Genomic DNA, 115,343 nt, shown 5'->3' with positions numbered 1-115,343 from the left:
CGAAGTGAAGAATGCGCGCGAAGAAGGGGTGGAGTTCAAATTCAACCTGCAACCGCTCAGCATTGAGCTTAACAGCTCTGGACGCGTCGCTGGCGTAAGGATGGTACGTACTCAGTTGGGCGCACCGGATGCCAATGGCCGCCAGGTTGCCGAGCAAGTGCCTGGTTCGGAACATGTGATCGATGCAGACGCAGTCGTAATGGCATTTGGTTTCCGCCCACACCAGATGGACTGGCTGGCAGAACATAGCGTGCAGCTCGATAAACAAGGCCGTATTGTCGCTCCTGAGAGCACGGATAATGCTTTCCAGACCAGCAACCCAAAAATCTTCGCCGGTGGCGATGCCGTTCGCGGCTCCGATCTGGTGGTTACTGCCATTGCCGAAGGGCGTAAAGCGGCTGAGGGCATCATGTGCTATCTGGAAGTATAATCAGCCAGTAGTTCTCTAAGGGCCGGACTCTCCGGCCCTTATTTTTTAGCTAACTTCTGCCAAGCCGTTCGTCAGGCATAAAAAAAGGCACAGCATGCTGTACCTTTTCTACTGCTTAACGCAGATTATTTCACCACACGCAACGCTGGGCGGCCACCACGTGGCGGCGTCGGTTCATCACCAGGGCCGTTATCACTTTGGTTGTTATCAGGACGGTCACCGTCAACTACTGACATCAGCGTCTCTGAAGGGCTCTTTTCAGTTTCTATACCGTCGAAAGTCCCTCCGGCTTCATACCCGGCTTCCGGTTCGAACATAGTGCCCGCCCCGTTTTCCCGCGCATAAATCGCCAGCACTGCAGCCATCGGCACCGAAACCTGACGCGGTACACCACCAAAGCGTGCATTGAAGCTCACTTGGTCGTCCCCCAGTTGCAGATTACCTACGGCGCGCGGAGCAATATTCAATACAATCTGGCCATCGCGGGCAAACTCCATCGGTACCTGAACATCTGGGCGCATAACATCCACCACCAGATGCGGAGTCAACTGATTATCCAACAGCCAGTCATAGAATGCCCGCAACAGATAAGGACGGCGCGGGGTCATCTGAGACATATCCATGGCACTTAGCCCCGGGTCTGCAGGCGCATTTCGCGCTCGGCTTCGGTCAGGGAGGCCAGGAATGCATCACGTTCGAATACGCGGGTCATGTAGCCTTTCAGCTCTTTGGAACCGGCTCCGATCAGATCAATGCCCAGTTGCGGCAAACGCCACAGTAGCGGAGCAAGGTAGCAATCTACCAGACTAAACTCTTCACTCATGAAGTAAGGAGTCTGACCAAAGATTGGTGCGATCGCCAGCAGCTCTTCGCGCAGTTGGCGGCGTGCTGATTCAGCTTCCTGGCCGTTGCTCTGCTCGATTTTGTACATCAGCGAGTACCAGTTTTTCTCGATACGTAACATCATCAAACGGCTTTCACCACGCGCAACCGGATAAACCGGCATTAACGGTGGGTGCGGGAAGCGTTCATCAAGATACTCCATGATGATACGGGATTCATACAGCGTCAGTTCGCGATCAACCAGCGTCGGTACCGTTTGGTAAGGATTCAGGTCAATCAGATCCTGCGGCAGGTTATCGGGTTCAACCTGCTCGATCTCAACGCTGACACCTTTTTCCGCCAGTACGATACGTACTTGATGGCTAAAGATGTCGGTCGGGCCAGAGAACAGCGTCATTACCGAACGTTTGTTGGCAGCGACAGCCATGAAAACCTCCAAGTTTTGTCTAGAAAATACGGCGAATAGCCAAACACCCATTGCTTTTCAATCTGCAGCATACTGGCTGCTGGCGGAAATCTCAGTCACTGACTTCAGTAACCGCGCCCTTGCCGCAAAGTGCAATTCATTGGGTACATCAGGCTGCTATCATGAAAAATCCTGACCGCAAGCGAGCAGCTCTTAGGTAAACCTTAGGTCTAGGAACGGCCTCGGAGGTAGACTGACAGCAACTGCATGGCGAACAGGCGAAAAATTGGAAGACAGTCTACCAGATTTTGACTGTTTTGTGGGTGCTATGCGGTGATTTCATATTGATTTATCCATCAGGCCGCAGATTTCATTCAAGTTTAAACTTGGTGCACGCATAAAAAAACCCGGTGTAGCACCGGGTTTTTCGCGGAAATTGCACTGCCGAGGCAGTAGAAATTAACGCTTGGAGAACTGCGGACGACGACGTGCTTTACGCAGGCCGACTTTCTTACGTTCAACTTTACGAGCATCACGAGTGACGAAGCCAGCTTTACGCAGCTCACCACGCAGAGTCTCGTCGTACTCCATCAGTGCACGGGTGATACCGTGACGGATAGCACCAGCTTGACCAGAGATGCCACCACCTTTAACGGTGATAAACAGATCAAATTTGCCAACCATGTCGACCAGTTCCAGCGGCTGACGAACTACCATGCGGGCAGTTTCGCGACCGAAGTACTGTTCCAGGGTGCGCTGGTTGATAACGATGTTACCGTTGCCCGGCTTGATAAAGACGCGAGCGGCGGAGCTTTTGCGGCGACCAGTGCCGTAGTATTGATTTTCAGCCATTGCCTATAATCCCGATTAGATGTCAAGAACTTGCGGTTGCTGTGCCGCGTGATTGTGCTCAGTGCCAGCGTAAACTTTCAGTTTACGGAACATTGCACGACCCAGCGGGCCCTTCGGCAGCATGCCTTTAACCGCGATTTCAATCACACGCTCAGGACGGCGGGCAATCATCTCTTCAAAGGTCGCTTCTTTGATACCACCGATGTGACCGGTGTGATGGTAGTACATCTTGTCAGTACGCTTGTTGCCGGTTACAGCAACTTTTTCAGCGTTCAGAACGATGATGTAATCGCCTGTATCAACGTGCGGGGTGTATTCCGCTTTATGCTTGCCGCGCAGACGACGAGCCAGTTCAGTAGCGAGACGGCCTAAAGTTTTACCGTCCGCATCAACAACGTACCAGTCGCGTTTTACGGTTTCTGGTTTAGCTGTGAAAGTTTTCATTGAAAGCTTACCCAATAATTAGTTACACGCAGGTGTTCACCCAACGCTCGAAAACAGTTGAGGCTCACACGACCATCAAGTCCAGCAAACCTACCCCTTCGAATAGCCATTGCCGGCACTATCAAAGTTTTGGGAAAAAAACTTTGTTGTAACGTGGGGTCGCAGGATTATAGAGAAGTCCCCGGCAAAGGTCGAACTGTTTTTGAATTGAAAACGGATTTAACGCGATTACCTGATTTACATAAGTGAGAAGATCTACCGACGGGCCTGATAACCAGGCCCGGAAAACGCTTACGGCAGATGCGGCAACTTCAGGTACTCTTCGCTCTGCATCTCCTGAAGGCGCGAAAGGCAACGCTGAAACTCAAACTTCAACTGTTCTCCCTGATAAATCTCAAACATCGAGGCTTCAGCGCTGATCACCAGTTTGACGTGGCGCTCATAGAACTCATCCACCAGCGCCAGGAAACGACGGGCAGTATTCTCTTTCAATGGCCCCATAACGCGAACATTGTACAACATCACGCTGTGATACAAGCGTGACAGAGCAATGTAGTCCAGTTGGCTGCGCGCATCTTCGCACAAGGTATGGAAATCTACCGCCAATATCCCATCAGCAGCACGTATCGCAGGCAATGGACGGTGGTTTATTTGCAGCACAGGGGCATCGCCCTCCACCTTCCCTGCCAGTTTGAAGAAAATGTGATCCATGGTGTCTTGCGTCTGTTGATTGAGCGGCGTCAGATACAAATGCGCCTGCGTCAGGGTCCGCAAACGGTAATCGATACCCGCATCGACATTCATTACATCGCAATACTGCTTGATTAATGCAATCGCCGGCAGGAAACGTGCTCTTTGCAGACCGTTACGATAGAGATCGTCCGGCAGAATGTTGGAAGTTGCTACTAGCGTTATCCCGCGTGCAAACAGTGCCTGCAACAAGGTCGCCAACAGCATGGCATCAGTGATATCGGAAACAAAAAACTCGTCGAAACATAGCACATCCGTTTGCGCCTTAAAGCCATCGGCAACGATTTCCAGCGGATTTTCCTGCCCTTGCAACTCCGTCAACTCTTCATGGACTCGCAGCATAAAGCGGTGAAAGTGCAGCCGCAGTTTGCGATCGCCGGGCAGGCTATGGAAGAACAGATCCATCAGCCAGGTCTTCCCTCGCCCCACGCCTCCCCACATATATAGCCCTTGCACCGGGCGCTGGTGGGTTGTTTCCTCCCCCTTGCCCAACCAACGGCTGAGTTTGCTGCGTAGGCCTGCGCTTGCGATAGCTGGGGTGGGTGCCTGCTGTAATGCCTGATAAATATGATCCAGTTGAGTAACGGCCTGGCGTTGAATCGCATCGGCCTGATATTCCCCTGCATCCAGCGCCTGCTGGTAGCGTGATAACGGTGACTGTGCCTGCATTTATTCTGAGATCCCTAAGAACTTTAAGAATTTATTTCGCAAATTTTCGCTGCGTTTCGCTGCTGCTTCGTACCCTTTTCGCCACATTTATCGGCGATGCTGCCAGAGAAAAACCCAGTAAACATAGGGTAAAAGGTTTATCAGGATTCCACTCGGACAAGGTTAACGGTTATAGTGGATATTATTAAGTGAAAAATCCCTGCGGAACAACGAAGTCAAAATAGGAGTCATTATGACCTGGGAGTATGCGCTGATTGGTTTGGTTGTCGGTATCGTGATTGGTGCGGTAGCGATGCGCTTTGGTAATAGTAAATTACGTCAGCAAAAAGCCTTGCAAAGCGAACTGGATAAAAGCAAAACAGAGCTCGAAGAGTATCGTCAAGAACTGGTTGGCCACTTTGCCCGCAGTGCCGAGTTGCTGGATAATATGGCACGTGACTATCGCCAGTTGTATCAGCATATGGCGAAAAGCTCCAACAACCTGTTGCCAGATCTGCCGATCCAAGATAACCCGTTCCGTTATCGTTTGACCGAAGCGGAAGCCGATAACGATCAAGCTCCGGTAGAAATGCCACGCGATTATTCCGAGGGGGCTTCAGGCCTGCTGCGTGGTGCACCAAGCCGCGATTAACCGCCTCCACAACAAATGGCCCGTGGAGCTATCCACGGGTTTTTTAGTTCTCGTTCATCCCCTGCTACTGACTTCTGAACTATTCTTGTTGTTGACGAATAAATGAACTTTTCACGCAAATTCACGGTCTTACACTTCGCTATGATATTGCAATTGCTTTATCATCAAAATTTCACCGGCAGGTATTGAGAGAGTTATCATCAATGAAGAAAAAGTCTTTAATTCTTAGTGTATTAGCAATGAGCATTGGCCTGTCATTCGCCTCCGTACCGGTGGCCGCTGCAGCATTACCTGCCGCCGTTGAAGGGCAGGCGCTGCCTAGTCTGGCACCTATGCTGGAAAAAGTACTCCCCGCAGTGGTGAGTGTGCAAGTGGAAGGAACCCAGGTACAACGCCAACAGTTACCAGAACAATTCAAATTCTTCTTTGGCCCGAATATGCCTTCTGGGAAGGAAAGCTCACGTCCTTTTGAAGGACTCGGTTCAGGCGTCATTATCGATGCAGAAAAAGGCTATATTCTCACCAATAACCACGTAATCAATAATGCCGATAAAATCAGCATACAGCTCAATGATGGCCGTGAGTACGAAGCCAAACTGATCGGCCGAGACGAACAGTCTGACATTGCTTTACTGCAGGTCAGCAATGCTAAAAATCTGGCAGCAATAAAAATTGCAGACTCCGACAAGCTGCGCGTCGGTGATTTTGCCGTTGCAGTTGGTAACCCATTCGGCCTCGGACAGACCGCAACCTCAGGCATTATCTCAGCACTGGGTCGTAGTGGCCTGAGCCTTGAAGGATTGGAAAACTTCATCCAGACCGATGCCTCAATCAACCGAGGTAACTCCGGTGGTGCGTTGGTCAACCTTGCTGGTGAGTTGATCGGCATTAACACCGCAATCCTGGCACCAGGCGGTGGTAATGTCGGTATCGGCTTTGCTATCCCAAGCAATATGGCGCAAAGCCTGAGCAAGCAGTTGATCGAATTTGGTGAAGTGAAGCGCGGCCTACTGGGCATCAAAGGCAGCGAAATGACTGCCGACATGGCGAAGGCGTTCAAGTCGGACGCACAACGCGGTGCCTTTGTCAGCGAAGTACTGCCTAAATCTGCCGCAGCCAAGGCAGGTATAAAAGCGGGTGACATCCTTATATCCATCGACGAAAAACCGATCAACAGCTTCGCCGAATTGCGGGCCAAGGTTGGCACTACGGCTCCAGGCACTACCCTGAAAATAGGCCTATTGCGTGAAGGTAAACCGATGGATGTGTCCGTAACGTTGGATAACAGCCAAGATGCCTCAACCAATGCCGAAACACTGACCCCATCTCTGCAAGGTGCCTCACTCAGCAATGGCGCGCTGCCAAACGGCGATAAAGGCGTGAAGATCGATAACGTCGAAAAAGGCACCCCTGCTGCACAAATTGGCTTACAGAAAGGGGATGTGATTATCGGTGTAAACCGTGAGCGCATCGAGAACATCGCCGCGTTACGCAAGCTACTCGAAGCCAAACCGGCAGTAATGGCACTGAACATCGTGCGCGGTGAAGAAAACATTTACCTGCTGCTGCGTTAATTTGTTTAAAACCGGGCTCAGTGACATACTGCGCCCGGTTAACTCATGTTATCCTCCCCCCATCTTCCCTTTGAACTTCCAGAACTCTATGTTTGCTAAGTTTTTGCGTTCTATTTTTATTGGTTTGATTGTCGCCGGCCTGATGTTGGTTGCATTACCTGCGTTGCGTTCATCCAGTAATATATTCGCCAGCAAATCAGAGAATACCAGCAGTGAAACCCCGACCAGCTTCAATACCGGCGTGCGCCGTGCCGCCCCTGCGGTGGTGAATATCTATAACCGCAATATGAGTGGCGCACCTAACATCCTGTCTTTGGGGTCCGGTGTGATCATGAACGATCGCGGCTATATCATTACCAACCGCCACGTTGTCAAAGACGCTCAGCAGATCACCGTGGTTCTGCAAGATGGCCGCCGTTATGAGGCACTGCTGGTAGGGTCAGATAGCCTGACCGATCTGGCCGTGCTGAAAATCGATCCGGGTAATTTACCGGTGATCCCGATCAACACCAAGCGCCCGGCACATATCGGCGATGTTGTTCTGGCAATCGGCAACCCCTATAACCTTGGGCAAACCGTTACGCAGGGTATTATCAGCGCGACCGGTCGTATCAGTATGAGCACTAACGGGCGGCAGACCTTCCTGCAGACCGATGCCTCAATCAACCGTGGAAACTCCGGGGGAGCACTGGTCAACTCGCTAGGTGAATTAATGGGGATCAACACCCTGACCTACGACAAAGTTACCGATGGGGAAACGCCAGAAGGTCTGGGTTTTGCGATCCCAACCGAACTGGCGACCAAGATTATGGATAAACTGATCCGCGATGGGCGAGTGATCAGGGGTTATTTTGGCATTCAGGGGAAAGAGATCATTCCGATACGTGCCAACAATAGTGGCATTGATCGCCTGCAGGGGATTATCGTAACCGAACTCACCCCTAATGGCCCCGCAGCCAGCGCAGGCTTCCACATCAATGACATTATCATCAACGTCAATAATAAACCTGCCGTAGCCGTGTTGGAAACCATGGATCAAGTGGCAGAAATTCGCCCAGGAACCCAGATCCCGGTAGTGGTGCTGCGTGACGGTAAACGCATCACGTTAAATATGACGGTGGGTGAATTCCCGGAAGATAACAGCTAACACCCCTAATTGCCGTTTTCCCCCTGGGCAGCAAAAAGCCCGGCGAACCGGGCTTTATAACGTTAACACATCAGGCATTACTCAGCTATTCGCCTTTCACACGCTCTATTTTCGCACCCAGCCCACGCAGCTTGTCTTCAATGCGCTCGTAACCACGATCAATGTGATAAATACGATCGATGGTCGTTACCCCTTCCGCAATACAACCCGCCAGCACTAAGCTTGCAGAAGCCCGCAGATCGGTTGCCATAACCTGTGCGCCCGAAAGCTGCTCAACACCGTGGCAGATCACAGTATTGCTCTCGATTTCTGCATGAGCGCCCATACGGATCAGCTCAGGCACGTGCATGAAGCGATTTTCAAAAATGGTCTCAGTGATCACGCCAGTCCCTTCAGCCACCAGGTTCAGCAAACTGAACTGTGCCTGCATATCGGTTGGGAAACCTGGGTGTGGGGCGGTACGCACGCTTACCGCTTTGGGGCGCTTGCCATGCATGTCCAGACTGATCCAGTCTTCGCCGACTTCAATATCGGCACCCGCTTCACGCAGTTTTGCCAACACGGCATCCAGCGTATCTGGGCGAGTATTGCGGCACAGCACTTTGCCACCTGACACGGCTGCAGCGACCAGGAAAGTCCCGGTTTCAATACGATCAGGCAGAACGCGATAAACCCCGCCGCCCAGACGTTCAACACCTTCGATGGTGATCCTGTCCGTACCCGCGCCGCTGATTTTGGCACCCAACGTGTTGAGGAAATTGGCAGTATCAACAATTTCCGGCTCGCGTGCCGCATTCTCAATAATGGTGGTCCCAGTCGCCAACGTGGCTGCACTCATGATCGTCACGGTCGCGCCAACGCTGACCTTATCCATTACGATATGAGCACCTTTCAGTCGCCCTTCGACGGAAGCTTTTACATAACCCTCTTCCAGTTTGATTTCAGCACCCAACTGTTCCAGGCCAGTAATATGCAGATCAACCGGACGTGCACCGATAGCGCAACCACCAGGCAGTGACACCTGGCCGCGGCCAAAGCGCGCAACCAATGGCCCCAAGGCCCAGATAGAGGCACGCATGGTTTTCACCAGATCATAGGGAGCGCAGAACTCATTGACTTCGCTGGCATCAACGAATACCGAGCCATTACGTTCGATTTTCGTGCCTAACTGGTTAAGCAACTTGATAGTGGTATCGATGTCCTTCAGTTTAGGGACATTCTGCAGCTCGACGGGCTCTTCCGCCAACAGCGCGGCAAACAGGATCGGTAGGGCTGCGTTTTTAGCCCCGGAAATAGTGACCTCACCGCTCAGGCGAGTCCGACCCTGCACACGAAATTTATCCATTTAACTACTCTCTGTTATCTGTTCCGAGCCGCCTGCCCGCCGGGCAAACAGCCTTAAAGTCCGTTGAGTTTGCGATCTCGCTGCCACTCTTCTGGGGTGTATGCCTTAATGGATAAAGCATGAATACGGTTATCAGCAATGTATTCCATCAGCGGCGCATAGACAGCCTGCTGTTTTTTGACGCGGCTCATAGTGGCGAACAGTTCACCCACGACGATCACCTGAAAGTGACTGCCATCGCCGGTCACATGAGCTTCATCCAGTGCTAATGCTTTCATCAGCACGTCTTTAATTTCGCTATTTTCCATAGTATCCAGTTCTGTGTCAGAGGCTGATATTAATAAACATAACATCTTAGTGGAATCCGGCGCTTTCTTAAACTATAGAAAAAGCCCCTGGACGACAGGGGCTTTCAGCGCACTTTCCGCTCGCAACTAGCCGAAAATATGGCTAACTAGCGGTTTCAAAAGATATTAGTGCTTGCAGATTATAGAGTGTGACCAGCGTTTGCAGCCGTTCCGTCGCACCCGAAATTTTCAACTCCCCACCCTGCTGGTGCCGTTGTTCACGTAAGTGCAGCAGCAGCGCCAGTCCAGAAGAGTCAACACGCTGTAGTTGCGAGACATCAATGGTATTTTTATCTGCCAGTAATGCCTCACGTTGCTGCCAAAGCGGCAATAACGTTTCACGATCAAGCTCGCCACTCAGAACCAGCGTCTGCTCTTGTGATACCCAGCTCAGAGCTTCTGCCATCACTTTTTCTGATCCAAAGTAATAGGTTGTTTCGCTGCAGCTTGCAGTTGCTGAGTCAGACCTTCTATCCCTTTGAGGCGTAGAGTCGATGCCCACTCATTCTGTTTGGTGGTGATCATGCTGACGCCTTCGGCGATCATGTCATAAGCCTGCCAATAGCCAGTCTTACTGTTTTTACGCCATTGGAAATCCAGACGAACCGGTGGCCGACCGTCATTGTCATTGATGGTTACGCGTATCGCGATAATATCAGCATTACCCAGCGGCTGTTGGGGTTCAATCTCATAAGTTTGGCCATGATACATTGCCAACGCCTGGCCGTAAGCCTGCTCCAGGTATGCCTGGAAGGCGGTGAAATAGGCTTCACGCTGCGCAGGAGTCGCTTCTTTGTAATAACGGCCCAGCACCAGTGCACCCGCATACTTCACCTGCACAAACGGCATCAATTCGTCATGTACGATAGTGCGCAGATAGTTGGGATCTGCCTTGATTTTTGACTGCTCGCTTTTCAGGCGTGTGAAGGTTTTTTGCGAAGCATCACGCATCAGGCTGTAAGGGTTCGTCTGATCCACAGCGTTTGCCAGTGGTGCAACCACCAGCAGAGCCACCATCAATAAACGTTTAAACATGCAGGCATCCTCAATTAATGACTTGGAGCAGGTTATGGAGCAACAGCTGCTGGCTCGGCTGAGGCGGGATCAGCCGTTTTATCCTTACTGTCCTGCCCCCCACTTTTATACAAGAATTGGCCGATCAAATCTTCCAGAACCATAGCTGATTTTGTGTCCTGAATAGTACCACCATCTTTCAGGATAGCCGTCCCCATATCAGGATCTTCAAAACCGACATTCAATGCCAGATACTGTTCCCCCAGCAGGCCGGAGGTGCGGATGGCAAGTGAACTGGTGTCCGGAATATGGTTATATCTGCTCTGAATATCAAGCGCTACACGAGGCGTGTAGGTCTCTGTATCGAGTGAAATCTCAGCCACTCTACCAATCACCACACCGCCGATCCTCACCGGAGAACGTGCTTTCAGGCCACCGATGTTATCGAACGTGGCGTAAATACGGTAAGTCGGCTCATTACCGATCGACTTGACATTAGCTACCTGAAGGCAGAGGAAGACGACTGCACACAGTGCAATCAGCATAAACGCTCCAACCCAGATTTCACTTTTCTTCGTTTGCATCGAATCAATTCCCAAACATCAGTGCAGTCAGCACAAAATCCAATCCCAGCACGGCCAGTGACGAATGTACCACGGTACGTGTCGTTGCCCGGCTAATCCCTTCTGAAGTCGGTATCGCATCATAGCCGTTGAAAATCGCTATCCAAGTAACGGTAAAAGCAAATACCACACTCTTGATCAGACAGTTGAGTAAATCCTTTCGCCATTCAACTGCACCTTGCATTGCCGACCAGAAAAAACCGCTGTCGATACCTTTCCAGTCAACACCTACTACCGAACCGCCCCAAATACCCACGGCAACAAAAATAATCGTCAGCAACGGCATGCTGATCAGCCCCGCCCAGAAGCGTGGAGCCACAATGCGCCGCAACGGATCAACAGCCATCATTTCCAGGCTGGAGAGCTGCTCGGTAGCTTTCATCAGGCCGATCTCTGCAGTCAATGCAGAACCGGCACGACCAGCAAATAACAGCGCAGTAACCACCGGCCCCAGTTCGCGCAGCAGCGATAACGCCACCATCATGCCCAGACTGGCTTCTGCACTATAGGTAGTGAGAACAATATAGCCTTGCAGCCCCAGCACCATGCCAATAAACACACCGGAGACCATGATGATCAACAATGATTGCACACCAACGCTATACAATTGCTTAATCAACAGCGGCCATTGCTTGCGCGGTTCGGGGCGACCGACCAGCGCCTGGAACAGCATTAACCCGGCACGTCCAAAAGAAGCACTGGTATTGATAGCACTGCGCCCAAATGACGCTAACGCTTTTAAAAACATGAGGTTATTTACTCCCTTCCCCTAAAAGCTCCGTCCGATAATCGCCTGCGGGGTAACGGAAAGGTACTGGCCCATCGGCAATACCATCCAGAAACTGACGTACACGCGCATCAGGATTATTCTGTAATTGCGGTGCAGTGCCCTCGGCTATCACATGGTGGTCGGCCACAATATAGGCGTAATCAGCAATACTCAATACTTCGGGTACATCATGCGAAACCACGATGCAGGTGATCCCCAGTGCGTGGTTCAGTTCATCAATCAGTTTAACCAATACGCCCATGGTGATCGGGTCCTGTCCGACAAAAGGCTCATCGAACATGATCAGTTCTGGATCCAGTGCAATAGCACGCGCCAGAGCCGCACGCCGCGCCATCCCCCCGGAAAGCTCGTTCGGCATAAGTTCTGCCGCGCCACGCAGGCCCACAGCTTCCAGTTTCATCATTACGGTGCTCCGCAGGATAGGTTCCGGCAGGCGGCTATGCTCACGCAATGGAAACGCCACATTCTCAAATACCGTCAGATCGGTGAACAACGCTCCCGACTGAAACAGCATGCTCATCTTCTTGCGCGATTCATAGAGCCGACGACGCGACAACGCCGGAATATTGTCACCATCAAACCAGATCTCACCGCAGTCAGGTGTCAATTGGCCACCTATCAGGCGCAGTAAGGTAGTCTTACCAATACCGGATGGCCCCATGATCGCCGTCACCTTGCCACGAGGTACTGTGAGGTTGATGTCTTCGAATATAAGCCGATCGCCGCGAGAGAAGCTCATGCAGCGCACTTCGACCAGATTATCTGCCTTCTGGTGCATGTTAATGGATCCTGTACAGGTCGTTTTTGCCAAATCACTCTGAGATGGTAAAGCAATCGGCTGGGTGCGTCTTATTTTTACAGAAGCTTACCGTCAATTCGTTACCAATGCTGCCATTGGTTTTACTTTTAGGTTCCAGACGGTCAAAATTAGGATATAACGCAAAAATAAAACAAGTTTGAATTTTATCCAATCAGGATTTCGAGTTACCAAGACCACGGGTCTCACCGGGAATATCCGTTGTTGCGGCATCACTGCGCACAACAAGAGGTAAGCAAGATCGCCGATTACGGCGTTTAACCTATAAACCGGGATTATATACTCTAAATCATTCGAGTGGCATGCAGGCGGCAAGCACCCATGCAACTTGAAGTATGACAAGTATACCCAATAAAGGACCCTGAATGTTTCTCGCGATAGTACTGCTTGTCGTTGGTTTGTTTTTACTGGTGTATGGTGCAGATAGGCTAGTTTATGGCGCTGCGGTGATTAGCCGCTCTCTGGGTGTACCTCCGTTGATCATTGGCATGACGATCGTTGGCATAGGAACTTCATTGCCGGAATTGATCGTCTCAGTCACTGCCGCATTGAATGGGCAAACGGATATGGCGGTGGGAAACGTTTTAGGCTCCAACATTACCAATATTTTGCTGATTCTAGGTGTGGCTGCATTGATACACCCACTGTCGGCGCGTTCTGAAGTACTGCGGCGTGAGCTGCCACTGATGCTGGTGGTCACAGTCTTGTGCGGTGTTGTATTGATGGATAACACGCTAAGCCGCCTGGATGGTGTCGTGCTGCTGCTTGCCGCTACCGGTTTTATCCTGTTGATGCTAAAAATCGCCCGGCTGGCGCAGCGTGAAGGCAGCGATAGTTTGACGGTGGAACAGCTCGCTGAGCTACCGCAGGACAGTAGCAACACTGTAGCAATACTGTGGCTGGTTTTAGCTTTTATTATCTTGCCGCTTGCGTCAAAGATGATCATCGACAACGCCACCGTGATTGCACACTATTTTGGCCTGAGTGAACTGGTAGTCGGCCTGACGATTATCGCCATTGGCACCAGTTTGCCCGAATTGGCAACCTCCATCGCTGGCGCACTAAAGGGCGAAGACGATATTGCAGTAGGGAATATCATTGGCTCAAACATTTTTAACATGGTCATCGTTTTAGGCATTCCGGCCCTGCTGTCACCGGGCAGTATCGATCCAGCTGCTTTCCAGCGCGATTACTGGGTGATGCTGGCGGCCAGCATTCTGCTTACCGCCCTGTGTATTGGGCGCAAACATCGCATCGGGCATCTGGCGGGAGCTCTGTTATTATGTGGGTTTATTGCGTATCTTGCAGCGCTGTTCTTTACGCCTTTCAGTTCATTTATACTCTGAATAATGCGAGTGGCATGACAAAAACGTCATGCGTTTTCGGCCAGCACTTGTGCTGGCCCCGAAGGGAAGAAGCCCTGACATGGGCCGAGTAACGCAGCAAGCTCGGGACAAATCTGCCGCAACAGTTTGAACGCTGTTCGCGGTAGTCCCGCCCACGGATGGGCCGAGTAATACAGCCACCCCCTTGTATATTGAAGGATTACGGGTAATACCGATGGGAATGAGTATGTCGACTATGCAGTTGCAACCGGGCTTTGATTTTCAGCAAGCCGGCAAAGAAGTGCTGAAGATTGAGCGTGAAGGTTTAGCCCAGCTTGATCAGTACATCAATGCAGATTTCACCCGCGCCTGCGAAGCTATCGCCGAATGTCGCGGTAAAGTTGTGGTTATGGGCATCGGAAAATCCGGTCATATTGGCTGCAAAATTGCCGCAACGCTTGCCAGCACAGGAACGCCAGCATTTTTTGTCCACCCGGCAGAAGCAAGCCACGGCGATCTGGGTATGGTTTCTGCCCAAGACATTGTGTTGGCTATCTCCAATTCCGGCGAGTCCAACGAAATCCTGGCCCTTATCCCGGTATTGAAGCGCCAGCAGATCCCTCTGATTTGCATGACCAACAACCCGGAAAGCACCATGGGAAAAGCGGCAGAGATCCATCTGTGCATCAAAGTCCCGCAGGAAGCGTGCCCATTGGGTTTGGCGCCAACCACCAGCACGACGGCCACTTTGGTGATGGGTGACGCTCTGGCGGTCGCGCTACTGAAAGCGCGGGGGTTTACGCCTGAAGATTTTGCGTTATCGCACCCCGGTGGCGCATTGGGCCGCCGCCTGCTGTTGCGCGTTAGTGACATTATGCACAGCGGTGACGAAATCCCACACGTCAGCGCCGATGCCTCGCTGCGTGATGCCCTGCTGGAAATCACCCGCAAGAATCTGGGCATGACCGTCATCTGCAACGACCTGATGAAGATCGCCGGTATTTTTACTGATGGTGATTTACGCCGGGTGTTCGACATGGGTATCGACCTGAATAATGCCAAAATAGCCGATGTCATGACGCTTGGCGGCATTCGAGTTCGCCCCAACATGTTGGCTGTCGAAGTCCTTAATCTCATGCAACAGCGCCATATCACTGCCGTGTTAGTTGCCGATGGTGACCAATTGCTAGGTGTGGTACATATGCATGACATGCTGCGTGCTGGCGTCGTCTAATGAAAGGAACAAAGTGAATGAGTTTGGTTGAAACCTGCTACGGGCCGGTAACGGAAGAAGTCATGGCGCGAGCAGGAAAAATCCGCCTGCTAATTTGTGATGTTGACGGCGTGTTGTCGGACGGCCTGATTTACATGGGTAACAGCGGTGAAGAGCTGAAAGCTTTTAACGTGCGTGACGGCTACGGTATCCGCTGCCTGAAAACATCGGGTATCGAGGTTGCCATCATTACAGGGCGTTCGGCAAAATTATTGGAAGACCGGGCAAAAACCCTGGATATCACACATCTTTATCAAGGCCAGTCAGATAAGCTTTTGGCCTTCCGCGAACTGTTGGATACACTGTCTCTAACGCCAGATGAAGTCGCCTACATCGGCGACGACCTGATCGACTGGCCGGTAATGGCAGAAGTGGGTCTGGCGGTTGCGGTTGCAGATGCGCACCCGCTGCTGATACCGCGAGCTCATTATGTCACTCATCTGTCCGGTGGGCGTGGTGCGGTACGTGAACTATGCGACATTATTCTTTTGGCTCAAAATAAGCTGGAAGACGCCAAAGGGCTGTCTATATGAGTAAAACCAAACTTTGGATCACCTTGATACTACTGGTGGTCACGCTGGCGTTGATTGGCTGGAATATGACCAACGTCAACGATAATGGCAGCTCAGTACCGCTCAATGATCAGGATCCGACCTATCAGAGTCAGCATACCGTGACTATCGTGTATAGCCCGACCGGAAAGCTGAACTACAAACTGGTCGCAGAAGAGGTGAAATATTACACCACCGAAGAGTTAAGCTGGTTTACCCTGCCGGTGATGACGCTGTTTGATGAGAATGCAGTGGCAACCTGGTCGGTACGTGCCGATCGTGCCAAACTCACTAAAGACCGCATGCTTTATCTTTACGGCCACGTTGAGGTAAACAGTTTGACGACAACCTCACAGCTGGAAAAAATCAAAACAGAGAATGCTCAGGTCAATCTGATCACTCAGGATGTCTCTTCAGATGATGAAGTGACTCTGTTTGGAACGAATTTTACCTCTAACGGCATGAAGATGCGTGGCAATCTGCGGAACAAAACCGCTGAGCTGATTGATAAGGTTAAGACCAACTATGAAATTCAGAACAAAAAAACAACTCCGTAATCTGTTGATCGTCAGCCTCGTTTTGACCGCCAGCACCCCGGCTCTGGCGTTGAAATCTGACTCTGACCAACCGGTAAACATCAACTCGCTGAAACAGTCTCTGGATATGCAGAGCAATGTCAGTACCTTTACCGATGACGTGGTCATCAAGCAAGGAACCATCGAGATCAAAGCCGACAAAGTGGTGGTCACCCGCCCGGACGGCGATCAGAACAAAACCTACATTGAAGCGTTCGGTAATCCAGTCACTTTTTACCAGATGCAGGACAACGGTAAACCGGTGAAAGGCCATGCACAGAAAGTGCGTTACGACGTTGCGACTCAGTTGGTCACGCTCACGGGCAAGGCTTATCTGGAACAGCTCGACAGCAACGTTCAGGGTGACCGAATTACCTATCTGGTGCAGCAACAGCAGATGGAAGCGTTCAGCGACAAAGGCAAACGCGTGACAACGGTTCTGGTGCCATCGCAACTGCAAGACAAAAACGGCCAAAAAAAGAGTAACTAATCACTTATGGCAACACTTATCGCAGAAAACCTGGCGAAAGCCTACAAGGGCCGTAAAGTCGTTGAAGACGTGAGCCTGAAGGTAAAATCAGGGGAAATTGTCGGCTTGCTTGGGCCTAACGGCGCAGGTAAAACCACCACGTTCTACATGGTTGTCGGGATTGTCCAACGTGATGCCGGGCGCATCGTGATCGATGAAGAGGATATCAGTATTCTTCCGCTGCACGCACGTGCTCGCCGTGGTATAGGTTACCTACCGCAGGAAGCCTCTATCTTTCGTCGGCTGAGTGTTTATGACAACCTGATGGCCGTGCTGGAGATCCGCAACGACCTGACGAGTGAACAACGTGACGATCGTGCGGTAGAACTGATGGAGGAGTTTCATATTTCTCACCTGCGTGACAGTATGGGCCAATCTCTTTCTGGCGGGGAGCGACGCCGCGTGGAAATTGCCCGTGCACTCGCTGCCAATCCGAAATTTATCCTGTTGGATGAACCGTTTGCCGGGGTTGACCCGATTTCCGTTATCGATATCAAAAAAATCATTGAGCACCTGCGTGATAGCGGCCTTGGCGTATTGATCACCGATCATAACGTGCGGGAAACGCTGGATGTCTGTGAACGCGCCTACATTGTCAGCCAGGGCAAACTGATCGCTCACGGCACACCGGATGCTATTCTGGCCGACGAGCAGGTGAAACGTGTTTATCTGGGCGAAGAATTCCGCCTCTAAGTTCCAGTGGCATGCCAGCAGGCTGTCGTTAACGGAAGTAGACAGAAGATTATGAAGCAAGGTTTGCAACTCAGGCTCAGCCAGCAACTGGCCATGACTCCCCAACTACAGCAGGCGATACGCCTGTTGCAGCTGTCCACGCTTGAGCTCCAGCAGGAGATCCAACTGGCGTTAGAGAGCAACCCGCTGCTTGAACAAACCGACGATCAGCACGAAGAGATTGACGCCAAAGAGAGCACTGATACCGAAAACCTGGATACCCGCGAAGCGATGGAACAACAGGACATGCCGGAAGAGCTGCCCCTGGATACCTCATGGGATGAGATCTATTCGGCTGGAACACCTTCGGGTACCAGCACCGATTACGGTGATGATGAATTGCCGGTCTATCAAGGGGAAACCACGCAAACGCTACAGGATTACCTGATGTGGCAAGTGGACCTGACACCTTTTTCTGATACTGATGCCGCGATTGCCACTTCTATCGTCGACGCTGTTGACGATACCGGTTACCTCACCGTACCGCTGGAAGACATTCTGGAGAGTATAGGTGATGCAAATGTGACCATGGAAGAGGTCGAAGCGGTGCTGAAGCGGGTACAGCGTTTTGATCCGGTCGGTGTTGCGGCAAGGGATCTGCGCGATTGTTTGCTGATCCAGCTTTCTCAATATGCCAAAGACACCCCTTACCTGGCAGAAGCACGTCTGATTATCAGCGATCACCTGGATTTACTCGCTAACCATGACTTTCGTAGCCTGATGCGAACAACTCGCCTAAAAGAAGATACACTAAAAGAAGCGATGGTGTTGATTCAGTCGCTCGATCCTCGGCCTGGGCAATCGATCAATACTGGTGAGTCGGAGTATGTGATCCCGGATGTACTGGTACGCAAGGTGCAGGATAAGTGGGCAGTAGAACTCAATGCCGACAGTATTCCACGCCTGAAAATCAACCAGCAGTATGCGGCTCTTGGCAACAGCGTGCGCAATGATGCGGACGGTCAGTTTATCCGCAGCAATCTGCAGGAAGCAAAATGGCTGATTAAAAGCCTGGAAAGCCGTAACGAAACTCTGCTCAAGGTTTCCCGCTGTATTGTCGAACAGCAGGAAGCGTTCTTTGAGCAGGGGGAAGAATTTATGAAACCCATGGTACTGGCAGATATCGCACAGGCCGTGGAGATGCATGAATCGACAATCTCGCGCGTCACTACGCAGAAGTTTCTGCACAGCCCGCGTGGCATTTTCGAATTGAAATATTTCTTCTCCAGCCACGTGAATACCGATAGCGGTGGTGAAGCCTCCTCAACGGCAATCCGGGCATTAGTGAAGAAATTGATAGCGGCGGAAAATCCCGCCAAACCGCTTAGCGACAGTAAGCTAGCTACCCTGCTTTCCGAGCAGGGGATCATGGTAGCAAGGCGTACCGTCGCCAAGTACCGAGAGTCTTTGTCCATCCCGCCGTCTAACCAGCGTAAACAGTTGGTTTGACCTCTATAGAGAAGGAAGACATTATGCAGCTCAACATTACCGGTCACCACATCGAAATCACCGAACCTCTGCGTGAATTCGTGAACAGCAAATTTGCCAAGCTCGAGCAGTACTTTGATCGCATTAATCATGTCTATGTGGTACTCAGTGTGGAAAAACTGCAGCAGATTGCTGAAGCGACGGTGCACGTGAACGGTGGTGAGTTGCATGCCACCTCGGAAAAAGAAGATATGTATGCGGCAATTGACACCCTGATCGACAAACTCGCGCGTCAATTGAATAAACATAAAGACAAACTAAAGCAACACTGACATTCTGGGCCACTACCGTTAACGGCAGTGGCCCTAATCGTAGTCTACTTGGCTACACCGTAACCCTATGCGCCCCGTCTCTATGGGGGTGGGTGCAGAGGGTTACCATCAGGGTTAAACAGGCGAAAAATCGTCTTATGAGCATTATTTGTACAGGTCTTTTACACAGGGTAAAGCAGACTGGCCGGATAGTTGAATAAGCGGTTTTAAGTGAAGATGAGATGAACAACGAAATAATGCAATTAAGCTCGGTGTTAAACATCGAGTGCACCAAAAGCTCAGTACACTGCACCAGTAAAAAACGGGCGCTGGAAATTATCAGCGAGTTAGCCGCCAAGCAACTAGGCCTGCCTTCGCAGGTGGTGTTTGAAGCGGTTCTTACCCGGGAACGTATGGGCAGTACGGGTATTGGTAACGGTATCGCTATCCCACACGGTAAGCTGGAAGAAGACACCTTGCGAGCCGTTGGCGTGTTCATCCGTCTTGAACAACCTATCGCCTTTGATGCCATTGATAATCAACCGGTCGATCTGCTCTTCGCCTTACTGGTGCCAGCCGATCAATGTAAAACCCATTTGCATACACTGTCGCTGGTTGCTAAAAGATTGGCAGACAAAACCGTATGCCGCCGCTTACGCTCAGCGCAGAGTGACGAAGAACTCTACCAAATCATTACCGAATAACCGTTGGCTAGCGTGACTTGCAGCCCTGAAAACGATACTGTTTTCTTATTATGTATTCAGGCTTCGGCCTGAATTAACAAAGATCCTAACGGTGGCGATAAGCGCCACTCCGATGCCAGGGGGAGTTGCCACATGGTGCTGATGATTGTCAGCGGCCGTTCCGGTTCAGGGAAATCCGTCGCCTTAAGAGCGCTGGAAGACATGGGTTTTTACTGCGTTGATAACCTGCCCGTGGTACTGCTGCCGCAGCTTGCCCAAACGCTGGCGGAACGCAATAGCTCCGCTGCGGTAAGCATCGACGTACGTAACATGCCGGAATCACCGGAAGTGTTCGAACATGCAATGGCTCAGTTGCCAGAGAGTTTCTCTCCTCAACTGCTGTTCCTTGATGCAGACCGTAACACGCTGATCCGCCGCTACAGTGATACCCGCCGTCTACATCCACTCTCAGCCAAAAACCTGTCGCTGGAAAGCGCGATTGATGAAGAAAGCGATCTGCTGGAGCCGCTGCGTTCCCGCGCGGATCTGATCATCGACACGTCAGAAATGTCGGTGCATGAGTTGGCTGAGATGTTGCGTACTCGTCTGCTGGGCAAACGCGAACGTGAACTGACCATGGTGTTCGAGTCCTTTGGCTTCAAACACGGTCTTCCCATCGATGCCGATTACGTATTTGACGTTCGTTTTCTACCAAACCCGCACTGGGATCCCAAGTTACGTCCAATGACCGGCCTGGATAAGCCCGTGGCATCGTTCCTTGATCGCCATACCGAGGTGCATAACTTTATTTACCAGACGCGCAGCTACCTGGAACTGTGGTTACCGATGCTGGAAACCAACAATCGCAGCTATTTAACCGTGGCAATTGGTTGTACTGGTGGTAAACATCGTTCGGTTTACGTAGCAGAGCAGTTGGCCGATTACTTCCGTTCTCGCGGCAAGAATGTCCAGTCACGCCACCGCACACTGGAAAAGCGCAAGCAATGACGGTCAAGCAAACGGTAGAGATCAAAAACAAGCTGGGTATGCATGCCCGCCCGGCGATGAAGCTGTTCGAGTTGGTGCAGAGTTTTGATGCTGAAGTGCTGTTGCGTAATGACAGCGGTACCGAGGCAGAGGCCAGCAGCGTGATTGCGCTGCTGATGCTCGATTCCGCCCAAGGCCGTCAAATCGAAATAGAAGCCACCGGGCCGGAAGAACAACAGGCCCTGGCGGCAGTTATCGAATTGTTCAACTCCGGGTTCGACGAAGATTAACCCCCTATTCTCTTTATCCTGCAAGCCGCCTCTACGTTGGCAACAACGCTGCGGCGCGAAAGACGACAGCATCCCCTATGAATTTCGTGTTGCAGCTAGGCGGCAAGTGCGTTAATCCCCAGGAGCTTACAATAGGTAAGTGACTGGGGTTCACGTACGCAGACAACAACGCTGCGGCGCGAAAGACGACGGCATCCCCTATGAATTTCGTGTTGCAGCTAGGCGGCAAGTGCGTTAATCCCCAGGAGCTTACAACAGGTAAGTGACTGGGGTTCACGTACGCAGACAACAACGCTGCGGCGCGAAAGACGACGGGGATAGCAATCAGTACCTCATCATTACCGATTTCAGTTCCGTATAGTGCTCAATAAACGCGCTGCCAAACTCCCGGCCAATCCCTGACGATTTCACCCCGCCAAATGGCAATGCCGGATCGAGGAAGGTGTGCATGTTGATCCACACGGTCCCGGCCTGGATACGCGGGATCATACGCATGGCCTTGCTGAGATCGTTAGTCCACAGGCTGGCAGCCAAGCCATAAGGCGAGTCATTGATCATGGCGATCATCTGCTCTTCATCATCATAAGCCAGGAAAGTCCCTACCGGACCAAAGGTTTCCTCACGCATTAATGCATCATTCGGCCCATTGGCGCGGATCGCTGTCGGAGCAACAAAGAAGCCGGGACCAGCCAAAGCATGGCCGCCACAGACAATCTGGCTACCCTCTGCCCGCGCTTTGTCAAACATGCCAAGCACCTTGCGGTAATGGGCTTCATTGGCCAATGGCCCCACTTCTGTAGTTTCATCCAGCGACGAGCCTACTTTCATCGCCGCCAAACGCTGCGTCAGCTTTTCCAACACCTCATCAATATGGCTTGCTGGCAGGTAGAAACGCTCCGCCGCAGCGCAAATCTGCCCCTGATTCAGGTAACCTGCCTCAACAATGCCATCGACCATCTTCTCTACCGAGACGTCTGCCAAAAACGCAGCGGCATTTTTGCCACCCAGTTCCAGCGTGGTACGGACAATACCTTGTTCCATCGCCGCTTTACCTACGGCGATCCCGGTTGGGACAGAACCGGTAAAGGTCACTTTGGCACAATGAGGATGGGCGATAAGCGCGGGTCCAAGACGGGCTCCAGAACCGTTGATCACGTTGAGCGTTCCCTCAGGGATACCCGCCTCTTTTGCCAGCTCAGCGACACGCAGCATGGTCAGCGGCGTATACTCACTTGGCTTGAGAACCACGGTACAGCCACAGGTCAGTGCCGCAGCCAGCTTCCAGATGGAGATCATGATCGAGAAATTCCACGGAATGATCCCAACCACCACGCCCAGCGGCTCTCGCCGGGTAAACGCGGTGTACTTTTCCCCTCTGAAAGAAGGTAATGAAACGTTCAGCGTTTCCCCGCTGATTTTGCTCGACCAGCCGGCAAAATAGCGCAGAAACTGTGAAGCCATATCGATTTCCAACGCGCGGGACAGTTGAATGGTTTTTCCGGAACACAGGCTTTCCAACTGTGCCAACTCCTCGCGGTGAGTCTGTAGCAGATCGGCCAGGCGTGTCAGGCAGTTACCACGCTCCATTGGCGAGACCTGTGCCCAGGCACCGTGGAAAGCGGTAAATGCCGCCTGCATCGCCGCATCGACTTCCGCCTGTCCGCCTTCATTCACCTGCGCGATAGCCTGCCCGGTTGCCGGGTTAACCACCGCAAACCTTTCCACACCCGTTCCGGCCAACTGTTGGCCGTTAATATAGTGGCCATGTTCCCGGCTTAGAAAGGCCGTAACCTGTGGCAACAAGGTAATATCAGTCATCGCATCGCCCTCTTTCAGTATTAGCCTTCAACAATCGCCAGATAATGCTTAACAAAGCGATCAGAGGTAATTTCCCAGCGTACAGGAGTGCCTTTCTCAACAAACCATGAGTCACCGGCCTGATACTGTACCGATTCCCCGGTGTTTTCATTGGTCAGTATCGCAGTACCTTCCCATACCGTAGCGTGTTCGGCGAACGGGTATTCCATCACGAAGGTGCCACGGGTACAGCTGAATACGCCACAGTTCAGGTTATCCGTCGGAGCACCAAAAATCATTGCCACACCAACGTTTGGTTCACCTGCGACAACGGTCGCTCCCAGATTACTGACGCTGCCGATTTCCTGTAGCTCTGGAATAGGTTGCTTGAGAAGTAATGGTTTCATGTGTTTTCTCTTTAATATCAATCAGTATAGGTTTCCTCACACACTCCCGGCAGGAGGGTAAGGGTTGGATTAACGGCGGCCTTTCCAATAGCCCGAGGTCTGATGCCAGACTTTGCCAGCCGTGGTCATCACCCGGCGTAGCTTGTCTTTACCGAAAATATTGACGTGAGGGATCGAACTCATCAGATCGTAACGATCCGATCCTTCGCTCATGCCCTCGGCCAGTACTTTGCAGACGATATGACTCGGCGTCACACCAAAACCGGAATAGCCTTGTACGTAAAACACATTATCGTGTTGTGGCAACGTACCAATCTGCGGGAATAGGTTAGCGCTGCAACACAGCGGTCCGCCCCAGGCCAAATCGATCTTCACGTCTTTAAGGTACGGGAAGATTTTCAGCATCAGGTTACGGTTCCAGGCTTTCAGATCGGCAGGAATGTACTCAACCAATCGGGTGGCGCTACCGAACAGCAAACGGTTTTCGTTGGTCACACGGTAATAGTCGATGACTGGCCGAATGTCGCTGTAGGCCCCGCGGATCGGGCTGATACGGCGGATCAGTTCGTCAGACAATGGCTCGGTCGCCAACTGAAATGCATAAGTATTAATCGTTTTTCCGTAGATAAATGGGTCCATGCCGTTGAGAAAACCGTTACACGCCCAAAGCATCTTTTTGGCACGTACCGACCCCATTGCAGTGCGCACGGTAATGCGCGAACCATAATCCACATTCAGCACGCTGCTGTTTTCGAAAATCTTCACCCCATAACCGACCAGCGCTTTCGCTTCCCCCAGCAACAGGTTGAGCGAATGAACATGGCCCCCGCCCATATGCTTCAAGGCACAGGTATAAGCATCGGAGCCCACAACCTGCTTGACCTCGGAACCGGTATAGAGCTCAATCTCTTCATCTGGCGATACCGCTTTAAACTCTTTCAACCAGCTACGCAGCGTCTTTTCCTGCCGCGCATTGCTGCCCAGATAGCCGTAGCCAAAGCAGAAATCGGCATCGATATCGTACTTTTTGATACGTTCACGGATAATCCCTGCACCGAGGTTACTGATCTTGAAGATGGTTTCCAGGCCAGCCGGACCAACGTAGCGTTTGATCTTTTCCAGATCGTGGCCAATCCCCGCCATCACCTGCCCACCATTGCGACCAGTGCCGCCATATCCCAGATAGCGCCCTTCCAGAATAGCGATATTGGTGATCCCCTTTTCTGCCAACTCCAGTGCAGTATTGATGCCGGAGAACCCACCGCCGATGATCACTACGTCAACATCCAAATCCTCTTCCAACGTCGGGAAGCGCAGATCGTATTTCTTGGTCGCCGCGTAGTAGGTTAACGATTCGATTTCATTATTCATTGCTGCATTCCCGTTTCCCTATTGCCTTGCTCTAGATTATCCGGCGAGTCAGAGCAGGCGACCATGTCCCTTTAGGGACATTTGCAACAGTTTTTTAACATTATGCCGTGCGGCGCAATGGAGGTGTCAGAAACAAACTGAATAGCTCGGCTTGAGAGCCAATATTCAGCTTGCTGTAAATATTCTTGCGGTGATTTTTTACCGTCCCGAGGCTGATGTATAACCTGGCGGCGATCTGCTGCGATCCATTGCCGCCAAGGATCAGATCGACGATCTCACGCTCGCGTGGAGTGAGTGTGAAACGCGCCTGTGCGACACTATCCATCGGTGGAATAACAGGAGCTGGCGCGTCGGCGGCAACCACTTCTCCGTGTAATCGGGCCACACTTTTTACCAACGTCAGCGCACCACACAAATCTGCCAGATTGGGGTAACGCACGCCGACCGCTTGCCGCACCGAACCAAAAAATATCCCTAAACCTCGCTCAGGCGTGAGCGGTAACAGCACCCCGGCTTCGTCTTGCCAGCCGGTTTTTTGATAAAAGTTGCGGTAGTAATCCGTCTGATGAAAACCGCTGGGGGCCAATTGACGTAGAGTAAAAATTTCACCCTGTGCCCCACCGTTCAGCGCTTGATAGAAGGGGTCTTCCAGATAGGCTCCCTGCTGATAGATTCGGTTAACCGCATCACTGTTTTCCTTCTCACTCTTCATCACACAGCGTGGGGCCTGGTTACACTCGAAGGCATAAACGATCGCATTATCAAAAGCGAAAAAGCCTTCCAGGTAGGCCAACAGATTGGAATAGAATTGGCGGGTAGCCACTGCATCGATCACCGCAGACAATCTTTCGACTTGAATATTCATCTCCGCCCCGCAATCATTAATAAATTAACAATTATCTATTACGCGTCATGCCCCCCTACTTTAGGCCTGAGTACTATAGAAAGCATTCAACCAAACAGAATGCAAGGCCAGCATTGTTTACATGTTAATCAAATCACAAGTTTGGCCAATTGACTCAATATGTAGCCGATTTAGGGGGGGTTAACTTATAAACAATTAAGAGTTAGTACGGCGGAAAAGCGTTGGTTCACCCTAGAGGCTGAATTATGCTGTGATTTCCCTGTTGATGTGCACCAAGGAGAAAACATGATCCCGAGCCTGATGATAGCCAACCGGCAAACCTGGTTTGGTAGTGGCAGTATCCAGCACCTGCTCCCGCTGCTGCAGTCCGAACCGCAAGCAACATTGCTGTTTACTTGCCGCTCATTTGTTAGTGGCGCTGTCTATTCAGACCTGGCAGATGAACTGACGCCACTGTTGATAGGCAGAGAGATAGTTGAACATGAAGCTTCACCCCAAGAGATTGATCGCTGGGTTGCACGTTGGCGAGGAAAGGTACAACGCGTGGTCGCTATCGGCGGGGGGAGCGTGCTTGACGCTGCCAAGGCCTTCGCCGCCCTGGTTGAGCACCCACTGCCGACAATACGCTATATGGAGAAAGTCGGAGACTGCAAAATCAGTGGGGCAACGCTGCCTGTAATCGCCATCCCAACCACTGCGGGTACCGGGAGCGAAGTCACCCAAAACGCGGTTATCACCGACACTCAGGTAACAAAAGTGAAAGCCTCTTTGCGGCATAACAACTTTGTTCCTCAAGTCGCTATCCTGGATCCTCAACTGCTTAATGGTGCGCCGAATAGGGTGTTGGCCTATTGTGCAATTGACGCTTTCACCCACCTGTTTGAGGCTTATCTATCCAAGACCGCCAGCAGCCTGTCACGCGAAATGTCATTAACCGGCATTCGCCACTTCCTCAACGCTTGGCCGACGTTACAAAGCAGCGATGAGGCGCGTGAAGCCATTATGCAGGCCTCCTATCTGGGTGGCCTAACACTGAGCATGGCTGGCTTGGGCGTGATCCACGGTATTGCTGGCGAGATCGGCGCACTGCGCGATTATCACCATGGTCAGGTCTGTGGCCGCCTGTTGCTGCCGTTCCTTGAATTGCTTGATGAAAGTGAGCACCCACAGCAACGTGCATTAATGGCAGAACTGGCTCTGCGGTTGTTTCCTGAAGAGCGGGACTATCCAGCACGCTATCTGTTCGACTTTATCACCCGAAATGCTATCGCCCCATTCTGGCAAGATGCATTACCCCTCAACGGCAGCGAGTTGGCCATCATACTTGAGAAGTCTAATAGCAAAAACTCATGGGTCACCTACTCCAGCGCGCAGCGGCAGTCGATGATCGAGGGGGCTTTCCCAATAGAGTGATAATATCATTCGTTCGCGACCCCATCGTCTTGTCAGGCTGCAAGTGGGAATCCGCCAGTTAGCATAAAGGGAGAATAAACAATGGGTATTATTGACTGGATCTTGACCGGTATTGCCGTGGGCCTGCTGATCGGTGCACTGCTGAAAATATTTGGCAAGAAGAAGAAATGAGTAGGGTTCCCCTCCGCGTACCAAGAGGGGAATACCTGTAAATTGGCTGCTGGCGGCCACCGCTTAGATGCGGCTCAAGCAATCCAACGCAACCGCTTTAAAACTGTCGAAATCTTCACTGCCTAGCAAACGGCTCATTGAACGTTCACGCACAAAGGTGACGAACAGGTCGTAGATCGCCATCGCTTCTTCGTAATCGCTTTTGCTAATTGCCAGCAGAAAGATAACGTGAGCCACTTCCCCTTCGCCCCAGGAAATCCCTTGAGGTGCCAACAGCGTAACCACCACTGTCTTTTTCGCTAACAGCCCGAGTGAGTGCGGCAGGGCGATCCCTTCTCCCAGCAAGGTAGAAACAATGGCCTCACGCTCTACTACTGAAGGGTAAAAATCACTGCCGACATACTCTTCCTGCTCCAGTTGAGCGCAAACCTTCTTAAACAACTGCTCTTGCGTCAAGGGTTCGTTGACGATCATAAAATGGCTGGCATCGAAGAACTTTTCCAGCATGTAAGGCCTGGTACGATCCACCAGCACCAGCTTACCCAATTGCTCCAACTGATAGTCGGTGGGAAACGGCGACATCACGACGACCGGTTTATTCTTCTCACCGATGCGCGCATTGGAAATAATAAAGTCTTCTTCGATGTGATCGAGGCTCTCGTAATCACGCAGTGAAACGATGCGCGTCATCACCAGTTGCGGGTATTTACGCGCGACCTGAGCCTGGATCATCCGCACCGTTGAGTTTCCGGTATCACATACCAGCATCACCTGTGGGTGACGCTGATAACCAATATTGTAGTGCCGTTCAAGGCCAACACCGATGTGCAGCACCAGATAGCCAATTTCATTCTCACTCAAGGTGTAAGGCGTATGTTTGCCCCAGCTTGAAACCGCCGCCAACGTCACATCGTAGGCCATGGGATAATGCTGTTTGATGTTCGCTAACAGCGGATTCGGGATGTTAATCTGATATTTCACCCGGGTGATCATGGTCTTGATATGGGTGAGCAGATCGGCTCGTAGCTGTTTGTCACCCTGTAGGTTGTAGTTATAGTGCGAGTTGATATAGCAGAGAATGTAATCCACCAGCGCTTCTTCATCATCAGCATTGATCTTGGTGGGCTGCACTTCCTGTACCCGCCGTGCAGCAATATTGACCCGCAAGTAGGCTTCCTCAGCCGCTGAAATCTCTTTAGCTGCCGCCTTACGCAGTTCACCAGCCAGCTTGGTGGATACTTTGCGCACTGCGTCGTCGCCGTCTTCCACCTCAAAATCCTGTAATGGATAGCCGTCCGCGATACGCCGTAGCGCTACCGCGCAATAAAAGATCAGGTATTGCTCACCTTCGTCCGTCAGACGAATGGCATATTGTGCGAGTAGCGGATGCAGTAACCCTGCAAAAATAGCCACTTGCGGTTGGTGGAGGATCTGATTGTTCAGTAATGGGTTTGCCGCATCCGCCAGATGCAGTTGAAACAGCAAGTCCGTCAAACAGCTGCGGATCGCCATTTCTGATCCAAACAGCTTCATCCCGTAACGCGGTTTGGTTTCAATGGTTAACTGGTAATGCGCCAGGCGCTCCCTCACCTCAGCCATGTCGTTCTGTAGCGTACCGCGGCTAACAAACCATTCATCGGCCAAATCTTCCAGCTTCATTGAGAAGGCTGAGGTCAAAAAACGAATCAACAGATAATTTACCCGCTCTTGCGCACTGCGCGGCGTGGCTGATTTTTTGCGTTCTTGATGCTGTAACGTACCAAACAAGGCTTGATCGTGTACCTGCAGGCAATAACCCGCTCCACGGTTATGCACGAACTGCGCCCCATAATTTTGCAGAATGTCATTCAGCGCCGTGATATCTGCCCGTACGGTTCGGGTCGAAACGGCAAAACGCTTCGCCAATTCATCCTGCGGCAGTGTCTCGGACTGCAACGCATCAAACAGATATGCCAAACGAGGGTAGGGGAATCTCACCATACTTTTTCCGTTATAAAAGTGCCCGCCTGAGTGCATCAGACAGGCAATATGCGACTTCAGCGCCGGTAGCACACCATGTGCCAAGAGCTACCCTAGCCCACCAGCTTTTTGGTTATCTCTAACAGGATTTTTACATCTTGTGGGCGCGTATGTCCGCTAGCTGGATCTATAATCGAGCTATAGATATGCGGGATCACCTGTTTCACCCCAGCTTTCAATGCGATTTCAAGGATCGGCTCGTAGTTCTCCAGATCAATCCCGCCGGTAGGTTCCAGCATAAAGTCATGCTCGGCACAGGCTTGCGCCACGTACTGGTACTCATCTTTATGTTTCAGCCCCCCCATAGGGAAGTATTTTATCGAACTGCCCCCCATGTCTTTAAGCAGGGCAATGGCCGTCTCTACCGGTACGATCCCATCCGCAGCCTGGGAACTTAGCGGCCCGGTTGAGATTTTCACCCAACCGATACGGCCAGTAGGTGATACCAGGCCATTGACCACGGTGTCATTCTGCCCCAACAAAGCTCGGCTGGTGCCGACACCGGTAAATACCTGGTTCACATGCTGCGGCTGAACATACTGGGAAATCAGGCTGACCATGACCGACTGATTCGGATCGCCAGTTCCCAGGCCCACGGAGAGCGCATTCTCGATCAAGCGTGCATAGCTCGACATATCGGTCAGCGCACTTTCAACGTCTGGATAGTTTTTGGAAAGAACGCCCACCAGCACGTGCCCCTCCGCAGCATTATAGATTTCCTGCGCATTCGCTTTCGATCCGGCCAGCACGTTCAGACAAACGCGATCTTTATAATAATTAGGCTTCAGCTTCATGCTTGTTACTCCGTAAACAGATTCTTAATACAGGTGAAAACCGTCATCAACTGCTGTTCGTTGACACTGCGGACGTCCACTTCAATTTTGCCTTCATTGGCTTTGTAGCCACGAAAATAGATAGCGATGTCACCCGTTTTCAGCCGCTTGACGATATCGACCGTCGACATACCCAGAACAGCTTCATCAAAGGTAATTTCTGCCCGGGCGATATCGCGCCCGGCACTGTCCCAAACGGTTTTAGCGCTAATGCCTTTCAGCGTATTAAGCTGAGTGATAAACGGCGTCATGCGCTCAACCATCTGCGCGCCAGTGGTTTTCTCTAGCGTCAGATAGCTTTCAATCGCCTGTGTCAGGCCAAGAATGCCCTCTTTGCCGACCTTCATCGCCCGGCCAATGCCATCGGTCTGCCGCTTGACCCATGCCACGTATTGCTTCCTGCCAATCACCAAACCGCTGGTTGGCCCTTCTATCGCTTTAGCACCGCTGTAGATCACCAGGTCGGCCCCCATCTGGTAGTAACACATCAGATCTTCTTCGGCGGCGGCATCGACGATTAGCGGTAAATTATGTTTGTGTGCTACCTCTGCCGCCTGCTCGACGGAGAGAATGCTCTTCTGCACGCAGTGGTGAGACTTCACATACAGAACTGCAGCGGTTTGCGGAGTGATACAGGCTTCAATCTGCTCGGGCGAACATTCGTTGGCGTAACCCGCTTCCACCACTTTACCGCCGCCAAGGGCTACCATAGTGTCAACGGGTGCCCCGTAGTTCACGTTATGCCCACGCGGCAGTACGATCTCACGCGGTTCATTGACCGGGGCCGAATGCAGGTTGACCAACAGATTGGCACTGTCCTTGACGATCACTGCAGCAACCGATTGGGCAATACCGGCAGAAGCACAGGAAACCACCACCGCATCTTCCACTTTCAACAGACCGGCAATGTAGGCACCGGTCTTGTTGACCAGATCCTTGATTTCAAAGTAATGATTCAGGCCGTAATCTACGGCGTCGATCACGTCCTGGCCTGGCGTAGAAACGCCAAGAATGGTCATGCGACCAGAAGTATTGATAACCTGTTTTAAGTTATATTTTTCATAGACTGAAGACATTGGCAGCTTTTCCTTCATCGGTTAATAGGACTTCCCCAGCCACCACGGCGGCCAGCGGCACCAGCAGTTGTTCACCATTGACCGACTCCCCTTCGGAATCGGCAAACACCTGCGGCCCTCTACGGAGCTCAAAAATGGTCAGGTCGGCATCAAAACCGGGCTTCAATTGCCCCTTGGTCGTCAGGCGTAATGCCGCAGCGGCATTTTCCGTGACGCAGCTAATCACCTGCGGCAGAGTGAGCCCAACGGTGAGGAATTTGGACATCACCGCCGCCAGGCTATGCACCGGACCCGCCATGCGGTTACGGCAATAGATATCAGAACTGATGGTGTGCGGGAAAATCCCCAGCGCAATCGCCTGCCGCGCAACCTCAAAACTAAAACTGGCAGTACCGTGGCCCACATCAAGCAGCACCCCACGTTTCAGTGCTCGTTGGATTGATTCACGCAGCGTACCTGCAGGAGTCAGAATGCGGTTCGGTTTGCCGTTGTAACAATGGGTGATGATGTCGCCTTGCGTCAGCAGATCGGCGATTTCGTCCAAATCCGGGGGATTGTTACCAATATGCACCATCAAAGGCAGTTGCTGGTTTTCCTGTTGGATCTCTTTCGCTAGCACCAAAGGTTTGGTGCCATTCTGACCTACCACGCTGCTGCTCATTCGGGCCTTGATGCCAATGATAAAACCGGGTTTCCCGTCGATGGCCCTCTTCACCTCCTGCTTATTGATATCAGCCAGATCGGCCAGCTCATTTTGTCGCAGCAGACCGATGCGCGAGATATTCAGGAAGGCAAAAACGTTGGTCTTGGCGTTGCGCGTCAGGGTATAGAACTCATCAATATCATCAGTGCCGGTGCTGCCAGCATCCACCACCGAGGTCACACCGCTAGCAACACCGACCAGATCAGGTTCATCGTGATAAATAGGTGAGGAGGGGTAACAGTGTACGTGAGCATCGATCCAGCCTGCACTCAGGCAGCAGTTTCCCGCCAGATCCAGTTGTCTGCGAGTGCTGGCCTCGGCAGGCAAGTGCCCTACCGCAGCGATTTTACCCGCCTCAATCGCCACATCGATCAGGCTGTCATCCACCAGTCTGGCGCGCCGGATGATTAAGTCATACATACTTCGCTACTCCTCTTCGCCCCAAGGAAGCTCCCAAGGGGCGAAATATTTATTAAGAAATGGCTACCGGGAAAATGGCCCCGAGAATCATTGCCCCCAGGATCGCGCCGCCGGTGATCGGCTTGCCCCAGATATAGAACAGCAGTGCCCCCAACAGAGAACCCACGCCGATAGGAATCGAGGCGGCTATGGCTGAGAGGATAATCAATGGCCCAAGGAAACGCCCCGAGGAGTTACCCGCACCCATCATTACATCCGCACCATAGGTCGAGTTGCTCTGGTTGATGGTGAACTTACGCGCCAGAATAATCAGGTAGCCAATTGCCAGACCAATCACCAGGCCAGTGACCAAAGAGGCGGCGAAGTTGGCAACCGGGAAGACAATGCCTGCACCAAGCAGCAGTGCCGGAACCCCGAGGCCGACCCCGGTCTGGATCGCACCACCGATGTCCAAGATCCCTACCAGAGAACCTTCGATGATACGGGCAAACAGGAAGCTGGCACCGAATGCCGCTACCGCACCGTAAACCCCGGTGTCCATTCCGGCACGCAACATGGAAACGAAGGCAACTTCGTTAAATGCGCCAATGCCATACAAGTAATACATATGTGTCCCGGCAAAGACGCCGGATGAAAGCAGGCCAACAAAAATCGGGAACGACCAGTCGGCATACCAGAAGCCTTTTTGGGTTTGCGTTTCCATCATTCAGCTCCTTATTTACCGCTCAGGGTGTTATGCAGGGCATCCAGCCAGCCGGGAACACCCAGCGTGAAGGACTCAAGAAGTTTCATGTCAAAGCCACGGAAGAAGCCGCTCAGTACAAACAGCAGCACAATAACCGTCATCATAATTTTGGTGACTTTATTCCAACCGCTTTCTTCAACACCTTTACCGATGAGAATACCCAGTACCAGTCCCGGTACGGCATTACCCATAATCAATTGCGCCAGGCCACCAAAAATAGTGCCCCAGAAACCAGAACGCTTGCCTGCTTCGATTGCGGCCAACCAGAAGATGACCGGCATCACGGTGTTCACCAGCAGGTTGGCTGCCGGTACCAGTACTTTGACTGCCGTCACCTGTAATGCTGCCGGTACGGCAGAAGCGGTGCTATTCAGGAAGGCCACCACCAGAATGCCGATGATGCCGCAAGCGATAGCCATTTTCTTCGGATCGTGCAGTGTTTCAGCGACGTTGCGGTTTTTGATCATCAGCGCTGCAGCACCCCAGTTGGGGATAATGCGATGGTCCACGTCCTGAGTGAAGGCACCCGCTGCCACGGAAGACGCCCAGGCATTAAAGAAGAAACCCAGACCAAACGAGAAGTGAGAAGCCGGATCGCCTTCGCAGGAGTTCAGTTCCCCCAAAGTACGAAACGCTCCCATCCCCTGTGTCGTCGGAGCATGGAACATACGTGCGGCCCCGGCCCCCACGCCAACACCAACCAATCCGCCGATAATAATCGACTTAAATAAGATGATTAAAAACATCAGTATATCCCTCTTATACCCTATCTATTTCAAGCTATAGCCAATAACACTGCAGCTTAAATACGATGGGGATAACATTTTTATTTCGTGGCGAAAACCACCTTTTCTGTATTGATAATCGTCACGTTTACAGTTATTTCCAAAGAGACGGCATAGTTTTTTCTTTCACGCGGCAGAAAGAAAAAAAGAAATTTTTCTTTGGTGGTTCTCTCTTCCGCCTTTAATATTTTGACGTCCTGCGGTTCAATACGCAGCAGAATATTACTGGTGGATTTTAAAACCGCGCCCTGTACATTAGCCAATGCACTGGCAAAGGCCTTTGCTTTACTGTCGCCCTTCCCCTCCACCTTTACCGATGTTGTGTAGTGTTCTTTCATTATGGAGTACCATGTTTTTTGATATAGGCCTCCACTAACCGTTGACCTAACTCTTCTTTATCCATAAAGCCAAAACCTAATACGTTATAGCCCTCATTGATTGCCGTAACGCCCTCTTCAATAGAACGCATACCATATTTGGCTTTATAACCATATTTAGTCTGTGCGGTAATCGCTCCTGCACCGCCACTGCCACAGAATGAAATTCCAAGCTGTGCATTTTCCGCTTTCATCACATCGCCCAACTTCATGTCCGCGGCCATACCCGGAATAACTATCGCCTTGCCGCCCGCACTCTCAATGCCCAGGCCCACTTTCTGGCCTTTACCCAAACGATCGCCGATCACAACAGTAATTTGACCCATGGTATTTTCTCCTGATTATATTTGAGTTATTAAACACTATTGATGGTTATCTTTAGCCACTTCAAAATGAACAGAAAGCAGGTAAGCTTCTTCAATAGGAAGCGTTGGCAGTTTATTTACCACTTGCTCTGCCAATTGCATCGACTCGGCAGAAATTTCATCGAACAAGGATTTATCAACTTCCGGCAGCGGCTCACCGGTTATTGATCGCAACACCATAGCGCGAATGTGCGACTCCAACATTTGTTGCTGTACTGCATTAGTGAAAATATCTCTCGCATTCAACATTACGGTGATATCTGCCAACATCTGCGCCGTGATAACCGCAGCTTCGCTAATATCAGCCTGTTCCTTTTTATTTACCGAAATAGTTCCTTCATTCACTTTTCAGTCACCTCTGGATCCGGTCATTTCTCTGTTGACGGTAAAGCAACGTCTACTCTAAATAATCTGCACTGCATGAAGGCACTAAACTCATCAATCCCCAGGAAAATGCTGATAGGGGACCGCCAAGAGCAGCCAAAATACAGATAACTTGAAGTATAATGAGGTTATCTTTATCCGCTTTCTTTGATGTCTTTACCCTAACCTTTAGAGCATTTCGTGTGTAGACCGTTTTTTTCCAGTTCAAACTGGAAATTAAGTGACGATAAGGGGTCCATTTCGCAAAACTTTACGCTTTGCCGATAAACCCAAAAGATATTGCAACGAACAGTTTCCAGTCAGCGTAGCGGTAGAAAAAACTTCGTGACCGGGATCTCTTCCTTTTCCTGCGTTAACAGCCTACTATCAATAGGACAAACCGACATTTCTCACACCCCCGCTCCCACTGGCGCGGGGGTGTTGCTTTGTGTTGTTTTTCCGAATTTATTGGCACAGAAAGGGTGCCCTTTGATTGGACTGGAGAGTGGAATGACCAAACCGACCATTACCATTAATGAGCTGGATGCGGAACGCTTGGATGCGCTACTGGCACAACCAGCCTTTGCCAACACTGACGTCGCCGCTGCACTGAACGCTGAACTGGATCGTGCGGACATCGTGCCGCCAGCGCAAATCCCTGCACACGTCGTCACCATGAACAGCCGCGTGCGTTTTCGCGATCTGCATACTTCAGAAGAACATGTGCGGACGCTGGTTTACCCTGCTTCGTTGAAAGACAGCAATGAACAGCTGTCTGTAATGGCTCCGTTGGGTGCCGCGCTGTTGGGTATGCACGTAGGTAAACAGATCAATTGGCGTTTGCCGAACGGCGAAGAAGCCCGTATTGAAGTGCTGGAACTGCTGTATCAGCCGGAAGCTGCGGGTGAGTATCACCGCTAGATGATAAGGGGCGGCGGCCATGCGCCGCCCTTTCATGCTCGTCATACTTCAAGTTGCATGGGTATTGGCTGCGATTAGCGGAATTTCTTGTGGTTGGTGTCGCGGGTTTGTTTGAACTCTTGTGCCACTTTGCGCGCATCTTCCAGCTTGCCCTGATTCGCCAACGCCATCGATTGGTCAATCTGCGCAATCAGCGTAGTCAGACCTTGGCGAAAACCCTGCATCTCTGGGCTGTCGGGCGCTTTATTTCCCAGCTTGGGTGGAGTGCCCTTCATCGAGTCCGTTGCGGCATCACGCATCTTTTGCAAGCTTTGCTTGAAAGTATCCACTGAGTCGGTTTTCAGTACGGTTTTGTAATTGGAGGCGAGCGTGTCCATGTCATTAGCCAAGTCGGCCGCTATCGACCATGAACTGGCCCCCAGTAGCGTCAGCATGGCTAATACCTTTAATGTTTTTTTCATGTTTACCTTCCAGTTGTTGTTTTAGTTAACCCACAATAAACATAGGCAGATAATGACAAAACGGAAACTGAAAAGTTGCAAAAGCGGATGAAAAAGAGGATATGGCAGGCAAGAATGCCCAATACGCGGATAATGCCACCGCCTTACCTGAGCGGTGACATCTTTAACACAACGGCATGAGGTTATTGGCCGGCAATTTTCATTTCCGGTAGCAAAATGGAGCCACATTGAATATTACTGCGCGTTTCAATATCGCTGCCAATGCTGACAATATTACGCAACATATCTTTCAGATTACCGGCGATGGTGATCTCACTGACCGGGTATTGGATCTCTCCCTTTTCCACCCAAAAGCCTGCTGCACCGCGCGAATAGTCACCGGTAATACCACTGACACCCTGCCCCATCAGTTCAGTCACCACCAAGCCGGTACCCAACTGTTTAAGCATGCCGGCAAAATCATCCCCTTGCCCGGCAATACGCCAGTTGTGGATCCCGCCCGCATGCCCAGTACTGTGCAACCCTAATTTACGCGCAGCGTAACTGGTCAATAGCCAGGTCTGCAGCACGCCGTCTTTCACGATGTCGCGGCGTTGCGTACGCACACCCTCACTGTCGAATGGTGTGGAGGCCAACCCTTTTAGCAAATGCGGATGCTCTTCGATCGTCATCCACTCAGGCAGGATCTGCTTGCCTAACGAGTCCAGCAGGAAGGTCGATTTGCGGTAGACACTGCTGCCACTGATCGCCCCTACCAGATGACCAAACAACCCGGTTGCCACCTCTGACGAGAACAGTACCGGGGCCTTCATGGTGGAAAGCTTACGTGGAGAGAGACGCGCCAGGGCACGGCGTGCACATTCCTGGCCAACCCACTCAGGGCTTGCCAGATCCTCCATCGCGCGCCCCACGGTGTAGGCGTAGTCACGCTCCATATCGCCATCATGCTCAGCGATAACACAACTGGAGAGTGAATGACGGCTGGAACAATAGCTTTGCAGCATGCCGTGGCTGTTACCAAAAACCTTAATGCCATAATGGCTGTTGAAACTGCCGCCTTCGGTGTTGGTAATGCGCTTATCTGCCGCCAAAGAAATCTGCTCGGCACGAGCTGCCAACTCAATGCCCCTGTCCGCATCCAGTTCTGTAGGGTGGAACAGATCAAGGTCAGGCGCTGCAAACGCCAGCAGATCTTTTTCCGCCGGGCCCGCATGGGGATCTGGCGATGTAAAACGGGCAATATCCAGCGCCGCCTGTACGGTGCGGGAAATAGCATCTGGACTGAGATCGGTGGAAGAGGCACTGCCCTTGCGCTGTTGATAATAAACGGTGATACCGAGCGCGCCGTCGCTGTTGAATTCAACGTTCTCCACCTCACCGAAGCGGGTGCTGACGCTGATACCGGTCGTTTTGGTCACGGCAACTTCTGCCGCATCTGAACCGGCACGTGCCAGTTCTAAAGCCTGTGAAACGGCTTGTTCCAGCGCTTTGCGCTGTTCTGCAACTTGCGTGATTACTTTCATCAATCTGCCATAATTAATCAGGAAATAGTTGAGAAAAGTGCCGTGGCGGCATGGGGTTGCGCGAGAACCAAACCACAGCCTACGTACTTTTGAGTCTAACAGGAAGTGCGCGAAATTTCGCATAAAGCCACCAACCTGTTAGGATTAGCCTCTTTTTAACGGAGCCTACCATGACCAAACAACCCGAAGACTGGCTCGACGATGTCCCGCAGAACGAAAACGAGGACGATGACGAGATTATCTGGGTCAGTAAAAGTGAGATTAAACGCGATGCCGAAGCGCTAAAAGACCTGGGAACCGAACTGGTTGAACTGGGTAAAAATGCACTGGAACGCATCCCGTTGGATGAAGACTTGCGCGCCGCCATTGAACTGGCACAGAAGATCAAGAAAGAAGGCCGCCGTCGCCAGATACAGTTGATCGGAAAAATGCTACGAGCTCGCGATGTGGAGCCTATTCAGACCGCACTCGACAAGCTGAAGAACCGCCATAACCAGCAGGTTTCGCTGTTCCACAAGTTGGAAGCGCTACGCGATCGCCTGGTAGAGGAAGGTGATGATGCCATCCCGTCGGTACTCGATCTCTACCCAGAGGCGGATCGCCAGCAGTTACGTGCGCTGGTACGTAATGCGCAAAAAGAGAAGGCCGCTAACAAGCCGCCAAAATCCTTCCGCCAAATCTTTCAGTATCTGCGCGATCTGGCAGAGGCGCAGCAGTGATCCCTCGCAGCATCACAGGGGCTCTCCCCTGTGATGCACTACTACCGTGTAGCTGTTTCACGGATATTGAAGCGCAATTGTCCCTCTAACTCTTCTTCTGCTTCTTCAAACAGCAGAATAATGGCACCAAAACGGCGTTTGCGACGTGCATTGAGGTTGATAAATTCAATCTCGACCGGCAGGCGGATGCCGCCAGTCACCGTATCCCACAACGCGTCCAGATTAGCACCAAATCCTTCACCCAATGCAAACTGGTCAGCAAAGCGGCGATAGAAAGCCGGTAAGTCTGGTATCTGGTTAAAATCGAACTCTATTTTCCCCATCGACTCACTCCACCCGAATGAAGCTTTTATAATGGTCGCGTGTGACAAAAATCAAACCGTCATCAGAATACAGTAACCGCTCGGCACCGCGATGACCGCATTGGTAGTTGATATCCGCCTCGCGCCATATCCGGCCGTTTGCCTTAGGTAAACGCCCTTCACGATTCGAAAAACGATCCCCGCCAATCGCCTTGCCCGGCAAAACCTTACACAGATTACCGTCTTGCGCATTCCAGCCCAGCTCGCGAGCCTGCTTTTTGGTGATGTAGTAGTTCGGTAACCGTTGGTGCTGCTGCAGATAGCTGACGACCTGCTTGTGTTCCGTCAGCTTATCAATACCCTCTGCTGAAGCAGAGACAAGGGGAATAACTCGTTCTCCATTCCCATACAGAGCGCTGAAACCGGCCACGATAACGGCAATAAATATCGCCACAAGCGTACGTTTGTTCATAACTTCCCTGAATCTATAGCAAAAAATAATCAATATGAGATGACCAGGCAGTGCCCCCAACATGGCAGGAGCAAACAATCATGCCATTTTCCAACCTATCTGACACCTTGTAGATACACGCTAAAGTGTGACTAGGCTGTGTCCCTTAACTGTCCGTGGTGCCGTCGCAGACCCAAAAGCCCATTATCAACGCGGAGGGCGAAGGGAGATCAATCGATCAAAGCATGACGATAGAGGTGTAACATGTCTGCCAGGCGTTTTACTGGCCCAGTGACGCTGAGCGGCGCGCTGTTTTCTACCAGTTTCTGCTGGTATTCGTTCATCTCTTTCAGCAAACGGTCGTAGTAGTAGGCACGTTTGGTATCGTTCTTCGCGGATACCACACTATCAGCCGTGCTGCGGATCTGTTTATGAAATGCCGAAAGCTCCTCTCTATCCGGGATTTCGGCCATCTGCATCCGCTGGTGGGCAATGATCAGATTGAGCGCCAGCCGGTATTTGGCAATATCGTTCGGGAACATCATCAAAAGTTGATTCAGGCGCTGATATAACGCAGGCAGATGATTTTCCCGGCGGCGAGCGGCTTTGGTAGTCAACGCCGACACGGCACTGCTGACAAGTTGGTTCATCAACGTGCGCCCCGTGCGTTCGCGCGAAGTGTCACGGATCAGGAACAAGACGATCATGGCGACAAAACAACCGATAATTTGGCCAAGGGCGCTATCGATAAAAGAACTTACGTGAAAACTCATCGGGTTACTCAACACGATGATATTGATGGTACTCAACAACGTCCCTAATGAACCCAGACGCCGTTTCTGCACTTCGATACCGATAAAGAATGCCAATATGCCTAGACTCAGGCACAGCAAGAGCATGCTTTGCTGTGTTGCAGGCAGGATAAACATGTAGAACAGCGCGCCGAAAGGAAGCGCCATCAGTACGCCCAACTGGAAGTCTAACGCCGTCATTTTCGGATTCGGTGTGCGCACCGCCAGTGCAGTGACAACGGCAATCATTACCATAAAGCCGCTACCCGAGGTCCAACCGGTCCACAACCAGAACAAACAACCGATGGATGTGGCAACCCAGGCGCGTAGCCCGTTAATCATCGCGTGGTGGCCTTCAGCCGATGGTTTTTTCACCACCACCTCTCCGGCAAGTATCTCGCTTTCAACCGTATTGATACTGCTGTTGGTATGCACCCCTTTTGCCACCAACAGGTAACGCGTTGCTGCGCCTACCCAACTGGTGACCGTATGCAGCGTTTCATCGCTGCGGTTAATAGCCAGAACCTGATGCACCAGCTTCATACGCTGATGGATCTCCGCTGGGTTTTCCGCGGGCACCATCAGCAGTTCGCGGATATTTGCTTTCACTGCATCAGGATGATTGAGCAGAATCAGATAGGTTTCACAAGCATGGGTAATCAGTTCAAGAGAGAGCGTATGCAGCGCCAGCATACGGCTGTTAACTCGCTGCCAACGTGAAGATTCCAGCATCAGATTGCTGCGCATCCCGTTCAGCGCAGTGGTGCTTTTCACCAAATCCCCCCAGACGCGGTCAATATCCTCTTTTTCTGCGTTGCTGATACACATCTGCATCAGTTTGTATTGCTTGACCAGCAATTGATCCACCGCGCGATCGATATCCTGCTTGATTGAACGGGGTGAAAACAGCAAGTCAGCCAAAACCGCACTGACGATACCAAGTACAATCTCACTACAGCGTTCTATAGCGAACTGCGGGGCTGCCAGCAGCGTGTTGGGAGCCGATGCTGAAGTCACAATAATAATCAGTGCCGTATAGCCCGCCAACCCCCAAGCGTAGGAGTTTTCGACCTTAATCAATGAGGAGATCCAGGTACAAATCCCCAACCAGATACAGCAAAGCATTAGCATCACTACCGGCGCGCGTGCACACAAAACAATGATCAGCAAACCGACAAAACAGCCTGCAAATGTACCGAAAATACGCAGCCAACCACGATAACGGATGGCACCTGAAAACGGTTCGCCTCCGGCAGCAAAAGCCGGGCCAGCAACCACAATAGCGGCCGTCAACACCGACCAGCGAGGGGTTTCCAGGTGTAGGTGAAAGCCAACAAACAGCGCAAAGACAAGCGCAAAGCTAAGCTTAAAAGAGAACCTCAGGCGGCTAAAAGTAGGGTTTTTCATCAACCAAACTCACGTAACCGGTGCATTAGTCTGCTAAGCGGCGAGCGGCTGGTTGCGCGATCGCTCTTGCCAGTAATGACCACGGTAGCCGTAGTGCCCGCCGGATAAGGGTTTTGCTGGTCCAACTCGTCCAAAATGATTTTTACTGGTACACGCTGTGCCAGGCGCACCCACTCCAGATTACTGTCGATGGACGCTAATCCCTTGCTGTTAACAGAGCTACTGTTGTTGTTCACCGCGGCGGCGACACTGTCGACAGTACCGCGCATAATGCGGTTGCTGCCAAGGGGAGTGATTTCTGCACGATCTCCTTTGTTCAGGCCGTTAAGCTTGGTTTCTTCCAAATAGGCGATGATATAGAAGGTATTTTTCTTCACTAATGCCACCGCAGTGGCCCCCCGGTTGATAAATTCCCCCGCGTGCACATTCAGGTTGGTCACCCAACCATCAGCGGGTGCACGTACCGTGGTACGTTCAAGATCCAACTTTGCCAAATCACGGACAGCGATCGCTTTCGCCAATTGCTGCTGTACGGTTTGCAGCACGTTACTGGATTGATCAATCTCTTCCTGCGACATTGCCTTTATCCCCAGATGAACACGGCGCCCCGCCTCCCGCTGTTTCTCTGCTGTCAACGCCTGATAATAAGCCACATCGGCGTTAGCCTGTGCCAACGCCTGTTGATAACGTGTCGGGTCGATTACAAACAGAACCTGGCCTTGTTTCACTAGTTGGTTGTCCGTGACCGGTACCTCCGTCAGCAAACCGCTGACATCAGGGGCAATAGCGACAATATCGGCGCTAAATTTGGCATCACGCGTCCACGGCGACTCGGTGTAAAACACCCAGGCCTTGAACACGGCCATCGCCGCCAGCAAGATCAGGATCAAGGTGATCGCAATTCGGGTTATTTTCAATGAAAAAGTTTTCACAGCGACCTCAGAAAAAAAGAGATGAAACCAGATAAAACAAACAGCAATACAGCGCAGTATTGAATAACGCCGGATGCCAGACAAAATCGTAAATGCCGGTGGGTTGTAGCAGGCGACGTAAGATGAAAAACAGTACCAGCGACACCAAAAGCACAAAAAAAACCGGAGGGAACGACAGTCCGAAGATGACCATGACCGGAAGCAAACTCATCACTTTTTCCTTAATTGTTTACTGCACCGGGACCGTGCACTGCTCGTATCACATTCTATTTACATTATAACCAGCAGACGCCAAACACTGTCACCCAGATAAGGCTATGCACTTTAATAGACCATGGTGCTATGACAACCTCAAAAAACCGTTATCGGGCGGAGGTTGCAAGAGCAAGGGTGGGCAACCTATTGTCCAGGCCATGAACCTGAAAAAGAGGTAAACTCAGAACATATTTCCGTGGAAGGGAATGTATGGATTACCAGCGGGGTGCTCGAACCACGGCAGTATCCGTGACATCATTACCCCCAAAGCGTTTATACTCGTCATACTTCAAGTTGCCTGGGTGTTGGCTGCACCCGTTCGCACCAGTCACATAGTGGGCTATGCTCCTGGCGACGCTCGGTCTTGCCGCCTACATGCAACTCGAATTATTTAGAGTATAGAACACCTTATTCTCCAACTGATTCCGAGTAGCAACCAGGCACAGCCCATAACACTGCGGCTAGAAAGGCGAAGGATACGCCCGACCGCATTATATTAGCCTGCTTACTATATCTCATCTACAATTTGTGATCTAAATCACTTTTAAGCCAGAGTGAACAATGGAAAGACTAAAGCGTATGTCGGTGTTTGCCAAAGTAGTCGAGTGCGGTTCATTCACTGCAGCGGCACGCCGGCTCGACATGAGCGTTTCCTCCATCAGTCAGACCGTATCTAAACTGGAAAATGATCTGCAGATGAAGTTGCTTAACCGCAGCACACGCAGTATTGGCCTGACTGAAGCAGGTAAAATCTATTACCAGGGCTGTAGGCGCATGCTGCAGGAGGTAACAGAAGTCCATGAACAGCTTTATGCCCTGAACAACACGCCAATCGGAACGTTGCGAATCGGCAGTTCTTCCACCATGGCGCAGAACGTGTTATCGACAATGGCTGTTGAAATGCTGCAAGAATATCCTGGTTTGACAGTGAATCTGGTGACCGGCATTCCAGCTCCCGATCTGATAGCCGACGGGTTGGATCTGGTGATCCGCACCGGAACATTGCAGGATTCCAGCCTGTTCTCCAAACGATTGGGTTCGATGCCGATGGTGGTTTGTGCCGCCAAGAGCTACCTTACTCTGCACGGTACGCCGCAGAAACCCAGTGATATGGGGAATTTTTCCTGGCTAGAGTACAGCGTAAGACCGGACAGCGAGTTTGAATTGATGGCACCAGAAGGGATCAGCACGCGAATTTCCCCACAGGGGCGCTTTGTAACCAATGATTCGCAGACCATGATCCGCTGGCTGAAGGCAGGAGCCGGAATTGCCTATGCACCGTTGATGTGGGTGATTGAAGAAATCAAACGCGGAGAAATCGAGATCCTGTTCGCAGGTTACTACTCTGAACCCCGCCCGATCTACGCCCTTTACACCAAAAAGGATAAACTGCCGCTGAAGGTTCAGGTGTGTATCAACTATCTGACAGATTACTTCAAACGCGTGGCGGAGGTTTATCAGGGTTACCGTTAATTCCTCTCATCCTGACGCCAACGCAGAGAGCAACTCTTTTTGGTTACAAGCAATAAGGTTTATCCGCTTAGTAATATAGCTTTTCAATATATAAAAATTGTTTTTTCGCTACTATATACGCATAAACGAAGACTTTTACCTTCATAAAACATATGTTATCAACTATTTTGTTCTTTCCCTCATCAATAGCGCAGTTATGCTGATAAAATTTTAATATTTAAACGTAAAAACTATCGCAGATAATATTTTAAGAATATCCAGCCAACCTAACCCCAGCCCCCGTTCTGATGGGATTTGACTGTGCTTGCTTCTACCCCTGCGGGTGTGATTTATTAATCAGTCGAGAAAAATGGCGCTGGCTCGTCAAATTGAAATCACCCTCATCAATAATAAAACCTCAGCACAACATTAAATGACAGGAATCACCATGGAAAGAATTCCCCGCTCGCACGTGGTTTATGCCATGTCGCGTGATAATGCCCCTGTGGCAAGTATTGCCAGCGGCAGCGACGTTTGTTTTGAAACCTGCGATTGTTTTGAAGATCAGATCGCTTCTGAACAGGCCGAGTTTACTGCTTTGGATTGGAACCGAATCAATCCGGCAACCGGGCCTGTTTACGTTAAGGATGCCATGCCTGGCGATGTTTTACGGGTAGAAATCAAGCGTATTACAGCGCGCAGCAATCAGGCGGTTATGGTTACCGCACCGGGTCTTGGCGTGATCGGTGATGAACTGCAACAACCGCAGATCCGTACCGTACCCCTGGAAGAGGGCTTTGCATTGCTGCCAGGTGGCGTTCGCTGGCCATTAAAACCGATGATTGGCGTTATTGGCGTTGCACCCGCCGGGATACCGGTGCCATGCGGCACACCAGATGCCCACGGCGGCAATATGGATTGCAAAATCATCACCGAAGGTTGCACGCTCTGGCTTCCGGTTAACGTTCCCGGGGCGTTGTTTGCCCTCGGCGATCTGCATGCCGCAATGGGCGATGGCGAAGTCTCGGTCTGCGGGCTAGAGATCCCTGGCGAAGTGGTAGTGAATTTGAGCGTGGTAAAAAACCGCGCACTGCCTACCCCAATGATGAGCACCGCAGACGCACTGTATACGCTGGCCTCGGCCAAAACGCTGGATGAAGCAGCTCAACTGGCCACACGCAATATGGCGCACTTTATCACCGATTACAGCCATATTTCGCTGGCCGACGCCATCAACCTGATGAGCATCACTGGCGATCTGCAAATCTGCCAGGTAGTCGATCCGCTGAAAACCTGCCGCTTCGCGCTACCACGTAGCGTTGCTGCACAGCTAAATATTCAGTTGGACTAGGGGCCAAAACATGTCTGTAGAACAATTTGGCTATAAGCAGGAACTGCACCGCACCCTGACTCTGAAAGATCTGGTGATTTACGGCATGATCTTCATGGTGCCCATTGCTCCCTTTGGCGTATTTGGCTACGTGTGGGAAGGAGCCCAAGGCATGGTGGCGCTGGCTTACCTGATTGGTATGGTAGCAATGTTCTTTACCGCCATGAGCTACTGGTCAATGTCACGGGCTTTTCCGGTATCCGGTTCAGTCTATGCCTATGCACAGCGTGGTATTCATGAAACCGTCGGTTTCTTTGCCGGTTGGTTAATCCTGCTGGATTATATACTGGTGCCTTCGTTACTGTATATCGTCAGCGCTGCAGCGCTGGGCCCGATCCTGCCAGACGTTCCTGCCTGGGTGTGGATCGTGACGTTTATCGTGATCAACAGTGCGATCAACCTGATCGGTATTCAGTTCACCGCCAAGGCCAACCGCTATATTCTGGTCGCAGAGATCGTGATCCTGACCATCTTTGTGGTGATGGGTTTGATTGCCCTGTATTCCGGTGAAGGCTCAGGTGGCCTGACGCTGAACCCACTGTATAACGCCGAGAAATTTAGTCTGCCTTTGGTAATGGGGGCCGTCTCTATTGCCGTGCTGTCTTTCCTGGGCTTTGATGGGATTTCAACGCTTTCTGAAGAGAGTAAAGGTGGGGTCGATGCAATAGGGAAAGCTTCGCTCTATGCATTACTGTTGGTAGGGACGCTGTTTATTCTGCAAACCTGGATCGCCGCCGATCTTGCGGCAGGTAAAAACTTTACTAATCTGGACACCGCATTCTATGACACCGCAAATCTGGCGGGCGGAACCTGGTTGAAGCAAGTCACCATCTGGGCTACTGCACTCTCATGGGGGATCGCCAATGCGTTAGTGGCTCAGGCAGCTATCTCGCGTATTCTTTTCGCCATGGGGCGCGACCGTCAATTGCCGAAGATCCTGGCCAAGGTGCATCCGCGCTTTAAGACTCCCTATGTCAGCACGCTGCTGGTTGCGGTGATCTCACTCGGCTCTGGGCTCTATTTCAACGGCAGCATCGATAACCTGAGCCGTTTAGTGAATTTCGGCGCGTTGATGGGCTTCCTAATCCTGCATCTGTCCGTGATTAATCACTATATCATTCGCCAGAAATCCACCGCCTGGGTACAGCACCTGCTGTTCCCACTGGTTGGTCTGGCGATTATCGGTTTCGTACTGTACGAGATGGATATCGAAGCTAAAATCCTCGGCCTCAGTTGGCTGGCGGTGGGTATCGTGTATTACTTTGTCCTGCGCGTTGTTCTGAAGAGAAAACCGGTGCTGGAACTGGAAGGTTAAATCCTAGTTATCTGCCCTTTGGCAACCCGGGGCAGATAAGCGAGGGCATTGAGGACGCCCTGAGTGAGAACGCTCAGGGCTTTTAGACGTGAATTATGCGGTGCCGCCGACGGTTAACGAATCCAGCTTCAGCGTTGGCTGGCCGACCCCCACAGGCAGGCTTTGACCTTCTTTACCACACACCCCCACCCCTTTATCAAGAGCCAGATCGTTACCAACCATGGAGATTTGCTGCATCGCCTCGATGCCGGAACCGATCAATGTGGCCCCTTTCACCGGTTTGGTGATACGTCCATTTTCAATAAGGTAGGCTTCAGAAGTGGAGAACACGAACTTGCCGGAAGTGATATCAACCTGACCACCACCAAAGTTTGGCGCATACAGACCATACTCAACGCTGGCGATAATATCTTCCGGCGTCGAATGACCTGCCAACATATAGGTGTTGGTCATACGTGGCATGGGCAGATGAGCATAAGATTCACGACGGCCATTACCGGTGGGAGCGACCCCCATCAGACGCGCATTAAGCTTATCCTGCATGTAGCCTTTCAGAATCCCGTTTTCGATCAGCACGTTATACTGGCCTGGAACCCCTTCGTCATCGATAGCCAGCGAACCACGGCGGCCTTGAAGAGTGCCATCATCAACCACGGTACAAAGCTCTGAAGCAACCAGTTTACCCATCTGACCGCTGAACACCGAGGTGCCACGGCGGTTGAAATCCCCTTCCAGCCCATGACCTACCGCTTCGTGCAGTAACACACCCGGCCAACCAGCCCCTAACACTACCGGCATGGTGCCAGCAGGAGCTGCAACGGCAGAGAGATTGATCAGCGCCATACGTACGGCTTCCTGAGCATAAACGTCAGCACGCACTTCACCATCCACGATTTCCAGGAAGTAGTCATAACCGAAACGACCACCGCCACCGCTAGCACCACGCTCGCGTTTACCCTCTTCCTCAACCAGCACGCTGACAGAAAAACGCACCAGTGGACGAACGTCCGCTGCCAACGTGCCGTCTGTCGCAGCCACCAGCACTTGCTCATACACACCAGTGATGCTGGCCGTCACTTCCTGTACGCGCTTGTCAGCAGCACGGGCGACTTTATCAACGCGGTGCAGCAAGGCAATTTTCTCTTCGCGTGGCAGGCTTTGCAGCGGATCGAGCAGCGGATACAGCGCTTGATGGCCGACCTCACCCAGAGTCTTCACCTTGCCGTTGCCATTTTCGCGCACGATGCTGCGCGCAGCCTGGGCACTTTGGTGTAACGCATTCAAGGTAATCTGATCTGCGTAGGCAAAACCGGTCTTTTCGCCGCTGACCGCACGAACACCAACGCCCTGATCGATATTGTAAGAACCATCTTTAATGATGCCATCCTCAATCACCCAGGCTTCATGGTAGCTGGACTGAAAGTAGAGATCGGCATAATCGAGGCGGCGTTCGGCCAGTTGACCCAATACCGAGAAAAGGTCTTGATGACTCAGCTTATTAACAGCGAGTAACTGCTCACTGACAAACGTCAGGCTCATAATGTTATCACTCTTTGTTGGAGGAGGATTTTTCAACCGGTGCAATCAGCACAGGCTGGAATCGATTGTGCTGCATCACCGGCATCTGGGCGCGGATCGTCTTCAACATCCCCGTATCCACACGCACTTTCAGTGCCGAGACCGCATCGGGGTTTTCTGCCAACACATTTCCCCAGCCATCAACCGCCAAGGAATGCCCCCAGGTACGGCGCGTTGCTCCGTGGCGACCAACCTGTGCAGGAGCCAGGATCACACACTGGTTCTCGATAGCGCGTGCACGCAGCAGGATCTCCCAGTGCGCCTCACCGGTAACGCGGGTGAATGCCGCGGGTACAGAGATAATTTCTGCCCCTTGCGCTCGTAGCGCCTGGTACAGACCTGGGAAGCGCAAATCGTAGCAGATAGTCATCCCCAAGCGCCCAACCGGCGTGTCGACAACCGTCAATTGTTCGCCATGCTGGTACGTATCCGATTCACGGTAATGGGCGTGCATATCTTTAATGTCGACATCAAACATGTGCATTTTATCGTAACGGCCACGGATCACCCCCTGGTCGTCAAATAACAGGCTGCTGGTGGTAATGCGCTGCGGATCTTCACGGCTGACAAGGGGCATCGAACCAATCAACAACCATACCTTATAACGCCGAGCCAAATCACTAACCGCCTGTTGCAAAGGGCCATCGCCCTCTTTTTCTGCATGCTCACGGTAGGCGGCCGCATTGGCAAACAGCAACGCGTTTTCTGGTGTCATGACCAGTTTTACACCGGCGTTGAGCTGCTTGATTTGCTGCTCAATCTGGGCCAGGTTGTCCCGCACCTGTTCACCGCTACACAGTTGTAACAACGCAACGTTAGCATTTTTCATGGTGCTTTCTCCTCCTTTGGCTTGCGCAACACCTCATTGATATCCGGGTGATCCAAGCTGCCGGTAATGTTGTAGCGGATAAACGAGATCTTGTTCCACAGTGGCGACAACACTCTAGAAGCCGCAAAAACCGCCGCACCCACAATCGGGTTAATGGCAAAAGCAGTGGCAACCCCAACCGTTGCCGAAATTTCTGGTGCGATCACTGCCTGCATATCAATTTGGCGACGCACCAGATCAATCTGGCCATTCATGGCAATATCGGCAGACAACCCATCAATCAGCAGGTTATCCGTATACATTATGCCATCTTTCGCCCAGACAGTGCCGCGTATGGAATCAAAGTAAAAACCGTTGCCAAAGGTATCTCTGAAATCGAACTGCAATTTGCGCAGCAAAGCATCGAAACTGACCAAGCGCAATAATTGTCCGGCACGACCACCACCGATATTGTCAATTTCACCTTTGCCCAGGTCGATCTTCATAGTGCCGTTCAGCTTATTAATCTGCGGCTTCCAGGGTTGCCCATGCCAGTGCAGGTCAAAATCAATATCATAAGGCGCATCTTTCAGCGGGATGGTTATACCAAAGAAGCTGGCTGTCTGATTGATTTGGCTCCCCAACAGTTTGCCTTTTAACGCGCTACGCTCTTCCTGACTGTTCTGCTTCCACAAGCCAGTGGCACTCACGCGTCCATAGCCAGTATCCACCAGACCATGCTCCAACACCAGAGAGTCTCCCCGATGCTTAACATCGGCTTCAACATTGCCAAAATTTTGCCCCATAAACCAACAGGATTTACAGCGCAGTATCAGTGAAGGCCAATCATGAAAAGAAACGCGGTCTGTCTTGGCAGGCAGCTTGGCAGCCTCTTGATTGTTCTTGTCGCCAGAAAACTGCGGGTTGTAGTATAGATATCCGAGATCTGCCCGCCATAAACCGTTATCCGGCATAGACAGGCTGCCTTCTATCTCCTTACCCTTGGCAGTTACGCTGGTACCCGCCAACTGCTGTTCCACCGTAAGTTGCAGGTTATGCCAGGTTTGCCCCCCTACAATCAATTGGGGAGTATTGAGCAATACATTGGTCGGGAAATTGAAGTTACCAACCTTGCCAGCACTCTTTCCAGGTTTCATCGAGGGTGCCAACAACGCCAGCCATTGCTCACCGTCCAGTGCAGGCAGATTGAGCGCTAACGATTTATCTTTGGGTAACTCTGGCGTGCCACTACCCTCGTTTTTCCATACGGCGCGTGCCAAAGTCACCTGTTCATTCGCCAACAGCCACTCGCTGTTGAAGTAATTCTGTTTACCGGCCCTGCCGTTAAGCATAAACCCGTTCAGCCCCCCTTTCACTTTCACGCTGATCGGTAAGGCCTCTCCAGCCTGCTTATCAAGAGGAGCAGGTAAGTGACTGTTCACTTTTTTCAGTTCGGCATTAACGCCGACTTCATAACTGGGAACGCCCTTGCCCTTATGCGGTAAATCGATCGCTACCTGCCCCTGCAAGGCAGCAGTGCCGCCGAGCGCTTGGGCAATGGTCTCTGGTATACCTTCAACCTTGGCCAGTTGCCAATCACCTTTCAAGCCAACATTAACCTTAAAATCCTGATTACCTTCCAAGGTGGTGAAGTTGATCGCCAACGGTTGTCCGAACCAGTTTGCCTTTAGGGTATCGCTTTCCAGATTGCCATTGTTAAAACGGAATTTACCGCTCACTCTCTCTAACTGGCTCGCCAGCGGCTTAATCAGTAACGCATTATTATTGAGCGTGACTTCCCCCTTGGCGATGACGTTTTCACCGTTTAACGGTATATCAAGGTGTAAGCGCCCACTGACATTGCCACCGACCTGCAATTCATCTAGCGCCGCCCCGACCGAATCATCCAACGGTGTTTGCTTAAAATAATCGTGGATATCCTGCCCGTCACCGGCAACGTCAGCATCAACAAATAGACGTTCCTTCAGATAATCCGGAATTACCGCAGTAATATTCCTGCCAGCGACCTTGCCAAGTTGTGCCTGTGGTGCGTTCATCCACAAACCATCGTTAACGAAATCAAGATCGATAGCAAAATCTTTCAGCGCTGGCCATTCGGGCTGGAACTGGAAGGTGGCATGGCGCAGCGGGACATCAACCTGGAATTGGCCGTCATGCTCTTTATAGGGGAAATGATGCGGGTTTCCGGCATAAATCAGGGTAGCATTGTCTGCCTGGCCGCCCTGGATCGCACTGCTAAGATAATCAACCAGATGCTTACCCATCAGTGGTTCTGGAAAATAGCGCCATGCATCGGCACCATCATACAGACGAATGCCCGCCAGAATCTCCAACCGTGGCTCACCCTTGGCAGGCTGCTGGTAGCGGAAATCGCCGTTAATCCATAAAGACTTGGCCTTTACATCCAAACCCTTGCTGGCTAACTGCCAACCTTTGTCATTGTATTGCCAACTCAAGGTCCCTTGCGCACTGCTGACTTGCAGCGGTGCACGGAACATGTCGCCGTAAGGCAACGTGCTGTTATCAAGCCCCAGCCTGAGTTGACCATTTTCCACACTGCCCAACAGTGTGCCAGCAAAGTGATTTACACCCGGCACAAGTTGCCAGTGCTGCCAGCTCAGATCTTGCCAGAAGGCCTGAAATCGCGTTTTATCCGGTTGTTGCAGTGGAATATCCAACGCCAATGCCTTGAGGTTGCCCTGTGGCTGCAGATCTTTCCAACGCTCGAGTATATTTGGGCTGAGGAAAGAGAACGTAGGGAGTAACGCCTCTAGCCGCTCGAGTTCGATACCCGCGGCTCGAATACGTAACTCTTCATTCTGACTCGGCCCCATAAACTGGGTATTTTCCGGTAGCCATAATGCGGTCACGGTCCCTGGGGCCCAAGCCACCCCATCGGTTTTCAGATTCAGTTGCGGAACATTAACCTGCCAGCCATTGCCTACGCGGTTTAGCGCCAACGACAGGTTATCAACGTCCAAACGGTGTTGCTCGTTGTTGCTCAACCAACTGGCAGCCCCTTGCTTGAGCAGGGCATTACCGCCGTATATTTCGCCATTTTGGATATTCAGCCAGGCCGCAAGGCTGAAGTCTGCACTTTCCAGGCCAGTGTTGGTTTTTAGCCAGCGGCTAAACCAGGGCTTCATGTCGATATCATCGGCCTGCATGAAGATCTTACCGGTACTCAGCAACCCTTGCTCATCACGTAAATCCAACCGCAGTTGCACAACTCCGTGCTGGCCATTCAGCGTAGAAAGGCTCACCAAGCCTTCAGCACGATGGCGGTCACGGCTATTCAGCCAAGTCATTTGTGGGATGTGGAATTCCGCGCGGGCACCAGAAGGTGTCAGGAAGGAGACTCGGCTGTTGTTAAGATCAAAGTGATCGAGTTGGTAAAGGAACAGGTCGCTCACAGTGCTTGGCGTAATGGCGTTGCCATTATTGCCGTCGCCACCAAGTGTGGTATTCAGAGCTAACTGTAACTGATGGAAGGTAAGATCGCGGAACTGCCAGCGTAAACGCAGCAGTGATTGCCACACATCCAACGCCAGCGTGACCCGTTCAATCCGTATCGAGCTATTTGGCAGAGACAGGCTGATGTTATGCACTTCCAGCGTTGGGCCAAAGGTTTCCCAACTGCCTTGCACAAAGTCGGCCTCAACAGGCACCCCTGAGATTGCCTGTATTTTTTCCAGAATGAGTGGGCGGTAGTGATTCAGCTCAGGTAGCAACAGACGCAACCCACTGATCAGCAACGCCACAACAACAATCAAAATGGCGCCTGTAGCTAACAGGATCCCGGGCAGTCGCCTCACGCATTTCTCCTTGCTTCCGTTGACTGGCAACACAAATTGCTCTGCACTGTGGCGGGTTCAGCATACTGCCCCCAACAATGTAGGAGTTTAATCTCCAGCGAACGGGTTTACATCATTACCACATCGAACTGTTCCTGGCTGTACAGCGGTTCGATCTGCACCTTGACCTGTTTACCGACGAAGATTTCCACTTCAGCCAGCGCATGAGATTCTTCACCTTTCAGTGCTTCCCCCACCGCAGCAGACGCATAGACCAGGAAGCGATCAGAATCGTAGGCATGGTGGACACGAACAATCTCACGCATGATCTCATAGCAGACGGTTTCAACCGTTTTCACCGTTCCACGCCCCTGGCAAGTAGGGCAATCGTTGCACAGCACATGCTCAATACTTTCACGCGTACGTTTACGCGTCATTTCAACTAATCCTAGCTGAGAGAAACCATTAATCGTGGTTTTTACGCGATCTTTACTTAGCGCCAGCTCCAGTGAGTGCAATACCCGGCGGCGATGTTCTTCATTGTTCATATCAATGAAGTCAATAATAATGATGCCCCCCAGGTTACGCAGCCGTAATTGGCGAGCTATAGCCTGCGTTGCTTCAATGTTGGTGTTGAAGATGGTTTCATCAAGATTACGATGGCCGACAAACGCACCGGTATTGATATCTACGGTGGTCATAGCTTCAGTTTGATCGATGATGAGGTAGCCACCCGATTTCAATTCGACCTTGCGCTCCAGCGCTCGTTGGATCTCATTCTCAACATCATACAGATCGAAAATCGGCTGGCTGCCAGTGTACAACTCCAATTTTTTGGTGATGTCCGGTATGTACTCCCCCGTGAACTCTACCAATTGGTCATGCGTTAAGCGTGAATCTACGCGGATACGATCAAGTGCTGCGCCCGCAAAATCACGCAGGATCCGCTGCGCCAGCGCCAGTTCACCATAGAGTTTGTACTTGGTCTGGTTACGCTTCTTGCGCTCCATGACCTTAGTCCACAACCGCTTAAGGAAGGCTGCATCTTGCGACAGTTCTTCTTCGCCAATGCCTTCCGCTGCAGTGCGAATAATAAAGCCGCCCAGTTCGTCGCAGTATCCCGCCACGGCGCGTTTCAGGCGCTCTCGTTCAGCTTCACTCTCAATACGCTGAGAAACGCCCACATGCGCCGCTCCTGGCATAAATACCAGATAGCGTGATGGCAAAGTGATATCCGTGGTAAGACGCGCTCCTTTGGTACCCAAAGGATCTTTCACCACCTGGACCATCAGATCCTGTCCTTGACGAACCAGTTCTGCAATGTCACGCACATGGAAATTCTTCTGCTCGTCGCCCGCCACACATTCGGTGTGTGGCATGATATCCGAGGCATGCAGAAAAGCGGCCTTATCCAGGCCAATGTCGACAAAAGCAGCCTGCATGCCGGGTAAAACACGACTTACTCGGCCTTTATAAATATTGCCGACGATGCCACGTTTGGCTTCGCGCTCAATATGGATCTCTTGCAGGATGCCACCGTCGATATAGGCAACCCGCGTTTCAGACGGTGTGATGTTAACCAGTAGCTCAGCTGTCATGCTTTCTCCTCAGAACCGATGAACGCCTACCCTTATCTAAAAGAGCGAAAAAGCGAAATAGAATGGCGCCTTCAAACGGTTCTCATATCTCGTAATGCGACAAAATTACTGAGCAGCTCATGTGTTTCGACCAACGGCAACCCCACTACCGCATGATAACTGCCGGCTATCGCTCTGACGAAACAACCACCCTTTCCTTGAATCCCATAGGCGCCCGCTTTATCCATCGGCTCACCCGTTGCAATGTACTCGTGTATATCCTGTGGTGTCAGATTGCGGAACGTGACGTCGGTTACCACCAATTGGCACAGCATATCGCTCCGATCGGCAATCGCGACGGCAGTCATCACCTGGTGCTGTTTACCGGATAACGCTGCCAACATCTGCGCCGCATGCTCTTCATTCTGAGGTTTTTCAAGTACCTGGCCGTTCAGTACCACAATAGTATCCGCACCCAGCACCGGCCAATCCTGCTGCGCCATAGCAACACCCGCGCTGGCTTTATCCTGTGCCAGACGGCAAACGTATTCCTCGGCAGTTTCACCCTGCTTACGCTGTTCTTCTGTATGCGTCAGAATGATTTCAAACGGCAAGCCAAGCAGTGTCAACAATTCACGTCTGCGCGGGGAGCCAGAAGCAAGATAAAGCGAAAACATCAATATAACCTCATTGCACGGCAAACTGGCGGCGGATTTTGCGCATCAACAGGAATAGCCATGGCCAGAGTACACCGTTAACCACACTACTCCAGAATACCTCAGGGCGAAAAGAGACATTGATAACTAAAAACTCAGCCCAGAAGACCACCACATCCAGTGCCAATGATAGCAGCACCACGATCAGCGCTTGCTGCCACAGTGCCATATTGCGGAATAATTGGAATTTGAAAGCGACCAGATAAGCGATGATACCCATCGCCAGCGCACGCACCCCCAGCGTGGACCCAAGGATCAGGTCCATGATCAGCCCCAGGACGAAACCGGTACCCACGTTAACCCGATGCGGCAACGCCATCACCCAGTAAGTCAAAATAAGCATCAACCAAGAGGGACGGAACATGTAGATTTGCTCTGGCCACGGCATGATTTGCAGCACCAGCGCGACTAAAAATGACAACCAGATTATCCAACGCCCATGGCTACGATAGCGGTTCATCGTGTAGCTCCAGCCCCGGCGGGCTCACTTGTGGCAACTGGCGGCAAGGTGCTGCCGACAGCAGGTGCCGGTGGGCCCATAGCATCGACCGGCGGCAAGACCTGAGGCAGCATCTGCATCAGCCGCTCATTCGCCACCCTGTGCACTTCATCCGGTGGCAACGGCATATTTCCATTGCGATCGGCTCCCCACAGTAATAACAGGTAACGTAAACGTTGCAAGCCTGCGGTTGGCCGCGCCTGAATGACGGTATAGGCACGCTGATTGTCCACCTTCACCGAAGAAACCACCGCAACCGGATAGCCTTCAGGAAAACGACCACCCAGGCCGGAAGTGACCAGCACATCCCCCACGCGAATATCGGTATTACCCGGTAGATGTTCCAACTGTAAATCATCAGCACAACCACTTCCCGCTGCGATCACGCGAATATCATTACGCAACACCTGGATTGGCAATGCGTGGGAGGCATCGCAAATCAGCAATACACGGCTGGTCATTTTTGCCACAGCCACAACCTGCCCGACCACGCCTTTATCGCTGATCACCGGCTGGCCTTCATAAACACCATTATCAGAGCCTTTGTCGATCACCACCTGATCGCTGTAAGGATCAGAGCCGGTCGACATTACCTGAGTAACCATTTTATGTTCGTCCTGGCGCAACGGTGAGCCCAATAGCTCACGCAAACGGGCATTTTCCTGTTTAAATTGGCCAAGAAGAAGTATGTCGCTGTTTTTCAGCAACAATTCCTGCCGCAGTGCACGGTTTTCCAGTTCCAGCTGTTGGCGGGTAGCCAGCGTTTCCGAAACGCTGTCCAAAAGTTTACGCGGCCCATTGGCCAAAAAATAAAAAGGACTGACAGCGGTATCCATGTAGTTTCGTATTTTAACGAACGTACCGAGCCGGCTATCTGCAATGATCAGAGCGATTGCCGCGATCACTGCCAAGAAAAGGCGTAGCTGCAGGGAAGGCCCCCTGCTGAAAATCGGCTTCATAAATTATACGCGTTCCTCGACAACAGAATGTGGAACCGCCCCAGATGCTCTGCAATTGCCGTCATCCGACTCGATCCCACCACTCTGGGGCTGCTGATTATTCTTCGCTGAACAAATCGCCGCCATGCATGTCGATCATTTCCAACGCCTTGCCACCACCGCGAGCCACACAGGTGAGAGGATCTTCTGCGACTACCACCGGGATCCCGGTCTCTTCCATCAGCAGGCGATCCAGGTTACGCAGCAAAGCGCCACCACCGGTCAGCACCATACCGCGTTCTGAGATATCCGAAGCCAATTCTGGTGGGCACTGCTCCAGTGCAACCATCACCGCACTGACGATACCGGTCAAAGGCTCTTGCAGAGCTTCGAGGATTTCATTGGAATTCATGGTGAAACCGCGTGGAACACCCTCTGCCAGGTTACGACCACGAACTTCGATTTCACGGACTTCATCATCAGGATAGGCCGAACCGATACCGTGCTTGATACGCTCAGCAGTTGCTTCACCAATCAGTGAACCATAGTTACGGCGCACATAATTAATGATGGCTTCATCGAAACGATCGCCACCGATACGCACGGAAGAGGAGTAGACTACGCCGTTGAGCGAGATCACCGCCACTTCGGTGGTACCACCACCGATATCAACCACCATGGAACCGGTTGCTTCCGACACCGGTAACCCGGCACCGATAGCCGCAGCCATTGGCTCTTCAATCAGGAAGACTTCACGCGCACCAGCCCCTTGTGCAGATTCACGGATCGCACGGCGTTCAACCTGAGTAGCCCCGACAGGCACACAAACCAGAACACGCGGGCTTGGGCGCATAAAACTGTTGCTATGAACCTGCTTGATGAAGTGCTGCAACATTTTTTCTGTCACGAAAAAGTCAGCAATAACACCATCTTTCATCGGACGAATGGCAGCGATATTGCCAGGCGTACGCCCCAGCATCTGCTTGGCGTCATGGCCCACGGCCGCAACGCTCTTCGGTGAACCGGCACGATCCTGGCGAATGGCAACCACCGACGGTTCATTCAATACAATGCCTTGTCCTTTAACATAAATAAGGGTATTGGCGGTACCCAAGTCGATGGACAAGTCATTGGAAAACATGCCACGAAATTTCTTAAACATAACGAAAGGATAATCCTGCAAGCTGGGGGCGGAAAATAAAATCCGCCTACTTTACCAACCACACGAAGCAGCGACAAGGCGCAAAAACGTTCTACTTCGGTGAAAAATAGTCTGCGTTATCTTTGACCGAAAGTACGGAAAACGAAAGGGGTCTGAAATCCCTCAACAAAGGCTCAGTTTTCCACCAAATCAACATACCATCGGCGTAACACAGCTCATAAAATCTAACATTTTCCCTGATTGTCACCGGTTGTAAGTACCTGCTGACGCCCACAGGAAAAGACGGGCCATTCTACGTTAATTTTTGCCCAGTCATCAGGTTAAACACGATAACGACGCGAATATTTTTTGCGGTTGACGTCGATGGGCTCCGGCGGCGCAAAAAAGTCACCCTGACCACCGAGGATCCCGCGCTCCTTCAACGTCTGCCATTCGTTACGCGTACGCACGCTGGCGGCAAAAACCTTCGCACGAGTCCCTTCACATGCACCAGTAAGGCTCTGAACAAACAACTTGTTCTCATCACGCCGGTCAATACTCCGCACCAAGCCAGGGTGAAGCTTGACGATCTCCACAGGCAACGACTTGATATAAGAGGTACTGACTACGGTTAAACCTGCCTGAGAAACCGCCAAGCGGCATCCCAATCCGGTAAGTAATCGCAACATCGGGCGTAAACGGTCGATATGTTGACACACATCAGCTTCAGCAAGTTCAATCAGAATTCGCTGACGGTGACTTTTTTCACACTGTAGCAGGGTATCGCGCAGCCAGCGTTGAAAACTACGCTGCAATAATGAATCAACACATAGTGGAAATGCCAGCGTCTCTTCAGGCCAGAGGGCTAATAACGGAATAATCCGATTTATCTGCAGACGATCGTATTTCTCTGCCAGCCCGAGTTGCTTGATCAACGGCATATATTCAGAAGGCAATAACTCTTGCGTTCCATCATAAATGCGGCTCATGATTTCGCGGTGATGCACTTCCCCTTCAACCGTAACGGCCGGTTTTTGATACAGGCGCGGACCGCCACGGGCTAACATCTGCTCGAGCAATGTTCGCCATTTAACACTACCGCGCCCTTTTTCCGGAACATTACTGTCATAAACATACCAACCGTTTTCACCCTGCAGGGTGGCGTTGCGAGTAGCCTGCTCGGCATAATCGATTATTTGCTCGGTTGTTTGCCCACTACGATAGGCAACAATGCCAATATGCAGGAAAGTTTCACGATCGATAAGCGCAGTTGAAGGCAGAGAGTCGATGGCCTTGACCAATTGCGCGGCAATAACATCGGCCTCTTTCAGGGTGCGGTGGGGCAGCAAAACGGTAAAATCGCTGTGGAAATAACGGGCCAGCAGTGCGGCAGGATAGCGCATGACAAAAGTCGACAGCAGGTTGACCAGCGAGTACATCAGTTCTTGTACCGCCGCGTTGCCATGAACGTCACGCAGGGTATCAAAATCCGGCAAACGCACCATCATCACAATCCCGTGCGAGCCTTCATCCTCCAGTTGTGTAGTAAGCTGGTTGTCGAAGAATAACCGGTTATTGAGACCGGTTTTGGCATCTTGCGCGGCAAAAGCGCGGATCAGCGTATCGACTCGGCTACGCTCTTCGCGAGCTTCTGCCAGATCCGCCAGCAGGCGATCCAGGGCGCTGCTTACGCTGGCTGGCCACTCTCGCACATCGCCCTTAAGCACTTCTTCACGCTCACCTTTGAGAATGCGCCGAGCACGGTACTCAAGACGTTCTTCACCGACCGCCTGTTCACGCAACCAGCGCAAACTGAAGAGCAAGATCACCAACATGACAATGATCGATACGGTCATCGCTGCTGTAGACTGTAATGAACGCACATCGCTGGCAAACGGATCAAGATAAGTGACGTTCAGCATCACACCTGGGTGTTGGACCATACCCAGCGAAACTTGCCGGTAATCGTAAACCGCCCCCCAGGGAAGCTTTATCTTCGGTAGTCGATAGGAGAAAAGGTTGCTGGTTTCAGTATCTACACTGATGGAAACAATACCCAGTGGGCGCATTACCAAGGGGAGCCAGCTAGGATGTTCTTGCACAGGCCCAAGCAACATCGCCTGATCGAGAGAGGTTGCCAACGCTTCGAGGCGACGTTCCATACGATCCTGGGTGACATAGAAAAAGCTGTATGAGCACCCCATCAGCATTAAAAACATAGCCAGTGCGACGAGCAGGGTAATTAGTGCAGAGAGTTTGGTTGTAAATCTCATCCCTGTGCCTTGTTCGCAGTGATTGGATAAATAGTCATCTTTTGATGTGTGTACTCGCTACGTTTCAAGTTGCTTACGCGTTTGCCACCCCCGTTAGCCACAGCCAGGGAGCTGTTTATGCAGCTAAGGATTATTGGGCTTACCGCCTTACTGCAACTCGAATTATTCAGAGTACCAAGGCTCCGTTCACGCTCGAATAAATACAATACGATAACCTGATTTTAAAAGTTGCCAGAGTGTTACCTTTCCCTTAACAAGAGTCAGGTTATATTTACCAACCTATCAAGCATAAGCAATGAAGAAAACCACTAAACACCTTTTTTTTGTCTTTTATCAGGGCAGACATTTTTATCCTGCATATAGTCAAATGAAACAGACTAATTTATTCATATAGAATATGAAATTAAGGAAAAATATTGATATGCGTGCACTGTTATTGGAACAACAGAACGATCAAACACTGGCACAGGTCAAAGATATCGACAGCGCTCGGTTACCCGAGGGGGATGTAACAGTCGAGGTTAACTGGTCAAGCCTTAACTACAAGGACGCCCTGGCGATCACTGGCAAAGGAAAAATCGTTCGTAACTTCCCGATGGTTCCGGGTATCGATTTTGCCGGTAAGGTCAGCAGCAGTAAAGACTCACGTTATAAAGTAGGCCAAAGCGTGGTACTTACCGGCTGGGGTGTAGGTGAAAACCACTGGGGCGGATTGGCCGAACAGGCGCGCATTTCCGGGGAATGGCTGGTTCCTTTGCCCAAAGCGCTGAGTGAACGCAAAGCCATGATCCTTGGCACGGCAGGATTTACCGCCATGTTGTGCGTTATGGCACTGGAGGAGGGCGGGGTAAAACCAGAAGATGGCGACATTCTGGTCACCGGTGCCAGCGGTGGAGTTGGCAGTACAGCGATCGCCCTGCTTGCTGCTTTAGGCTATAGCGTTACTGCCCTCAGCGGCCGCGAGAGTAATACCGACTATCTGAAATCTTTGGGCGCAAAAGAGGTTTTGCCGCGCAGAGGTTATGTTGAAGCACCGCGCCCGCTGGAAAAACAGCTTTGGGCGGGAGCTATCGATACCGTAGGTGACAAATTACTGGCTCGCGTTCTGGCTCAGATGAATTACAACGGTACCGTTGCCGCCTGCGGCTTGGCGGGCGGCTACCTACTGCCGACCACAGTGATGCCTTTCATTCTGCGAAACGTTCGTCTGCAGGGTGTAGATTCCGTGCATACGCCGTTGCATCGGCGCCAAACGGCCTGGGAACGTATGGCTGAGATCCTGCCAGCAAGCTTTTACGCGCAAGCAACCCATGAGATTGTGTTGGAGGAGGTACCTGCCGCCGCGGCAGCACTGATGAATAATCAAATCACTGGCCGCACTTTGGTAAAAATCAGCTGAAATCGCTGAGGGGGGTATCCCCCCCCTTGGTTGAACGTTACTCCATTTTGGTACGGCCTATCACGGCGCTTAAGTGCAAAAGAAGCAATTCCCCTAGAAAACTCTCACTCTTTCGCTTCTCTCTGGCATATCGCCACGTTTCAAGCCATGCTTAGGTGTTAACTGAGGAGAACAGCACATGAAACAACAGCGAAAACTGACTGAAGCCGATGTTACGCCGGAGAGCGTATTTTATCAGCGGCGTAAGGTACTCCAGGCGTTAGGGATCACTGCCGCTTCGTTGGCGTTACCCACTCATGCGCAGGCCGATTTATTGTCATGGTTTAAAGCCGATGATCGGCCCAAGGCTCCGCCTGGCAAGGCTCTGGAGTTCAGTAAACCTGAAGCCTGGCAAGCCAATCTGCCACTTACGCCGGAGGAAAAGGTTACTGGTTACAATAATTTCTACGAATTCGGCCTGGATAAAGCCGATCCTGCAGCCAACGCAGGCAGTCTGAAAACAGAGGGCTGGAAAGTAACAATCGATGGTGAAGTCGGTAAACCGATGACGCTGGACATTGACGATCTCCTGAAACGCTTTCCCCTTGAACAACGTATTTACCGCATGCGTTGTGTTGAAGCTTGGTCAATGGTGGTTCCCTGGATCGGGTTTGAACTGGGTAAGTTACTGAAATTGGCTGAACCAAACAGCAACGCGCGCTACGTAGCCTTTAAAACACTTTACGATCCGCAGCAGATGCCGGGCCAGAAAGATCGGTTTATCGGCGGTGGGCTGGAATATCCCTACGTCGAAGGGTTAAGGCTTGATGAAGCCATGCATCCACTGGCGCTGTTGACCGTTGGGGTTTATGGCAAGACGTTACCTCCGCAAAACGGAGCACCATTGCGGCTTATCACGCCATGGAAATACGGTTTCAAGGGAATCAAATCCATCGTGCAAATCAGCCTGACTCGTGAACAGCCGCCTACTACCTGGAATCTGTTGGCACCCAACGAATATGGTTTTTACGCTAATGTGAACCCCAATGTTGATCACCCACGTTGGTCGCAAGCCACCGAGCGGTTCATTGGTTCAGGCGGAATTCTGGATGTACAGCGTCAGCCAACCCTGTTATTCAACGGCTATGCCGAACAGGTTGCTTCACTGTACCGCGGGCTCGATTTACGGGAGAATTTCTGAGTGCGATTAACGCCAAAGCAGATTATCTGGCTGAAAGTGCTGATCTATCTGGCCGCTTTTCTTCCCTTTATCTGGTTGCTCCTGGCGATCAATCAGGGTTGGTTAAGTGCCGATCCTGCCAAGGATATTCAGCACTTTACCGGTAGAATGACGCTAAAGTTGCTGTTAGCCGGCTTAATCGTCACGCCCTTAGCCCGCTATACGCGTCAGCCACTGTTGATTCGCTGCCGACGCCTGCTGGGTTTATGGTGTTTTGCCTGGGGCACGCTACATCTGATCAGTTACTCGACGCTCGAACTGGGGCTAAGCAATGTTGGCCTGTTGGGAAAGGAACTCGTTACCCGCCCATACCTGACACTGGGCATTATCTGTTGGCTGCTGCTGTTTGCACTAGCTGCCACATCAACACTGTGGGCCCAGCGCAAGTTAGCTGCCAAATGGCAGAAATTGCATAACTTCGTCTATCTGGTGGCGATCCTGGCACCGATTCATTATTTGTGGTCAGTGAAAACTTTCTCACCGCAGCCTTTTATCTATGCCTCACTTGCCCTGCTGTTGTTAGCGCTTCGTTACAAGAAATTTCGCGCCTGGTGGCGGTAAGCTTGGCAACAGTCGACCTGATTGACGGGAAAAATCCCTGGTTCTGATGAGGAACTTTTCTGTGTTCTACACCTCATAATCCAATAGTAGCATGCTCTGTTTACTGATTTAGGGTTGAATATCTTCGCTGATAAGACCAGTATTTAGCTGCGAATTGCTACGATATCGTTATAATGCCCGACCTTGTTCCTGCCGCTGGCGCAAAATCGTCGCGTAACAGGTGACAAATTGGAAACATCGGGTTATTTTCTACGATGATGGTTTTATTGCCGGAGATACCAGCACAATGGCGGATAAGTTTCACATTTTGCTTCTGAACGGCCCCAATCTCAATCTGCTGGGGACGCGTGAGCCAGAAAAATATGGCAGCACAACGCTAACAGAGATTGTTAATGGATTGGAAAACCAGGCGCTCGCGCTAGACATCACTCTGAGTCATCTACAATCCAATGCCGAGCATGCGTTAATCGATCGCATTCATCAGGCACACGGTAATACGGACTTTATTCTGATTAACCCTGCCGCGTTCACGCATACCAGCGTGGCGTTGCGCGATGCGCTTTTAGCGGTACAGATCCCGTTTATCGAGATCCATCTGTCCAACGTGCATGCCCGTGAACCTTTCCGCCGTCACTCTTACCTGTCAGATATTGCAGTAGGGGTGATCTGCGGTCTCGGCGCGGATGGCTACACATTTGCTTTACAGGCAGCGGTTCGCCGTTTGTCAAAATCCAACTAATTGCTACACAGAAGAGTACGGAATCACACTCATGGATATTCGTAAAATAAAGAAACTGATCGAACTGGTTGAAGAATCAGGTATCTCTGAACTGGAAATCTCTGAAGGCGAAGAGTCAGTACGCATCAGTCGTGCCGCACCGGCCCAGGCTTACCCAATGATGCAACAGTATGCAATGCCGCTCCAGCAGCAACCTGCTCTAGCTACTGCTGTTGCCCCTGCTACGGCGGCGGAAACCCCAGCAGCACCAGCGGCCGTGAGTGGGCACATCGTTCGTTCACCGATGGTAGGTACCTTCTACCGCACGCCAAGCCCGGATGCGAAAGCCTTCGTGGAAGTCGGTCAGAAAGTGAACGCCGGTGATACCCTGTGCATCGTTGAAGCAATGAAAATGATGAACCAGATCGAAGCAGACAAGTCCGGTGTGGTTAAAGCTATCTTGGTAGAAAACGGCCAACCGGTTGAATATGACGAGCCATTGGTCGTCATCGAATAACGAGGCGCACCATGCTTGATAAAATTGTTATCGCCAACCGTGGCGAGATCGCGCTTCGTATACTGCGTGCCTGTAAAGAGCTTGGCATCAAAACCGTAGCTGTTCACTCAAGCGCCGATCGCGATCTGAAACACGTACTACTGGCGGATGAGACCGTATGTATCGGTCCTGCGCCTTCTGTAAAAAGCTATCTGAACATCCCGGCAATCATCTCCGCCGCTGAAATCACTGGCGCAGTAGCCATTCACCCAGGTTATGGTTTCCTGTCTGAAAATGCGGATTTTGCCGAGCAGGTAGAACGCTCTGGTTTCATCTTCATTGGCCCACGAGCTGAAACTATCCGGCTTATGGGTGACAAGGTTTCTGCCATCAACGCGATGAAAAAAGCGGGCGTTCCTTGTGTTCCAGGCTCTGATGGCCCGCTGACCGAGGACATGGATAAAAACCGTGCCTTCGCCAAGCGTATCGGTTACCCAGTGATCATCAAAGCTTCTGGCGGTGGCGGTGGCCGTGGGATGCGCGTTGTGCGCGGCGACAAAGATCTTGAGCAGTCCATTTCCATGACTAAAGCGGAAGCCAAAGCGGCTTTCAACAACGACATGGTTTACATGGAGAAATATCTGGAGAACCCACGCCACATCGAAATTCAGGTGTTGGCAGATGGCCAGGGCAATGCGATCTATCTGGCTGAACGTGACTGCTCCATGCAGCGCCGTCACCAGAAAGTGGTTGAAGAAGCCCCAGCGCCAGGGATCACCCCAGAGCTGCGCCGCTACATCGGTGAACGTTGTTCAAAAGCCTGCGTTGAAATCGGCTACCGTGGTGCGGGTACCTTTGAGTTCCTGTATGAAAACGGCGAGTTCTATTTCATCGAAATGAATACTCGTATTCAGGTGGAACACCCGGTGACAGAAATGATCACTGGTGTAGATCTGATCAAAGAGCAACTGCGTATCGCTGCCGGTCAACCGCTGTCGATCAAGCAGGAAGAAGTGAAGGTTCACGGCCATGCGGTGGAATGCCGTATTAACGCCGAAGATCCGAACACCTTCTTGCCAAGCCCGGGTAAGATCACCCGTTTCCATGCTCCAGGTGGTTTCGGCGTGCGTTGGGAATCACATATCTACGCCGGGTATACCGTACCGCCGTACTATGATTCCATGATCGGCAAACTGATCACTTACGGTGAAAACCGTGATGTGGCCATTGCCCGCATGAAGAATGCCTTGGCAGAGTTGATCATCGATGGCATAAAAACCAACGTTGAGCTGCAGCAGAAGATCATGAGCGACGAAAACTTCCAGCATGGTGGCACCAACATCCACTATCTGGAGAAAAAGCTGGGTCTGCAGGAAACCTGATAACCCGCTATCGGTTATAGAATAAAAACACCGCATGAGCTCATCTGCGGTGTTTTTTTATCACTGAAGCGATAGCCCATTCTGCACGCATGACACGATATCTTTTGCAGCAAGGGGTTTATAGCGCACCTACGGAAGCAAGATGTTGCTGTTGATGTAAGAACGCATCAATTTCAGCAAAGGTGGATGTTCCTTCCATCGGACCGCGCCTGGTCACAGCCAGTGCCCCACAAGCATTGGCATAACGCAGCGCCTGCGGAACGCTATGCCCTTGTAATCGGCAGGCGATGTAAGCACCACCAAAGCAATCCCCAGCGCCAGTTGGATCCACCTCATCGACGGAGTAGCTATCAATATGAATAGTTTCATCCGTGGAATAGTAGCTTGCACCCTTATCACCACGCTTCACAACCACCTCTTTAATACCGTCCTTTAGGTAATGTGCAATTGCCCCATCCAGCGTTGACTGTGAAGAGAGCAGCATCACTTCGCCTTCGCTTGGCATATAGATGTCTGTCAACTCCAGCACGTAATGCAGTGCATCCCGCATTTCAGGGATATTGAGCATTTCTTTACGGATATTCGGATCGAAAGATAGTGTGCCGCCATGGGCTTTCACGATGCCCGCAGCCTTTTTCACTGCATTCACCATATGGAATGAAAATAGTGAAGAGCCCATAACGTGGAAGTGCTGGCAGTCCTGCAATAGTTCGGCATTAACATGTTCCGCAGATAATTTGCCACAAGCGGCGTTTTTGATATTGAAAATAAAATCACGTTCGCCGTTTGAATGATATGTCACAAAAGCGCTGCCGGTTGTTTCATGGGGCAACACGCGGATACCACGTACATCCACGCCATCTGCCTTCAGGCGTTCGATATTCAACATACCAAAGCCGTCGTTGCCCACGCAGCTGATAATGCCGCACTGCCCGCCCAACTTGGTGGCCTGATCAATAAAAATTGCAGGGGCGCCACTGGGGAAAGGGCCATTCCACACGCCTGGATGGGTGAAAGTCTGACCAACCTTATCGGCCATGATCTCAACCAGGATCTCTCCGATGGTATAAATCTTTCTCATTATCCCGTTCCTTATACAAATATGCCTTTAACCACTAACCACGTTTCTTTTTATTTCTGACGTCGACATACACCGCAATAAGGATCACCAATCCCTTGACTACCATCTGGTAGAAATAAGGCACGTTCATTAAGTTCATCCCGTTGTTGATCACTCCGATTGTCAGTGCCCCAATCATGGTACCAATCACCGTGCCGTATCCGCCGTTCAGGCTGGTGCCCCCTAGTACTGCGGCAGCGATAGCATCCAGTTCATAACTCAGTGCCGCGTTGGGCTGGCCTGAATAGAGGCGAGAGGCCAAGATCATGCCGCTGATACCCGCCATCACCGCAGTGATCATAAAGACCTTGATTTTCAACGCGGAAACGCTAATCCCGGAATAAACGGCAGCCTCTTTATTACCACCAGTAATATAAATTTTTCGCCCAAACGTGGTTTTCGACAAAATAAAGTGGTTAACGATCAGCAAGGCCAACAGGATCCAGATCGGTATGGGAATATAGAGGAATTCGCCATTACCCAATGCCAGAAAGGCTTCGTCTTTAATCATGATTGGCGTACCGTCGGTAACGATGTAGGCGATCCCACGGAAGATCCCCATCGTGGCAACGGTGACGATAAACGAAGGAATACCTGCCAATGCCGTCAGACTGCCGTTAACCAAACCCAGCACCAGTGCCGCCATAATCGACAGTGGGATCACCAGAATAAACGGGATGCCAAACGACAACCCAAGGGCAGCAAACGTACCCACCAGCGCGATGGTCGAACCTACCGAGAGATCGATATCCCCCAGTAACAGCACATAAGTCATGCCATAGGCGGTGATCGCAATGATCGAAACCTGCAGAATGATATTGGTAACATTATTCACGCTCAGAAAGCTGTCGTTGATAAAACCAAACAATACAATCAGGGCGATCAAACCTGCCAGAATGCCACCATACTGCCTAATGGCTTTTGCCAGTTTTCCTGGGCCGTTGAACGCCTGGTGTCCCCCGGCAGCCAGCACTTTTTCGCTCATTATTTGACTCCTGTTGCTGCAGTCATAACCTGTGTTTGCGTTAAACCAGCGCTGGTGAAAATCTCGGCAATTTGCTTCGCTCGCATCACCACCAGACGATCGCTGAGTGCCATAACTTCGGGTAGCTCGGAAGAGACCAAAATGATGGCGGTACCCTGAGCCGCGAGTTGCCGAATCACGTTATAGATCTCGAACTTCGCGCCAACATCCACACCGCGTGTGGGCTCATCGAGGATTAATATCTTGGGTACTTTTTCCAACCACTTCGATAGCACAATCTTTTGCTGGTTACCGCCGCTCAAGGTACTAACCAATTGATAGGGCGAGCTGACCTTGATATTCATACGCCTTATTGCCTGCAAGGTTTGTGCTTCTTCACGCTTGTAGTTAATCAAACGGGAGTCCGTATACTGGAATGCCACATGGTGGGTATTCATGCTAACGTCATGCATCAATACCAGCCCTTCCTCTTTGCGGTTTTCCGTCACGAAGGCAATTCCCTGCGCAATCGCCTGTTGCGGGCTACGAATGGTAACTACCGCGTCATCGATGCGAATTTCCCCCTGATAACCGGTCAGACCGAAGATGGCCTTCATCACGTCGGAACGCCCCGACCCCACTAGCCCAAAAAAGCCTAAAACCTCTCCGGCACGTAGCGAAAAATGGATATCGTGAAACAGTTTTTGCTGTGAGAAATTGCGCAGCTCCAGCACCGGTGGGTTGTCTGTTGCCGGTGGTTGACCAATCCGTGGTGGGTAGATATTAGCCATTTCACGGCCTACCATCTCAGCAATCAACTGATGAATATTCGTCTTTTGCTTATCGTGGGTGGCGATGAATTCCCCGTCGCGCAGAACGGAAATATCGTCGGAAACTCGCATGATTTCGTCCATACGGTGGGAGATATAAATGACCGCACAATCCCGCTGTTTCAGCTTGTCGATAATGCCGAACAGAATATCGGCCTCGTTATCACTCAGAGAAGAGGTCGGTTCATCCATAATGACCACATCGGCCGGGTAACTCAGCGCCTTGGCAATTTCCACCAGTTGGCGCTGCGCCATCGACATGGAGCCGACAACTTGCTGTGGATCGAGTGGAATAGCCAAATCCGTCAGCAGACGTTGGCAATCATTCACCATCTTTGCGTGATTAATAATACCAAAGCGGTTGGGTTCATTATTAGCATAGATATTTTCCGCCACGCTCATGTTATTACTCAGGCTTAGCTCCTGAAAAATAATAGCAATCCCCAGCTTTCTTGAGTGTTGCGGATTGGCAATAGTCACTCGTTGCCCTTTAAGAACAATCTCTCCTTTGGTGGGAGGATAAATACCCGCCAGAATTTTCATCAGCGTGGATTTACCAGCACCATTCTCCCCTAGCAACGTATGGACTCTACCCTTGCGTATTTTCAGGCTGACATTTTTTAGCGCGTTAACATGGCCAAAGCTTTTAGCTATTTCCGTTACCGCCAGCACTGTATCCGTCATGATACCCTCCACGCGGGGATATATTCGAGCAGGCAGCAAACTCGGTTGCACCCATCTAACCGGGGCGAGTCACCGCAAGCCAACATTAGGCTGTGTCCCTTAATTGCACGCGAGCGCCGCTGGCGGTCATTTGCGCACAGGGCAAGGCGTGAGCCGCGAGGTTTGGTGGACCAAATAAGCGGCGAACAACGCCGCAATGCGCGCAAATGGCCCCAGCCCGTAGGGTCGCGCCCCAAAAGCCCATTCTCTGTGGTGTCGGGCTTGAACAGAGACCCACTCTGCCCTTCACCCTCCACCTTGATAACGGGCTTTTGGGTCTGCGACGGCACCACGGGCAATTAAGGGACACAGCCTAAAGATGATGGAGGTAAAGCCAAGCACCACTGCGCTTTGCTTTACCTTTAATTAACCAGCCACGTTATTTGCCGGTGTAAACACCCGGAGCAATCGGGATCAGCTTCGCCACCGGTTTGCCGTTGAGGTGATCAACAGCGGCATCAATAGCTTTGGCGCCCATCTGGTCTGGATACTGACGTATAACGGCAACAAAGGTTTTGCCGCTGTCAACGGCATCACGCGCCTCTTTCATACCATCAAAACCGATGATCTTGATATTGTCGTTACGGGCTGATTTAGCGGCGATAACTGCGGCCAGTGCAGCATCATCACCAAAACCGAACAGGCCGTTCAGGTCTGGATGCGCTTGCATCATGTTCTGTGCCACCGTCAGCGCTTCTGCGCGGGTGATGCCGGTCTGGATAGCGACAATCTTCACCTCTGGAGTCTCAGCCAGCCCTTTCTTGAAACCATCCACGCGGGCCACTACCGACTGCACAGCCGGATAATCGATAATCGCCACCTTACCTTTACCATTCAGCAGTTTACCCATCATCTTGCCTGCTTCTACCCCACCGGCATAGTTGTCTGTCGCCACATGGCTAACCACCGGTACGCCTTCGGCGGCAACGTCGACGGTAATCACTGGAATACCGGCTTTTTCTGCTTTTATAATCGCCGCCTGTACCCCTTTAGAATCCACCGGGGAGATAATAATGGCGTCAACTTTCTTGGTAATAAAGTCCTCGACGTCAGAGAGTTGTTTATTCAGATCCTGATTGGCGATGGAGATATTCAGTACCACATCATTTTTCTTGGCTTCCGCTTTCATAGCATCAGCAAGCTCAATATAGAAAGGGTGCTGTTGTGTTAATAAAGATGCACCCATTTTATATTCTTTTGCTAACGTTACCTGAGAGAACATCGCTAAACCTATTGCAAGCACAGAGCCCAATACTTTTATTTTATTCATGTTCTATCCTCAATTATTATTCCTGGGTCTATCGCGACTCAGTATTTGGGGTTGTTACAGATAAGCATTTACAATTGGCCTTCACACCCGCAAACGCCAATGACTTTTTCCACTACACGCTGCATGGCACTTTTTGCCGGCAACATATAGTGGCGTGGGTCATTAGCATCAGGATGCTGATTAAAATAGTCTTTCAGGGCGTCGGAGAAGGCGATCTTCAGTTCAGTAGCCACGTTAACCTTGCAGATCCCCAGGTTTATGCAGCGGCGGATATCACTGTCGCTCAGCCCGGAAGCACCATGTAGCACCAGCGGTAGATCAACCCGGTCACGGATCTGCTCCAGACGGGAAAAATCCAATTTGGGTTCTGACTGGTACAAGCCATGTGCAGTACCAATCGCCACCGCCAGCGAGTCAATCCCGGTGCGGGCAACAAATTCTACTGCGGCTTCCGGCGAAGTGTAGATAGCGTCTTTACCTTCCACAACAAGGTCGTCCTCCTGCCCCCCCAGACGGCCAAGCTCAGCTTCAACACTGGCATCATAGCGGTGGGCGTAATCGACGATCTGTTTCACCAACGCCACATTCTCTTCAAAAGGAAAGTGGGAGCCATCAATCATCACCGAACGGATACCGGTATTGATCTTATGGAACATATCAGCAGGATCTTCGTGATGATCCAGATGCAGTACCAGCGGGATCTGATGTTCATGGGCCAGTGCCTTAACGATCATGACGATGTTATCCAATCCGCCATAATGAAAAGTGCTCGTGGTTCCCGCCAGAATAACCGGTGAACGGTATTTTGCAGCGGTTTCGACCACCACCTGCAGGGTTTCAAGATTGTGAATGTTGAAGGCGGGTACCGCGTACCCCTGCTGCTGCGCTTTCTTCAGCATGTTCTTGCTTGAAATAATGTACATCGAATCTCCTTGGTACCGGTTCCGCAACCACTGAACACCGCAGCGAGTGATTACAAAATGAAAATTTAAAAACGCAAACTTTCTAACTGAAACCAAATATAGAGATAACGACCAAATAAAAGCGTGATAGCGATCGAGTATTACCAAATAACTTTCAAAACGTAATTTTTATATCAATTATTTACGAAACATAAGAATTAATCGTGATGATTACCCGTTGAAGGTGAGTTATCGCAGGCGGCTCCTCACTGCTAACTGGTGATAATAAATAAGTAACACATTGAATATAAATAATAATAAATTAAAATGAGGTTTTTATCTCTCAATGATTCATGGCTTGCTACATACTGAAAGCCACCAGTAGTATTACTTTCAATTAGAAAGTATGAAGGTTATAGTAGCCGCCATTACCGTTTAACGATGGGGGCGCGTGTGCCCAGAAAGTCATCTAATCTACTGAAACGCAGATTAAAAATTGCTGAGCTCGTTGGGCAACAAGGGGAGATCAAGGTTGAAGATCTTTCAGCCCAATTAGGGGTTTCAGGCGTAACGATCCGCGGCGATCTCAGCTACCTGGAACAACAAGGCTATCTCAAGCGCTCGTTTGGCGGTGCGATTGCCACACCTTCGCAGCCTCACACCGTGGCAATCGAGCCAGGCGTCACTCTGCCACCGCTCACATTGGCCAACCAATTGGAGATAGCACGCCACTGCGCCAGAATGATTTCCGATCGCGACACTATATTTCTTGGCCACGGCGATATCTGCCGCAAGATTGTCCCCTTTCTGAGTGGTTTTAAAAAATTACGATTAATCGTCAACGACTTGCAGCATGCTATTCTGGCCGATCAGTTTATTGATGGTGAAATCATCTTGGCCGGCGGGGAGTTGATCCGTTCGCAGACGGTGTTAAGCGGTAAAGCGCTGGACGCAGTTGTCCAGCAATTCACCATCAGTCACTGCATCCTGCAGGCCAGTATCATGGATAGCTCCGGCATCCTGAATATCGATCAGCCACTGCTGGCCCCACACTATCAACGCTGCATGGATAAGGCTCAGAATACGACGGCCATCGTTACCCATTTACCCGTTCAGGCCAACGCAATCGGTACCATCGGCCACCTTAGCAGGGTCGATAATCTGGTGACCAACCGCAGCGTGAATGAACATTATCAGCAGCAATTATTTGAGTCCGACTTCAGTATCCGCTACACCAATAATGAATGTTTTACTTGGGCAAGTCGGGAAACGATCGGGGAATAAAGGGGCACTTATGTCAGTTAGCATCTGCACGATGGGTGAGTTACTGGTTGAATTCCTTTCAAAAAATTATAATCAGGGATTCACTCAGCCAGGCGAGTTTCTTGGGCCATACCCCAGCGGGGCACCGGCCATCTATGCCGCTCAGGTGGCTCGGCTTGGTTTTGGCTCCACGTTATTTGGCTGCGTGGGTAACGATGACTTTGGCCGCATGAACATTGAACGCCTTAGACTTGAGGGGGTTATCACCGACGGTATCAGTGTGATCGACAAAGCCCCAACCGGCACAGCCTTCGTCAGCTACCGAAATCCCGTCGAGCGCGATTTTATCTTCAACATTCCCAACAGCGCCTGTGGCTTCTTTACTGCTGACCATATCGATCTGGCTTTGCTCAACCAGTGCCAGCATTTTCACATCATGGGCTCTTCGCTGTTCTCATTCCGCATCATCGATGCCATGCGCCGGGCTATCCAGATCGTCAAAGCCAACAACGGTACAGTGTCATTCGATCCGAATATTCGTAAGGAAATGCTCAATATCCCGGAGATGAGTCAAGCCTTCGATTACATTCTTGAATATACCGATATCTTCCTGCCAAGTGAGGGGGAAGTGCACCACTTTGCCAGTAGCAAAAATCAGCAAGAAGCTGACATCGTGCAGGAATTACTGGAAAGCGGCGTGCAACACATCGTTATCAAGCGTGCTCAGAAAGGTGCCAGCCATTATCGGCAACACCACGGGCAGATACAGGAGCTACACCTACCTGGTTTTAGCACCAGGATGGTCGACCCGACTGGGGCTGGCGACTGCTTTGGGGCCACCTTTGTCAGCCTGTTCCTGTCAGGCTACAGCGCAGAGAAATCGCTGCAGTATGCTAATGCCAGCGGTGCTCTGGCCGTCTCCCATAAAGGGCCGATGGAAGGTTTATCCAGCTTGGCACAAATCGAGAGTTTCATTCGGCAGCACGCTTAGGCTGTGTTCCTTAGCTGCACGCGAGCGCCGCTGGCGATCATTTGTGTGCAGGGCAAGGCGTGGGCTGCGAGGTTTGGTGGACCAAATACGCCGCAATGCGCCCAAATGGCCCCAGCCCTGTGGGTCGGGCCCTCGGTGCGCTAGGCTCGGGTGTCTCGGGTCAGAAGGCAACTTTGTCATCAACCTCAAAGGCCAACTATTGGCCGGTTTTTTATTCTCTCTGCAATATAACGGCTTGGCAAAACACCTCCTTGCCGTAAAATCCCCTACTTTGCCAATCCATAACCGTAAACCCCCGGAGGCACGGATGGAAAAACGCTTTGTTCAAGCTCACCGCGAAGCGCGCTGGGCACTGGGCCTGACGCTGCTTTACCTACTGGCCTGGTCACTGGCAGCCTACCTACCAAACAGTGCAAGGGGTATCACCGGCTTGCCACACTGGTTCGAAATGGCCTGCCTGCTGGTTCCACTACTGTTTATCGGCCTATGCTGGTTGATGGTACGCGTAGTATTTCGTGACATTCCCCTGGAGGATGGCGATGAAAATTGAAGTCATTCTGCCGTTGATCGCTTACTTACTGCTGGTTTTTGGCCTATCAATCTATGCCTACAGCCGCCGCCAAAGCGGTAATTTCCTCAGCGAATATTTCCTTGGCAACCGTTCTATGGGCGGTTTTGTTCTGGCAATGACGCTAACCGCAACCTATATCAGCGCCAGTTCGTTTATTGGAGGCCCCGGTGCCGCCTACAAATATGGTCTCGGCTGGGTACTACTGGCGATGATCCAACTGCCCGCCGTGTGGCTCTCTCTCGGCGTTCTGGGTAAAAAGTTTGCCATTCTGGCGCGGCGCTACAATGCGATCACGCTTAACGATATGCTGTTCGCACGCTATCAGAGCCGCTTGCTGGTATGGCTTGCCAGCCTGAGCCTGTTAGTGGCCTTCCTGGGGGCCATGACGGTGCAGTTTATCGGCGGGGCTCGCCTGCTGGAGACCGCTGCGGGTATTCCTTACGATCAAGGCCTATTGATTTTCGGCGTCAGCATTGCGCTGTACACCGCGTTCGGCGGATTCCGTGCCAGCGTACTGAACGATGCCATGCAGGGACTGGTGATGCTGTTGGGCACTGTGTTGCTACTGGTCGCCGTGATCCACGCCGCCGGTGGTTTACATAGCGCGGTTGATAAACTTCAGCAAATCGATCCGGCGCTGGTTTCACCGCAGGGCGGCGAACAAATCCTCAGCCTGCCGTTTATGGCATCGTTCTGGATCCTGGTGTGCTTCGGTGTGATTGGTCTACCCCACACGGCCGTGCGCTGTATCTCTTATAAAGACAGCAAAGCCGTACACCGCGGGATTATTCTTGGCACCATAGTGGTAGCGATCCTGATGTTTGGTATGCATCTGGCTGGTGCCTTGGGCCGAGCGGTGCTCCCAGACCTGAAGATCCCCGATCAAGTGATCCCGACACTCATGATCACCGTGCTACCGCCCTTCGCCGCCGGGATTTTTCTGGCAGCACCGATGGCAGCCATTATGTCGACTATCAACGCCCAACTACTGCAATCCTCTGCCACTATCATTAAAGATCTGTATCTGGGCGTACGCCCACAGCAGATGCAGAACGAAAAGATGATCAAACGCTTCTCCAGCCTGACAACGCTGATCCTCGGTTTGCTGGTGTTGCTGGCAGCCTGGCGGCCACCAGAGATGATTATCTGGCTAAACCTGCTGGCATTTGGCGGGTTGGAGGCGGTATTCCTGTGGCCACTGGTGTTAGGCCTTTACTGGGAGAGGGCCAATGCACAGGGAGCCCTTAGCTCGATGGTCATGGGTGCGGTATGCTATACGCTATTAGCCAGCTTCAAAATACAGCTGGCAGGGCTACACCCCATTGTACCTTCGCTACTGCTTAGCCTGGTGGCGTTTTATATCGGTAACCTCTGCGGCGAAAAAAGCCGCCTGCCGTCATCATTACCCTCTTGAAGAGAATTGCTATGCCTTGGATCCAACTAAAACTGAACACCACCGGCAGCCAGGCAGAAGACCTGAGCGATGCGCTGGTTGAAAGCGGCGCCGTATCGGTAACCTTTCAGGATACGCACGATAACCCGGTATTTGAACCGTTGCCGGGCGAAACCCTGTTGTGGGGCGATACCGATGTGATCGGTCTGTACGATGCTGAAACCGATATGGCGGAAGTTGTAGCTATGCTGGCACAGCACCCACTGTTGGGGGCGGGTTTCCGCCATAAAATCGAGCAGTTGGAAGATAAAGACTGGGAACGCGAATGGATGGATAATTTCCACCCGATGCGTTTCGGTGAACGTCTGTGGATTTGCCCAAGCTGGCGCGATGTTCCCGATCCGGATGCTGTAAATGTGATGCTCGACCCGGGTTTGGCATTTGGCACCGGTACGCATCCCACCACAGCACTTTGCTTGCAATGGCTGGATGGTTTGGATCTTACAGGGAAAACCGTCATCGACTTCGGCTGCGGTTCAGGCATCCTGGCTATCGCGGCACTAAAACTGGGTGCCGAACGCGCTATTGGCATTGATATCGATCCGCAAGCCATTCAGGCCAGCCGCGATAACGCGCAACGTAACGGCGTTTCTGAACGTTTAGAGCTGTATTTGCCAAAAGATCAGCCGGCCAATCTGTTGGCCGACGTGGTAGTGGCAAATATTCTGGCTGGCCCGCTGCGCGAGTTGGCACCATTAATCAGCGACCTGCCAAAAGCCGGTGGCTATCTGGGCCTCTCTGGCGTTTTGGCAACTCAGGCCACCAGCGTAGCAGAAGCCTACCAGGATAAATTCGCACTCGACCCGGTAGCCGAACGCGAAGAGTGGTGCCGTATTACCGGGCAACGCAAATAGTTACACTTTTTCCTGCTATCAAAAACCATCGGTAATTTAATCAGTTCCGATGGTTTTCTTTATCCTCCACGACATTTCCTAATTTAAGCTTAAATGCACTGAGCGTATGCTCCTGCGCGAAGCGACGGCGGCCTGCTACACATAAGCTACCCGCTTGGGATGATTGGCATTTTCGTTTGCAAAGGAAAAAAAATGAAAGGAAAAATGTTGCTTGCTGCCATACTGACTACCAGCTTCGCGGTTAGTGCGGCAGAACATGCCCATTGGGGTTATGAAGGCAAGGAGGACCCAGCACATTGGGGCAAACTCTCACCCGATTTCTCATTGTGTGAAACAGGTAAAAATCAGTCCCCTGTTAATATCCAGGGCGCATTGAAAACCCACCATGGCAAACTCGAACTGGCTTTCCAGCCGGGCAAACAGCAGATCGTCAACAACGGTCATACGATCCAGGTAAACGTCAGCGAAGGGAACACGCTGCTGTTGGATAAAGATACCTTCGTACTACAGCAATTCCATTTCCACGCCCCAAGCGAAAATGAAATTGATGGCAAGCAGTTCCCACTGGAAGCACACTTTGTCTTTAAAGACAAAGGCGGTGCCTTGGCAGTTCTTGCCCTTATGTTCCAGGAAGGTAAAGCCAACCCACAATTAGCGCAGGCCTGGCAACAGATGCCGACTGTTGTTGATCAGACCGCCGTGCTGAATAAGCCAGTGGACATCAAAGCGCTGCTGCCGAAAGAATTTAACTTCTACCGCTTCAGTGGTTCATTGACGACACCACCATGTTCAGAAGGTGTCACCTGGATGGTACTGGATAAACCGATAAGCGCTTCTGCCGAGCAGATCAGCCAATTCCGTTCAGTTGTCCATCACCCCAACAACCGCCCAGTACAGCCGCTCAATGGCCGGGTAATCGTTGATTAATGATGATCCTTTGTTCACCGCAGCCTCAACAAAGTGGCGGTGAACCCTTTTTACAGGTGTATTACTGGCTTTCAACAGTAATTTTTTGCTTTTTTGTCAAAGTATTACCCTGAAAATGCTATGATACGCCTGATGTTACGTGCTTATATTTGCGCCACCTAAAGATAATATTCTGTTGTTTGAAGAATATTTAACTGAACGAAAAATAAGCACAAAATGCCAAGTGGTTGTTAAGTAAGTACAATATTTCCATTTGCCGCTGTGAGCCGCATTTTCATTGATAAATAGCAGTAAATTGGTCAAAGTTTGGCCTTTCATCTCAGTGAAAAAATGCGTAATATACGCGCCCTTGCGGACACAGTATGGTCATTCTTTGTCTATGCGCATTGGACACCACCAGTTAACAAATTGCTTGATTGCGGCCCCGATGGCCGGTATCACAGATCGCCCATTCAGAACCTTATGTCATGCAATGGGTGCTGGGATGGCTGTATCCGAAATGCTCTCCTCCAACCCAGAGGTATGGCGAACGGATAAGTCGCGTCTGCGTATGGTACATAGTGATGAACCAGGGATCCGTTCCGTGCAGATTGCCGGATGCGATCCTGATGATATGGCAGCTGCGGCGCGCATTAATGTGGCCAGCGGTGCTCAGATCATTGACATCAATATGGGTTGCCCGGCCAAGAAGGTGAACCGGAAGCTTGCAGGGTCTGCATTACTGCAGTACCCGGATCTGGTTAAGCAGATCCTCCTCGCGGTAGTCAACGCGGTGGATGTGCCGGTAACACTGAAGATACGTACCGGCTGGGAGCCAGAACACCGTAACTGTGTAGAGATTGCCCAACTGGCCGAAGATTGTGGTATACAGGCCCTGACTGTTCATGGCCGAACCCGCGCCTGTCTGTTTAACGGCGACGCGGAGTACGACAGCATTCGGGCAGTTAAGCAGAATGTTTCCATTCCGATTATCGCGAACGGTGACATTACTGACCCGCATAAAGCCAGAGCAGTGCTCGACTATACTGGGGCTGATGCCCTGATGATAGGCCGCGCTGCTCAGGGGAGACCCTGGATCTTCCGGGAAATCCAGCATTATCTGGACACTGGGGAGTTGCTGCCACCGATGCCTCTGGGCGAAGTGAAGCGCTTGCTGATAGGGCATATTCGGGAATTGCACGGCTTTTACGGCCAAGGCAAGGGATTCCGGATTGCTCGAAAACACGTCTCTTGGTACTTACAGGAGCACGCCCCGAATGACCAGTTTCGGCGCACATTCAACGCCATTGAGGATGCCAGCGAACAGCTGGAGGCGTTGGAGGCATATTTCGAAAATCTTGCGTAACAAAAAAGAGCTGACAGAACTATGTTCGAACAACGCGTAAATTCTGACGTACTGACCGTTTCAACCGTGAACTCACAGGATCAAGTGACTCAAAAGCCTCTGCGTGACTCGGTTAAGCAAGCACTGAAGAACTATTTTGCTCAACTGAATGGTCAGGATGTTAATGACCTGTATGAGTTGGTATTGGCTGAAGTTGAACAGCCACTGTTGGACATGGTGATGCAATACACCCGTGGCAACCAGACCCGCGCAGCCCTGATGATGGGGATCAACCGCGGTACACTGCGTAAGAAATTGAAAAAATACGGCATGAACTGATACTAGTCAGTCAACGTATTGATATAAAGGCGCTTTTCCTCATTCGGATAGCGCCTTTTTCTTTTAACGTAATACACCACGTGATACACAGTAGTTTGTGTTATCAAAATATCGACGACTAAAATCAACATCACATCTGCTCGTAGGCCAACCTCCTATTTTTTGCTTATCCGCTATCAATGCCTCTATATCCGTTATGAAGATGGTGATATTTGTGACTGGTTCGCCACACTGGTGGATATACTCTAAATAATTCGAGTTGCATGTAGGCGGCGAGTCTGAGAGTCACCAGGAGCATAGCTCACTATGTAACTGGTGCGAGCGGGCGAAGCCAACACCCATGCAACTTGAAGTATGACGAGTATAATCAGCGCCAACAGTGGTCGGGGTTAGCTGGTGTTTATGATGCTGCGCCTGGTGCTCATTCAGTCCTGACCTGCCCTAAATTTTACGCTGCCGGTGGCGCGATTCATAACCTGTCCATTTCCGCAAAAAAAGCGGTACATTCCGATACATTGCCGCTTGACACTTTTGCGCACCAAGCGTGAAAAACCTTGGCATTTCCATACATCAATCATGAGTAATTCCACGCATAATAAGCTATGCTCCTGGGGCTTACTCGCTTGCCGCCTGCCTGCAACTTGAATGAACTTGGGTATATACTCGAAACACTTCAAATTGCATATCAAAACCAAGCCATCTAATTGATATTTAGACAATTTAATGCATGGCAAGTCAAGCATCTTGAAGTGTAATGAGTATACATGGCAATCCTGTCAACTTGCGTTATCTAATGGGCCAAATTGCCATTCACTACCTTTCAAATGGAAAGAAAAATGCCTATCTTTAATTTCTTCCTGCTGCTCCTTTTTATCCCGCCATGATAATTGAACATTGCAACTCACTGTTCCATCACTCTCGTTTAATTTACAATCTGGCTTAATTGAAATAATCTTTACAAGGCCAGCATTTATAATTTCACTCGTCTTATCTTTCTGGTTTCTGGCAAATCTTTCAACCGCTTTTTGCGCCTGCTCAACTGTTGGGTATGGCACCGCTGGATTGAGCTTACTCTTATCCGCCAGTTTTTCCAAAATAGGCGCTTCCCAATAATTATATTTGTACTCTAACGGAAGTTGCATATACAGAATTTTACCCATACCGAAATCCAGTTGCACAATACAATTTATTTTTTGTTTGCTTTCATAGATACAACCAGGAACCTTGAGTACATCCGCAGAGCGCAGTCTACCGATTATATACGTTTGAATATCGAAGGTATCAATGTCAATAAAATCCACCGCTCGCTGAATAGCCGCTTTTACCTCTGCAGGCTGAGGTAGAGATGGAGTAATAGACGTATTTTCCTTAGCTTTCATTTCTTCAAGTGCTTTTTGTGCAGAGACAAAACCTTGATTAGCGGCCTTACGAAGCCAGAATACGGCCTGAGCCTCGTCTTTTTCCACACCTTCACCATTAGCATATTTGTAGCCTAGCGCATATTGAGCGGTAACAAATTTTTGATCTGCTGCTTTGCGAAACCAAAACATTGCCTGAGCTGGATCCTGGGCTGTACCTCGGCCAGAATTGTACATCAAGCCTAGGGTATATTGGGCATCAGCAAGACCTTTGTCCGCTGCTTTGCGGACCCAAACTATTCCCTGAGCGGGATCCTCTGCTACACCCCTGCCATTGATATACATGATTCCTAAATTGAATTGGGCATAAGCCACCCCCTGATCTGCCGCTTTGCGGTACCAGAACATCGCCTGAACAGGGTCTTCTACTGACCCTTCGCCATCGTTATACATAAGCCCTAAATTAAATTGGGCATAAGCCAACCCTTGATCTGCCGCTTTGCGGTACCACTCAATAGCCTTCGCATTATCCTTTACTACTCCCAAACCTTCACCATACATACTCCCCAAACTATTTTGAGCAAGCGCGTTACCCTGTTCCGCCAAAGGCTGCCATTGTTTTAATGCTTCAGCGTAATCGCCATTGTTGTAAGCGGCTTCTCCTTCACTAAAATCTGCCAAAGCATTGGGAGACCACCCTAGAAACATAACTCCCAGAATAAATAAGTGACGCAAAATAACGAACATATTATTCCTCACGAATAGAATTGCAGACATGATGTTGTATCTCTTTTTTCCATGACATTAGGATCCGCATCCAAGTTACTTCAAATTACAAGTAAGTGGCAAACAATAGACAAATCATTTTTTAGTGATTAGGAAAAAACTCAAAATAACCATCCCCGTTATGTATACTCAAGTAGGTGATTCAGGCATATGACTCCACCAGCCTAATGATGGAAAGGTGATAAGGAGCCGTTATTCCTCATCTAAAAATCTGGTTATTCAATGAGTGGCTTCCGCTGTTTATATGTTGTAATGCTATGTTGAATAAATCATATTTGGACAAAAGGCCCCCCTTGAATGTGCATATCCCTCAGGCAACGCGCACACTTTTTGGCATCCCCGCGAGCGTCGTCTTGTTCAATGCACGGATAATGGCCATAGCCTTTGTCACTTGCGCATCATAATCACGCAAGGTCAGGTGACCACCAAATAGCTGCTTTACTCGGTACATCGCCGTTTCTGCTACCGAACGTCGATGGTAACCGGTCATGTTTTTCCATCATGCATTGTCCCCCGCAAGACGCTGGTTCCCCACCGCTTGATTTCGATCTTCGTAGTCTGCGGGCCAATAGCGGTCTCCGTTCCTGAACCGCATTAACACCTTGATTTTCAGGTGGGTCTGCCGGATATAGACCCGGGAATGCCTCCGCATCGGCACGTTGTTCAGTGACAGGTCAGCACAGATAACCTCGTGAATATCAGCATCCACAGCGAGATGCAGTGCTCGCCAAACGCGGCGCTTTTCCTTACCGTGCTTTTTCACCTTCCACTCGCCTTCACCGAAAACTTTTAATCCGCTGGAGTCGATAACGAGATGGGCAACCTCGCCGCGCGTGTAATGCCGGTCAGTTAAGCGAGAAAACGCATAATTTTTCAGCAAATGCTATAAGTCAGTCCCTTCCCCCTACGGGCTGTCTCTTATACACAACACCATCGTCTATGTGAGTCCGGTGTCATGGGAATTGCCGTCAATAGAATGCAATTTCATGCAACAACACCGAACGGCAATTGCAGGGCCCAAGGCGGGGCCCTGCACCCGCGCCTACGCTTAACATGGCCTGCCCGCTGCGCGGGTCTCTTCGCTACGCCCCCGTTGCCGGACGGGTCGGCTCATCAATTCACGTCCCTGTTCATATCGCCTCAACCGGCCCTCCATGGCCGGTTGCCCCTGGCAACGGTGTCTTGCTCAGCAGACCATGATGCGCTCAAGGTCAACACCCGAATCTGTTATCACCGGGCAGCATCAACATGGGTGTTGATAACAGAACGCCAAGCAATACGAAAGGTTAGGTGAGCACAGGTGTTGAGGCCATTGAAGGCGCCGAACGCAGACGCGGCGCATAGGCGTAATGCGCGGTGGCGGAGTACAACTCTGCCTGGAGCAGAGTTGAACGCTGCTTGCAGCGGCCCCGAAGGGGCGAGGCTCAGGGATGAGCCGAGTATTCGGGAGTCGCGCAGCGACCGCCTGATTTGGCCAGGGCCGGGGTGCAGGGGGCTGGCTCTTGAGCCCCCTGCTCGGGCGCGTTCACTTGATAACAGAAAGAATCCGAGTTGTTTAGCGACCGAAATAAATACTCTGGCCCTTAATCCAAAATGTGAACAAAAGGCAGCCCAAAGGAGAGGGAACTGATTAGTCTTAACTGACAAGCATTACGCCGCGCGTGGGGTTTTTAAAAGGGATGCAGGAATAATCCGAGCCACGAAGCGGGAGTTTCATTAACGTAAAAATGGAATCAATTAATCCCTGAGCGGCACGTAGAGTGAGGCGAAAGACACATTTGAGCATCAATACGGTAGAAATAGCTAACGTAGAATAACGTTGTGGACGCCCTCGTAATCTTCCGAATAGATACTCAAAATACCTGCTATAAAAAGTTCAGTTCCTCTTTGCACATCAGCGTTTTCATATCGAACCAGGCTTTCTGCATCAGTATTGTGTGATATAATGCACTGTCTGATAGCCCCTTCACTGGCACGCAGCAGTCCTTCCGAAACCTGATGGTAATGCGAACCGCCCTTCGAATGTAAAGATTTAGTTAATGACTTAATCTGGCTAAACGATCATTATGACGGGGTGTCTGAGTATTGTATCGCTATCGAGTCCCCCTCTTTGTGCGCTACAGGTTTATACCCCACATTGCATAAGAGTTAATATGAAGCGCCCGCAAAGTTTTCACCGTGCTTTACTGCACCCACGCTACTGGTTGACCTGGTTCGGTCTCGCGGTTCTGTTCCTGCTGGTTCAACTCCCTTATCCCTTACTCTACCGGCTTGGGGGATGGATGGGGCGAACTTCGATGCGTTTCCTGAAACGCCGTGTCTCGATCGCTCGCCGTAATCTCGAATTATGCTTTCCAGAGATGGATACCGCACAGCGGGAGCGCCAAATTATCGGAAACTTCGAATCCCTCGGCATGGGCTTGCTCGAAACCGGTATGGCCTGGTTCTGGTCAGATAAACGTGTCAGACGCTGGTTTAATGTTTCTGGTATCAGCAATCTGAAACAGGCCCAACAGAATGGCCGGGGCGTTTTAGTGATTGGCGTGCATTTTATGTCGCTGGAACTGGGTGGCCGTGCAATGGGCTTGTGCCAGCCAATGATGGCAATGTATCGCCCACATAATAACAAAGCGATGGAGTGGGCCCAGACCAAAGGCCGCATGCGTTCTAACAAGGCCATGATTGATCGCAGAGACCTGCGGGGCATGGTGCAGGCGTTGAAGCGCGGAGAAGCTGTGTGGTTTGCTCCCGACCAGGACTACGGCCCACGTGGCAGCGTATTTGCACCGCTGTTTGCTGTCGATCAAGCCGCAACTACCAGCGGTACCTTTATGTTGGCGCGTATGGCAAAACCAGCGCTAGTACCTGTGGTATTGATTCGTCGCCCGAAAGCCCAGGGCTACGATCTGCTGATCCAACCGCCGTTGGAAGATTACCCTATCGATAATGAAGTTGCTGCCGCTGCCTACATGAATAAAGTGATAGAGAAAGAAATCATGCGCGCACCGGAACAATATCTGTGGTTACACCGGCGCTTTAAGACACGCCCGGAAGGCTCACCCTCACTCTACTAAGCCCGCGCTTATTTGAGCACGAAGCATTATCTGGTCAGCAAGATTAGGCCAATAAGCAACGTGCTCAAATGGCCTTAATCTTACAATTACCCTTCCGATCCTCTCTCCGGCATTTCGTGCTGTCCTCTGAAAAATTCACAGACCCATTTTCAGCTCTGCTGTAACATCCTTTTTTACCCGCACAGGAAAAAGGAAATGATGAAAACTCAGGTTCGTCTTGCTCTGGTAGGTGATTACAAACCAGAAGCCGTTGCCCACCAAGCTATCCCCATCGCTTTGCAACTCACTGCCTCACACCTTGATATCGACATTCAGCCCCAATGGCTCCCAACTGAAACCCTGACCGATACCTCCGTGTTGCGAGATTACGATGCGATCTGGGTGGTGCCCGGTAGCCCCTATCGTAATGATGAAGGGGTGTTTATGGCGATCCGCTATGCTCGCGAACAGAATGTCCCCTTCTTGGGCTCTTGCGGTGGATTTCAGTACGCCGTGGTCGAATATGCGCGCAATGTGATGGGCTGGTTCGACGCCGGACATGCGGAGACGGATAGCGGTGGCCGTCTGGTGATCGCCCCATTGAGTTGTTCACTGGTTGAGAAAAGCGGCACCGTTGTGTTCATGCCAGACACGCTGATTGCCAGTGCCTATGGCAAGTTGGAAACCCAGGAAGGTTACCACTGCAACTTCGGTGTTAATCCTGAGTTTGTTGCGGATCTGGCACAACATCCATTAATCATCAGCGGGTATGATACTGAGGGCGATGTGCGCTCGGTGGAGCTTCCGGGACACCGTTTTTATGCTGCCACATTGTTCCAATCGGAACGTGCAGCGTTGCGGGGTGAACTTTCGCCGCTAATTGTGACCCTTGTTCGGGCCGCAGCCCACTAAGCCTCTTCTGGGGGTGTTACGACATTAATCGGCTTATCAGTGGCGCACCGATCACCGTGACAACCCCTGCAAGCATCATCACCAAGCTGGAGACTACCCCCTCCTGCTGACCAATCTCATAAGCTCTGGCGGTTCCCGCTCCGTGGGATGAAGCGCCAAATCCGGCCCCTTTCGCCAAACCGCTGCGCACCGATAAACGCAGAAACAGAATATCGCCGACAGCCATGCCGAACACACCCGTTATCACCACGAACAGCGCTACCAAGTCCGGCTGCCCACCAACCTGCTTGGCCGCTTCCAAGGCAAATGGCGTGGTGATGGAGCGCACCGCCAGACTACGCTGGACTTCATCAGGTAGCGTCAACAAGCGCGCCAACCATACCGAACTACAAACCGCCACGACGACAGCCGTGAGTACCCCAACGCTGAGTGAAAGCCAATGGCGGCGGATAATCGGCAGGTTTTCGTATACCGGAACAGCAAAAGCGATAGTCGCCGGGCCAAGCAACCACAGCAGCCAATGCGTTTCACCGATATAACTCTGGTATGAAATATGCGTCACCACCAGCAGTGCAACCAACACCATGGGGGTCAGTACCAATGGCATCAACAGCAAAGAGCGGCGGCGGCGGTAAAGCTTTTTATTAGCAAAGTAGAGCGCTAGGGTAACTGCAAAGCAGAGCGCACTGAGGATAAAATTATGCATCTCGCTGTTTCCGCCGTTGTGACCAGATTTCAAAACGGTAAACGCGGTCGACCACCAGCCCGGTAACTCCCAGCGTCAACATGGTGCTGATAGCAATCACCAGAAAAATCTTCCAGCCTTCCACCATCAACAATTGGGCATAATTCACCACCGCGACCACCGCAGGCACAAAAAACAGCAGCATTTCGGCCAGTAACCAACGTGATCCAGCCTTAACCCAATTCAACGGGAGAATACGCAACAGGATCAGTGCCAGCAGCATCAGCATTCCGACGATATTGGCGGGTAAAGGCAGGTGGAACTGTCTGACCAGTTGATCGGCAGCCAGAAATAGCAAGGCATATAGCACAACCTGAATCGGCACCTGTAGGCGATTCAGTAAAGGTGGGGCAGCACGGCGCAACGCCAGAAACATGAAGTAAACCTCAGACATAAACCATAGCCTTTAGGCTGTGTCCCTTAATTGCACGTGAGCGCCGCTGGTGGTCATTTGCGCGCAGGGCAAGGAGTGAGCCGCGAGGTTTGGTGGACCAAATAAGCGGCGAACAACGCAGCAATGCGCGTAAATGGCCCCAGCCCGAAGGGTCGCGCCCCAAAAGCCCGTTCGAAGTAAAGTCAGGTTTGAACAGAGGGCCACTCTGCCCTTCACCCTCCGCCTTGATAACGGGTTTTTGGGTCTGCGACGGCACCACGGGCAATTAAGGGACACAGCCTAGTATACGCAGCCAGGAAACCCTGCCAGAAATGAATTAAAATCATTCATATCATGCCGTATGGGCATAGTTGCCCATACGTATCGCCAAAAGGAGTTCCCTAAAGTGGATGTCCGAACCCTACGCTATTTTGTTGAAGTCGTTCGCCAGCAAAGTTTCACCCGTGCAGCCGAAAAGCTGTTTGTTACCCAACCCACCATCAGCAAGATGTTACGCCATCTGGAAGATGAGCTGGAGTGTACACTGCTGATACGTGAAGGGCGCAAACTGCATCTCACCGACAGTGGGCAAGCCGTCTATCAACGCGGGTTGGCTATCCTTGATGAATTCCGCCAGCTAGAGGCCGAATTGGGAGATATTAGCTCGGTGAAAAAAGGGGTATTACGCTTAGGCATTCCCCCCATGGTTGGCAGGCAGATAGCCGGCATGATCAGACAATTTCGCCAGACCTATCCAGGTATCGAACTCAGAATTTCCGAATTGGGTGGCCTTTCGGTTGAGCAAGCGGTGTTGTCTGGCGAATTGGATTTGGCAATGACCATACTGCCTATCGGGCCTGAACAACCGTTAAGCTTTCTCCCTCTGTTTAGCCACCCGATGTGCGTTGTGGCCCCCAAATCGACAAATTGGCATAACCGCACCAGTATTAATATCAGTGAGCTCGCCGCCTGGCCAATCCTGATTTATAACGAGGATTTCACGCTGTATAAAATGCTGATGGCGGCGTTCCAGCAGGCGGGTTTCGAACCCAGGATTGCCGTGCGCAGCGGCCAGTGGGACTTCCTGGCAGCCATGGTTCAGGCTGGGGTTGGCATTGCTACCTTGCCTGAACCTGTGTGCCAATGGCTTGATAAAGAGAACCTTATCTGGCTACCGCTGAAACCACGTATGGCGTGGCAAGTCGGGCTTGTCTGGCGCCATGGCAGCTATCTCTCCCACAGCGCGCAAGCCTGGATTGCCTGTTGTCGCGACTATTGGCCGTAGGCTTGCTCCCTTAGCCTTCTCGCTCCACTAACAAGGCTTCCATCAAATCGAGATCGTTTAACAGCTTTTGCAGCGTTTCATTGCTGATTTTCTGCGTAGCACGCAGGTGATAAAGCTCACCACGCTCAGCCCGCAATGCCGTTAGACGGAAGCGCCGCTCCAGATTTTCCAGCATTAGCGCATTCTCGATATCATCTTTACTGGTGATACGCCGCCGCAGCGTGCCTACCACCCTTGAGCTGATCTCTTTAAGCACCTCTGGATCAAAGTTTTCCTCCGTATCTGCAAGCAGGCGTTCTTCCATTTTGTTGATGCTTTGGATACCCACTTCCGCAGCCAGGGCAATCGCCATCCGCTCTTCCTTCTTGCTGGCGCTCTTATCAACGACATACATCCCACGCAGCAGTTGTGGCAAGACCAATACGCCAACAATCAGCGACAGCAGGATCACCCCGGTGGCGATAAACACCAGTTGGTAACGCGCCGGGAAAGCCGTGCCATCACTGAGTAGCAACGGAATAGAGAGCACACCTGCCAAGGTGATCGCCCCACGGACTCCCGCAAAAGATGCCACCCACAGTTCACGCGTACTGTAATCACCAAACAGCAGCGGGCGCTTTTTCATAAAACGTTTGCTGGCGTTTTTCATCAACCACAGCCAGGTAAAACGCAACGCCAGCAATGCGGCGTAGATAATCGCTACGTCGGTGAATAGGTACCAGGTTTCGATGGTGGGATCCAATTCAGCCTGAAGGATAGAAGTTTCCAAAATACCCGGCAGTTGCAGCCCAAGCATGATGAATACCATCCCGTTGAACACAAACTCCAACATGGCCCAGACGCTGTTGGCGCGCAGACGCATGGTCAACGGCGCATTGCGGATCACGCCAGACTGGCTGATGGTCATCCCCGCAGCTACGGCAGCCAGGATGCCGGAAACGCCGATATGTTCGGCGATCAGATAAGAGGCGAATGGCAACAGCAACAGGAACACAATCTGCGTTGCCGGATCGTCGCCACTCCAACGGCTCATCATGCGCAGGCATTTGCTGTAGGTCCAGGTCACCGCAACGCCAGCCAAAAGACCACCAATGGCCACTTTCAAGAATTCCAGGGTGGCCCCACCGACGGTAAACACCATGGTGCCCATCGCGACCGCAATGGCAAATTTCAGCGAAACCAGACCGGAAGCATCGTTCATCAGTGCCTCACCTTCCAGCACGCCCATGATCGACTTCGGAATACGCCCCTTACCCACAATACCGCTCAGGGCAACGGCATCAGTTGGCGACAGTACCGCCGCCAGCGCAAATGCCGCAACCAGTGGGATCCCCGGAACCATCAGATAAATGAGGTAGCCCACGCCAACCACGGTGATCAATACCAGTACCAATGCCAGCCCAAGGATTTCACGCCCATGGTGCAAAAATTCACGCGTTGGCGTTTTCCAACCATCGGCAAACAGTAACGGCGGGATAAACAACACCAGGAACAGCTCAGGATCAAAATCGACATGCAGCCCAAAATGCGGCCAGGCCAGCAACGCCCCAATCACTATCTGTATTAACGGCAGAGGGATCTGAAATGGCAACATACGTGTTATGACCCCGGAAAGAGAAACCACCAGGATCAGAATGAGGATGGTAAAAAAGATTTCCATGCTTTCCTTAGACTCTACAGTTCAGAACACCGAAGCTCGCTGGCAAAGTAATGCCCAATAGTAGATCACTTTTTTCGTCGGATTAAAGCCTGTTTTATTTTAATAACCAGAGGTAGGAACAAGCGATGAAATTTTTGGGAAGGTACCGGGGCACAACACTGTGCCCCGGTATAAACGGAGTGATTTATATCGCCCAGCCGCCGGCATAGAACGCCACCAGCGCCACGGCAATCAGCACGGTACCGATATTAAGCTTGCGCCACTCACCTGAGAATACGCGGCCAATCACCAATGAACTGAAGCCCAACATAATGCCGGTCACGATATTGCACGTCAGCACGATAAACACTGCACACAGCAAACCGGCCATAGCATCAACGAAGTCGTTGAAGTCCAGTTTGGTCACGTTACTTAACATCAACAGACCAACATACATCAGGGCAGGTGCAGTGGCATACACCGGCACCAGATAAGACAGTGGTGACAAGAACAGGATCAGCAGGAATAAAATCCCCACTACCGTTGCCGTCAGGCCGGTTTTCCCACCAGCCGCCGTACCCGCAGCAGATTCGATATAGACTGCCGCTGGCGCTGCCCCTACCAAACCGGAGAAGATGCTACTCAGGGAGTCTGAAGTCAACGCTTTGCCACCGTTGATGATCTGCCCATCTTTATCCAGCAGATTTGCCTGCCCCGCCACCGCACGGATAGTACCCGTGGCGTCGAACACCGCCGTCATCACCAATGCCAGCACGCTTGGCAACACCACAGGCTGCAAAGCGCCCATAATATCCAGGCTGAAAATTAACGACTTACCGTCGGGCCCCGCCAGACTCGGCATGGCAAATAGCCCCTGATATTTAACCGCAGGATCAAAAATCAGGGCAATAACGGAAATAGCGATGATTACCAGCAGGATCCCGCCCGGTACACGCAATTTTTCCAGACCAAAGATCACTGCCAGCCCAAGCAGGGTCATTACCACCGGGAACGAGGTGAATGCCCCCAGCGCCACCGGCAAGCCATCCAATGGGTTTTTTACCACCAGGCCGACACCGTTGGCGGCAATCAGCAACAGAAACAGACCGATACCAATACCTGTACCATGCGCCACGCCCATTGGCAGGTTACGCAGGATCCACGAGCGAATGCCGGTCACCGAGATAATGGTGAACAGCACCCCCATCAAGAATACCGCACCCAGCGCCACGGGAATGCTGATGTGCTGGCCCAGTACCAGACTGAAAGCGGTAAACGCCGTCAGTGAAATAGCACAACCTATCGCCATTGGCAGGTTGGCCCACAGCCCCATCAGCAAGGAGCCCAAACCAGCCACCAGACAGGTGGCAACAAACACCGCCGTTGGAGGAAAACCGGCTTTGCCCAGCATGCTGGGGACCACAATCACCGAATACACCATTGCCAGGAAAGTAGTTAACCCAGCCACCACTTCCTGACGCACGTTAGTACCCCGTGCTGAAAGTTGAAAATACGCATCAAGCCCGCCTTTTGGTTTCACGGCGTTATTCGCTTGAGATTTCGACATGTTGCTGTCCCCTGTTTTCATTGCCAGCCTGTAAGAATAGGCTTGTTATTCCACTCACGCATGGTCATTACGAAACCGTTTCCGTCACGTTCACTTCCATACCCTTCAGTAACTTGGCCAAATGAAGCCATATAATAGGCAAACGTTTAACTCTCATTGCGTGAAGCGGAGAATTTATGGTGGTCTTACCCAAAAGATCTCAAACCAAACCGACAACGTTCTGACTTGAGATTTGAAAGGTATTTTTAAGGCAAACGATTATCTAGCCTTCTATGCCGTCTGATCAACTAAAGATCGCGACATTTTATGCAAAAACTAACCGGGAATGAGCTTTGACGATAATGTGAGACTGATCACGCTAACAATTGAGGCGGGGAACTATCCAGAATGCTTGGTTTGCGAGCATTACCTATTTATCGATGCTCGCATTTTAGGCTTACTCGGGCAGGTTAAACGGCCCCCCCAGTTCCAGACCTCTCTGATAGGCGGGGCGAGCATGAATGCGCCGCAGAAAATCCTGCAACGCCGGATATCCATCCAGCCCACCTCGTCCAGCTAACGCCTCTAGCGGGAAGCTCATTTGAACATCCGCTGCGCTGAATTGATTGCCAACAAACCAGGCGCTTTTATTCAGGTGTTGATCAAGATAGTTACGGTGGGTGGCAATCTGTTTATCCAGATACTCCTTTTGGACACCTTTGCCGATGGCTCCAGCCAACGGACGGATCACCCACGGGACAGGTGGCTGCCCTAAGCGGTTAAACACCAGTTTCATTACCAGCAACGGCATTAACGAACCTTCGGCATAATGCAGCCAATAGCGATATTCCTGGCGAGCATGAAACTCGGCCGGCTTGAATAGTCCCTGAGCATCGTAGGCTTCCTGTAAATACTCAATAATGGCACCTGATTCCGCCAGCGTCAGATCGCCATCAACGATAACGGGCGATTTCCCTAGAGGATGGATTCTTTGCAGTTCCTTTGGCGCAAGCATGGTAACTGCATCGCGCTGATAACGCTGGATCTGATAAGGAACCCCCAACTCCTCCAAAAACCATAAGATGCGCTGTGAACGTGAGTTGTTAAGGTGATGAACGGTAATCATAGGTCTTCTCCGGTTACAAACTTTGCATTAAAGGTAGTTGCCCCCTTCACCCCTCGCCAATCTGGTTTTACCCTTGCCATAATAGTCAATTTATTTGAATTAAATACTCAAAACACTTCGATTTTCTATTAGGGATACTTAGCCTAGTATTTGTCACATCGAGAGGATACGGACTCTCACCTAATATAAATTTTAAGGATCATACCATGAAAACCATCAAATTTTTTGCTGCTGCTATTCTTCTGACCACTGCTTCTTTCGCCAGCATCGCCGCCGATCAGTTGAGCAATCAACCCGCTGCTGGTGCACAAAAAATCGGTGTAGTGTCTGTAAGCGGCGCAAGTAACCTGAGTGCTCTAGAAGCGGCATTGGCAAGCAAAGCAGAAGCCGTGGGCGCTAGCTCTTACCGCATTATTGCTGCCGGTGGCAAAAACAAAATGTACGGTAGCGCTGAAATCTTTAACTGATCGTTAGCATATTAACTGACAAATAGTTAAGCCCCGCCAGATAATGTCCACAGCATTACCTGGCGGGGCTTTCTTGTATCGGCAATCCCTCTGACTAGCGATGTGCCTAACTCCATTATTCAAAAGACACCATCAAAACTGCAGAAGCGGTAAAATCCCCAGTCTTGATTGCTTTTCCGCTAGGCTTTTTAACCGGAGTAAAGGATACTAATTCAGTTCCATAGCCATTGATCAGATGCCCAGTAAAATTCCCCATAGGTTTGACTATTCTGCTACCGTTAGCATATTTCATCACTATACCAATATCAGGATTACTGGTAGAAATATAATCAGTAGAGAAACTGCTATTTTCCGCAATCAATTTTATTTTTATCGGTATGTTGACTTTAGCATTGCATTTATAAAAAAGCGGTAAGGCCTGAGCATAGCGGCCACCATCCGTAGTTATATTTGCGCTGTTAAGGTTGCCAAATTTCACATCATAGGCATTCTGATTATTGATACTAATACTGCAACTGATAGGGTAAGGAGCACCACTCGGGCGCAACGCGATCGTTGCCACCGGGATCGGGTTTCTTGGAACATAAGGCACAGATTCTGGTTGCAGTTTCCCATAAACTTTTGCAACTAACCTTCCATACGGCATTAAGACTTCGTCTGCACTGATGTCCCTGCGTAGCCTTAACCTGATATTACCTTGCAATCTTATTATCGTTTTATTGATACCTAGAGGCAGAGCCATTCTGCTGTAATAACCATCGTTGCTCCAATCAAAAGGTATAGTTCGAGGACTCTCCACATAAGAATGCAAACCTCTAATTGATATAGAAATATCAAGATTTTCATCCAATTTCCGAAAATTATCTGATTTATCAGAAGCTGGAAGAACGGTATCAGCGGATATGAATAAAGGATAAGTAGGGGCACGTTCAGGAAGATTGTAAAAAGTGTACCAGGTCCCTGCTGATATAAATGATATATTTATAGTAGTTCCTGCGCGGTTGCTGAGGAACTCTCTTCTGTCGAACTCCATGATCAAATCATTCGTCCCAGCTTCAGCCCATAGCGTGTATGGAGCATTCGCATACGCAGTTCGCCCCCAAGGAAAAAATATTAGTATCAGGAATAATACCGAAAAAAATTCAGTGACCGTCCCATTGTGGGGCAGGCTAGGTACCTTATCTATCAACACTTCCTCACTCCATTGATTTATCGATGAAATCCTAATAAAAGACTATCACGACCTTAACTTGGCATCAATAAATCGGTCTTTAAGATCTTATTATTAAATTTATGTGGGCATTTTTATTTATTTCAATAAGTCGTGAATATACCTATTCAGCAAGTAAATTATACTAAAGCAAAATAGTTCAACGCCATAATCACCACATTTCAAACTATCTGTTTAATGGCTGTGCTTGCTCACCCCAGTTACGTAGTGAGCTATACTGCCGGGAATTCATAACGTTACCTTGCGTGAAAATCTAATTATTTAGAGTATAACTTCCCCTATGCCGATTTGGTTCTATCCTTTTTTCAACATCAATTTATTTGAATAAAATACTCAAAACCCTTCGATTTTCCATTAGGGATACTTAGCTTAGTATTTGTCACATCGAGAGAATACAACCTCTCACCTAATATAAACTTTAAGGATTATACCATGAAAACCATCAAATTTTTTGCTGCCGCTATTCTTCTGACCTCTGCTTCTTTCGCCAGCATCGCCGCCGATCAGTTGAGCAATCAACCCGCTGCTGGTGCACAAAAAATCGGTGTAGTGTCTGTAAGCGGTGTAAACAACCTGAGTGCGCTGGAAGCTGAACTGGCAAGCAAAGCAGAAGCCGCTGGCGCTAGCTCTTACCGCATTATTGCTGCCGGTGGCAAAAACAAAATGTACGGCACCGCTGAAATCTTCAACTGATCGCCAACACATTAACTGACAAAATATAGTTAAGCCCCGCCAGATAATGTCAACAGCATTACCTGGCGGGGCTTTATTGTATTGATAATAATTTGGGTTACAGATGTATTTGACTTTGCTACCCAATGCCGCCCCACAATTGAAGAAACATCAAATCTTGTAGAAGAGTGTATTCAGAGCGATAGGAGACTGTACAAAACCGAAGTACTCATAGAATTCTCTCGCTCGATCATCAATCGCATGCACCATGATGGCTTTAATACCCACTTGGTCTGCTAGATTAGAAACGCGCCTCACGGCATCATTAAGAAGCCATTTGCCAAAGCGATTGCCCTGAGTAGATTCATCGACCGCCAGACGCCCCAAAAGGACGATGGGAATGGGGTCGGGCATGTTCTGGCGAAGAGTACGACCTACATCGATGTGACAGACTGAACCGGTTGCAAGGGAATAGTAACCTACTACTCGCTTCGTGCCCTTCAGACAGATAACGAAGGTGCGGGAGGCATTCTGAAGTTGGTTTTTAATGGCTCGGCGGGGCAGCCAATCACTCAACACCTCATTTCCGCAGTCGAACGGCTGAAGAACGTGCTCTTCTGCCAGCAGTTCCGGCGCGGTAATGATTACTTCCATTCAGGCTTCACATCCATCAAGCGTTTGCGCCCTTCTACGTTTTGTACTGGGGCTTCAAGCTGTTCAATGAATGCCTGATAACGAGCGTCATCAAGGACGAATACACGCTGATCTAGAATGATGTTCTGTGCCTCGTGAACAGCCTTTTCAATAATAAAGTCAGTGCGGTTCTTGTTGATCAGACTTGCGGCATAATCGATTACTGCACGCTCTTCTTCAGTCGCACGGACATTAATTTGCTTGTCACGAGTGGGTTTACGAACGAAATTCTGCATAGAATCCTCTTCATGGTAACAAAATGCTATACATTAATAGTAGCTAACAAGGTAACGGATTGCTATACATGGATCGCTGTAAATGATAATGACGTTTAGTTCTACCTGCTTGGTGAGGGCGACTTTACGCTAACCATACAGCTACGGCTTTTAACAGATACCTATCAGGCTTAACCCTATGGCTATGGGACTTGCAACGGCTGGCGCAAAGTAGATTCGTTCCCCGCAACCAGCCTTTTCCAGACGTGCTGCACCCCCTTGCTCTTTCGAGGTTCGAACCCATTACTGGATAAGGACAAATCAGGTTTGCAATAGGCGATCCAACAGCCTACGGTTATCTCGATGAATTGAGATAACCATTTGATTTATAGATTTAAAAATAGAAATTAGAAGGGAATGTCGTCGTCGAAATCCATTGGGGGCTCGTTGCTGGCCGCTGGCGCACTGCTTTGAGCTGGACGAGCCTGCTGCTGGCCGCCGCTGAACTGACTGCCACCCTGCGGCTGCTGAGGTTGCCCCCAACCACTCTGTTGGCCGCCCGCCGGTTGGCCACCACCAGCCGGAGCGCCACCACCTTGACGGCCACCCAGCATCTGCATGGTGCCGCCCACGTTTACCACGACTTCGGTAGTGTACTTTTCGACACCCGCCTGATCGGTCCATTTACGTGTCTGCAGCGCACCTTCGATATAAACCTGAGAGCCTTTACGCAGATACTCACCCGCTACTTCTGCCAGTTTGCCGAACAGCACAACGCGGTGCCATTCCGTTTTTTCTTTCTGCTCGCCAGTAGCTTTATCACGCCAGCTTTCTGAAGTCGCCAGAGTAATGTTGGCAACCGCGCCACCATTAGGCATGTAACGGACTTCAGGGTCCTGGCCCAGATTCCCGACCAGAATTACTTTATTTACGCCTCTGCTGGCCATGTTCAATCTCCTGATGAGTCATTAAGTGTGCTAAGTCTAAACCACAAATTGTAGCATGCCATATGCTTAGATTATACCTGCGAAGTTCCTTCCAGAAATGTCTCTGCAATTGACTTAGTTGCATTCCTATACTGGATATTCATTCAGGTTTTTTTGTGTCATAATTATGCGTTTCGTACTGGCCGTGCCGTTTTTTTGCAGGTTAGATCACAGAATCATTGGTTAATAGAACGCTGACAGGCGCGGTGTATCATCAAGACGGGAAGTGTAAATGGACAACATCGAAGTTCGTGGTGCTAGAACCCATAATCTCAAAAACATCAACCTGATTATTCCACGTGACAAGCTGATTGTTGTCACCGGTCTGTCGGGTTCAGGCAAGTCCTCACTGGCTTTTGATACACTGTATGCCGAAGGGCAACGGCGCTACGTCGAATCGCTCTCTGCCTATGCACGCCAGTTTCTTTCGCTGATGGAAAAACCCGACGTCGACCATATTGAAGGTCTGTCACCCGCGATATCCATCGAGCAGAAATCAACTTCACACAACCCACGCTCCACGGTGGGGACCATCACTGAAATTCACGATTATCTGCGTCTGCTGTTTGCCCGTGTCGGCGAACCCCGCTGCCCGGAGCACCAAGTTCCCCTCGCAGCACAGACGGTCAGCCAGATGGTGGATAACGTCCTCAATCAGCCGGAAGGCAAACGCCTGATGTTATTGGCACCGGTGGTGAAAGATCGTAAGGGCGAGCACACCAAAACATTGGAAAACCTGGCAACCCAGGGCTATATCCGTGCGCGCATCGATGGTGAAGTGTGCGATCTCTCCGATCCGCCAAAGCTGGAGCTGCAAAAGAAACACACCATTGAAGTGGTCGTTGATCGTTTCAAAGTTCGCGACGATCTGGCTCAACGCCTGGCCGAGTCTTTTGAAACCGCGTTGGAACTTTCCGGTGGGACCGCCGTGGTGGCAGATATGGACGACGAAAAAGCGCAAGAACTGCTGTTCTCTGCCAATTTTGCCTGTCCAATCTGTGGTTACAGCATGCGCGAACTGGAACCACGCCTGTTCTCGTTCAACAACCCGGCGGGAGCCTGCCCAACCTGTGATGGGCTGGGTGTACAGCAATTTTTCGATCCTGAACGTGTGGTACAAAATCCCGACCTTTCTCTGGCCGGTGGTGCTATCCGCGGCTGGGATCGCCGCAACTTCTATTACTTCCAGATGCTGCGCTCACTGGCCGAGCACTATGATTTTGATGTTGAAGCGCCGTTCAATAGCCTGAATACCAGCGTACAAAAAGCGGTACTCAGCGGCTCAGGCAAAGAATCGATCGAATTCAAATACATCAACGATCGCGGTGATACCACCGTGCGCCGCCATCCGTTTGAAGGTGTGCTGCACAACATGGAGCGCCGTTACAAAGAGACTGAGTCCAGCGCAGTGCGCGAAGAGCTGGCCAAATTTATCAGTAATCGCCCTTGTACTTCGTGCCATGGTACCCGCCTGCGCGAAGAGGCGCGTAACGTGTTCGTGGAAGATACCACCTTGCCCGAGATTTCAGATCTCAGCATCGGCCACGCGATGGCATTCTTCCAGAATATGAAGCTGAGTGGCCAGCGTGCTCAGATCGCCGAAAAGGTGTTGAAAGAGATCGGCGATCGCCTGAAATTCCTGGTCAATGTCGGTTTGAACTACCTTTCGCTGTCGCGTTCTGCGGAGACACTTTCCGGCGGGGAGGCTCAGCGTATCCGTCTGGCCAGCCAGATCGGCGCAGGTCTGGTGGGCGTGATGTACGTTCTGGATGAGCCTTCCATCGGTTTGCACCAGCGCGATAACGAGCGCCTGTTGGAAACTCTGATCCATCTGCGCAATCTGGGTAATACCGTGATTGTGGTTGAACACGATGAAGACGCAATCCGCGCCGCTGACCATGTGATCGATATTGGCCCCGGTGCCGGCGTGCACGGTGGGCAAGTGGTTGCGGAAGGCACCGTTGAAGACATCATGGCCCAGCCGGAATCATTGACCGGCCAGTTCCTTAGCGGTAAGCGCGAAATCGCTATTCCGGCACAGCGCGTGCCAGCAGACCCGACTAAAGTGCTGAAACTAAGCGGTGCACGTGGCAATAACCTCAAAGATGTCACACTGACACTGCCTGTGGGGCTGTTTACCTGTATTACCGGTGTTTCCGGCTCTGGTAAGTCAACGCTGATCAACGATACGCTTTTCCCAATTGCCCAGCGTCAGCTCAACGGAGCCACCATTGCCGAACCGTCCCCTTACCGGGAAGTAACCGGGCTGGAGCATTTCGACAAGGTGATCGACATCGATCAGAGCCCGATTGGCCGCACGCCACGTTCTAACCCAGCGACCTACACTGGGATCTTCACGCCGGTACGTGAACTGTTTGCCGGCGTACCGGAATCCCGCACCCGTGGATATACACCTGGCCGCTTCAGCTTTAACGTGAAGGGTGGGCGCTGTGAAGCCTGCCAAGGCGACGGTGTGATCAAGGTAGAGATGCACTTCCTGCCAGATATCTACGTGCCATGCGATCAGTGCAAGGGCAAGCGCTATAACCGTGAAACGTTGGAAGTGAAGTATAAGGGTAAGAATATCCACGAAGTGCTGGATATGACCATTGAAGAGGCTCGTGATTTCTTCGACGCGGTACCGGCACTGGCACGCAAGCTGCAAACTCTGATGGAGGTAGGGCTTTCTTACATCCGTCTGGGCCAGTCGGCAACCACTCTTTCAGGTGGTGAGGCACAGCGCGTGAAACTGGCACGTGAGCTGTCGAAACGTGGCACCGGCCAGACACTGTATATCCTTGATGAACCAACCACGGGCCTGCATTTCGCCGATATCCAGCAGCTACTGGCGGTTCTGCATCAGTTACGCGATCAGGGCAATACTATCGTGGTGATTGAACACAATCTGGACGTGATTAAGACAGCAGATTGGATTGTCGATCTGGGGCCTGAGGGCGGGAGCGGCGGGGGCGAGATCCTGGTGTCTGGCACACCGGAAACCGTAGCGAACTGCAAAGAGTCACACACGGCGCGTTTCCTGAAGCCGATTTTGACTAAAAAATAGCCTCAACCTCCTCTCCTGCTCGGCGGCAGGAGAGGAGCTTTGCTCTCAGATACCCAATTCTTGGCGTTTCTTCTTCGATAACCCGGCCGTAACCAACTGATACGAAATGTCGATCAACTGATAAAACTGTGAATCTGGTAGTGCACCATCCAGGAAGACACTGTTCCAATGCGCTTTATTGAGATAGTAACCTGGGATAATTTCCGCATGTTGCCCACGCAGTTGCTCCGCGAGTTCTACCCCACATTTCAGCGAGATCGCTGGTCGACCATAGGCTTCACCGATCAATGCAAACATTTTCTCGGCAACCCTGACACGATCTGCCTGCCAATCGTTTTGATAGTCATGCTCACTGCCCGGTTTGGTCAGGCAATAATCAATCAGTTGCTGTTTGTTCACCGTCACTCCTCCGAGTCAATAGATGGCACAGCGCTCAATCACTGCACGGCGGCAAATGCCTCAGCCACCTGACGCACGTTGTTATGGTTGAGACCAGCCACACACATACGCCCACTGTGGATCAGATAAACGCCGAACTCCTCGCGCAGGCGATCAACCTGCGCCGCACTGAAACCGGTGTAACTGAACATCCCACGCTGCTCCAGCAGGTAATCAAAATTACGCTGCGGCAAAGCGCTCTTCAAAGTCTCAACCAGCACCTTACGCATTTCCAGGATACGGGTGCGCATAGATTCGACTTCAGCCAGCCACTCAGCCTTGAGTTGCGCGTCATTCAATACTTTTGCCACCACCTGCGCACCAAAGTTCGGTGGGCTGGAGTAGTTACGGCGCACGGTGGCTTTCAGTTGCCCAAGCACACGCTCGGCAGCCTCATTGCTTTCACACACCACGGAAAGCCCGCCAACGCGCTCACCGTAAAGCGAGAAGATTTTCGAGAATGAATTGCTCACCAGGCTTGGCAGGCCAGCCGCCGCAATAGCGCGAATAGCGTAGACATCCTGCTCGATCCCTCCGCCAAAACCCTGATAGGCAATGTCGAGGAACGGGATCAATTCACGCTCAGCGATCGCTTTAACCACTTCATCCCACTGAGTAGCGGTGAGATCTGAACCGGTCGGGTTATGGCAACACGGGTGCAATAACACAATGCTTTTGGCTGGTAGCGTTTTCAGCGTGCTCAGCATCGCGTCAAAATTCACCCCCAGGTTTTCACCATCAAAATAGGGGTAAGTGTTCACCTTAAAACCGGCACCAGCAAAGATCGCCACGTGGTTTTCCCAGGTAGGATCGCTGACCCATACCTGGGAATCCGGGAAGTAGCTTTTGAGAAAATCGGCACCGACTTTCAGCGCACCAGAACCACCAACGGTTTGGATGGTGGCAATGCGCCCCTGTTGCATCATAGTATGCTCGGCACCGAACAACAGTTGCTGGATCGCACTGCGGTATGGCTGCAGTCCTTCCATCGGCAAATAGACCGAGGCCCCGTGCTCGACGCTGTTAAGCTGGGCCTCTGCCGCCGCAACGGCCTTCATCTGCGGAATAATGCCCTGCTCGTTATAATAGAGGCCGATACTCAGGTTAACTTTGTGAGTACGCGGATCTTTTTTGAATTTTTCCATTAGCGACAGGATCGGGTCACCTGCATAGGCATCAACATTCTGAAACACGGGTTGGTTCTCCTGATTTGGGTTGTTCTGGACACAGCCTACTATATCTGCAAACCGCGGTTTGGCTTCAGCTTTATCGCGTTACTGGCAGCAAACCATTTTCTTTAATCCGGTCCAGCACCACCGCTGTTTTGATATGCGCAACGCTCTTATGCCGCGAAAGCGTCTGGCTGATAAATTCGCTCAATGCTGGCAGGTCTGCTAGCGCAACTTTCAACAAATAATCGGCATCCCCGGTCGTCTTGTAAGCATCGACAATCGCGTCTACGTCTTCCAGCATTTGATGAAAGCTGTCAATCTGCTCCTGAGCATGGGAGACCAGGCTCACCTCGATCAGGCCCACCAGCCCCAAACCTACGGCTTCCGGTGCCAGACGCGCATGATACCCCTTAATCAGTTGAGCCTGTTCCAGGCTGATACGCCGACGTGAACACTGGGAAGCCGAAAGCCCAACCAGTTCACTCAGTTCCTGATTGGTCAAACGCCCGTTGGCCTGTAGCAGCGTCAGGATTTTCATATCAAAATCGTCAATGTTGTACATAGCCACCTGTAAAATGTGTTAATAAATGTTGACGGTACAGCCTATCAGTTTTTTTATCCTTGAAACCATCACCCTTATCGGGTTGTGAGAGGCGCAGGAATAAAGCCAGTTTCTCTGCTCATCAATGGCATAAAAAACGGGAAAACCACGCAAACTAACAACAATTAGCGGCTAAATAGCGCATAAAACCACTAAAATATTTGCCGGATGATACTCAGGCTATGGCTTGAGGGACAGAAGGCATAAAAGGGACAAGAAATGAAGAAACTATTACCTCTCGCTTTGCTGCTTGCTGCCGGAAGCGCCAGTGCGCAATCCAATCTGGACAAGGTGTTACAGCAAAAAGTGCTGACAGTCTGCACCACCGGTGATTACAAGCCTTACACCTTCCTGAATGACGATGGCAGCTATGAGGGGATTGATATCGCCATGGCCGAATCGCTGGCCAAAAGCCTTGGGGCTAAAGTGAAATGGGTTAAAACCACCTGGAAAACCCTGATGCCAGACTTTGTAGCAGGGAAATGCGATATCGCTATGGGGGGGATTTCTGTCACGCTGGAACGTCAGAAACAGGTATTCTTCGCTGAACGTCTTGATACTGATGGAAAAATACCGCTGGTACGGTGCACCGACGTGAAAAAGTACCGCACTATTGAGCAGATTAATAAACCTTCGGTTCGTCTGATAGAACCTGCTGGCGGGACCAACGAAGCCTTTGTTCGCGCCTATCTGCCAAAGGCTAACCTGACCCTGTCTCACGACAATATGGGGATTTTCCAGCAATTGGTCGATCGCAAAGCGGACGTGATGATTACCGATGCCTCTGAAGCCCTGTATCAGCAGAAACGCTACCCTAAATTGTGTGCGGTAAGCCCGGATAAACCGATGCAATATGGCGAGAAGGCGTACATGCTGCCACGCGACGATATGAGTTGGAAACTGTATGTCGATCAGTGGCTGCACTTGAGCAAAGCCAGTGGGGAGTACCAGAAGATTATCGAGCAGTGGTTGGCGGTAAAGAAGTAATCTATACCAAAAAAATTCGAGTTGCTTGTAGGCGGCAACTGAGTGAGGCCCTAGGAGCATAGATAAACTATGTGACTAGGGTGAACGACAAATCTGCTTGGCAGATTTGAACGCTGCTTGCAGCGGCCCCGAAGGGGCGAGGCCCGACATGGGCCGAGTAACGCAGCCAACACCCAAGCAACTTGAAGTATGAAGGGTATAGGTGGTATCCCTCACCTTAGCGCGATGCAAAGGTGAGGGGAAAACCGCAGACTACTCGCCGATATATTCCATTGCGACACGCTGGGTCAGTTTGGTGATCAGCTCATAGGCACTTATTCCGCTGAAAGCAGCAACGCGCTCAACCGGCAATTCATTGCCCCATAACACCACTTCATCACCCACTTTATCCGCCGCACCTGGCCCAAGATCGACTGAAATCATATCCATCGATACGCGGCCAACTATCGGCACTTCACGGCCATTAACCCACATCGGCGTGCCGGGAAGTACACTGCGTGGATAACCATCACCATAACCCATGGCGACCACACCCAGACGGGTATCCCGTTCGCTCACCCAGATACCACCATAGCCCACAGGCTCACCGGCTTTATGCTCACGCACCGCAATCAGGCTGGATTTAAGCGTCATGGCTGGCTGCAGACCAAAGCTGTCGGCATAAAGCGTGTCTAGTGGGGAAACACCGTAAAGAATAATTCCTGGCCGCACCCAGTCGTAATGTGCCTGTGACCACAGCAGAGTCCCGCCGGAAGCTGCAATCGATTTTTTCCCCGGTTTATCAGCGGCAAAACGTTCAAAACAGTCGATCTGCTGCACGGTGGTATCCACCTGCGGCTCGTCGGCACGGCTGAAATGGCTCATGATATTGACCGGTTGCAACACATTACGGCAGGCGCACAAACGCTGATAAATCTCTTCCGCCTGCTCCGGGCGAATCCCCAAACGGTGCATCCCGGTATCCATTTTCATCCATACCCGCAGCGGATGCGCCAATTCGCTCTGCTCCAGCGCTTCCAGCTGTTCGAGGCTGTGGACAGCGGTTTCGAGATTATTCGCCACCAGTGCCGGCAGATCCTCCGCACAGAAGAAACCTTCCAGTAACAAGATGGGTTTGACGACGCCACCAGCCCTCAGCATTAGCGCTTCGCCAATGCGCGCTACGCCGAAGCAATCGGCATCTTGCAGCGTGTGGGCGGTTTCCAGCAGGCCATGACCATAAGCGTTTGCTTTCACAACGGCAACCAGGCGGCTTTGTGGTGCCATATGGCGCACCTGTTGCAGGTTATGTCGCAGAGCGCGGCGGTCAATTACAGCGGTTGCCGCTTTCATTTCAGTTCCTTAGCTGATTATTCATCATCATATTGTGGCCCCGCGTAGTTATCGAAGCGCGACCATTGGCCGTTAAAAGTGAGGCGCACGGTACCGATGGGGCCGTTACGCTGCTTACCCAGAATAATTTCAGCGATCCCTTTGAGATCGCTGTTCTCGTGATAAACCTCATCACGGTAGATGAACATAATCAGGTCAGCATCCTGCTCAATGGAGCCGGATTCACGCAAGTCGGAGTTGACCGGGCGTTTATCTGCGCGTTGTTCCAGGCTGCGGTTCAGCTGTGACAGCGCCACCACCGGCACCTGCAGCTCTTTCGCCAATGCTTTCAGGGAGCGGGAGATTTCGGCAATTTCCAGCGTACGGTTATCAGACAATGCGGGCACTCGCATCAACTGCAGGTAGTCGATCATAATCAGGCTAAGCCCGTCATGTTCGCGGAAAATACGCCGCGCACGGGAACGCACCTCGGTTGGTGTCAGGCCGGAGGAGTCGTCGATATACATATTGCGTTTCTCCAGCAGGATCCCCATGGTGCTGGAAATGCGTGCCCAATCCTCATCATCGAGCTGGCCGGTTCGGATACGGGTCTGATCCACCCGTGAAAGCGAAGCCAGCATACGCATCATGATCTGGTTGCCGGGCATCTCCAGGCTGAAGATCAGCACTGGCTTATCCTGCGTCATCGCGGCATGTTCACACAGGTTCATGGCGAACGTGGTTTTACCCATCGAAGGACGAGCTGCAACGATGATCAGATCAGATTTTTGCAGACCAGCGGTTTTCTTGTTGAGGTCATGATAGCCAGTATCCACCCCCGTCACACCGTCATGAGGTTGCTGATAGAGTTGTTCAATACGGGCAACGGTATCTTCCAGAATACGCTCGATACCCTTCGGGCCTTCGTCTTTGCTGGCACGGTTTTCAGCGATCTGAAACACACGGGATTCGGCCAGATCGAGCAAGTCCTCGCTGCTTCGCCCTTGCGGATCGTAACCCGCATCGGCAATCTCGTTAGCCACGGAAATCATCTCACGAACTACCGCACGCTCACGCACAATGTCGGCATAAGCACCGATGTTGGCCGCACTTGGGGTGTTCTTGGACAGTTCCGCCAGATAGGCAAATCCGCCCACTGACTCCAACTCCCCTTTCTGCTCCAACGATTCGGACAGCGTAATCAGGTCAATTGGCCGGCTCATTTCCAACAGGCGCTGCATCTCGGTAAAGATCAGGCGATGCGGACGGCTAAAGAAATCGTTGGAGACCACGCGTTCAGCGACATTATCCCAACGTTCGTTATCCAGCATCAAACCGCCCAACACGGACTGCTCCGCCTCCAGCGAATGTGGCGGCATCTTCAGCCCTTCCATCTGGCGGTCTCTGGGTTCGTAGGTGCTTGTTTTGTTGGTTGGTTTTTTGCCTGCCATGAAGCGTTACTTTATCCGGTTGCGAAGGGTGGGGCCTGACGCGAGAGTATACGTGATTTTAATCGACGATTCCTGCGTCATGACCTTAGCAAAAAAGGATAAACTACCATACAGCGAACTGGCTAGCCGATACTGAAAAGCGTAGGGTGGAACCAAACAGTCAAGGGAGGTAACGACATGGCAAAGCGCATTCAATTCTCCGCCACAGGCGGCCCGGAAGTATTGCAATATGTAGATTTTACGCCCGTTGATCCCGCAGTTGGCGAAGTACAGGTTGAGAACAAGGCGATTGGTATCAACTTTATCGATACCTACATTCGTAGCGGGCTGTACTCCCCGGAAAAATTCCCCAGTGGGTTAGGCTCTGAAGCCGCGGGGGTGGTGATAAAAGTGGGGCCTGGCGTTGCTGCGTTCAAACCCGGCGATCGTGTGGTTTATGCTCAGTCCACTCAAGGTGCCTACGCTGAAGTGCACAACGTTCAGGAGGATAGGCTGGCGATCCTGCCTGATAACCTGAGCTTTGAGCAGGGTGCAGCCTCTTTTCTCAAAGGGTTGACCGTGCATTATCTGCTACGCCAGACCTACGAGGTTAAACCCGGTGAGATTTTCCTGTTCCATGCCGCCGCAGGTGGAGTTGGGCTGATCGCCTGCCAGTGGGCCAAAGCACTGGGGGCCCGGTTGATCGGTAGTGTGAGTTCTGACGAAAAAGCAGCGCTGGCTAAGCGCGCTGGTGCATGGGCAACCATCAACTATCGTGAAGAAAACATTGTCCAACGTGTGGAAGAGCTGACTAACGGCGAGAAAGTTAACGTCGTTTATGACTCGGTAGGGAAAAGTACCTGGCAAGACTCACTCAATTGCCTGAAACGTCGCGGGTTGTTGGTCAGTTTCGGTAACGCATCCGGCCCGGTAACCGGGGTTGATCTGTCTCTGCTCAACCAGAAAGGCTCGCTGTACGTTACCCGCCCTTCGCTTAATGGTTATATTACCAACCGCCAAGAACTGCAGTTTGCCAGTAATGAGCTGTTCTCGCTGATTGGCAGCGGGGCGATAAGAGTTGATGTGAAGAAAGAGCAGATATTTGCACTTGCCGATGCACAACGGGCACATCAGTTACTTGAAAGCGGCAAAACCAGCGGCTCCTGCCTGCTGATCCCCGGCCTTTAAGCAAAAGAAAAGGGCTCCTTGCGGAGCCCTATCTGTTACTGCGTTGTGTAGGGTAGAGCCGAAATCCGCCGGAGACGCGGGGGTTGCTTTGGCAACACTATTATTTTCCCCAACGGTGATGAAAACATCCGCATTACTGCAGAGGGAAACATCCTAGCAGCCACAAGATGTAAAAAACATGTTTAGTTTGCCGCACACGCATCGAAAACACCAAGGTGTGATCTCCACCGCACTAGCTAGCAAACCGTAATGCAATTTTCAGTATGGGTGACTGATATTACAGCAAAAAATCTCAATAGCGCCGGATTTGCGGTTTCTGCATTGAACGGTAAATCCACACACCAATCACTGCCAGTATCAACCATGGTAACAATTTAATTACCATGGCAAACAACCCACCTAACAGCATAAAAGCCGCCGCGACAAACAACGCAGCAATTACGCCCAGCAGTGAGACCCCAGTCACCAGCAACATAACGACAAAACCGATAATAAAGAAAAGTTCCAACATAGATTGCTCCTTGGCAAAACAATGTGTCTGCTTTGTCTATTACAAGAAACGTGCCAATGTGGAGATAAATATAATCTATTGAAAAATAACGAAAATAGCACCAGGACAAATGACGCCCTTGGTCAAAAAAACCAAATTTTAGTCAAATAAATAGCAGATTAGGCCAATTCTGCTCGCGGTGAGCGCACCAAAGCCAACGCTTGTTCAACGACCCGAACATCAGCACCCGGCTTATGCGCATTTTCACTCAGATAGCGTCGCCACTGCCGCGCACCGGGCACACCTTGGAACAAGCCAAGGATATGGCGGGTAATGTGCCCCAAATAGGTACCGTTCGCCAGCTCATGCTCAATATACGGATAAAGGGATTCGATAATGGCAACGTTATCCATCACCTTGCTTTGCGTATCAAATATCTCGCTATCGACTCGGGCAAGTATCCCCGGATTCTGATACGCCTCACGGCCCATCATTACACCGTCCACATGCTGCAGGTGCTGTTTAGCCTCTTCCAGCGTCTTCACACCGCCGTTGATAGCGATAGTCAACGCCGGGAAATCACGTTTCAACTGATAAACACGCGGATAGTCCAACGGCGGGACTTCGCGGTTTTCCTTCGGGCTCAGGCCGGAAAGCCAGGCTTTACGGGCATGAATGGTGAACATATCGCACTCGCCTCGCTCGGCAACGGTGGCGATAAAATCACACAGGAATGCATAGCTATCCTGGTCATCGATACCAATACGGGTTTTAACCGTAACCGGGATCGACACCGCATCGCGCATCGCTTTGATACAGTCGGCCACCAGCGTAGCCTGGCCCATCAGACAGGCACCAAACATGCCGTTCTGCACCCGATCAGAGGGGCAACCAACATTGAGGTTGATCTCATCATAACCCCTCTGTTCAGCCAGTTTGGCACAGTGGGCCAATGCCGCAGGATCGCTCCCCCCTAGCTGTAACGCTACCGGATGCTCTTCCTCGCTGTAAGCCAGGTAATCCCCTTTGCCATGGATGATCGCGCCAGTGGTCACCATTTCGGTATACAGCAGCGTCTCTTTGCTCAGCAACCGGTGGAAGTAACGGCAATGACGATCGGTCCAGTCGAGCATCGGCGCGATGGAAAAACGGTTGGCGGCGTATTTACGCTGACTGTCAGGCGTAGCGCCCGCGCTGGCGGGATCTTGAGTTGATTTATTCTGGGGCATTCGGTAACCAAGCAATATATTTTCTCTTTGTCAGTCCCATCCTCGCGGGAACCTGGAAACCAACTAAGGGATCTGGATAATCGATTATAACATAGAAAAAAGACCGCGTGCCGCTGGTACAAAGCGTGAATACTGTACCTTGGGCGTAGGGCAAGCAGGTAAATCCAATATTCAATGTGCCGGGATTTCTCCCGGCATTGTGGTTACTCCGGGGGTTATTCCGTAGCGGACTCTTCGCCGCTATCTGGCGTAACCTCAGGTTCTGGTTGTGGAATAAACTCCGGCTCTTCCACGCCAGGCATCTCAACGCGCAGATCAATCCAGCGGCCTACAGGGATATCGATCGGCTGCCCCTCTTCATAACCCGCCTTAACGTTCTGGGCAAACTTCGGAGCCGTTGCGTTGATGCGGTGGAAAGTCTTAATCAGCAAATCACCGGTTTCATCGACTTCGTAATCAACCCACACCAGCGGCAGCTTGTTACGGTCTGTTGGTATCTCGATACCACCATCAACACCGCCCCATTCTGCATCAGCGTTAAAACCAAGCGTACCGGAGATACGGTAAACCCCCTCACTAATGCGCTCGGTTGTTACGCCTTGGCTTTGATCGTTAAGTTCGCAATTGCCATCGCTGAATAGCTTGACGATTGGAGAAGCCTTTTTGATAAAGCCGTTGGCGTCTACCGTGGTGTTTTTATCTGTCCAAAGGGAGTGTGTTCTACTTGCGGTAGCGTTTCCTGTTGTAACAATCACCTGTGAAACACCAGTGCTATAGTTGCCAACAATAGCCATATGGCTATCTGCAACCTTTGATAAAATACCGCATGAAAATGCAGGTGCTGCGGTTGAGCCTATACCAATGTTTCTAAAAAACTGAGATCCTGTGTTTGCGTTTTTTATCCAATCATAAAATTCAGAATCAGCAGTAAAGTTTAATAATTTACCACCAAAGCCATTCAGTGAATAAGTAATACCACTGCGAGCATTTACATAAAATGCAGGCTTACCCTGCGTTACTGCTGAAGAATCTGGATACGTCGTTACAATGGAAAAACCATTTGGAGTACCAATACTATAGTTATTTGGTACATCAAAGTTTGCCGCGTCTGCACCTCTAAATGTAAGTGGCGCGGTTCCTATTGTTGTAACAGCACCAGAAACAGCGGCTGGGGTTGATAGAGCTGATGCTGTGATTGTTCCTTTTGGCATGGTTACAAAACCATCAGAACGACCTTGTATTACAAATGCTGTGCCGCCCCAACGGATATTCATTACTCCAGTATCAGTTTGCGCATAGAGAGCACCCGTTTCGACATCATGTTCATCACGAAATCGCAATAAAACATTTGGAGTATTCTCTGCGGCTCTCATTTGTTGATCGCCAGTTGATGTAATGTTTTTCTTAAACTCGACTGCACTTGCTACAGTTTGAGTTACTGTGGTGGCTGTATTTAGCGTATCTGTTACTGCTGCTGATGCTATGGCCGCATCCGCTTTCGCCGACGCCGCTGATTTCGCCGCCTCCGCTCGCATATTATCTACAGTTTCAACAATAGCGGGGTTAAGATCGGTTTCGCCTGGAATGCTGAGGAAGTCGTTTAACGTTCCTGCAGCTGAGTTTACCATCACCTGAATACCGCCTACGCGCTCAGGCTGGCGGCCGCTGGCAGTGATCATTACATCATATGCGCCAGGTTCTACATTCAGCGAGTAGTGACCCGTTGCATTAGTCACAGATTGTGAGCGCGCCTGATTAACTACCGTTGCTGACGTTTTGACTGCGCGTAATTCAATAACTACACCTACACGCGCGTCGCCCATTGGCCCTTTTAATACACCACTAATTACTGTCATACTTTTACTCTCCAATAAAAAACCCGCCGAAGCGGGTACGTGATTTTTAGAATGAATTGTTAATCAAGAAAATCGGTTATTAGCTTTGCGGAATGCAATTACTGACATATCCCCACCAGACCACGTCCGTCCTCGTTCGGCTCCAGTTATTCCAAATTCAACATCAAGAGTTCCATAAGGAGGAACGTCAATAATAATCGCCCCCTCATATCCGACTCCTGTAAAACTTGCCACATCCCTAAAATATTCAACCCCATTAACATTTATATATACACTACCCGTACCCGATGCTCCTCCAGTTAATTTAATTGATGTGTACGGGACAACTACCACTGACGCGTAAGGGAGTCCACCATGGAAAAATCTATGTGTTGAAGCATTTACACCTACAAGCTTAATCCCACTCCATACACCAGAAGAAACAACATCACCTAATATTTTTTCGGCATATACGGTTCCGCTAAATGTCCCATTCGAACCTGTTATATCACCTCTAAAATATCCAGAATCGGCGTATATTGCCCCTTTAAAATACCCACTATCAGCATAAACATTCCCGCGCACTGAAACCTGATTAAACTGTGCATTTCCAGTTTGACTGTTGATAGCCCACCCAGTCGTACCATTGATGTAATTCGTTGATTGTATCTGCTGTGCGATTTTTGCCGTTGTAATCGTCCCATCTTTGATGAAAGCAGAATTAATAAATGTCTGCCCACCATCTATAGCAAATGGCGTTGAGACCACTCCGTTTACAGTGTTTAAAAATGCGAACCTGCTGGCAAGAAACAATACCTGACTCTGCATTCCAGAAGGGGTATTCTCAACCCCGACACCAATACCGGCGAGATATTGCTTACCGTCTACGGTTTTACCCACCTTGACAGCCCACATATCTTTCAGCTTGCTGGCGTCTTCAATCGGTTTTAGCAGGTCTTTACCGAGCTGTGTTTCGGTGATCTGCCCAGTGAGGTAGTCGAGGATCTCATCGGCCTGATTACTCGATACACCTTGCGTCCACGCCGTCCACGGTCCCGTATTGCCAAGCTTGTCAACCAACCTTGCCCGGAACCAGAAGTTCACGCCAGCGGCGAGGCCTGTCATGGTGTAGCCATGCTGCGGATAGGCATAATCGCCTAAATGCAATGCCCCCGCGCCATTCGCACTGCGGCTATACCAGATTTCCGTACGCTGGGTATCTTCCGCCCCTGATGGGAATGCCCAATTCAGGGCAATGCCAAATACCTGGCTTTCTGTAGTGAAGCTAGCCAGCGCTGGCGGTTCGCCGATCTTTCCCTTCAAAACCGCTTCCGGTGCATTGGCCCACACGCTTGAAATCTCAGCCGGGTTTATCGCTCGTACGCGGGCCTGATAGCGACCAGCATAAATACCCTGTACCTCAAAGCCCAACGTAGACACACGCGGGCCGGGGATCCAGTTGCCATTATCCCGCCGCCATTCGGTTTCATAGGCTATCGCGTTTTCTGCCCGGCCCCACGTGACAGCAAGCGTGGACACCGCCAGCCCTTGAATTATCGCCGATTGCTCGCCGATCCTGACGTTGGTCGGCGGGGCCTGGACACCGGGCGGTATCACCGAGATTGGGCGCTCTTCGATACGTGCGCCGCTATCGATACGAGCGTATTTATTCGGATCGTGCTCGATGGCGGTAATATCGAACGATACTCCATCCTCGCTTTCTGTAATTCCAGTGACGCGGAACAGTTGAATGGCGAGATCCGAAGCGTCGACGGCCCACACGCATTCGGCCACTGGCGTTTCACTGTAGCTCGCCGTAACCGTGACCACCGGGCCATTAACCGATTGTATTGTGCGCGCCTGTGATTTTCCGCTCGGTAGGTTAACGATCAAGCGTTCACCCACTTTTGCCGAGGACTCCCGATCCAGCGTGATACTGCGGCCAGACACCGCACTGATACGCCCGCCGAGCGGTCTGCCGGCAAAAGCCTCATCCGCCACGCCAATGATCCAGCCCGGTAGCGGGATATTGCCATCCGCGCCGACAGTGAAACTGATCACCCGGTCTTTTTCATTGGTCAGCAGTAACCACTTGCCCCGCCTGCTCGCTTCGGTCTGTCGGGTGCAGCCGATGGCCGCTAAATCCGCCTGTTTGACCTGGTAACGTTTGATCAGGTTATTGTCAAAGACTGGTTCTACTGCATCCTGATAGCCGTTTTCCGGGTCACTCCAACTCACCATCGCTACGCTGTAATGCGTTTTCTCGCTGGCGCTGGCATCGGTAAACTGCCCATTTTTAACGTTGGCGCGGGTGTAGGTGTAGTCCAGATCGCGCGGCATATCGGCCAAAACATTCATGCTATTGTTAGCCCAATAGGTCATGCCGCGAAAAATATTGGCGACGTCGCGCAGCACCGTCCAGGCCTCTTCCTGCGATTGAATGTAGACATCGCACAGGAAGCGCGGCTCCTTTCCGTTCCCACCACGTCCATCAGGCACTAACTGATCGCAGTATTGCGCGATGGAATACAGATCCCATTTTGTCAGAGCCAGATTTTCAGCACCTACGCGGGTGCCGATGCTGTAACGATCGTTAATCAGCAGATCGTAAAACACCCATGCCGGGTTATTCGTCCAGGCCCATTTAAAGCTGCCATCCCATACGCCGCTATAGGTGCGGGCAATCGGGTCGTAGGTGGTCGGGACGCGGAGCACGCTGCCCTTAGGTTCACAGGCGATCTGCGGGATGTTTTGAAACTGTTTGGCATCGAACTCAACGTACAGCAAAGCGGTTTCTGGATAACGCAGCTTGACGTCAATCAGCTCAGTAATGGACTCGATGACCATTTTGTCAGCAATCCGATTGCTAGCACTGTTCGGCGTTAACCGCCGCACGCGGATCTGCCAGCCAATGGTTGCTTTCGGTAGATTGATGCGGTGGCTACGCTCGTACTTTGTCGTGGTCTTACCATCAACAGCGGTTCGCAATAGCTCCTTGTAAGTACCGCCGTCGGTTGCTACATCGATAGCGTATTCAATGCGATAACCCACCACGTCGCCGTTATCAAGCTGTTGCTGTAATTGCTGCCACGAGCAACGTAACCGAATGGCAGAAAGCTGGGTATTGGTCAAAGACCGAACCCAAGGGTTAGAGTGCGTCAATTCGCTACCGACCGAGATCTCATTCTCGACGTTTGGCATACCGGGTATATAGGTCTGGTCTGGCGTACCGGGGCGGAACTCCCATTTCACGCCAGGAAAATTTTCTTTCCCGTCCGGGCCGATGATTGGCGTGCCATCAAGAAAGATACTCTTACCGTCCAGGCCTCCGGCGAATTCACCCTCCCCCAGTGCCAGCAGGATTTTGGCATAAGAGGTGGACTGTAGGGAGTCGGGGGATTCCGTGGGGGTGCTGGGGCTACTGCTGCCACCCTTGCGACCTTCGATTACTGACATTGCTTTTCTCCAGGCGTAAAAAAACCAGCCGTAGCTGGTCGATGGAATTGTCGAATTATTTACTGCTGATCTTCAGCGTAAACACCCGCAGATATGATAGCCCCACCGATCCTGCGCTTTCCGTACAGGATTGGCACCGGATTACCCTGGGCAATGGTGTTAACCGGGCCACCAAACGCGTATGAAGGCTTATTCTCCGGGCTTTCACGCATCGCTAAACCACCCGGCATAGGGGAGAGCATTTGTACCACGCCGCCCAGCATCGTAGATGCTCCACTTAATCCCATAATCCATGCTGTGTCTGCTGTTAAGATGCTCAATCCATATGGTCCAGAAATAATTGCTGCGGCAACTAATACAGCCCCAAGAATTGTTTGAAATACCCCTCCTTGCTTGCTGCCAATGATTACCGGGGCGATCCTGATATCATCACTCCCCTGAAATTCCAGTTCATCACGATCAATATTTCGTTTCCCGATAAAAACTGAAAACGTCAGGCCACGTTCCTTTGCCGTTTGCAAAAACCGTTCAAATCCAGGAATAGTGACAGATAGCGCCCTGATAGCCTCTCGTGGTGTGGATACCACCAGCCTATGAACCCGGCCAAATGTTGAGCCGAGCACACCGTAGAGCCTCACTGTGCGATATTTGTGGGTTGTAATTGCCATATTCTCTCCAATAAAAAACCCTCCGCAGAGGGGCATCTTTGTTATTCGGCTGGGGCTAAAAGGCTAAAGGCACACTACCCGCTGGCATTGAAGCGCAGAGTAATTATCGTCCTATCTTGCCAATATCCGCCATAGGGTACTCTGGTGCTCAGTTGACCATACATATGGTGGAGCATCACGCCATCGCCGATATACACCCCCGCATGATTCGGCTCATCGGCCCGCACCTGCATAATAATAACGTCGCCGATCTGGGGATCGCCGTTCGCCGGAACAAAACCCGCTTCAGCGTAGTGCTGCATATAAAGGTTCTCGCCGCGGTTCCACCATCCATCCTCGCGGGTAAAGTTTGGCAACGTCACGCCGCGCTCAAGCTGATACCAATCGCGCACAATGGCATAGCAGTCCCAAACGCCATGAACGAACGGGCGGCCAAGCAGCGGCTTAACCCCCACTATCGGCGTGATGGTTCTGATATCACCTTCTGGCCAACTCACGATCACCCAAGGCAGTTGTGACACATCACACTGGGCAAGATCTAACTGGCTAGGTTGTGTGGTCGCATCGGGATGGCTATGTACAATAGCTACAATGGTCCCAGCATCCTCAGCAGCGGCGAAGTCCTCGGGATGCAGGCTAAACTGTTCGTTGGGCTCCAGTGCCGTATTACGGCAGCGCAGATAGCGTTGGCGGCGACCGTTTTGTACCACCAAGCCACAACACTCCTGTGGGTATGCCGCT

111 protein-coding genes and 1 pseudogene (2 of these 112 cut by a window edge) are annotated in these 115,343 nt (G+C 51.1%); 43 read left to right on the top strand and 69 right to left on the bottom strand.

What is annotated here, in order from left to right; translation table 11 throughout:
* Positions 1-430 carry the 3' portion of a glutamate synthase small subunit gene (locus SAQUA_RS02625; RefSeq protein WP_380677528.1) on the top strand. Its footprint begins 989 nt before the window's first position, so only the last 430 of its 1,419 coding nucleotides appear in the window; its start codon lies off the left edge, out of view; its stop codon occupies positions 428-430.
* Positions 431-555: 125 nt separating this feature from the next.
* Here SAQUA_RS02625 and sspB read toward each other — a convergent pair whose 3' ends face one another.
* From sspB to zapE, 5 genes are all read right to left on the bottom strand, one after another.
* Entirely contained in the window at positions 556-1,053 is a 498-nt protein-coding gene (gene sspB, locus SAQUA_RS02620; RefSeq protein WP_380677526.1) for a ClpXP protease specificity-enhancing factor, read from the bottom strand.
* 5 nt (positions 1,054-1,058) lie between these two features.
* Positions 1,059-1,700, bottom strand: a complete 642-nt coding sequence (gene sspA, locus SAQUA_RS02615) for a stringent starvation protein SspA (protein ID WP_380677524.1) — start codon at positions 1,698-1,700, stop codon at positions 1,059-1,061.
* Between the two features lie 438 nt (positions 1,701-2,138).
* Positions 2,139-2,531 (bottom strand): 30S ribosomal protein S9, encoded by a 393-nt coding sequence (gene rpsI / locus SAQUA_RS02610; RefSeq protein ID WP_380677522.1) that lies wholly within the window; start codon positions 2,529-2,531, stop codon positions 2,139-2,141.
* Positions 2,532-2,546: 15 nt separating this feature from the next.
* Entirely contained in the window at positions 2,547-2,975 is a 429-nt protein-coding gene (rplM, locus tag SAQUA_RS02605; RefSeq protein WP_380677520.1) for a 50S ribosomal protein L13, read from the bottom strand.
* Positions 2,976-3,266: 291 nt separating this feature from the next.
* Positions 3,267-4,394, bottom strand: coding sequence for a cell division protein ZapE (zapE, locus tag SAQUA_RS02600; protein WP_380677518.1), 1,128 nt, complete (start codon positions 4,392-4,394; stop codon positions 3,267-3,269).
* A 232-nt stretch (positions 4,395-4,626) separates the two neighbouring features.
* Between zapE and zapG the strand changes: the two genes are divergently transcribed.
* The 3 genes from zapG (at position 4,627) to degS (ending at position 7,746) form a co-directional block, all read left to right on the top strand.
* Positions 4,627-5,025, top strand: coding sequence for a Z-ring associated protein ZapG (zapG, locus tag SAQUA_RS02595; RefSeq protein WP_380677516.1), 399 nt, complete (start codon positions 4,627-4,629; stop codon positions 5,023-5,025).
* Positions 5,026-5,228: 203 nt separating this feature from the next.
* Entirely contained in the window at positions 5,229-6,599 is a 1,371-nt protein-coding gene (gene degQ, locus SAQUA_RS02590; RefSeq protein WP_380677514.1) for a serine endoprotease DegQ, read from the top strand.
* Positions 6,600-6,687: 88 nt separating this feature from the next.
* Positions 6,688-7,746, top strand: a complete 1,059-nt coding sequence (degS, locus tag SAQUA_RS02585) for an outer membrane-stress sensor serine endopeptidase DegS (RefSeq protein WP_380677512.1) — start codon at positions 6,688-6,690, stop codon at positions 7,744-7,746.
* Between the two features lie 85 nt (positions 7,747-7,831).
* Here the strand turns inward: degS and murA are convergent, their stop codons facing one another.
* The 7 genes from murA to mlaF form a co-directional block, all read right to left on the bottom strand.
* Positions 7,832-9,091: a UDP-N-acetylglucosamine 1-carboxyvinyltransferase gene (gene murA / locus SAQUA_RS02580; RefSeq protein ID WP_380677510.1), complete on the bottom strand. Its 1,260-nt coding sequence runs from the start codon at positions 9,089-9,091 to the stop codon at positions 7,832-7,834.
* A 53-nt stretch (positions 9,092-9,144) separates the two neighbouring features.
* Entirely contained in the window at positions 9,145-9,399 is a 255-nt protein-coding gene (gene ibaG, locus SAQUA_RS02575; protein ID WP_380677508.1) for a BolA family iron metabolism protein IbaG, read from the bottom strand.
* 142 nt (positions 9,400-9,541) lie between these two features.
* Entirely contained in the window at positions 9,542-9,844 is a 303-nt protein-coding gene (gene mlaB / locus SAQUA_RS02570) for a lipid asymmetry maintenance protein MlaB (RefSeq protein ID WP_380677506.1), read from the bottom strand.
* Positions 9,844-10,473, bottom strand: coding sequence for a phospholipid-binding protein MlaC (gene mlaC / locus SAQUA_RS02565; protein ID WP_380677504.1), 630 nt, complete (start codon positions 10,471-10,473; stop codon positions 9,844-9,846). The genes mlaB and mlaC overlap by 1 nt, the downstream gene beginning before the upstream one ends.
* A 32-nt stretch (positions 10,474-10,505) precedes the next feature.
* Positions 10,506-11,036 (bottom strand): outer membrane lipid asymmetry maintenance protein MlaD, encoded by a 531-nt coding sequence (gene mlaD / locus SAQUA_RS02560; protein ID WP_380677502.1) that lies wholly within the window; start codon positions 11,034-11,036, stop codon positions 10,506-10,508.
* A 4-nt stretch (positions 11,037-11,040) separates the two neighbouring features.
* Positions 11,041-11,823: a lipid asymmetry maintenance ABC transporter permease subunit MlaE gene (gene mlaE, locus SAQUA_RS02555; RefSeq protein WP_380677500.1), complete on the bottom strand. Its 783-nt coding sequence runs from the start codon at positions 11,821-11,823 to the stop codon at positions 11,041-11,043.
* 4 nt (positions 11,824-11,827) lie between these two features.
* Complete coding sequence (gene mlaF / locus SAQUA_RS02550) at positions 11,828-12,643, bottom strand: phospholipid ABC transporter ATP-binding protein MlaF (protein WP_380677498.1); 816 nt, start codon at positions 12,641-12,643, stop codon at positions 11,828-11,830.
* A 404-nt stretch (positions 12,644-13,047) separates the two neighbouring features.
* Between mlaF and SAQUA_RS02545 the strand changes: the two genes are divergently transcribed.
* The 11 genes from SAQUA_RS02545 to npr all read left to right on the top strand — a co-directional run bounded on the left by SAQUA_RS02545 (position 13,048) and on the right by npr (position 21,366).
* The gene (locus SAQUA_RS02545) at positions 13,048-14,028 is read left to right on the top strand and encodes a calcium/sodium antiporter (RefSeq protein WP_380677496.1); all 981 of its coding nucleotides are present in this window, start codon (positions 13,048-13,050) and stop codon (positions 14,026-14,028) included.
* 226 nt (positions 14,029-14,254) lie between these two features.
* On the top strand, positions 14,255-15,241 hold the full coding sequence (gene kdsD / locus SAQUA_RS02540) for an arabinose-5-phosphate isomerase KdsD (protein WP_380677494.1): 987 nt from the start codon (positions 14,255-14,257) through the stop codon (positions 15,239-15,241).
* A 17-nt stretch (positions 15,242-15,258) separates the two neighbouring features.
* Entirely contained in the window at positions 15,259-15,813 is a 555-nt protein-coding gene (gene kdsC, locus SAQUA_RS02535; protein WP_380677492.1) for a 3-deoxy-manno-octulosonate-8-phosphatase KdsC, read from the top strand.
* Positions 15,810-16,388: an LPS export ABC transporter periplasmic protein LptC gene (lptC, locus tag SAQUA_RS02530; protein WP_380677490.1), complete on the top strand. Its 579-nt coding sequence runs from the start codon at positions 15,810-15,812 to the stop codon at positions 16,386-16,388. The genes kdsC and lptC overlap by 4 nt, the downstream gene beginning before the upstream one ends.
* Positions 16,357-16,896, top strand: a complete 540-nt coding sequence (gene lptA / locus SAQUA_RS02525) for a lipopolysaccharide ABC transporter substrate-binding protein LptA (protein ID WP_380677488.1) — start codon at positions 16,357-16,359, stop codon at positions 16,894-16,896. The genes lptC and lptA overlap by 32 nt, the downstream gene beginning before the upstream one ends.
* 6 nt (positions 16,897-16,902) lie before the next feature.
* Positions 16,903-17,628 carry an LPS export ABC transporter ATP-binding protein gene (lptB, locus tag SAQUA_RS02520; protein ID WP_380677486.1) on the top strand — a complete coding sequence of 242 codons (726 nt, stop codon included), beginning with the start codon at positions 16,903-16,905 and terminating at the stop codon, positions 17,626-17,628.
* Between the two features lie 51 nt (positions 17,629-17,679).
* Positions 17,680-19,116, top strand: a complete 1,437-nt coding sequence (rpoN, locus tag SAQUA_RS02515; RefSeq protein WP_380677484.1) for an RNA polymerase factor sigma-54 — start codon at positions 17,680-17,682, stop codon at positions 19,114-19,116.
* Positions 19,117-19,139: 23 nt separating this feature from the next.
* Positions 19,140-19,427, top strand: a complete 288-nt coding sequence (gene hpf, locus SAQUA_RS02510; protein WP_380677482.1) for a ribosome hibernation promoting factor — start codon at positions 19,140-19,142, stop codon at positions 19,425-19,427.
* A 221-nt stretch (positions 19,428-19,648) separates the two neighbouring features.
* On the top strand, positions 19,649-20,110 hold the full coding sequence (ptsN, locus tag SAQUA_RS02505) for a PTS IIA-like nitrogen regulatory protein PtsN (RefSeq protein WP_380677480.1): 462 nt from the start codon (positions 19,649-19,651) through the stop codon (positions 20,108-20,110).
* Between the two features lie 132 nt (positions 20,111-20,242).
* Entirely contained in the window at positions 20,243-21,097 is an 855-nt protein-coding gene (rapZ, locus tag SAQUA_RS02500) for an RNase adapter RapZ (protein WP_380677478.1), read from the top strand.
* Positions 21,094-21,366, top strand: a complete 273-nt coding sequence (npr, locus tag SAQUA_RS02495; RefSeq protein WP_380677476.1) for a PTS phosphocarrier protein NPr — start codon at positions 21,094-21,096, stop codon at positions 21,364-21,366. The genes rapZ and npr overlap by 4 nt, the downstream gene beginning before the upstream one ends.
* Positions 21,367-21,690: 324 nt before the next feature.
* Here the strand turns inward: npr and SAQUA_RS02490 are convergent, their stop codons facing one another.
* The 4 genes from SAQUA_RS02490 to SAQUA_RS02475 all read right to left on the bottom strand — a co-directional run bounded on the left by SAQUA_RS02490 (position 21,691) and on the right by SAQUA_RS02475 (position 25,806).
* On the bottom strand, positions 21,691-23,184 hold the full coding sequence (locus tag SAQUA_RS02490) for an aldehyde dehydrogenase family protein (RefSeq protein ID WP_380677474.1): 1,494 nt from the start codon (positions 23,182-23,184) through the stop codon (positions 21,691-21,693).
* A 20-nt stretch (positions 23,185-23,204) separates the two neighbouring features.
* Complete coding sequence (locus SAQUA_RS02485; RefSeq protein ID WP_380677472.1) at positions 23,205-23,570, bottom strand: cupin domain-containing protein; 366 nt, start codon at positions 23,568-23,570, stop codon at positions 23,205-23,207.
* Positions 23,571-23,639: 69 nt separating this feature from the next.
* Complete coding sequence (locus SAQUA_RS02480) at positions 23,640-24,941, bottom strand: NAD(P)/FAD-dependent oxidoreductase (protein WP_380677470.1); 1,302 nt, start codon at positions 24,939-24,941, stop codon at positions 23,640-23,642.
* A gap of 100 nt (positions 24,942-25,041) precedes the next feature.
* Positions 25,042-25,806, bottom strand: coding sequence for a response regulator transcription factor (locus SAQUA_RS02475; RefSeq protein WP_380677468.1), 765 nt, complete (start codon positions 25,804-25,806; stop codon positions 25,042-25,044).
* Between the two features lie 285 nt (positions 25,807-26,091).
* Between SAQUA_RS02475 and SAQUA_RS02470 the strand changes: the two genes are divergently transcribed.
* Positions 26,092-27,219, top strand: coding sequence for an iron-containing alcohol dehydrogenase (locus SAQUA_RS02470; RefSeq protein WP_380677466.1), 1,128 nt, complete (start codon positions 26,092-26,094; stop codon positions 27,217-27,219).
* Positions 27,220-27,453: 234 nt separating this feature from the next.
* On the opposite strand, the gene SAQUA_RS02465 is transcribed toward SAQUA_RS02470, so the two are convergent.
* The 9 genes from SAQUA_RS02465 to SAQUA_RS02425 form a co-directional block, all read right to left on the bottom strand.
* Positions 27,454-29,370 carry a BglG family transcription antiterminator gene (locus tag SAQUA_RS02465; RefSeq protein WP_380677464.1) on the bottom strand — a complete coding sequence of 639 codons (1,917 nt, stop codon included), beginning with the start codon at positions 29,368-29,370 and terminating at the stop codon, positions 27,454-27,456.
* A gap of 92 nt (positions 29,371-29,462) precedes the next feature.
* On the bottom strand, positions 29,463-30,203 hold the full coding sequence (locus SAQUA_RS02460) for a 2-dehydro-3-deoxy-phosphogluconate aldolase (protein ID WP_380677462.1): 741 nt from the start codon (positions 30,201-30,203) through the stop codon (positions 29,463-29,465).
* Positions 30,204-30,208: 5 nt separating this feature from the next.
* Entirely contained in the window at positions 30,209-31,318 is a 1,110-nt protein-coding gene (locus SAQUA_RS02455) for a DgaE family pyridoxal phosphate-dependent ammonia lyase (protein WP_380677460.1), read from the bottom strand.
* Positions 31,302-32,441 (bottom strand): amidohydrolase/deacetylase family metallohydrolase, encoded by a 1,140-nt coding sequence (locus tag SAQUA_RS02450; RefSeq protein ID WP_380677458.1) that lies wholly within the window; start codon positions 32,439-32,441, stop codon positions 31,302-31,304. Before SAQUA_RS02450 ends, SAQUA_RS02455 begins: the two co-directional genes overlap by 17 nt.
* Positions 32,442-32,493: 52 nt before the next feature.
* Positions 32,494-33,144 (bottom strand): DUF4310 family protein, encoded by a 651-nt coding sequence (locus SAQUA_RS02445; RefSeq protein WP_380678226.1) that lies wholly within the window; start codon positions 33,142-33,144, stop codon positions 32,494-32,496.
* An 11-nt stretch (positions 33,145-33,155) separates the two neighbouring features.
* A complete protein-coding gene (locus SAQUA_RS02440; protein WP_380677456.1) occupies positions 33,156-33,932 on the bottom strand; it encodes a DUF4311 domain-containing protein in 777 nt (258 codons plus the stop codon).
* An 80-nt stretch (positions 33,933-34,012) separates the two neighbouring features.
* Complete coding sequence (locus tag SAQUA_RS02435) at positions 34,013-34,309, bottom strand: DUF4312 family protein (RefSeq protein WP_380677454.1); 297 nt, start codon at positions 34,307-34,309, stop codon at positions 34,013-34,015.
* Positions 34,309-34,674, bottom strand: a complete 366-nt coding sequence (locus tag SAQUA_RS02430) for a glycine-rich SFCGS family protein (protein WP_380677452.1) — start codon at positions 34,672-34,674, stop codon at positions 34,309-34,311. The genes SAQUA_RS02435 and SAQUA_RS02430 overlap by 1 nt, the downstream gene beginning before the upstream one ends.
* Positions 34,675-34,710: 36 nt before the next feature.
* Positions 34,711-34,983, bottom strand: a complete 273-nt coding sequence (locus SAQUA_RS02425) for a glycine dehydrogenase (RefSeq protein WP_404413198.1) — start codon at positions 34,981-34,983, stop codon at positions 34,711-34,713.
* A gap of 603 nt (positions 34,984-35,586) precedes the next feature.
* Here SAQUA_RS02425 and rnk point away from each other — a divergent pair.
* Positions 35,587-35,997: a nucleoside diphosphate kinase regulator gene (rnk, locus tag SAQUA_RS02420; RefSeq protein WP_380677450.1), complete on the top strand. Its 411-nt coding sequence runs from the start codon at positions 35,587-35,589 to the stop codon at positions 35,995-35,997.
* A 74-nt stretch (positions 35,998-36,071) separates the two neighbouring features.
* On the opposite strand, the gene cybC is transcribed toward rnk, so the two are convergent.
* Positions 36,072-36,458, bottom strand: coding sequence for a cytochrome b562 (gene cybC, locus SAQUA_RS02415; protein WP_380677448.1), 387 nt, complete (start codon positions 36,456-36,458; stop codon positions 36,072-36,074).
* 182 nt (positions 36,459-36,640) lie between these two features.
* Positions 36,641-37,981: a metalloprotease PmbA gene (gene pmbA, locus SAQUA_RS02410; RefSeq protein WP_380678222.1), complete on the bottom strand. Its 1,341-nt coding sequence runs from the start codon at positions 37,979-37,981 to the stop codon at positions 36,641-36,643.
* 170 nt (positions 37,982-38,151) lie between these two features.
* Here pmbA and yjgA point away from each other — a divergent pair, with 170 nt between their 5' ends.
* The gene (gene yjgA, locus SAQUA_RS02405) at positions 38,152-38,700 is read left to right on the top strand and encodes a ribosome biogenesis factor YjgA (RefSeq protein WP_380677446.1); all 549 of its coding nucleotides are present in this window, start codon (positions 38,152-38,154) and stop codon (positions 38,698-38,700) included.
* Between the two features lie 41 nt (positions 38,701-38,741).
* On the opposite strand, the gene SAQUA_RS02400 is transcribed toward yjgA, so the two are convergent.
* The 5 genes from SAQUA_RS02400 to aaeX form a co-directional block, all read right to left on the bottom strand.
* Entirely contained in the window at positions 38,742-39,023 is a 282-nt protein-coding gene (locus SAQUA_RS02400; RefSeq protein ID WP_380677444.1) for a barstar family protein, read from the bottom strand.
* A gap of 4 nt (positions 39,024-39,027) precedes the next feature.
* Positions 39,028-39,474 (bottom strand): ribonuclease, encoded by a 447-nt coding sequence (locus SAQUA_RS02395; RefSeq protein WP_380677442.1) that lies wholly within the window; start codon positions 39,472-39,474, stop codon positions 39,028-39,030.
* Positions 39,475-39,683: 209 nt separating this feature from the next.
* The gene (aaeB, locus tag SAQUA_RS02390) at positions 39,684-41,651 is read right to left on the bottom strand and encodes a p-hydroxybenzoic acid efflux pump subunit AaeB (RefSeq protein WP_380677440.1); all 1,968 of its coding nucleotides are present in this window, start codon (positions 41,649-41,651) and stop codon (positions 39,684-39,686) included.
* Positions 41,651-42,583, bottom strand: coding sequence for a p-hydroxybenzoic acid efflux pump subunit AaeA (gene aaeA, locus SAQUA_RS02385; protein WP_380677438.1), 933 nt, complete (start codon positions 42,581-42,583; stop codon positions 41,651-41,653). Before aaeA ends, aaeB begins: the two co-directional genes overlap by 1 nt.
* A gap of 7 nt (positions 42,584-42,590) precedes the next feature.
* Positions 42,591-42,794: a p-hydroxybenzoic acid efflux pump operon protein AaeX gene (aaeX, locus tag SAQUA_RS02380; RefSeq protein WP_380677436.1), complete on the bottom strand. Its 204-nt coding sequence runs from the start codon at positions 42,792-42,794 to the stop codon at positions 42,591-42,593.
* Positions 42,795-43,399: 605 nt separating this feature from the next.
* Between aaeX and aaeR the strand changes: the two genes are divergently transcribed.
* The 3 genes from aaeR (at position 43,400) to SAQUA_RS02365 (ending at position 46,995) form a co-directional block, all read left to right on the top strand.
* Positions 43,400-44,311: an HTH-type transcriptional activator AaeR gene (gene aaeR, locus SAQUA_RS02375; protein WP_380677434.1), complete on the top strand. Its 912-nt coding sequence runs from the start codon at positions 43,400-43,402 to the stop codon at positions 44,309-44,311.
* Positions 44,312-44,738: 427 nt separating this feature from the next.
* On the top strand, positions 44,739-45,641 hold the full coding sequence (locus SAQUA_RS02370; RefSeq protein ID WP_380677432.1) for an acetamidase/formamidase family protein: 903 nt from the start codon (positions 44,739-44,741) through the stop codon (positions 45,639-45,641).
* A 10-nt stretch (positions 45,642-45,651) separates the two neighbouring features.
* Complete coding sequence (locus SAQUA_RS02365) at positions 45,652-46,995, top strand: APC family permease (RefSeq protein WP_380677430.1); 1,344 nt, start codon at positions 45,652-45,654, stop codon at positions 46,993-46,995.
* Positions 46,996-47,088: 93 nt separating this feature from the next.
* On the opposite strand, the gene tldD is transcribed toward SAQUA_RS02365, so the two are convergent.
* The 9 genes from tldD to csrD form a co-directional block, all read right to left on the bottom strand.
* Positions 47,089-48,534, bottom strand: a complete 1,446-nt coding sequence (gene tldD, locus SAQUA_RS02360) for a metalloprotease TldD (RefSeq protein ID WP_380677428.1) — start codon at positions 48,532-48,534, stop codon at positions 47,089-47,091.
* 7 nt (positions 48,535-48,541) lie between these two features.
* Positions 48,542-49,402, bottom strand: coding sequence for a deaminated glutathione amidase (nit1, locus tag SAQUA_RS02355; protein WP_380677426.1), 861 nt, complete (start codon positions 49,400-49,402; stop codon positions 48,542-48,544).
* Positions 49,399-53,217, bottom strand: a complete 3,819-nt coding sequence (gene yhdP, locus SAQUA_RS02350) for an AsmA2 domain-containing protein YhdP (protein WP_380677424.1) — start codon at positions 53,215-53,217, stop codon at positions 49,399-49,401. Before yhdP ends, nit1 begins: the two co-directional genes overlap by 4 nt.
* A gap of 107 nt (positions 53,218-53,324) precedes the next feature.
* Positions 53,325-54,794, bottom strand: coding sequence for a ribonuclease G (rng, locus tag SAQUA_RS02345; protein ID WP_380677422.1), 1,470 nt, complete (start codon positions 54,792-54,794; stop codon positions 53,325-53,327).
* A gap of 71 nt (positions 54,795-54,865) precedes the next feature.
* Positions 54,866-55,450 (bottom strand): Maf family protein, encoded by a 585-nt coding sequence (locus SAQUA_RS02340; RefSeq protein ID WP_380677420.1) that lies wholly within the window; start codon positions 55,448-55,450, stop codon positions 54,866-54,868.
* Between the two features lie 10 nt (positions 55,451-55,460).
* On the bottom strand, positions 55,461-55,949 hold the full coding sequence (gene mreD, locus SAQUA_RS02335) for a rod shape-determining protein MreD (RefSeq protein WP_380677418.1): 489 nt from the start codon (positions 55,947-55,949) through the stop codon (positions 55,461-55,463).
* Positions 55,946-56,947 carry a rod shape-determining protein MreC gene (gene mreC, locus SAQUA_RS02330; RefSeq protein WP_380677416.1) on the bottom strand — a complete coding sequence of 334 codons (1,002 nt, stop codon included), beginning with the start codon at positions 56,945-56,947 and terminating at the stop codon, positions 55,946-55,948. Before mreC ends, mreD begins: the two co-directional genes overlap by 4 nt.
* Before the next feature lie 97 nt (positions 56,948-57,044).
* Complete coding sequence (gene mreB / locus SAQUA_RS02325) at positions 57,045-58,088, bottom strand: rod shape-determining protein MreB (RefSeq protein ID WP_021180765.1); 1,044 nt, start codon at positions 58,086-58,088, stop codon at positions 57,045-57,047.
* A gap of 320 nt (positions 58,089-58,408) precedes the next feature.
* A complete protein-coding gene (gene csrD, locus SAQUA_RS02320) occupies positions 58,409-60,340 on the bottom strand; it encodes an RNase E specificity factor CsrD (protein ID WP_380677413.1) in 1,932 nt (643 codons plus the stop codon).
* Positions 60,341-60,761: 421 nt separating this feature from the next.
* Between csrD and SAQUA_RS02315 the strand changes: the two genes are divergently transcribed.
* The 6 genes from SAQUA_RS02315 (at position 60,762) to accC (ending at position 66,115) form a co-directional block, all read left to right on the top strand.
* Positions 60,762-61,739 (top strand): MDR family oxidoreductase, encoded by a 978-nt coding sequence (locus SAQUA_RS02315; protein ID WP_380677411.1) that lies wholly within the window; start codon positions 60,762-60,764, stop codon positions 61,737-61,739.
* Positions 61,740-61,917: 178 nt separating this feature from the next.
* Positions 61,918-62,919 carry a protein-methionine-sulfoxide reductase catalytic subunit MsrP gene (gene msrP, locus SAQUA_RS02310; protein WP_380677409.1) on the top strand — a complete coding sequence of 334 codons (1,002 nt, stop codon included), beginning with the start codon at positions 61,918-61,920 and terminating at the stop codon, positions 62,917-62,919.
* Positions 62,920-63,519, top strand: a complete 600-nt coding sequence (gene msrQ, locus SAQUA_RS02305; RefSeq protein ID WP_380677407.1) for a protein-methionine-sulfoxide reductase heme-binding subunit MsrQ — start codon at positions 62,920-62,922, stop codon at positions 63,517-63,519. It begins immediately after the preceding gene.
* Between the two features lie 286 nt (positions 63,520-63,805).
* Positions 63,806-64,258, top strand: a complete 453-nt coding sequence (aroQ, locus tag SAQUA_RS02300) for a type II 3-dehydroquinate dehydratase (RefSeq protein ID WP_380678220.1) — start codon at positions 63,806-63,808, stop codon at positions 64,256-64,258.
* Positions 64,259-64,289: 31 nt separating this feature from the next.
* Positions 64,290-64,754 (top strand): acetyl-CoA carboxylase biotin carboxyl carrier protein, encoded by a 465-nt coding sequence (gene accB / locus SAQUA_RS02295; RefSeq protein ID WP_380677405.1) that lies wholly within the window; start codon positions 64,290-64,292, stop codon positions 64,752-64,754.
* Between the two features lie 11 nt (positions 64,755-64,765).
* Positions 64,766-66,115, top strand: coding sequence for an acetyl-CoA carboxylase biotin carboxylase subunit (gene accC / locus SAQUA_RS02290; RefSeq protein WP_380677401.1), 1,350 nt, complete (start codon positions 64,766-64,768; stop codon positions 66,113-66,115).
* Between the two features lie 118 nt (positions 66,116-66,233).
* On the opposite strand, the gene SAQUA_RS02285 is transcribed toward accC, so the two are convergent.
* From SAQUA_RS02285 to SAQUA_RS02265, 5 genes are all read right to left on the bottom strand, one after another.
* Positions 66,234-67,196, bottom strand: a complete 963-nt coding sequence (locus SAQUA_RS02285; protein WP_380677399.1) for a sugar kinase — start codon at positions 67,194-67,196, stop codon at positions 66,234-66,236.
* Between the two features lie 34 nt (positions 67,197-67,230).
* On the bottom strand, positions 67,231-68,220 hold the full coding sequence (locus SAQUA_RS02280; protein ID WP_380677397.1) for an ABC transporter permease: 990 nt from the start codon (positions 68,218-68,220) through the stop codon (positions 67,231-67,233).
* Entirely contained in the window at positions 68,220-69,713 is a 1,494-nt protein-coding gene (locus SAQUA_RS02275) for a sugar ABC transporter ATP-binding protein (protein WP_380677395.1), read from the bottom strand. Before SAQUA_RS02275 ends, SAQUA_RS02280 begins: the two co-directional genes overlap by 1 nt.
* A gap of 418 nt (positions 69,714-70,131) precedes the next feature.
* Entirely contained in the window at positions 70,132-71,022 is an 891-nt protein-coding gene (locus SAQUA_RS02270) for a substrate-binding domain-containing protein (protein ID WP_380677393.1), read from the bottom strand.
* Between the two features lie 68 nt (positions 71,023-71,090).
* Complete coding sequence (locus tag SAQUA_RS02265) at positions 71,091-71,945, bottom strand: tagatose bisphosphate family class II aldolase (protein ID WP_380677391.1); 855 nt, start codon at positions 71,943-71,945, stop codon at positions 71,091-71,093.
* A gap of 432 nt (positions 71,946-72,377) precedes the next feature.
* Between SAQUA_RS02265 and SAQUA_RS02260 the strand changes: the two genes are divergently transcribed.
* The 8 genes from SAQUA_RS02260 to fis all read left to right on the top strand — a co-directional run bounded on the left by SAQUA_RS02260 (position 72,378) and on the right by fis (position 79,646).
* Complete coding sequence (locus SAQUA_RS02260; RefSeq protein WP_380677389.1) at positions 72,378-73,208, top strand: DeoR/GlpR family DNA-binding transcription regulator; 831 nt, start codon at positions 72,378-72,380, stop codon at positions 73,206-73,208.
* A 10-nt stretch (positions 73,209-73,218) separates the two neighbouring features.
* Entirely contained in the window at positions 73,219-74,178 is a 960-nt protein-coding gene (locus SAQUA_RS02255) for a sugar kinase (protein ID WP_380677387.1), read from the top strand.
* A 307-nt stretch (positions 74,179-74,485) separates the two neighbouring features.
* Positions 74,486-74,728, top strand: a complete 243-nt coding sequence (locus SAQUA_RS02250) for a YhdT family protein (RefSeq protein ID WP_380677385.1) — start codon at positions 74,486-74,488, stop codon at positions 74,726-74,728.
* The gene (panF, locus tag SAQUA_RS02245; RefSeq protein WP_380677383.1) at positions 74,718-76,163 is read left to right on the top strand and encodes a sodium/pantothenate symporter; all 1,446 of its coding nucleotides are present in this window, start codon (positions 74,718-74,720) and stop codon (positions 76,161-76,163) included. Before SAQUA_RS02250 ends, panF begins: the two co-directional genes overlap by 11 nt.
* 11 nt (positions 76,164-76,174) lie before the next feature.
* Positions 76,175-77,056, top strand: coding sequence for a 50S ribosomal protein L11 methyltransferase (prmA, locus tag SAQUA_RS02240; protein WP_380677381.1), 882 nt, complete (start codon positions 76,175-76,177; stop codon positions 77,054-77,056).
* A 192-nt stretch (positions 77,057-77,248) separates the two neighbouring features.
* On the top strand, positions 77,249-77,983 hold the full coding sequence (locus SAQUA_RS02235) for a carbonic anhydrase (protein WP_380677379.1): 735 nt from the start codon (positions 77,249-77,251) through the stop codon (positions 77,981-77,983).
* Positions 77,984-78,362: 379 nt separating this feature from the next.
* Positions 78,363-79,328 (top strand): tRNA dihydrouridine synthase DusB, encoded by a 966-nt coding sequence (gene dusB, locus SAQUA_RS02230; protein WP_380677377.1) that lies wholly within the window; start codon positions 78,363-78,365, stop codon positions 79,326-79,328.
* A 21-nt stretch (positions 79,329-79,349) separates the two neighbouring features.
* Positions 79,350-79,646: a DNA-binding transcriptional regulator Fis gene (gene fis, locus SAQUA_RS02225; RefSeq protein ID WP_000462905.1), complete on the top strand. Its 297-nt coding sequence runs from the start codon at positions 79,350-79,352 to the stop codon at positions 79,644-79,646.
* Positions 79,647-80,422: 776 nt separating this feature from the next.
* On the opposite strand, the gene SAQUA_RS02220 is transcribed toward fis, so the two are convergent.
* From SAQUA_RS02220 to SAQUA_RS02210, 3 genes and pseudogenes are all read right to left on the bottom strand, one after another.
* Entirely contained in the window at positions 80,423-81,751 is a 1,329-nt protein-coding gene (locus SAQUA_RS02220) for a tetratricopeptide repeat protein (protein ID WP_380677352.1), read from the bottom strand.
* 349 nt (positions 81,752-82,100) lie between these two features.
* Positions 82,101-82,625 (bottom strand): annotated as a pseudogene (locus tag SAQUA_RS02215) (transposase); the annotation flags it as partial.
* Between the two features lie 801 nt (positions 82,626-83,426).
* Complete coding sequence (locus SAQUA_RS02210; RefSeq protein WP_404413197.1) at positions 83,427-83,576, bottom strand: transposase; 150 nt, start codon at positions 83,574-83,576, stop codon at positions 83,427-83,429.
* A gap of 367 nt (positions 83,577-83,943) precedes the next feature.
* Here SAQUA_RS02210 and lpxP point away from each other — a divergent pair, with 367 nt between their 5' ends.
* Both lpxP and SAQUA_RS02200 read left to right on the top strand, forming a co-directional pair.
* Entirely contained in the window at positions 83,944-84,864 is a 921-nt protein-coding gene (lpxP, locus tag SAQUA_RS02205; protein WP_380677350.1) for a kdo(2)-lipid IV(A) palmitoleoyltransferase, read from the top strand.
* Positions 84,865-85,062: 198 nt separating this feature from the next.
* Complete coding sequence (locus SAQUA_RS02200; protein WP_380678218.1) at positions 85,063-85,755, top strand: CTP synthase; 693 nt, start codon at positions 85,063-85,065, stop codon at positions 85,753-85,755.
* Between the two features lie 16 nt (positions 85,756-85,771).
* On the opposite strand, the gene SAQUA_RS02195 is transcribed toward SAQUA_RS02200, so the two are convergent.
* On the bottom strand, positions 85,772-86,461 hold the full coding sequence (locus SAQUA_RS02195) for an LrgB family protein (RefSeq protein ID WP_380677348.1): 690 nt from the start codon (positions 86,459-86,461) through the stop codon (positions 85,772-85,774).
* Positions 86,454-86,876 (bottom strand): CidA/LrgA family protein, encoded by a 423-nt coding sequence (locus tag SAQUA_RS02190; protein WP_380678216.1) that lies wholly within the window; start codon positions 86,874-86,876, stop codon positions 86,454-86,456. Before SAQUA_RS02190 ends, SAQUA_RS02195 begins: the two co-directional genes overlap by 8 nt.
* 403 nt (positions 86,877-87,279) lie before the next feature.
* On the opposite strand from SAQUA_RS02190, the gene SAQUA_RS02185 reads away from it, so the two are divergent.
* Positions 87,280-88,158 carry a LysR family transcriptional regulator gene (locus SAQUA_RS02185; protein ID WP_380677346.1) on the top strand — a complete coding sequence of 293 codons (879 nt, stop codon included), beginning with the start codon at positions 87,280-87,282 and terminating at the stop codon, positions 88,156-88,158.
* 10 nt (positions 88,159-88,168) lie between these two features.
* On the opposite strand, the gene SAQUA_RS02180 is transcribed toward SAQUA_RS02185, so the two are convergent.
* From SAQUA_RS02180 to SAQUA_RS02170, 3 genes are all read right to left on the bottom strand, one after another.
* Positions 88,169-89,818: a Na+/H+ antiporter gene (locus SAQUA_RS02180; RefSeq protein WP_380677344.1), complete on the bottom strand. Its 1,650-nt coding sequence runs from the start codon at positions 89,816-89,818 to the stop codon at positions 88,169-88,171.
* Between the two features lie 184 nt (positions 89,819-90,002).
* A complete protein-coding gene (locus tag SAQUA_RS02175; protein ID WP_380677342.1) occupies positions 90,003-91,364 on the bottom strand; it encodes an NCS2 family permease in 1,362 nt (453 codons plus the stop codon).
* Between the two features lie 436 nt (positions 91,365-91,800).
* The gene (locus SAQUA_RS02170) at positions 91,801-92,469 is read right to left on the bottom strand and encodes a glutathione S-transferase family protein (RefSeq protein ID WP_380677340.1); all 669 of its coding nucleotides are present in this window, start codon (positions 92,467-92,469) and stop codon (positions 91,801-91,803) included.
* Between the two features lie 206 nt (positions 92,470-92,675).
* Between SAQUA_RS02170 and SAQUA_RS02165 the strand changes: the two genes are divergently transcribed.
* Positions 92,676-92,936, top strand: coding sequence for a YdgH/BhsA/McbA-like domain containing protein (locus SAQUA_RS02165; RefSeq protein ID WP_380677338.1), 261 nt, complete (start codon positions 92,676-92,678; stop codon positions 92,934-92,936).
* A gap of 115 nt (positions 92,937-93,051) precedes the next feature.
* Here the strand turns inward: SAQUA_RS02165 and SAQUA_RS02160 are convergent, their stop codons facing one another.
* The gene (locus SAQUA_RS02160) at positions 93,052-94,128 is read right to left on the bottom strand and encodes a fimbrial protein (protein WP_380677336.1); all 1,077 of its coding nucleotides are present in this window, start codon (positions 94,126-94,128) and stop codon (positions 93,052-93,054) included.
* Positions 94,129-94,599: 471 nt separating this feature from the next.
* Here SAQUA_RS02160 and SAQUA_RS02155 point away from each other — a divergent pair, with 471 nt between their 5' ends.
* Positions 94,600-94,860 (top strand): YdgH/BhsA/McbA-like domain containing protein, encoded by a 261-nt coding sequence (locus SAQUA_RS02155; protein ID WP_380677334.1) that lies wholly within the window; start codon positions 94,600-94,602, stop codon positions 94,858-94,860.
* A 150-nt stretch (positions 94,861-95,010) separates the two neighbouring features.
* Here SAQUA_RS02155 and SAQUA_RS02150 read toward each other — a convergent pair whose 3' ends face one another.
* From SAQUA_RS02150 to ssb1, 3 genes are all read right to left on the bottom strand, one after another.
* Complete coding sequence (locus SAQUA_RS02150; RefSeq protein ID WP_380677332.1) at positions 95,011-95,493, bottom strand: GNAT family N-acetyltransferase; 483 nt, start codon at positions 95,491-95,493, stop codon at positions 95,011-95,013.
* A complete protein-coding gene (locus tag SAQUA_RS02145) occupies positions 95,484-95,768 on the bottom strand; it encodes a DUF1778 domain-containing protein (RefSeq protein WP_380677330.1) in 285 nt (94 codons plus the stop codon). The genes SAQUA_RS02150 and SAQUA_RS02145 overlap by 10 nt, the downstream gene beginning before the upstream one ends.
* A 386-nt stretch (positions 95,769-96,154) precedes the next feature.
* Positions 96,155-96,694 (bottom strand): single-stranded DNA-binding protein SSB1, encoded by a 540-nt coding sequence (gene ssb1, locus SAQUA_RS02140; RefSeq protein WP_380677328.1) that lies wholly within the window; start codon positions 96,692-96,694, stop codon positions 96,155-96,157.
* A 271-nt stretch (positions 96,695-96,965) separates the two neighbouring features.
* Between ssb1 and uvrA the strand changes: the two genes are divergently transcribed.
* Positions 96,966-99,797, top strand: a complete 2,832-nt coding sequence (gene uvrA / locus SAQUA_RS02135; RefSeq protein WP_380677326.1) for an excinuclease ABC subunit UvrA — start codon at positions 96,966-96,968, stop codon at positions 99,795-99,797.
* Positions 99,798-99,842: 45 nt separating this feature from the next.
* Here uvrA and SAQUA_RS02130 read toward each other — a convergent pair whose 3' ends face one another.
* From SAQUA_RS02130 to SAQUA_RS02120, 3 genes are all read right to left on the bottom strand, one after another.
* Positions 99,843-100,196 carry an MmcQ/YjbR family DNA-binding protein gene (locus tag SAQUA_RS02130; RefSeq protein ID WP_380677324.1) on the bottom strand — a complete coding sequence of 118 codons (354 nt, stop codon included), beginning with the start codon at positions 100,194-100,196 and terminating at the stop codon, positions 99,843-99,845.
* Between the two features lie 38 nt (positions 100,197-100,234).
* Positions 100,235-101,428 (bottom strand): amino acid aminotransferase, encoded by a 1,194-nt coding sequence (locus SAQUA_RS02125; RefSeq protein WP_380677322.1) that lies wholly within the window; start codon positions 101,426-101,428, stop codon positions 100,235-100,237.
* Positions 101,429-101,501: 73 nt separating this feature from the next.
* The gene (locus SAQUA_RS02120) at positions 101,502-101,969 is read right to left on the bottom strand and encodes an Lrp/AsnC family transcriptional regulator (protein ID WP_380677320.1); all 468 of its coding nucleotides are present in this window, start codon (positions 101,967-101,969) and stop codon (positions 101,502-101,504) included.
* Between the two features lie 258 nt (positions 101,970-102,227).
* On the opposite strand from SAQUA_RS02120, the gene SAQUA_RS02115 reads away from it, so the two are divergent.
* Entirely contained in the window at positions 102,228-102,995 is a 768-nt protein-coding gene (locus SAQUA_RS02115; protein WP_380677318.1) for a transporter substrate-binding domain-containing protein, read from the top strand.
* A gap of 252 nt (positions 102,996-103,247) precedes the next feature.
* Here SAQUA_RS02115 and alr read toward each other — a convergent pair whose 3' ends face one another.
* Positions 103,248-104,327, bottom strand: coding sequence for an alanine racemase (gene alr, locus SAQUA_RS02110; protein ID WP_380677316.1), 1,080 nt, complete (start codon positions 104,325-104,327; stop codon positions 103,248-103,250).
* Between the two features lie 17 nt (positions 104,328-104,344).
* Positions 104,345-105,757 carry a replicative DNA helicase gene (gene dnaB / locus SAQUA_RS02105; RefSeq protein ID WP_380677314.1) on the bottom strand — a complete coding sequence of 471 codons (1,413 nt, stop codon included), beginning with the start codon at positions 105,755-105,757 and terminating at the stop codon, positions 104,345-104,347.
* 177 nt (positions 105,758-105,934) lie between these two features.
* On the opposite strand from dnaB, the gene SAQUA_RS02100 reads away from it, so the two are divergent.
* A complete protein-coding gene (locus SAQUA_RS02100; RefSeq protein ID WP_380677312.1) occupies positions 105,935-106,924 on the top strand; it encodes a quinone oxidoreductase in 990 nt (329 codons plus the stop codon).
* 292 nt (positions 106,925-107,216) lie between these two features.
* On the opposite strand, the gene pspG is transcribed toward SAQUA_RS02100, so the two are convergent.
* The 6 genes from pspG to SAQUA_RS02070 form a co-directional block, all read right to left on the bottom strand.
* Complete coding sequence (gene pspG / locus SAQUA_RS02095) at positions 107,217-107,435, bottom strand: envelope stress response protein PspG (RefSeq protein ID WP_380677310.1); 219 nt, start codon at positions 107,433-107,435, stop codon at positions 107,217-107,219.
* A gap of 158 nt (positions 107,436-107,593) precedes the next feature.
* A complete protein-coding gene (dusA, locus tag SAQUA_RS02090) occupies positions 107,594-108,547 on the bottom strand; it encodes a tRNA dihydrouridine(20/20a) synthase DusA (RefSeq protein ID WP_404413196.1) in 954 nt (317 codons plus the stop codon).
* 311 nt (positions 108,548-108,858) lie between these two features.
* A complete protein-coding gene (locus tag SAQUA_RS02085) occupies positions 108,859-110,499 on the bottom strand; it encodes a prophage tail fiber N-terminal domain-containing protein (protein ID WP_380677306.1) in 1,641 nt (546 codons plus the stop codon).
* Between the two features lie 63 nt (positions 110,500-110,562).
* Entirely contained in the window at positions 110,563-113,934 is a 3,372-nt protein-coding gene (locus SAQUA_RS02080; protein WP_380677304.1) for a host specificity protein J, read from the bottom strand.
* A gap of 59 nt (positions 113,935-113,993) precedes the next feature.
* Positions 113,994-114,602, bottom strand: a complete 609-nt coding sequence (locus SAQUA_RS02075) for a tail assembly protein (protein WP_380677302.1) — start codon at positions 114,600-114,602, stop codon at positions 113,994-113,996.
* Between the two features lie 74 nt (positions 114,603-114,676).
* On the bottom strand, positions 114,677-115,343 hold the 3' portion of the coding sequence (locus SAQUA_RS02070) for a C40 family peptidase (RefSeq protein ID WP_380677300.1). Its footprint extends 41 nt past the window's final position; 667 of the gene's 708 nt are visible here — the last part of the coding sequence; its start codon lies off the right edge, out of view; its stop codon occupies positions 114,677-114,679.

Source organism: Serratia aquatilis, assembly GCF_044865145.1.
GTDB classification, from domain to species: Bacteria; Pseudomonadota; Gammaproteobacteria; order Enterobacterales; family Enterobacteriaceae; genus Chania; species Chania aquatilis.
The sequence above is the reverse complement of the archived record's forward strand: the minus strand, read 5'-3'. Positions and strand labels throughout refer to the sequence as shown.

What these genes read in the sequence shown, in the direction of transcription:
- sspB (WP_380677526.1), bottom strand. Translation starts at nt 1,053, where the DNA reads ATGGATATGTCTCAGATGACCCCGCGCCGTCCTTATCTGTTGCGGGCA.
- sspA (WP_380677524.1), bottom strand. Translation starts at nt 1,700, where the DNA reads ATGGCTGTCGCTGCCAACAAACGTTCGGTAATGACGCTGTTCTCTGGC.
- rpsI (WP_380677522.1), bottom strand. Translation starts at nt 2,531, where the DNA reads ATGGCTGAAAATCAATACTACGGCACTGGTCGCCGCAAAAGCTCCGCC.
- rplM (WP_380677520.1), bottom strand. Translation starts at nt 2,975, where the DNA reads ATGAAAACTTTCACAGCTAAACCAGAAACCGTAAAACGCGACTGGTAC.
- zapE (WP_380677518.1), bottom strand. Translation starts at nt 4,394, where the DNA reads ATGCAGGCACAGTCACCGTTATCACGCTACCAGCAGGCGCTGGATGCA.
- zapG (WP_380677516.1), top strand. Translation starts at nt 4,627, where the DNA reads ATGACCTGGGAGTATGCGCTGATTGGTTTGGTTGTCGGTATCGTGATT.
- degQ (WP_380677514.1), top strand. Translation starts at nt 5,229, where the DNA reads ATGAAGAAAAAGTCTTTAATTCTTAGTGTATTAGCAATGAGCATTGGC.
- degS (WP_380677512.1), top strand. Translation starts at nt 6,688, where the DNA reads ATGTTTGCTAAGTTTTTGCGTTCTATTTTTATTGGTTTGATTGTCGCC.
- murA (WP_380677510.1), bottom strand. Translation starts at nt 9,091, where the DNA reads ATGGATAAATTTCGTGTGCAGGGTCGGACTCGCCTGAGCGGTGAGGTC.
- ibaG (WP_380677508.1), bottom strand. Translation starts at nt 9,399, where the DNA reads ATGGAAAATAGCGAAATTAAAGACGTGCTGATGAAAGCATTAGCACTG.
- mlaB (WP_380677506.1), bottom strand. Translation starts at nt 9,844, where the DNA reads ATGGCAGAAGCTCTGAGCTGGGTATCACAAGAGCAGACGCTGGTTCTG.
- mlaC (WP_380677504.1), bottom strand. Translation starts at nt 10,473, where the DNA reads ATGTTTAAACGTTTATTGATGGTGGCTCTGCTGGTGGTTGCACCACTG.
- mlaD (WP_380677502.1), bottom strand. Translation starts at nt 11,036, where the DNA reads ATGCAAACGAAGAAAAGTGAAATCTGGGTTGGAGCGTTTATGCTGATT.
- mlaE (WP_380677500.1), bottom strand. Translation starts at nt 11,823, where the DNA reads ATGTTTTTAAAAGCGTTAGCGTCATTTGGGCGCAGTGCTATCAATACC.
- mlaF (WP_380677498.1), bottom strand. Translation starts at nt 12,643, where the DNA reads ATGCACCAGAAGGCAGATAATCTGGTCGAAGTGCGCTGCATGAGCTTC.
- SAQUA_RS02545 (WP_380677496.1), top strand. Translation starts at nt 13,048, where the DNA reads ATGTTTCTCGCGATAGTACTGCTTGTCGTTGGTTTGTTTTTACTGGTG.
- kdsD (WP_380677494.1), top strand. Translation starts at nt 14,255, where the DNA reads ATGTCGACTATGCAGTTGCAACCGGGCTTTGATTTTCAGCAAGCCGGC.
- kdsC (WP_380677492.1), top strand. Translation starts at nt 15,259, where the DNA reads ATGAGTTTGGTTGAAACCTGCTACGGGCCGGTAACGGAAGAAGTCATG.
- lptC (WP_380677490.1), top strand. Translation starts at nt 15,810, where the DNA reads ATGAGTAAAACCAAACTTTGGATCACCTTGATACTACTGGTGGTCACG.
- lptA (WP_380677488.1), top strand. Translation starts at nt 16,357, where the DNA reads ATGAAATTCAGAACAAAAAAACAACTCCGTAATCTGTTGATCGTCAGC.
- lptB (WP_380677486.1), top strand. Translation starts at nt 16,903, where the DNA reads ATGGCAACACTTATCGCAGAAAACCTGGCGAAAGCCTACAAGGGCCGT.
- rpoN (WP_380677484.1), top strand. Translation starts at nt 17,680, where the DNA reads ATGAAGCAAGGTTTGCAACTCAGGCTCAGCCAGCAACTGGCCATGACT.
- hpf (WP_380677482.1), top strand. Translation starts at nt 19,140, where the DNA reads ATGCAGCTCAACATTACCGGTCACCACATCGAAATCACCGAACCTCTG.
- ptsN (WP_380677480.1), top strand. Translation starts at nt 19,649, where the DNA reads ATGAACAACGAAATAATGCAATTAAGCTCGGTGTTAAACATCGAGTGC.
- rapZ (WP_380677478.1), top strand. Translation starts at nt 20,243, where the DNA reads ATGGTGCTGATGATTGTCAGCGGCCGTTCCGGTTCAGGGAAATCCGTC.
- npr (WP_380677476.1), top strand. Translation starts at nt 21,094, where the DNA reads ATGACGGTCAAGCAAACGGTAGAGATCAAAAACAAGCTGGGTATGCAT.
- SAQUA_RS02490 (WP_380677474.1), bottom strand. Translation starts at nt 23,184, where the DNA reads ATGACTGATATTACCTTGTTGCCACAGGTTACGGCCTTTCTAAGCCGG.
- SAQUA_RS02485 (WP_380677472.1), bottom strand. Translation starts at nt 23,570, where the DNA reads ATGAAACCATTACTTCTCAAGCAACCTATTCCAGAGCTACAGGAAATC.
- SAQUA_RS02480 (WP_380677470.1), bottom strand. Translation starts at nt 24,941, where the DNA reads ATGAATAATGAAATCGAATCGTTAACCTACTACGCGGCGACCAAGAAA.
- SAQUA_RS02475 (WP_380677468.1), bottom strand. Translation starts at nt 25,806, where the DNA reads ATGAATATTCAAGTCGAAAGATTGTCTGCGGTGATCGATGCAGTGGCT.
- SAQUA_RS02470 (WP_380677466.1), top strand. Translation starts at nt 26,092, where the DNA reads ATGATCCCGAGCCTGATGATAGCCAACCGGCAAACCTGGTTTGGTAGT.
- SAQUA_RS02465 (WP_380677464.1), bottom strand. Translation starts at nt 29,370, where the DNA reads ATGGTGAGATTCCCCTACCCTCGTTTGGCATATCTGTTTGATGCGTTG.
- SAQUA_RS02460 (WP_380677462.1), bottom strand. Translation starts at nt 30,203, where the DNA reads ATGAAGCTGAAGCCTAATTATTATAAAGATCGCGTTTGTCTGAACGTG.
- SAQUA_RS02455 (WP_380677460.1), bottom strand. Translation starts at nt 31,318, where the DNA reads ATGTCTTCAGTCTATGAAAAATATAACTTAAAACAGGTTATCAATACT.
- SAQUA_RS02450 (WP_380677458.1), bottom strand. Translation starts at nt 32,441, where the DNA reads ATGTATGACTTAATCATCCGGCGCGCCAGACTGGTGGATGACAGCCTG.
- SAQUA_RS02445 (WP_380678226.1), bottom strand. Translation starts at nt 33,144, where the DNA reads ATGGAAACGCAAACCCAAAAAGGCTTCTGGTATGCCGACTGGTCGTTC.
- SAQUA_RS02440 (WP_380677456.1), bottom strand. Translation starts at nt 33,932, where the DNA reads ATGTTTTTAATCATCTTATTTAAGTCGATTATTATCGGCGGATTGGTT.
- SAQUA_RS02435 (WP_380677454.1), bottom strand. Translation starts at nt 34,309, where the DNA reads ATGAAAGAACACTACACAACATCGGTAAAGGTGGAGGGGAAGGGCGAC.
- SAQUA_RS02430 (WP_380677452.1), bottom strand. Translation starts at nt 34,674, where the DNA reads ATGGGTCAAATTACTGTTGTGATCGGCGATCGTTTGGGTAAAGGCCAG.
- SAQUA_RS02425 (WP_404413198.1), bottom strand. Translation starts at nt 34,983, where the DNA reads ATGTTGGCAGATATCACCGTAATGTTGAATGCGAGAGATATTTTCACT.
- rnk (WP_380677450.1), top strand. Translation starts at nt 35,587, where the DNA reads ATGACCAAACCGACCATTACCATTAATGAGCTGGATGCGGAACGCTTG.
- cybC (WP_380677448.1), bottom strand. Translation starts at nt 36,458, where the DNA reads ATGAAAAAAACATTAAAGGTATTAGCCATGCTGACGCTACTGGGGGCC.
- pmbA (WP_380678222.1), bottom strand. Translation starts at nt 37,981, where the DNA reads ATGAAAGTAATCACGCAAGTTGCAGAACAGCGCAAAGCGCTGGAACAA.
- yjgA (WP_380677446.1), top strand. Translation starts at nt 38,152, where the DNA reads ATGACCAAACAACCCGAAGACTGGCTCGACGATGTCCCGCAGAACGAA.
- SAQUA_RS02400 (WP_380677444.1), bottom strand. Translation starts at nt 39,023, where the DNA reads ATGGGGAAAATAGAGTTCGATTTTAACCAGATACCAGACTTACCGGCT.
- SAQUA_RS02395 (WP_380677442.1), bottom strand. Translation starts at nt 39,474, where the DNA reads ATGAACAAACGTACGCTTGTGGCGATATTTATTGCCGTTATCGTGGCC.
- aaeB (WP_380677440.1), bottom strand. Translation starts at nt 41,651, where the DNA reads ATGAAAAACCCTACTTTTAGCCGCCTGAGGTTCTCTTTTAAGCTTAGC.
- aaeX (WP_380677436.1), bottom strand. Translation starts at nt 42,794, where the DNA reads ATGAGTTTGCTTCCGGTCATGGTCATCTTCGGACTGTCGTTCCCTCCG.
- aaeR (WP_380677434.1), top strand. Translation starts at nt 43,400, where the DNA reads ATGGAAAGACTAAAGCGTATGTCGGTGTTTGCCAAAGTAGTCGAGTGC.
- SAQUA_RS02370 (WP_380677432.1), top strand. Translation starts at nt 44,739, where the DNA reads ATGGAAAGAATTCCCCGCTCGCACGTGGTTTATGCCATGTCGCGTGAT.
- SAQUA_RS02365 (WP_380677430.1), top strand. Translation starts at nt 45,652, where the DNA reads ATGTCTGTAGAACAATTTGGCTATAAGCAGGAACTGCACCGCACCCTG.
- tldD (WP_380677428.1), bottom strand. Translation starts at nt 48,534, where the DNA reads ATGAGCCTGACGTTTGTCAGTGAGCAGTTACTCGCTGTTAATAAGCTG.
- nit1 (WP_380677426.1), bottom strand. Translation starts at nt 49,402, where the DNA reads ATGAAAAATGCTAACGTTGCGTTGTTACAACTGTGTAGCGGTGAACAG.
- rng (WP_380677422.1), bottom strand. Translation starts at nt 54,794, where the DNA reads ATGACAGCTGAGCTACTGGTTAACATCACACCGTCTGAAACGCGGGTT.
- SAQUA_RS02340 (WP_380677420.1), bottom strand. Translation starts at nt 55,450, where the DNA reads ATGTTTTCGCTTTATCTTGCTTCTGGCTCCCCGCGCAGACGTGAATTG.
- mreD (WP_380677418.1), bottom strand. Translation starts at nt 55,949, where the DNA reads ATGAACCGCTATCGTAGCCATGGGCGTTGGATAATCTGGTTGTCATTT.
- mreC (WP_380677416.1), bottom strand. Translation starts at nt 56,947, where the DNA reads ATGAAGCCGATTTTCAGCAGGGGGCCTTCCCTGCAGCTACGCCTTTTC.
- mreB (WP_021180765.1), bottom strand. Translation starts at nt 58,088, where the DNA reads ATGTTTAAGAAATTTCGTGGCATGTTTTCCAATGACTTGTCCATCGAC.
- csrD (WP_380677413.1), bottom strand. Translation starts at nt 60,340, where the DNA reads ATGAGATTTACAACCAAACTCTCTGCACTAATTACCCTGCTCGTCGCA.
- SAQUA_RS02315 (WP_380677411.1), top strand. Translation starts at nt 60,762, where the DNA reads ATGCGTGCACTGTTATTGGAACAACAGAACGATCAAACACTGGCACAG.
- msrP (WP_380677409.1), top strand. Translation starts at nt 61,918, where the DNA reads ATGAAACAACAGCGAAAACTGACTGAAGCCGATGTTACGCCGGAGAGC.
- aroQ (WP_380678220.1), top strand. Translation starts at nt 63,806, where the DNA reads ATGGCGGATAAGTTTCACATTTTGCTTCTGAACGGCCCCAATCTCAAT.
- accB (WP_380677405.1), top strand. Translation starts at nt 64,290, where the DNA reads ATGGATATTCGTAAAATAAAGAAACTGATCGAACTGGTTGAAGAATCA.
- accC (WP_380677401.1), top strand. Translation starts at nt 64,766, where the DNA reads ATGCTTGATAAAATTGTTATCGCCAACCGTGGCGAGATCGCGCTTCGT.
- SAQUA_RS02285 (WP_380677399.1), bottom strand. Translation starts at nt 67,196, where the DNA reads ATGAGAAAGATTTATACCATCGGAGAGATCCTGGTTGAGATCATGGCC.
- SAQUA_RS02280 (WP_380677397.1), bottom strand. Translation starts at nt 68,220, where the DNA reads ATGAGCGAAAAAGTGCTGGCTGCCGGGGGACACCAGGCGTTCAACGGC.
- SAQUA_RS02275 (WP_380677395.1), bottom strand. Translation starts at nt 69,713, where the DNA reads ATGACGGATACAGTGCTGGCGGTAACGGAAATAGCTAAAAGCTTTGGC.
- SAQUA_RS02270 (WP_380677393.1), bottom strand. Translation starts at nt 71,022, where the DNA reads ATGAATAAAATAAAAGTATTGGGCTCTGTGCTTGCAATAGGTTTAGCG.
- SAQUA_RS02265 (WP_380677391.1), bottom strand. Translation starts at nt 71,945, where the DNA reads ATGTACATTATTTCAAGCAAGAACATGCTGAAGAAAGCGCAGCAGCAG.
- SAQUA_RS02255 (WP_380677387.1), top strand. Translation starts at nt 73,219, where the DNA reads ATGTCAGTTAGCATCTGCACGATGGGTGAGTTACTGGTTGAATTCCTT.
- SAQUA_RS02250 (WP_380677385.1), top strand. Translation starts at nt 74,486, where the DNA reads ATGGAAAAACGCTTTGTTCAAGCTCACCGCGAAGCGCGCTGGGCACTG.
- panF (WP_380677383.1), top strand. Translation starts at nt 74,718, where the DNA reads ATGAAAATTGAAGTCATTCTGCCGTTGATCGCTTACTTACTGCTGGTT.
- prmA (WP_380677381.1), top strand. Translation starts at nt 76,175, where the DNA reads ATGCCTTGGATCCAACTAAAACTGAACACCACCGGCAGCCAGGCAGAA.
- SAQUA_RS02235 (WP_380677379.1), top strand. Translation starts at nt 77,249, where the DNA reads ATGAAAGGAAAAATGTTGCTTGCTGCCATACTGACTACCAGCTTCGCG.
- dusB (WP_380677377.1), top strand. Translation starts at nt 78,363, where the DNA reads ATGCGCATTGGACACCACCAGTTAACAAATTGCTTGATTGCGGCCCCG.
- fis (WP_000462905.1), top strand. Translation starts at nt 79,350, where the DNA reads ATGTTCGAACAACGCGTAAATTCTGACGTACTGACCGTTTCAACCGTG.
- SAQUA_RS02220 (WP_380677352.1), bottom strand. Translation starts at nt 81,751, where the DNA reads ATGTTCGTTATTTTGCGTCACTTATTTATTCTGGGAGTTATGTTTCTA.
- SAQUA_RS02210 (WP_404413197.1), bottom strand. Translation starts at nt 83,576, where the DNA reads ATGCTCAAATGTGTCTTTCGCCTCACTCTACGTGCCGCTCAGGGATTA.
- lpxP (WP_380677350.1), top strand. Translation starts at nt 83,944, where the DNA reads ATGAAGCGCCCGCAAAGTTTTCACCGTGCTTTACTGCACCCACGCTAC.
- SAQUA_RS02200 (WP_380678218.1), top strand. Translation starts at nt 85,063, where the DNA reads ATGAAAACTCAGGTTCGTCTTGCTCTGGTAGGTGATTACAAACCAGAA.
- SAQUA_RS02195 (WP_380677348.1), bottom strand. Translation starts at nt 86,461, where the DNA reads ATGCATAATTTTATCCTCAGTGCGCTCTGCTTTGCAGTTACCCTAGCG.
- SAQUA_RS02190 (WP_380678216.1), bottom strand. Translation starts at nt 86,876, where the DNA reads ATGTTTCTGGCGTTGCGCCGTGCTGCCCCACCTTTACTGAATCGCCTA.
- SAQUA_RS02180 (WP_380677344.1), bottom strand. Translation starts at nt 89,818, where the DNA reads ATGGAAATCTTTTTTACCATCCTCATTCTGATCCTGGTGGTTTCTCTT.
- SAQUA_RS02175 (WP_380677342.1), bottom strand. Translation starts at nt 91,364, where the DNA reads ATGTCGAAATCTCAAGCGAATAACGCCGTGAAACCAAAAGGCGGGCTT.
- SAQUA_RS02170 (WP_380677340.1), bottom strand. Translation starts at nt 92,469, where the DNA reads ATGATTACCGTTCATCACCTTAACAACTCACGTTCACAGCGCATCTTA.
- SAQUA_RS02165 (WP_380677338.1), top strand. Translation starts at nt 92,676, where the DNA reads ATGAAAACCATCAAATTTTTTGCTGCTGCTATTCTTCTGACCACTGCT.
- SAQUA_RS02155 (WP_380677334.1), top strand. Translation starts at nt 94,600, where the DNA reads ATGAAAACCATCAAATTTTTTGCTGCCGCTATTCTTCTGACCTCTGCT.
- SAQUA_RS02150 (WP_380677332.1), bottom strand. Translation starts at nt 95,493, where the DNA reads ATGGAAGTAATCATTACCGCGCCGGAACTGCTGGCAGAAGAGCACGTT.
- SAQUA_RS02145 (WP_380677330.1), bottom strand. Translation starts at nt 95,768, where the DNA reads ATGCAGAATTTCGTTCGTAAACCCACTCGTGACAAGCAAATTAATGTC.
- ssb1 (WP_380677328.1), bottom strand. Translation starts at nt 96,694, where the DNA reads ATGGCCAGCAGAGGCGTAAATAAAGTAATTCTGGTCGGGAATCTGGGC.
- uvrA (WP_380677326.1), top strand. Translation starts at nt 96,966, where the DNA reads ATGGACAACATCGAAGTTCGTGGTGCTAGAACCCATAATCTCAAAAAC.
- SAQUA_RS02120 (WP_380677320.1), bottom strand. Translation starts at nt 101,969, where the DNA reads ATGTACAACATTGACGATTTTGATATGAAAATCCTGACGCTGCTACAG.
- SAQUA_RS02115 (WP_380677318.1), top strand. Translation starts at nt 102,228, where the DNA reads ATGAAGAAACTATTACCTCTCGCTTTGCTGCTTGCTGCCGGAAGCGCC.
- alr (WP_380677316.1), bottom strand. Translation starts at nt 104,327, where the DNA reads ATGAAAGCGGCAACCGCTGTAATTGACCGCCGCGCTCTGCGACATAAC.
- dnaB (WP_380677314.1), bottom strand. Translation starts at nt 105,757, where the DNA reads ATGGCAGGCAAAAAACCAACCAACAAAACAAGCACCTACGAACCCAGA.
- SAQUA_RS02100 (WP_380677312.1), top strand. Translation starts at nt 105,935, where the DNA reads ATGGCAAAGCGCATTCAATTCTCCGCCACAGGCGGCCCGGAAGTATTG.
- pspG (WP_380677310.1), bottom strand. Translation starts at nt 107,435, where the DNA reads ATGTTGGAACTTTTCTTTATTATCGGTTTTGTCGTTATGTTGCTGGTG.
- dusA (WP_404413196.1), bottom strand. Translation starts at nt 108,547, where the DNA reads ATGCTCGACTGGACCGATCGTCATTGCCGTTACTTCCACCGGTTGCTG.
- SAQUA_RS02085 (WP_380677306.1), bottom strand. Translation starts at nt 110,499, where the DNA reads ATGACAGTAATTAGTGGTGTATTAAAAGGGCCAATGGGCGACGCGCGT.
- SAQUA_RS02080 (WP_380677304.1), bottom strand. Translation starts at nt 113,934, where the DNA reads ATGTCAGTAATCGAAGGTCGCAAGGGTGGCAGCAGTAGCCCCAGCACC.
- SAQUA_RS02075 (WP_380677302.1), bottom strand. Translation starts at nt 114,602, where the DNA reads ATGGCAATTACAACCCACAAATATCGCACAGTGAGGCTCTACGGTGTG.